Source organism: Enterococcus sp. MSG3299, assembly GCF_050555765.1.
Classification (GTDB): Bacteria; Bacillota; Bacilli; order Lactobacillales; family Enterococcaceae; genus Enterococcus; species Enterococcus faecalis.
Genome location: NZ_CP187869.1, coordinates 1,037,221 through 1,152,563, shown reverse-complemented (window position 1 = coordinate 1,152,563; position 115,343 = coordinate 1,037,221). Strand labels below are relative to the sequence as shown.

Below are 115,343 nucleotides of genomic sequence, written 5' to 3'. Positions count from 1 at the left end.
CACAAATTCTATTTGTGATGACCCCGGCGCTGATTCAACAGTTTATTGGCAACATCAATAACTTCAATGTCATTTATCTATTAACAGGTGGTGGGCCAGCCAATTCTAACTTCTACGGTGCAGGCTCAACTGACCTTTTAGTTACCTGGTTATATAAATTGACTGTCGATACAATGGATTACAATTTAGCCTCTGTGATTGGTATTTTAATCTTCATTCTCTCCGCAGTCTTCAGTTTAATTGCCTATACACGGACGAATTCATTTAAGGAGGCGTAACTTATGGCTAAAGCAAAAAGTTACCAGAAAAAACAACGCACTGCACTTACCAGCGTTTACATCATTCTAACCATTTTAGCAGTTTTTTGGATGTTCCCCATTGTGTGGATTATCTTAACAAGTTTTCGTGGCGAAGGCGGTGCATTTGTTCCCTATATCATTCCCAAAACATTCACTTTAGAAAATTATAAAGTATTATTAACAAATCAGACTGGCAACTTCCCCTTTGTCCGTTGGTTTTTGAACACCTTGTTCGTCTCCATCGCAAGCTGTCTGTTATCAACTTTCATTACAATCGCAATGGCTTATGCGCTGTCACGGTTGCGTTTCCGCTTAAGAAAACCATTTTTAAAAGTGGCGCTCGTTTTAAATATGTTCCCTGGTTTTATGAGCATGATTGCCGTTTACTATATTTTAAAAGCCTTAAATTTAACTGAAAGTTTATTCGCTTTAATTCTGGTTTACTCTGCAGGCTCGGCGCTAGGTTTTTACATCGCCAAAGGGTTCTTCGATACCATTCCGATGGCTTTAGACGAATCGGCTATGATTGACGGTGCCAACAAGTGGCAAATTTTCACAAAAATTACGTTGCCATTGTCGAAACCAATTATTGTCTATACTTCTTTAACCGCCTTCATGGGCCCTTGGATGGATTTTATTTTCGCAAAAGTTATTATGGGTGATAAAGTTGAAAATTACACCGTTGCGATTGGTCTCTTTTCGATGATGACCAAATCAACAGCCAATTCACTATTCATGGCTTTTACAGCAGGATGTGTGCTAATTGCCATTCCAATTACTATTTTATTTATATTAATGCAACGTTTCTATGTAGAAGGCGTGACTTCTGGCTCTGTCAAAGGCTAGAAAAAACATCGTTTGGTTTATAGCCAAACGATGTTTTTTATTTTTTGGCGTTGTTTTCCTTACACGTTTTTCTTCGTAGCGCTTGATAATTGGACAAAATTTTCATGACCGCCAAAAAGTGTTGATTGACCTCTTGATAATCCTCTAAGGAAAGAACACTAAGCGTTTCAGATAGTTGCTGTTTTACTTGATTTTCTTTTTGCTTAAAGAGCTTCTCGCCTTCTTTTGTCGTATAAACATTAACCACGCGGCGATTTTCTTGATTATGGCGACGTTGAACAATCGCTCGTTCTTCTAACCCCGCAATAGAGCGACTCACTTGAACTTTCGACGTTCCTACTTGGTTGGCTAACTCCGTCATACTAATTCCTTCATTCGTTGCCACAATTAATAAAATTAACATGTCTAACTTTGTTAATTTTAGATCCTCCAAGTCTAGGTCTTTAAAAAGCAATTGGCTCATATATGAAAAAATTTCAGTAAAGACACTAATATCTAAATTTGATGAATGCTTCTCTTTATCCATATGTTCTCCCTCGTTTCCCACCTAGTGTATACTAAATTCACTTGATTATCAAATGGTAATGATTGATTTTTGTTAACTATTATGTTACGTTATACACTAACTTAAGGTTGTGTTGTTGATAAATTGGAAGAAGGATGCGAAAAATATGCTAGAACTCAAAGAGATAAAAAAATATTATACTGTCGGCGGAACGACCACTAAAGCTTTAGATGGCGTCTCTGTCGCTTTTCGAAAACAAGAATTTGTAGCCATTCTGGGTCCCAGCGGCTCTGGTAAAACGACGATGTTGAATGTGATTGGCGGATTGGACAATTACGATTCTGGTGACTTAATCATTAACGGCAAATCAACAAAAAATTTTAAAGAAGCCGACTGGGATGCTTATCGGAATAACTCAATTGGTTTTATTTTTCAAAGTTACAACTTAATTAGTCATCAAGGGATTTTGGATAATGTCGAGCTTGGTATGACACTGAGTGGTATTTCAAAAGCAGAAAGACGCCAAAAAGCCGAAGATGCACTCATCCGTGTCGGTTTGAAGGACCATATCCATAAAAAACCTTCCCAATTATCTGGCGGTCAAATGCAACGGGTTGCCATTGCTCGCGCTTTAGCTAATGATCCCGATATTTTACTTTGTGATGAACCAACTGGTGCATTGGATTCAGAAACCAGTCTGCAAATTATGGCACTTATCCAAGAACTTTCGAAAGAAAAATTAGTTATTATGGTGACCCACAATCCTGAATTAGCTCACGAATACGCTGATCGAATTATTGAATTTTCAGATGGCCAAATTCGTCATGACTCACGTCCTCATATTGAACATGAAAAAAAAGAACCTTTCGAATTGAAACGCACCAAAATGAAATTCACGACTGCGCTGCGTTTATCTTTTAATAATATCCGCACTAAAAAAGGGCGAACTTTTTTAACCGCCTTTGCTTCAAGTATCGGAATTATCAGTATCGCGATTGTCCTTTCTCTTTCAACAGGATTCCAGAAACAAATTGATAAAACTCAGTCGGAAACGTTAGCGCAATTTCCGATTACCATTTCTAAAATAGCGACAGATCAAGATCCAGAAAGTTTCAACAATCAGGACAAAAAAGGCACCTTCCCGAAAGAAAAAGAAGTGACTGCTAAAATTAGCGATGCGGACCGTGCGCAACACACGAATTTAATTGATCAAAAGTTTATTGACTATGTCAATCACATTGATCCTGAATTAAGTAATAATATCGGCTATACTCGTCTAGTCAATATGAACTTATTAAGAGAAATCAACGGGAAAGCACAAGCTGTCAAATTTTCAAACGATGCACCCGACGGCCAATCAAACGCGATGGCTTCTATGATGGCTGCCCAAACTGGCGTCGGCGTTTCTGCTTTTCCTAAACAACTAGAAAATGGAAAAAACAATTTCTTAAAAGACAATTACTCGTTGCTTGAAGGAAATTATCCAGAAAAAGAAACCGATGTCGTTTTAATCGTCGATAGTAACAATACCACCAATATTAATGCTTTAAAAAATCTTGGCTTTGACGTGAAAGATAATCAAAAGATTGCCTTTTCAGACATTGTTGGCACAAAAATGAAATTAGCCAATAATAATGCATTTTACACCAAATTATCGACAGGCAACTTCATTCCTAACCAAGATTTGCAAGCTGTTTACGATAACCCAGAAAATACTGAATTAACAATTTCAGGGATTTTGCGAATTAAAGATTCTTCAACAATGAATCTATTAGCACCTGGAATTGCTTATAGCGATGCACTTTCAACTAATATGATTGCCAAAAACAAAACCTCTGACATTGTTAAAGCGCAAGAAGCCAGCAACACTAACGTTATGACTAACGAAACATTAGATGCTTCCGCGAAAGAAAACCTGTTGTCTTATTTAGGAGCGAATGAAATCCCTTCAAGTATTATGATTTATCCAAACGACTTCAAATCAAAAGATAAAATTCTTGATTATTTAGATGCTTATAACAAAGGAAAAGATAAAAAAGACCAAATCATCTATTCTGATTTAGCTGGAACAATGACCCGCTTAACAGGTGGTTTAATGGATGCCATCACCTATGTGCTGATTGCATTTGCTGGGATTTCCCTTGTTACAAGTATGATTATGATTGGGATTATCACCTATACTTCTGTCATTGAGCGGACCAAAGAAATCGGTATCCTGAAAGCGTTAGGAGCTCGTAAAAAAGATATTACCCGGGTGTTCGATGCCGAAACTGCTATTTTAGGCGTTGCCTCTGGCATTCTTGGTGTTGTGATCGCCTTTCTCGCAACATTTCCGATCAATGCAGTGCTCTATAACCTGACTGATTTAGAAAATGTTGCCACCTTAAATCCAATTCACGGGATTATTTTGATTGTAATTAGCACAATCTTAACCATGATTGGTGGCCATATTCCTGCCCGAATGGCAGCCAAAAAAGATGCGGCAGTTGCTTTACGTGCAGAATAAATAACAAAAAAACAATCCTTTAATTTCTCTTAAAGGATTGTTTTTTTATTTGTATTTCTTATAAAACCTCCGTATACTAAATGATTGTGAATACTTAATAAAAGGAAACGAGGTAATTTCATGTTAAAAAAACCATTTTTACTATTTTTTTCACTTTTAGGAGCTATTTTTATTTTAGCTAGTTGTGGCATAGGAAAAGATGCTGTCACAGATACAAAGTACAAAGTTAGTTTGCAGCAAGCTGCTGAAATCTACGAAAAAGAAGCTGGCAACAGCAAACCATTAGTAAATGTCCAATTTGATACAGAACCAGCAAGTGACTACAGCTATATCTTTACCAACGATACAGAAACACTTTACGTGAATCCTGAAACAGGAAAAGTCACCAAAAATACTGAAGCAAATCAACTTGGCGAAAACGAGACAGCCTTTTCAGCTGCTGAAGTCAAAGAATTAGGCGCTGTTAACGACGTTTTAGCCAAAGCAAAAAAAGAAGTTGGAGGACTTTCTCCACGTATTTTGACTTGGAAGTTAACCAAAAATAACAATAAACTTGTTTATACAGTAGATGTTAAAACAACTACGGCAGATGAAAAAGTTACCTTAGATGCCAATAAATAAGCACAAGCGTATAACTTATCACGAAATAACCAAATCTTAAAATACTCTTTGGGACAGAACCTACGCATTCGGAAACCTTAACATTTTCCGAAGCCGATCGTTCTGTCCCAATTTCATTCTTTTAAGTAATAATAATTGTTCGTTACCCCTGCTACCGTTATACTTAGTTTAAAAGAAAAGATGGGAGTATCAATTCATGGTTTATACAGTTGATTTTAAAGAAGTAGCCACTATTGGTTTAGAAAGTTCACCAGTGGCACCTGCCCTTGCTGGACTAAGAGCGAATGAAGCTCGCTATTTTTGGAATAAATACAAACATCGCTTTACGACCGTCCCTGCCTCTGAAGCTCCAGAAACATTGGCCTGGATTGAAAAAATTTTATTGGAACGAGCGTTACATTTCCCTTACAAGCCACTTGAAATTTCTTCTTTCACTTTAGATGGCATAAAAATGGCCTATGTATTTTATGAAAACGGCTTAGCAGTTAACGTGATGTACACATTAGCTGAGGAAGGCAAACGCGCCGTTGGGTTTAAACTTTCAGATGGTATGGCAATCCCTGCAGAATTTGAAGGAAAATTCAAATTTGCTCGTCAAAAATCAAAATTAGCTGGAACCATTCGTGGCTCTTATTTTGTCATTAAAGGAACCTATTAAAAAAATGCTTTTGCCCTTATTATTAAAGGCAAAAGCATTTTTTTATTTTAATTCTTCAATATAGTTAAATACTTGTTGTCCAGCAATACCGCCTTCACCGACCGCTGTCGTGATTTGACGCAATGTTTTTTCACGGACATCACCAATGGCATAAACACCAGGAATTTTTGTTCTCATTTCTTGGTCTGTTTCAATCCAACCAGCCTCATTCGTAATACCAGCTTTCTTAAATGGTTCTGTTAATGGATCTAGCCCCACGTAAATGAACACGCCGTTTGATTCAATTTCAGAAACTTCATCTGTTTTGACATTCCGTGCTTTCACACCTGTCACGACCATTTCATTGCCAACAATTTCTTCGACAACTGTATCCCAAACAAAGGAAATCTTTTCATTTGCAAAGGCACGATCTTGAATGATTTTTTGCGCACGCAATTCATCACGACGGTGAACAATCACTACTTCAGAAGCAAATTGTGTTAAATAGATTGCTTCTTCAACTGCAGAATCGCCGCCACCAACAACTACTAAGCGTTTATTTTTAAAGAAGGCGCCGTCACAAACGGCACAATAAGAAACACCACGGCCAGCAAATTCTTCTTCGCCTTTTACACCCAATTTTCGGTGTTCACAGCCTGTTGCAATAATTACCGCTTTAGCTTCATAAGATTTGTCATCACAAATCACTTCTTTATAGGATCCGTGGTCTTCGATACCCATCACAATGCCATACGCATTTTCCGTACCAAATTTTTCTACATTTTCATACATTTTATAGGCCAATTCTGGACCCATAATAGAATCAAAGCCTGGGTAATTCTCTACCTCAGCAGTGTTGTTCATTTGCCCACCAGGCGCACCGCGTTCAATCATCAATACAGAAAGATTGGACCGTGATGCATAAAGTGCTGCCGTCATCCCAGCAGGACCGGCACCAATGATAATTACATCATACATTTTATTTCCCCCAAAATTTTAAGTAAGTTTACTTTACTCCTTAAACAATTTCTTGTCTACTTTTCTGCCCTTTTTTGACATTCGGAGTAGGTGTGTCTATTACGTAAGTTATTGTATCACGGTTTTGTGTTTTCTAGGAGGGGGAAGGAAGATTAATTTAGCTATTGTATTTAAACCAGAATTCTTCAATTTTTTCTTTGAATGCTATCGTTGGATAATTCCCTCTTAAATCAAAAGTGTGTCTATCACCATCACTAAATTTTATTTGATAATTATAAATAACCTCACTTTCCATTTGTCTGAAAAGTCCTACATCAATGACCTCCGACCAACCACGCACTATTAGAAATCCCTTTTCATGATATGACAAACCATGACTGTCCATTCTATATAAAATGCCACCATATTTTCTGATATACTTAGTCTCATTAATCCCAGTTTCGATTATCAAAAAAGCAAACATACATATTAATTTAAGCAAGGATAAAGCACTGATTAGTATAGCCACTACTGTTAAAAAAACAAAAAAAATTATATTACTTGTCACTGGATTTTTATAGAGTGGAAAGTAAAACCATACCAAGCAACTAAGTGTGACAAAAATAACACCTAGTCCTATACCAATTTTTTTGTACCCATCTGCCTTAGTCAGTCTCACTTCAAATATCTCTTCCTCATTTATAAGCAAACTCAAACTTTTCTCTCCTCTTTCCTTACGAGAAAACTCTAATCAGTTCAAAACTATTTAATACCAATCATCAAATCAGTGTATTTCACACTTACCAGAGCCAGTCGTTCCTGCGACAAGTCCATGCGGTCCATGGGCACGTTCATGTAAGTTCAAGTAAACAATGTCATCTTTGCCACGAACGCCAAGAGGAACTGCTAAAGACTTAGAAGTATCGCTCTTTGCCAAATAGTATATGTTTTAATGCTATATTATGTAGAAAGGCCAGAAGTTATATTGCAACTCCAAAATCTCAACTTTTTTTAGAATTGGCATAACTATTCTGGTCTCATTCATAGAAGTTTATCCGGATTACTTTTATTTATTACTGAAAAAATCGTTATGAATATCTTCTGTTAGTTTTCATATATTTTAAATGTTTGCAACTATTATTATTTGTTCCTATACCATTCTTCTTTATCAAAAAAAAACGTTCTACGAAATTCTTCTGAATATTTTTTTATTAATGCACCTTGAATAAATTCATTCCCATCAAAAAAGGTTGTTGGAAGTAAACCTACGCAAAAACCACCGAGTATAACACCAAATCCTCCAACGACACCGTAAAGAAAATTAGTTATGTTATTTATATCAGATAATATAAAGAAAGATTTTGTTATTCTATATACTTGCATACCCACAATAGTAAATATAATCAATCTAGCTGGAAACCGACGAAGTCCTTGTTGCCATTTTTTTACGGGTAATACAAAACCGTACGTATCATTCAATACTTTTTTTTATCGGTAACAATTATTATTACTACTAACTTATACAGTAAAATATAGTAAAGCACTATCAATAACAGTCTGATATATGTGTTCAACTGTTGAAATTGCGCAAATACGATTATCCCACTATAGCCAAATACGCTAACTTCACTCAATGAAAACAGTATCATTTTATAATTAAATCGATTCAATCCTATACAACGATTTTTTTTAGAAATTTTGAAATATAAATAGCAACTCAAAATGACAATGCCTATAAATATTCCAATAATTGCCATAAAAATTGGATATCCTTGTTTTGATACATCTTTAAAATTGTATGTTGACATTGCAATTAGAAATATAGTAGGAATTATCATCGACCCAAGCAAAATTATTTTTTTTTTGATAGAATAGCTGAGCAACGTATTCTTTTCACCTGATATATTTTCTAAAAGTATGTCGTAGTTTATATTTTTTTTTGCTTGTTCAAAGGTTATTATATTTATCATGTTATTTAAACTTTTCATAAACGCACCTCACTTCCTTTTATAAATTTTGTTATTCATTTGCGGGTTAATATTAGTGCTGCCACTATGAGCAGGCACCCCTATTTTATATTCTTTATCCGTTGGAATCACTTCATATTCTCCATGTTTTTTATATTGTTCATTTAACCATTTTCTTTTATCTTCTGCAGAAGATGACCAACCAAATCCATCTTTATCTCCCCATATTTTGGGAATAGAATTAATAATATCTTTTCCCATACGACCAGTAGTATTCACCGTCCCCAACACAGCTCCAACAGGTCCTCCATATTCTGCTCCTTCTAGCGGCCCCATGTCCCAAGCAAATGAATTAATCCCACTATAAATGGCCTTACTTACATCTCCATATGCTGGACTTTTTGGATTGATGTATTCTTCATAGGCATAAGAAAGTAAGGTTAAACCATCTCCTATATATAATAGTCCTTCTTTCAGTATGGGATATGCTTTTTAAAAAATCAGAAACAGCTTGCATTTTTTTGAACTCTTTGAGGCTTATTTTAGATCTTACAGTAATTCTTGATTCTAGCGAAATTTTTGAAAAGATATCTGTGAAATACTACATTTAGTTGTTTATATTATGTAAAAGAGGTCAGGTTCAAACTTGACCTCTTTTGTTCTAACTATCTTCACCATACCATTCTTGCTTTGTAAAGCCATATTCTTGACGGAATTCTTCGGAATACATCTTAATTAGTTTTCCTTTTACATAATTAACGGGGCGAAATAAAAAATAGGTTGGGATTAAGGTAATAGCTAACAACATAGGTATACCAATAAATATTCCTAAAAAATCATTAAATAATCCATCCGAATAAAGCATTGAATTTATATAGTTTTTATCTACCCAACTTTTATTAAACCTATATAATTGCATTCCTACCAAAATAATTACTATTATCCATCCTGAGAACTTAAGCAAAAGATTTAAACTTTTAAAAACTTTATAATTCTTATTAAACATTCTATTTACCTCTTGTAAAATAAGATTTTTTTCCACAATATGATATAAAATGACAAACGTTAAGATAAGAAAAGTTGAAACAACAAGATTAACAAATGGATTTCCTTTATCCATACCAAATCCAGCTGAAAAATAAGAAATATACATTAATTTACTAATATCATAGGAAAAACTTTGATATTCGCTATTTTCTAAATATTTTTGACTATGTTTAAAGAAACAATAAAGCATTAATCCTATGATAGTAGCCTCAGCAAGTACACCAATTAAGCTGGAGATAAAATTCATTTTTTTTCCAATTAAATCATTAAGAAATATAAATAACATTGACATCGGTATAACTAAACCAACTAGTAGAAAAATGCGTTTTTTTAAAGTTAGGGAAAATTTTTGCTTCTCTTCTCCAAGTCTGGCAAAAGAAATATCTTTCCACTCAATAACCGCTTTTGCTTCATTCAACGATATTGTTGATAGGACGTCACATTTTCTTTTCATTTTAAAGCTCCTTAAAATTATAAGTTTTTCTTATTTGTTAATTGTTTTCGGATTGAAACTAGGACTTCCGCTTTCTGGACGTACACCAATACGATAATCTTTATCAGTAGTATATGCTACATGTTTACCATAATTTTCGTATTGTTCATTTAACCAGTTTCTTTTATCTTCTTCCGTTAAAAAGGTGTGTTTTTCATCAATCCAACTTAATATATCCTTTATATAGGGGATATTATTGACAATAGGAATATCAGACAACCCGCCTCCTTGTGCCCAATAATTCACCGTTCCAGCCAAAGCTCCAACAGGTCCTCCATATTGTGCTCCTTCTAGTGGTCCTGCATTCCATAAAAATAAGTTTATTCCTCCATAAATAGCCTTACTTTCATCTCCGTAGGCCGGACTTTTGGGATTGGTGTATTCTTCATAGGCATAGGAAAGGAAGGTTAAACCATCTCCTATATATAATAGTCCTTCTTTCAGTACGGGATGTGCTTTTAAAAAATCAGAAACAGCTTTCAATTTTTTAAACTCAGCTAAACCTACTTTGGAACCTGCAATGATTCGTGAACCTAATGAGCTTTTTGACAAAACACCCGTCAAGTGGCCCATTGGTGCTAAAACTTCCCAACCCTTTTCACTTAATTTAAATAATACCCCATATAACTGAGCTTGTTTATCTAGCGGCAACTTTTCTGCTAAAATAGCCAGCTCCGAACTTCTTAAAACCTTCAGCACTTTTTCTTTAGGCCAATCATTCACATTTTCTTGAAAAATAAGTATTTCTAATGCTGCCATTTTCAGTTTCTCTGGTACTTTATCTGAATCCAAGGCAGTAATAATATAGTTAAACAATCGTTTATCTTTTTTGACTTTTTCGATAGCTGCCGCTGGATTCTTCTTAAATAAGTCATTAATCATTTTTGCCATATTTTGTTGATTTTTCTTTGCTTCTTCTAAACTTTCAATCCCTTGAATTTTTGTAAACCATTCTTTACTCGTTCCTTCTGGCAATGTATAACTACCATCCGCATGAATTGTTGTTCCATTCAACACCATTATGCCTTGCATAGCCAGTTTAAATTCAGCTAAGCTTTCTTGAAACAGCCCACTTATTTTGCCATTAAATTCTCTTAGCTTATTCAACTTTTTTTCAATCCGTTGAATATCCTTTTGACAGTCTTGCGCTCGCCTCGCGAAATCTCGCTGCATCCCTCTTATCATTTCTGATAGTAAGGGCTCTGGCAATGCATTGGCAATCATGTTGGCTGTACGTTCAGCGTTCTCCAAAGCTGTCTTTGAACTTTTACATAATGTTAATTGTTCATTTAAGTTGTCTTCTTCCAAATAACCTTCACTGGCAATAAAACTGTCCGCTGAAGAGAACGTATTCAAATCTCTTTGAACATTATCTACTGCACTCGAAACACGTTTGATTGTTGGAATCACTAACTCTGAAAATAACCCTTTCCCTGCGGTATACGCTGCTCCTGCTAATGTCTGGCCATCGATTGCTGCGATTAATTGCTGACAACCAGAGTTTAGATTACTGACTGCTGTCCGAGCAATAGAGAGATTCGTTGCTAATGAACTTTTGATGGCATCGCTGTCACTACTTGAATAGATTAATCCCATGGCAATTCATTCCTTTCTTTTTGATATTCAAGACGTTCTTCGTTTAATTGTTCATTTTTTCTGACACATTGTTGATAAAATTCCTGATGAACTTGTTGAAAAGTAGAGGTTTGCTTTTGCTGCTTCTGAAGATAATCTTCTTGTAGCCATCTTGCTTCTTGATTACCATTCTTAGCTAATTCATGATTCAGATTTTCTAACTTACGTATATTTTGCGTTAAATCTCCTTCTAATGTGTCAAATAAGTTTTGAACTTGTCTCTTTACACTAGAAATTGAAGATATTTCGTGCTCTTTTTCAATAATTTTTTGATTGTATTCCGCTCGTAACTGCTCATTATTTTTCATTTTATAATCCTCTTATTTAAATCTTGTCCTGCTATCACGTGCTGCGATGACTGCGGCTAATTTAGGAAACTTACTTGCTTGATTATTTACACATTCCACCATCTTTGATACGTTGGCTACAAGCTGATTACTGACTTGCGCACCTTTTTTCATACCAGAAAGATTACTCTTTCCTAGCGTACACTTTTGTCCTCCACTCACCGATACATTACTAATTCCAGAAACCGCCGCTTGTGCGGCTCCTTGATTTGAGGCAATCTTTCCCATCTAGTCCTCTCCTCCTTTTCTAAAATAATAAAATGGGTCTCCATTTGTTTCCATTTCCGTTTTTTCTAGTTCACTACTTTTTTCAACCTCCGGTTCAGAATCCTTTGGAAACGATTCTGCACTCCCGTTCATTTGTGAAAGTAAATTTTCCAAAAACTCTTCATCCGTTTTATCAGAAAAACCTTCAAACAAAACCTCTATAATTTGCTCTACTTCAATTGAAAAGACTTCTTGTGTTGGTATATCCCCAAAAGGATGTGGTGCAACTTTATAACGAGAAACAATTTCTCCGTTACCATTTTTGGCAATCGCTCGAGCAACAATGAAATAATATAATGTATCATTGGTTGTATCTTTTAACTTCAACACACTCCCCAATGGTAAAAAAGGGGTAGTTAAATCTTCACTCATTTGTTCACCTCCATTGGCACAACAATTTTATCTAATACTTCTTCTTTTAAGCGATGTAACACATTTTTAGGGACAGGAAGATTTTGCTGATCATAAGGAACATTTTCAACAAATGATTGATTTTGCAATGTACCTCCGAAAAGAACTTGTTCTGTATTTTCTTTGATTGTCGAAATAAAACTACTGTAAGTAGATGTAAGCTTTGCTGAAGTATCTAATAAAATTAACTGTAGTTTGCCGATAGGGCTATTTGTTATATAAGCCAGACTATCAATATCCAATGATAATTTATCGACCAAATCTGCCAAGCCATTAATAATCACAATTCGTTGTGTCGTTTCATCAATTAACATTGCTTCTAACGCTTCTTTCAATTCCACGTTCTGTTGTACTACTTGTGTTCGTTGAATATAAAGGGATACTTTTTCATACCATTCTTCTAAGTTCCCCGCTACATCAATCAAGACAACTTCATAATTGACAGTTAATTCACTGATTTGCTGCATAAACCATGGAAAGATTAGTTGGGATTGTTTAGTAGATTCTGGAAAAATACCTAGCGTTTTTCTTTGGAATAAGGGTAAAGTTTCTGGTTCAGCACTTAATTTGTTTAATCCCAAATATAACTGATTCAATTCTTTTTCTGGCACAAATTGTTGGAATTGTTCATGTGATAATTTTTCAGGAACCATTGGAATTCTTTCAGGACGAATTCCCACCCAGTCATGATTCATCGTAGCCACTTTGGTTTCCAAATTTTCTAATAATTCTGCACTATTTTCACCCTCTGCTGGCAAGTAAAATTGAATCGCCGTTGGCGTATCCAACATGACTTGCCCACGTCCGCTGATTGCTTGAGCCATTAAAGCATCTCTACCTAACAAGCTACCTATTTCACTTTCATCATTTAAATAAAGAACGACTTTAGTTGCGATATTACTCATCATATTCATCCGAATACTGCCAGAACGGCTCGCAGTAAAAATTAAGTAAACGCCAAGACTAGCACCATCTCTTAAGAGTTGTAAAAGCAGCTCGTCAATCCCGTCTTTCCGTTGATCTTCTAAACTTAAACCATCATAGCTATCTAGCAAATTAATAATGATTGGTAATTTTTGCTGTGTTTTCGCTTCATACTGGATTAGACTAGCTACGCCAGTTTCTTTAAATAGTTGCTTTCTTTGCGCTAGTAATTGGCTAACTCGATCCAACATTTTTTGCAATTTTTCGTCTTCTTCTAACGTCACAATGTCTGCCACATGGGGCAAATCTTTCAACGGAAGTAGCCCGTTATTCCCAAAGTCTAATAAATTAAAATGTACTTGCTCAGGGGTATTCTTATGGGCAAGATTGATTGCTATCGTTTGTAAAATCGTCGATTTCCCATATCCTGGACTCGCAAAAATTGCTGTATGGCTGGACTTCTCCAAATCATATTCATAGACTTCTTGAGCTTGCTTTGCAGGAATATCAAGTAAGCCTATTGGTACTTTAAGGCTACGATCATTTGATTTTCCAATACTTGGTGTTGCTATTTTTTCTTCAAGATTAGGTAACCACGGTTTATCTGGAATCGTCAGTGTTGATTGTTCAAAAATTTCGCCAATCGTAGTAATAACAGCTTCCAATTGGGTTGGTAAGTCGCTCTTATCTTTGCCTTGAACCACTTCTTCACCTGGATCATAAAGCAATTCAGTTTGGCCTAAATCATTGATCCGATATAGCCGTTCATCCACCACTTCTTCCATCACTTGGTCAGGATCGTAAGGAACCCCCGCATAACCACTTTGGAACATTTCATAAACTTCATTTTCCCCAACTTTTAAATATCCCCGACCAGGATTGGTAATTTGAGCTGCATCTGGCGTTTTTAATAATTCATTAGAATCTTGGACACTGGCCATTTTCAAAGCAATTTTACTGGTACTATTGGCTTCAATTTGATCATTTACCACACCACTTGGTTTTTGTGTCGCCAAAATTAAATGAACACCCAATGAACGGCCAATCCGAGCCACCGAAGTTAGCTCATCTAAAAATTCTGGAACATTCGCTTTTAATTCCGCAAATTCATCAGAAACCAAAATTAAATGAGGCAATGGTTTAGTAGGATAGATAATATCAGGTTTCGGTTCGTGTCGTTGTTTGTATAAACTCATATATCCGTTGATATTATTCACACCATATTTGGCGAATTCTCGTTGACGTTTATCCAATTCTGCTTTGATACTGGCTAAGGCTCTAGCTGTTCCGGCTCCGTCTAAATTGGTAATAGCGCCCATAAAATGCGGTAGCTTATCTAATGTATTGGCTATTCCGCCACCTTTCCAATCAATAATCAACATGCCGATATCTTCAGGAGAAAAATTAATCGCTAAGCCAATTAGATAAGTTGTTAAAAATTCTGATTTTCCTGAGCCTGTGGTCCCTCCAACAAGTGCATGAGGCCCATGCAAACGTTCGTGTAAGTCCCAATAGACATAATCTGATTTACCACGCCAGCCAATTAGTGAACGAATTGATTTATTTGGCTGCGCATTCAACCAACGTTGATCGATAGTTAATTCTTCAATCCTTGTTACTTCGTATTGCTCAAGTAAACTCAGACTTTCTGGCACCGCATTCTTCTCCACTTCCACATGCTGCAAGTTCGCCAAGCGCTGAATCGCATAAGCAAGCGGATAAGCAGTCGGTAAATGATTAGGAACGAAGTTTTGGTTCACATATTTATTATTTTGATTAATTAAAGTCGCCGCTTCACTACTTTGATACTCAATCAGTGTAGTTGTCGTTTCTGGTAACATATTTAAAGCATCTTTTCCCCAAATAACTGTCACACCATATTGACTCATATCTTCAGCTAAAAATTCATTTAAGCCATGCCCTGACAACCAGCTTTCTTCTAAAATCGACAGAATGTACTGTGGTTGAAAGTGAACTTTTTCATTGCCGGCTTCGCGCACTTGTTGACGACGTTTCGTAATCATTTGATAGAAAGAATTTAAAACCATATCCCTTGTTTGAGGATCATGAACAATCCCACGCAAATTCAGGCTGCGGATTTTGACGTGTGGCAACCAACGCCAAGAATGCCAATCTTTCTGATAATCTTCCTCTGGTACTAAAGTAACAAACTCTACGTCACGATAGGAATGTAAAACAGACACTTGAAATAACAACGTTTGAATGGCTGTCCTTAAAACAGCAGGTGTTCCCGCCAATCCTAAGGTTTGTCCCATTAGTGGTACAACAATCGGCGCCTTTTCTAATTGTTTATATGGCCATACTAATTGTTCTTCAGCTTCTTGACTTAGTGAATCATCTTCCGTTGACTGATAATTTGTCGTAAAACTTGAAGAAATTTCACCAACCCCTAAGCGAACTGTCAAAAAATCTTCATTAGTCATCATGCGTTCATATATTCGTGCATGATACTCTTTTGTCATTAAGGCTAATTCGTTCATGGCAGGATTCATATATTCCAAGGCCTCTTTTTGTTCTTGTTGCAGTATACTTAAATGAGCTTTCTCTTGTATTAAATATTGTTCGTAGCTATTTGTCCGTTCGATATTCTTTTGCTTTGTTTCTTTTTTATTGGTGAAATAACTAGAGACTGAAAAACCAGCCGTCAATAAACTCGCTCCGCCCATACTAAGCATCATAATTGGATTGCCCCCACTTAAAAAGCTTGTTGCGCCACTCAAAACGACCATTCCTAAAGGTGGGACAATCGTCCGTAACAGTTCATTTTTCCCTTCTGTTTGCTTGGTTTTTGGGGCAGCAATTTCTATTTGTTTTTTTGGCTCCTTCAAGTGAATCCGTGGGCTTCGTCGAAATGACGGGAAATCGACAGGATATTCTGGAATAACTTCCTCTTCGACAATTTGCCAAGGATTCAGGGAATATGTAGCTCCTAGACTTGTTAACTTTAATTGTTTTTCCCGAACTTCAATGATTAAGCCATTGACAACTAATTGATCACCGACTGCAAAAGCATAGCTTCCTTTTTTAACTAAATAATGATTGTAGTAAATCGTATCTTCTCCGGGATAAATCGTTGCTGTGTATTCCCCAGTTTCTGGTGCTAGTGTAATATTGATGATGGCATCTGTTTCTAATGAAATCGCAGCATTTTTGGCAGAGGCAATTAAAAAATCTTTCTGCGGTTTATTGGTGGTGACAGTAATTAATTCTTCGTGGGGAAAAACAGAAAAATTTTCAACAGAATCAAAGGTTTCACCATTACAGAATAATTCTTCATTTTCGTAAAAAAATAATTGTTGATCGATTGAAACACTTGGGTTTTTAGCCGTAATTTGACGGTGAAGAAGTTGGGGACCAAAATAAAAAATGTCAAAATAAATCATGCTAGATGTATGAATTTGATCATTCACAGAGACCAATTTTTTACTGATTTTCGTTGTCATCCGTTTTTCCTCCCAAGATTTTCATGTATTTATCAATTGCTTCTTCATATTTTGTTAACAATGCTTGTTTTTTCTCGCCGTTCATTTTGTTATTGGCTTTGGTTGCATCATATAATTTTGTATAGGCATGTAATATATATTGGTTATCGCCTAAATTTTGGGCAATATCTAATGATTTTTCAAAGTCTCCTTTGCCAATATAAATCCAATAAAGTAAGGTATTTTCACTAGATTTTTGAGATAAATTATTTAAAATTGCTGTTTTTTGTTCATTTGATAAATTATCTAGTTGGACAGAACTAACAGCAGCAACATACTTAGCTCCTATCGGTAATTCTTCTGGTGTATCTTCTTTTAATGTTTTCGTAACACTTGCATAGTCATTAGAAATATACTGCGCTTCTGCCAAACTCACTCGCTCTTGGGCTGGTAATTTTTTTAAGACATAAATCCCTGTTGTAGTTGCAAAAAGTAGCGTTAAAGCCAATAACACTAAGCTGGCCCATTTAAAGGTTAAATACCTTTTTTTACTCACTAATTTGGTTTCTGCTTCACGCTTGGCTTTTTGACGAATGACTTGTTCACCAATGATTTGCTCAATTTCATTGATTGTTTTCGCCTCTTGTAATTGTTTAGATAGCGTATCTTTCAGGGTGCCATTCCCTTGAATTAATTGTTCATACTCATACTTTGGATGTAAGATTGCTAAAATCAGTGCTCGATATTGTTTAAAAAATTCTCTTTCATCTGCTGAATAAGGCACAATGACCTGCATAAAACCACGATGAGCAATTAATAATTCTTCTCCCAAGATATAGATGTTTTCTGGATGAATAAAAGGTTGGACCGGCGTACCTAAGAAATCAACCAAATAATGAACTCTTTGCGCTAACAATAATCGCTCATATTGATCCATTTTTTTTATCGCTTGTAAAATGGATTGCATATATTGATCCTTATGGTATTGAATCACTAACGCTTCTTCCGTTGCTTGTATTATTTTTCCCGATAAAAATCCACGACTTGATTTTAAAAATTGTTGAAACTGTTCTAGTCTTTCTAACTGATATTGATTTGCTTGTAATGTTACTTGAACATATTCTTTTGTTGCATCTAAAGTGATTGTCTCTGAAATATCCTTTAACTCGCTCATCCATGTGTCTCCTTTATAATTTCTTTTACTACTAGTTGGTCGCCATTCCCTAATGGATAATCTACAATTAATTGATTATCAGCTAAATGAATTGGTTTATTCAAAACAACCAATTCAAATGATGCTGGCAAACGGTTTGGCAACAGCTCAAACGATTCGAGTAACAATTCTTTTAAACGTGCAACTGATACCTGATTAGGGATTTGCAAATCAATAATTTGATTCGACACATGTAAGCCGATACCAATCGATGTTCTTTTGTTCATGTTTCTTTCACTCCTTAATTTCCGCTTTGTGCACGATGATATGAAAAACGGTTTCCTAGAAAAACACCAACGAATAAAATAACTATACTTCCTAAAAAAATACCACTGTACAACCAAAAGTTTATGGATATTTCTCGGTGAACCTCAAGAGATTCAACGCTTTCAGGAGAAGTGACCGTTGCCGTCTCTTTGAACAGAAAAGGCCTTACCTTTTTATCAACTGCTAATGTTTTTGCATTCTGTTCTGTCCTAAATACATCATTTTTTGCTTCGTTGACAACCCTCGTTTTACTTTGATTGACTTCTTTTTCTCTCTCTGCTTTTATCGGCAAAAACAAATCTGGAATAATGAAATTCACTTCTACGTTTTTTTTCTGCTGATTGTCTTGGTAGATCACTTGATTATTTATTTTTAAAGCGCCTACTTCTTCTGCTTTTGTTTTTGTTGATGACAATGACAAATAGAGCATATTAACACTTAAAACAATCACTATTTTTATTAATTTTCTCATGGCTATTCCTCCGGTCGTACAAACAAGTTAAGGACAACACCTAAAACAAGTAAAACGATTAAAATAAGGTAACTAACCCAACTAATTTGTACGCCATTTACTAAAGCAGTAAAGCCATTTTGGATATTTTGAAGCGGCGATAAACGATAGAGCCAATTGCTTAATGAGCCTACCTTTGTTGCAATGCCTAATAAAGGTGTCAACATGAAAAATAACCCCAGCATAGCTCCATAAACATATAAAGTAAGTTTTTTAAATTGGCGTAAACAAGCACAAACCAAAAGTGCACCGCTAGCAAATACTAAGAAACTATAGCTAAACCAAGCGAATCGATTTATTTGAGATACATTGAACACCAGTAGAAGTGAAAAGACACTCCCAAACAAAATAACCGTAATCAAGAGTAATAACAGATTTGGTATATTTTGCCAAACTCTGGTTGGTTCAACCAACGCATCCGCTACAGTAACTGTTCTTTTCTTCATAAAGCCTTGGAAAGTTAGCGCAATAACGAATGTTAAAATACTAACAATCAAGGTAGCGTAATAGGGAATTAAAGAGACTTGTCGTGTTTCGCCAAAGATCCCTTCTCCTTGAATTGGGCTCGCAAGGAAACTAAATACCCGTGGATTATCAGCACCGCCGTCTCTTGTATTAGCCAATACTTTTTCAAATGTTTTGACATACTCTTCATTTTCTTTGGTTGTTTTCTTTGACTCATCAATTGAATCATTTAAGTTTGCTAAGATATTTTGCGCATGATCTTGAACTTTGGTTGTTGAGGCTTTCAATTCTTTGATAGTCTGGGCAACATCTTTGACTTTGGCTGCTGAATCAGCTGTTGTTAGACTAGTTTCTTTCGTTGTTTGCATTAACGTTTGCATCATTTTAACTAAATTTTCTGTTTCTACATCTAAAGTGCTGGTTTGATTTTCTTCTGGATGTGGATTTCTTTCATCAATTACAGAAGTAGCTCCCACTTTTCCAGCTTCTTGCCAAGTAGCATATGTCGCATTGACTTGTTTTGTTGCTTCATCAAACCATGTATTTAATTTCTCCGCTTCTCGTAATAATTTTTCAGGGACCGTCATTAAATTTAATGTTCCGTAAAGTGTTGTAGGTCGTCCGTCTGTATTTTGATCTGTCTCAGTACCAATTAATTGTTTTAATTGATTAATTTGTTCATCTGTTTCTCGATATAATTGATTTCCTGTTTTTTTATATTCGTCTAATAATTTATCTGTAATCATCATGGTTTGCTCGTTTTCAGTGATATTGTCGTACATCCAGTAAATGGATGTCTCACCTGCTAACTCTTCAATTGTTTTATCCTGATTTTCAGGAGCGGTTAACATTGCTGCATACTCTTGAATAGATAGACTTTGATTAGGCGTACCATATAAAGTCACAATTTGTTGTGATACAGTATCTAAAAGTTGAAATTGCTTCATGATTTCAGGAATATCGGTTACTAATGGTTGGTCCATTGCAATATACACAGCGAACGAACGTGCATTTTGAAGCTCATTATTTACCCACCAAGAATAATCAATCTGATTAAATGCTGTTTTTTGTTGTTCTGGTGTCAGTTGCCAAGACATTGGTAAGTCAATCGTTAAGGAAAGTTTTTCTGGAAGTGAGAGCAAATCATTTACTGGCTCAGTTACTTTTTCAGATTCATCTTCGGATTCTTCTGCCAACTCTTCTTGCGTATTTTCTTCGTCCACTTCATCATTCTCAGGAATCTCAGCTTGTATTTTGACTGGTTTGGTAATTGTTAGCTGTGTTGGGGTAATTGCTGAAATATCAATGCTGTAACCTGTACCTGCTAACTGCTGATTCAAAGATGTTTTAATTGTTTGAACTTTTGAATCATCTAAAAGAAATGACAATTCGCCATTTTGTGTATTGGTTTGTCGTAATGAAATAACCGACTCTTGATTTGTCGCTAGTGAAAAAGTTACTTTTTCTTGTGGAATCGCTATAGTATCTTCATGAAGTTGTTTAGGTTCCAAATACATAAAGCGGCTTGAATTGGTGAAATCAAGTTCATGTTGTTCTGCATATCGCTGAATAATTTGTAACTCATCACGGAAAAGATTGCCTTGTTCAACTGAAATCCTATTATTCATTTCTAATTCACTAACGAGTCTTTCTAAACTTACAAAAGAAATTTCACTTAGTGATTCTTCCAATCTTTCCTGATAATTTTTATCTAAGTTAGGTATATTTTCTTTTTCGTTCGTAATTAACTGAATAATCGCTTGCTTAATTTGAGTGTCTGTTGCTATCTCAGGTGTTGCTTCAAGATCATTATAATATGTAGCCGCAATTTGCTTTTTTAACGCAGTTAATTGTTCTACTTGCATATGTAGTTCTGCGATTTCTTTTTGTAGTTCGCCAATGCGATTGCTTTGTGTTTCTTGAAATAATTTAGATTCTGATAAAAAGTCAGCATAAATCCCTGAGCTTCCTTGTTCACTTGGTGTGTAGAAGGAGCTAAACTGATTGATTACCATTCCATTTAGTTGATCGAATTGTTGTTTGTATACTGTCGTGTCACTTTCCCATTGATTAGTCAATTCTTGTTTTTGTCTCTCAAACTGTTCATTAAATTGTGCAATTGATTTTTTTATTTTTTCATTTGCTTCTTTCGAATACTCGCCCACTGATTTTTTCGTATCTTCCGTTGTCTTACTAGTTGATTCTAAGCTCCGATTGTTGCTTTCTAATAAGGTTTGTACTGATTTTACAAACGCTTCTTGCTCGTTTGTAAATAATTTATTGTCCTCATCTAAAATACTAGCCGTACTTAATACTGTCGTATAATTCATGGGAATTTCTTTAAATGGTTGCTGAATTGTTTCTTCTAATTGATTTTGATACAGCAACTGCGTATCAGTGATTTGGTTAACGTTTTGTTGTGCGATAACTAAATTTCCAACAATACTGGAAAAATACATCTGAATTACGCGTTGGTTAAAATCTTTCAAAATAGTATTTACTTTGTCTTGAATTGCTTGATTGGTCAATTCATTTTGTCCGTCTCGCACTTGGTATTCAACAGAAGCCTGCTCTGGACTAACAGCTTGTAGTGACAATAATTTCTCCGAAAAATCTTGCGGAATAATAATTTGGGCATCGAATTGTCCATTTTCAACCCCAGATGTTGCGATATTCCGAGTCGTTGTTTCCCCTCGATTAGCTGTATCTTTGTTAATTAATGTGACAAAATCAGAACCTAATGCATAACGTTTTCCTTCAAAACTTGCGCCTTTATCTTCATTAACTAATGCGTACTGCATCTTTGTTGTCTGATCTTTGCTACTTCGAGTCACGTTCTCATCTTTAAACCCTAAATGAATGAAAAAAAGTAATAACAAGAAAGTTGCTCCAATTGCTAAGGCAAAAGGGATACCTTTTTTTATTTTCCCTTCCATTATCTTCTCTCCTTTAGAAAAAGCGCTAGTGCAATTCATTGCGCTAGCGCTTCAATCTTTGATCAATTAAAAGCCAAATGATCCTGCATCTTGACGGTCACGTTCTGCGACAGTGTCTGCATATTTGTTTAATTGTTGATTAATACTAATCAATAATTCTTCAATCTGTTTGACATTACCTTCCAATTGATTGTACTGTTCCAGATACGCTTGAAATGCTTGCCCTTTCCATTGTTGTGAAATTTGTTGGTTCATTGAATTCACTTTACGAATTGCATCTTGAATTTGAGACGATGCTTGCGAATATACTTTCGCTTGTGATTTCAGTTGTTCTGGTGTTACAGCAATTGATCCTGCCATAAGTAATCCCTCCACATTTTTTATAGTTTTATTACCTGTTACAAATATTATAACTATATATAAAAAATATAGTCAACAACTATTTAAAAATATACGTATTCGCATAAAAATAATTATAACAATAAAATAAACAAATAAAAACTCTTAAAAACAACATTACAAAGCCATCCAAATCAATATTTATCAAAATAAAAACAAAAATAACTGATAAATAAAAATTATTTAAAAAATATTTAAATAAAATTTTGAAAAATAAACAAATTCCATTAAATCGTTATTTTTTAACGTCAGATAAATTAATAAGTAAATATGCATTTTATTAAAAAAACAATTTATTTCTTTAGCAAAAAAAAAATTAAAAGATAGGAAAACTTATCACATTGATAAGTTTTCCTATCTTTTATTCATTCTTTTTCTCTACTTCTCTAAATAAAACTCAAATCGACTTCCTGCATACTGCGTACGAACATATTCAAAAGGTAGTCCGTTTTCAAAATAGGATACTTGGCGCACACGCAGAATTGCATCGCCTCGTTTAATCTCTAAATATTCTGCGATCTGCTCCGATGCTTGAACAGCAGAGATTGTTTGGTTAGAGTGGCCAATTTTGTGGCCAGATTTGGCTTCAAGTGTTTTATAAAAAGAATTCGTGATTTCAGATTTGCCATATTGCGAGACCAATGAATAAGGAATGCTCGCCACCTCAAAACAAATCGGAATGTCATCCGCAAAACGAATTCTTTCCATTCGTAAAATTGAATCTTCTGGACCTAGTTGTAATTTTTCCATCTCACTAGAACTAGGTTTCGCTACAAAATAAGACACCGTCCGACTAGAAGGAACGCGATTTTGAGACAAGGTAATTTCTGTAAAACTAGTGGTACCTGTCATTGTTTCTTGAACTTTCTTACGTGCTACATACGTTCCTGAACCAATTTTTCGTTCTAAAATCCCTTCGTCTGCTAAAGTCTGAATGGCTTGGCGTAAGGTCATTCGACTAACATCAAATTTCAAGGCTAATTCTCGCTCAGAGGGCAAACGATCCCCGATACTCCAGACACCTTTTTCAATATCTTCTTTGATTTTATCGTGAATTTGAATATAAATTGGTATATTTTGAACCATTTACGCTTCCTCCTCTTCATTCATCTCCTCTTCTATTATAACTGGTATAGACCGTGTAAACAACCAAAAAATGATAAATAAAAGAGGAATTGGAATTTTTATCAAAGTTGGTCTAGTTGTATGCTTTCTTTTTATAACAAAAACATTTGGCTTAGTCAGTAAAAAGTGACCAAGTCAAATGTTTTCAAACGAATTTCTATTAGTTATTATCTTTTTACATTTTCTTCTTTCAACAACTTGTTCGCTGTGGCCATCATCAAACGGATTCGGTTCAACTGATTGACCAAAGATACCCCTGGATCATAATCCACCGCCGCAATGTTTGCTTGCGGATATTGGCGTCGTAGCTCTTTCACGACCCCTTTTCCAACAATATGGTTTGGTAAACATCCAAACGGCTGCATACAAACGATGTTATTCACCTCGTGTTTTAAGAGCTCAATCATTTCAGCTGTTAAAAACCAACCTTCACCCGTATGATTGCCAATTGATAAAATTTTACTTGCTTCTGCTGCCATATCATAAATGGAATGAATACCATCAAAACGGACAGATTTTCTCAATGCCTTATCCATTGGTTTTTCTACCAATTCAATGATTTTTATCGCAAATTCTGCTAAACGTTTGCTTTGTTTTGACATGCCCATATTTTCGTATTTCCAAATTTGATTGTACAAAGAATAGTTCATAAAGCCAACAATATCTGGCACAACTGCTTCAGCACCTTCTTCTTCTAACAAACGCACAATATCATTATTCGCTGTCGGCGAATATTTCACTAAAATTTCCCCGACCACACCGACTTTTGGTTTTTTTATCTTTTGTAAAGGAATTTCATCAAACGTCCGAATAATTTTTTTCATGAAGTGATTAAATTGTGTCAGCGAACCATTCCGGACATTGGCTTCCACTCTTTTTAGCCAATCTTGGTGCAGTTGATCCACCATTCCTTTTTCTGTTTCATAAGGTCTTGTTCGATAAACTACTCGTTCGAATAAGTCACCATATAAAAAGGCAACTACTAAGCGCTTGATCATTGGCAACGTAAATTTAAATCCTGGATTGGATTCGACTCCTTTATTGCCCATCGAAACTGAAACTACAGGAACTTGAGAAAAACCAGCATCATTTAAGGCTTTTCGTAATAATGGAATGTAATTCGTTGCGCGACAACCGCCCCCTGTTTGCGTCATTAAGACACTGACATTATCCAAATCATATTGACCACTTTCCAAAGCTTCAACTAGTTGTCCGATGGAAATAATTGCTGGGTAACACGCATCATTATTGACATATTTTAACCCGACATTCACAGCTTCTTTGTCTTGCGCAGGCAAACAGACGACATGATAGCCAGAAGCTTGTAATGCTACATCGACTAATCCAGATTGATGAATTGGGCTAAGCATTGGTAACAGTAAAGTATGTGTTTTTTTCATTTGTTTTGTAAACACAATTTTCTCTGGCTCTTCCATTTGCATATGCGGAACAAACTGTTGCTTCTCCCGCTCATTGACAGCCGCTTTCAAGGAGCGCAACCGAATACGAATTGCGCCCAAATTCGCGCCTTCATCGATTTTGAGGACTGTATAAATTTTGCCAGACCGATCCATGATTTCTTCTACTTGATCGGTTGTCACAGCATCTAAGCCGCAACCAAAGGAATTCAGTTGGACAAGTTCTAAATTTTTCGTCTTAGCCACTACTTTAGCCGCCGCATATAAGCGAGAATGATAGACCCATTGATTCACCACACGTAAATTCTGCACGTCTCCAAGATGCGAGATACTGTCTTCTGTCAAGACATGGAATCCTTCCTGTGTAATGACTTCGGCAATGCCGTGATTAATTTCTGGATCCAAGTGATACGGTCGCCCCGATAAGACAATCCCTCTCTGGCCTTTTTCAGTTAACATGGCTAACGTTTCTTCGCCTTTTTCTTGAATTTCTTTTTTAAAAGCTGCTAATTCTTGATAACCATGATGCAGCGCTGTTTGAATTTCTTCTAAGGAAATCCCTAAATCAGCAAAATTTTCAGCTAAAACTTTGGCAACTGCAGTTTCATTCGCTAAATTAAGATAGGGATTTCGATAATCCACTTGGCCCTCTCTGATGGCATCCACATTATTTCGAATGACATCTGGGTAGCTTTGCACAATTGGACAATTAAAATGATTATCTGCTTCCACTGTTTCTTGCTGTTCAAAAACGACACCAGGATAAAAGATAATTGGCACTTGCGCATCAATTAATGCTTGAATATGTCCATGCGCCATTTTCGCTGGGTAACAAACCGTATCACTGGGAATCGTTTCAAGGCCTTGTTCATAGATTTGTTTATTAGAACGTGGCGATAATTCGACCCGAAAGCCTAAGTCAGTAAAAAATGTATGCCACAAAGGATAATTTTCATACATGTTTAGGACTCTAGGGATACCCACGCGCCCACGAAACGCTTTATTTTCCCGCAAAGGTCGGTACTTAAATAACTTACGGTACTTATAATCAACCAAATTCACTTTGCGTTCTTCTCGTTTAATTTTAATTCGCGCACCACGTTCACAGCGATTTCCCGTAATAAATTGGCGCCCGTCCGAAAACACTGTGACCGTTAATTGACAATTGTTTTCACACAAGCCGCAATGAGTAAATTCCTTTTCAGAGGTAAATGCCGCTAACTCTTCTAAAGAAAGAAGCGTGGTTTCTTCCCCAATTTCATAAGCGTCCAAAGCAATCAGCGCTGCCCCATAGGCCCCCATCAAACCAGCAATAGAAGGACGAACCACTTCACGACCGCTAATTTTTTCAAAAGCTCTCAAGACCGCTTCATTGTAAAATGTTCCTCCCTGGCAGACAATCTTTTCTCCCAACTCTTCAGGTCGGCGAACTTTAATGACTTTATAAATGGCATTTTTGATGACTGAATAAGATAGTCCAGCAGAAATATCGCCGACAGAGGCCCCTTCTTTTTGAACTTGTTTCACTTTTGAGTTCATAAAAACAGTACACCGAGAACCTAAATCAACAGGCGCTTGCGATTCTAAAGCCGCCAAAGCAAAATCCTTCACATTATATTTTAAAGATTGCGCAAAGGTTTCGATAAAAGAACCGCACCCAGAAGAACAAGCTTCATTTAATTGAATGGAGGAAAGCACGCCATTTTTAATGGTCATCGCTTTCATATCTTGTCCTCCGATATCCAAAATAAAATCCACACCTGGCTGAAAATGGTTGGCTGCTTTGTAATGGGCCATCGTTTCAACTTCACCAATATCGACTTTTAACGCATTTTTTATTAGCTGTTCTCCATATCCTGTAACAGCCGCTTTTCCGATAAAAACTTCTTCAGGCAGTTGTTGATAAAGTGATTTCAGTACTGTCATGGTGGTTTCTAAAGGTTGCCCTTGGTTATTACCATAAAAAGAAAACAACAAATGACCATCTTCATCAATCAATGTGACTTTTGTCGTTGTGGAGCCTGCATCAATCCCTAAAAAGGTCACGCCAGTATGTTGAGATAAAGGTTTCTCCTTTGCTTGAGCTTGCGCGTGTCTTTCTCGAAAATCTGCCAAATCTTCTGCGCTGTTAAATAACGGTGGTAACGTGTCGCTCGGCTGTAAATCAGTAGCCTGGCTGTTCACTAAGCGCTGAATTAATTCTTCCAATGTACATTCGGCTGCATCTTCTGAATAAAGTGCTGCACCCATTGCTACAAACAGTTGCGGTTGTTCTGGAAAAATAACATCTTCTGGCTGAATTGCTAAGGTTTCAACAAACCGTTTTCTCAATTCTGACATGAAAAATAAAGGTCCCCCTAAAAACGCTACTTTACCTTTAATTTTGCGACCAGCAGCTAACCCGGCGATTGTTTGATTAACTACCGCTTGAAAAATACTCGCCGCGATATCTTCTTTCGCTGCTCCTTCATTGATTAAAGGTTGAACATCCGTTTTGGCAAAAACCCCACAGCGGGAAGCAATCGGATAAATAGTTTGATAATTCTTCGCCAATTCATTCACTCCATTGGCATCCGTTTTAAGTAAAACAGCCATTTGATCGATGAAGGCGCCTGTCCCACCTGCACAACTACCATTCATTCGTTGCTCTAAAGCACCATCAAAAAAAGTGATTTTTGCATCTTCTCCGCCAAGTTCAATAGCAACATCCGTTTCTGGGATTATTGTTTCAACAGTTCGTGTACACGCGATAACTTCTTGAACAAAGGGAATCCCTAATACCTCAGCCAGCCCCATACCACCAGAGCCAGTTATGCTCATTGTCACAGGTTGGTCTGCACCGATCCTTGATAGTCCTTCTTTTAAAATGCGTTCCGTTGCTGCTTTGACATCTGAAAAATGGCGTTCATATTTTGTAAAAATAGGCTGATTTTGTTTATTTAAAAATACTAATTTTACTGTCGTTGACCCAACATCAATCCCTGCTCTCATAACCATCAATTAAAATACCCCTTCATTTCCCAACAGTTTGTTGATTATTATACAAACTGTTTGTTATAATAGATATACCTATTTTAGAAAGGTTCTAAATGATTTGCAACAAGCAATTTACCCTATTTTGTGAGATAAACAACAAAGTTTCCGCGAATGTTGACTATCTCGAAAGGAATTTATGATGGCAAAGAAAACAGACCTTAGAGTACAACGAACCAGAAAAATGATTATTGAAGCTTTTTTTAAACTTGTAGAAACGAAAGGCTACGAAGCGGTGACGATTCAGGATATTGCTGATGAAGCTATGATTAATCGTGCGACTTTTTATGCTCACTTTAAAGACAAACAGCATTTATATGATGCAATCTTCACCTTTACGCTTAGTGCTTTTACCGCTATTCTTGATTCGCAACAACTGGTTAATGGCAACCGTGTCCGCGTGAAGCACATTGAAGAACTTCTGACGCAACTCTATATTAATATTCAAGAGAACAAATCTTTCTTCTTAACTATCATGGACAATAATTTCAACGAACACTTTCGAAAACGCTTAGCTGAAATTATCGAAGAAAAATATGCGACGATTTTTTCGCAGTTGCGTATCACCGAAAATGATATTGATGTACCGATAGATTTTGTTATTGAATACATGACCTCTATCTTCATCGGTACCCTTCATTGGTGGATTACTAGCGAAACAGATATGACACCCAACCACTTAGCCCAATTAGTTATCAAATTAGTTGGTAATGGGCATTTAACTGTCTTAGGTATCGAATTAGAAAAATAAAAACACCGGAGTAGACAATAATGTTGTCTGCTCCGGTGTTTCTGTTAAAGACGAATTAGTTTTTTGAACGCCATTTGATATTGTGGGCTGTATTTCTTGAAGAAGTGACTTTAACACCACTTTTGATGTTGCCTTTTTTACGAGGAATTAAGTCAACTTTGACATCATACTTACCATCGCGTGCTAAATCGTAAACATTTTCAACCATTTCTGTAATTTTTTCTTTAAAGTTCATTCTTATCAACTCCAGACTATTCTTTCTTAATACTTTAGCATATTCTTATATAAATGAAAACTTTTCTAGCCTGTACATGAGGAAAATCTTACCTCATTTTTGTTATATAATTATACAAAAAAAGAACATCTCTCTACCAGAAATGTTCTGAAAACTGGGGTAGCTGGATTCGAACCAACGCATGACGGAGTCAAAGTCCGTTGCCTTACCGCTTGGCTATACCCCAAAAAGAAAATGGAGGAAAGTGGATTCGAACCACTGAACCCTAAGGAACGGATTTACAGTCCGTCGCGTTTAGCCACTTCGCTATTCCTCCAAAAAGTCATTGTCGCTGTAACGACCTGACTTAGTTATAATACAATCTTTTCCAGAAAAAAGCAACCCTTTTTTTAAAAAAATTGTTATTTATTTTTTATTCACTTAAATTCCATTGACGAATAATTGTTTCAAAGGCTTCGTCCAGATTTTTTGCTGTACCTTCTTGCTTGCCATCAATTTCAATGATGAATTTTTTATCATTTTGCGGAATGACACGACCGATTTCTTTTTTACCAATAAATAATTTGTTCATTAAAACATTTGCTCCATTGTATTGGGCTTTTTCTTCTTCAACACGTACTTCAATATCTTTATTCTTTTTTGACATCTCTATCCCTCCAAGAACTCTATGTTATCAGAATCTTTAAAACAAAACAAGCACCCGCTATTTCTCTGTCAGATTGTTCGTTTATCGTTTCAATGCAGCATTAAGGAGTAACGAAATGCGATTCGCTACTCCTTAAAGGCTGATTTCTATTCTTTTTCTGAACCTTCTGTTGCATGATAGTTCACGCTATTTGAGGTACCTTTTTTAGAAAAGTTTTCAATTAGCTCTTTCACGTCGAGGCCCGTTGTTTCTTTTAGTGTTTCTTGTGTACCAGCCAACAAGTTTGTTGCATAATTGGTAATACGGTTGGCGCCAGAATTTTCGCCACCTGCGCCTGTATCTACCACTGAAATCTTGTCGATGTTGCCCAATGGTTGTGCTGCTTCTTTCATTAATTGTGGTAACATTTCCATCACCATACTTAACACAGCTGCTTCACCATATTCTTTGAAGGCATCAGCAATCTTTTGTTTGGCTTCGGCTTCCGCTGCACCACGAGCTAAAATAGCTTCGGCTTGCGCTTGACCTGTTAAACGCGTTTTGTTGGCTTCCGCTTCGGCTAATGCTTCAACTTTGAAGCGTTCTGCTTCGGCTTCTGCCACTTCGCGTGCTTTTTGAGCAAGAGCTTCTTGTTCGCGTGCGTAACGATCTGCATCGGCTTTTTTCTTCACTTCTGAGTCGTATTGTTTTTCACGACGCGTAATTTCTTTTTCTTCTAACTCAATTTGTTTTTGACGTTCAACGACTTTGACTTCCATTTCTTGTTCCACCACGTGTTGTTGTGCACGCGCGCTTTCCAAGTTATAGGCTTGGTCTGCTTTGGCTTTGGCAATATCTTGTTCTTGTTTGTATAACGCTAATTTCAATTCTTTTTCTTTTGAAGCTTCTGCAATTTCTGTTTGACGTTGCAATTCCGCTTGTTGTGATTCTTTTTCTGCTTCCGCTTTTTTGATGCGAGTTTCTTTCAAAGCTTCTGCTTCAGCAATATCTGCATCACGTTTAACTTGAGCGATTCTTGGTTTCCCTAATGAATCCAAGTATCCATTTTTATCACGAACTTCTTTAATTGTGAACGACACAATAACTAAGCCCATTTTAGCTAAGTCAACACTGGCAACTTCTTGTACACTTTGGCTAAATTTATCACGGTTTTGGTAAATTTCTTCCACTGTCATTGAACCTAAAATCGAACGTAAATGTCCTTCTAATACTTCACGTGCTTCATTTTCTAATTCTTCCGTTGTTTTTCCTAAAAATTGTTCCGCTGCTGTCGCAATTTCTTCAACTGACGAACCAATTTTAATGATTGAGGTCCCATCACACATCACAGGAACCCCTTGTTCTGTGTACACTTCTGGTGTGGAAACATCTAATTTACTTGAAAGCAAACTAATTCGATTTGAACGTTGGAACACTGGTAAGACAAACGCACCACCGCCACGAACGATTTTAATTTTGTTGCCACCTTCGTCTACATGAACATTTTTAGAGCCTAGATAGCTCCCGCTGATAATTAACGCTTCATCAGGTTTGGCTGTCTGATATTTAGAAACAAACACAATTAATAACATTAATAATACTAAAACTGCAATAATAATCGGTAACAAAATCCCCATTTTCTTCTCTCCTACTCTATATTTTTAGACTGCCTTCGTAAGGAATGACATAACAAACCCGTTCTTTCAATTCAATAATCAATACCTCACTACCTCTTGGCGCAGCCACTTCTTGTGGCACATAAAATGCTGCTGGTCGACTTAACGAACCTGTGACACTCTTCAATTGAATCTCGCCCATTCCCCGGACAGGAATTGGGGTAATCACAGTAGCAACACGACCCTCCATGTCTTTTTCCGAAATAGAAATTGTGGCCTCCGAATTTTTCAAAGGGACCAACACATAAAAATTTAGGAAGAAAACAATAATGGTTGAAAGAATACCACTGACAATTAAAATAAGCCAACTATTCACCGCTGTTAATTCTTCCCCAAGGTACCCAAACAGCGAGGTAAAAGCAATCCATGGAATAATCAGCATTGGGTCCACCGGTCCATCAAAATTAAAAACATCCCCAAAAATAATTAGTAAAAAAGCGAGGACCGCGCTCCCCACTAATGCATAAAAATAAACCGTTTCCAATGGTAGACCTTCTAACACTTTTCCCACACTCCTTTCTGTGCTATAACCTAGTAATAGTGTACCAATTTTTAAATAAAAAGAGTAGTAATTTCCAAATAAATCTCAAAAGATACATCTTAAGACCTATTTTTTCTTAATAAAAGAAGCAACAATAAACGAGCAGCCCTAGAATTATCGAACTTCTACGGACTCCTCGTTTTTTAAAATGTGCTATTCATTTGATTTTAACGCTTCAATCATATTGATTTTCTTCAATTTCCGATGCATAATGACCATCACAAACAACGTGAAACACATGGTGATGACTGCGGAATACAGATAACTTGGCCAATGAATAATTGGCGAAAACATAATTAAATCAACTTCAACGGTTGCTAAAATATACTGATGCAAAATTTTCCCAAAGAAGCAGCCAACAATAATACCAATGAACGTTAAAATAATGTTTTCACGGTAAACATAGGTGGTGACTTCACGATCGTAAAACCCTAAAACCTTAATCGTGGAAAGTTCTCGAATCCGTTCAGAAACATTAATGTTGGTTAAATTATATAACACAATTAACGCTAAAGAACCAGAAACAGCAATTAGTACCCAAATGACAATATCAAGGCTTTTCAGCATATCATCAAACGAACCTTTCATCGCAGTTAAAAACGTAATGTTCAACACTTTCGGCTGTTTTGTCAACGCCTCTCCGATTGAGGTTTCTTGTTTTGAGGATAACTTTTTGTCAAAAAGTAGGAATTCTGTATTATACTCCGGCTTCTGTTTCATCATCGTCTGGTAGAGTTTCGGCGTCATATAGACAAAATGACCCGTGTAGTTCTCTGCAATCGCGGCAATTTTCACGTGATAGGTTTGATTATCACTATTTTCTAAATTTAATTGATCTCCGACTTTATAGCCAAATAATTTAGCTAATTTTTCATTAATGATTACACCGTCATCGTTGAGGGAATATTTTTCTCCAGTGACTCGATCATTAAATAACTGAAAATCAGCCATTTTCGAAGGATCTTGTGGCACATAAAGAGTAATATTTTGAGTTGGTGCGCCTTTGCCCTTCGTTTTAAAGATTTCTGAATATAACGGAATTGTTTTATTCAAACCATCCAGTTTGCGCAACGTTTCTTGATACTCTTTTGTCTCTTCAGCTGTTGTTTGCTCTTTAAAAGTCACGACTGCTTGGTAATGCCAGATTTTATTAAATTGAATTGTAGCGACATCCACAATTGAATCGCGTAAACCAAAACCAACAATTAACAGCCCCATACAACCAGCTATTCCGATAACAGTCATCAGCATCCGTCGTTTATAGCGGAACAGATTTCTAGCGGTCACTTTTTGAATAAAGCTCATGCGTTGCCATAAAGGGCGGATTCGTTCTAGTAAAATCCGTTGGCCTGCTTTCGGCGCTTTGGGTCTTAGCAAGGTAGCTGGGGTACTTAATAAATCGATTCTTAATGTCACTAAGGCCGCTCCCACAGTACAAGCTAAGGCTACAACGATGCCCCATAAACTGTAATTTAAGTACCACGGTGTAACTAAATCAGGAATATTGTACATTTGACCGTAGGCATCAAAAATTATTTTAGGGAATAGATAATAGCCAACTGCCAATCCTAATAATGCACCTGTTAGGCTAGCAACCGTTGCATAGGTAATAAAAATCGAAGCAATTTCACGATTACGATAACCTAAAGCTTTCAAACTACCAATTTCCATTCTTTTTTCTTCCACCATACGTGTCATGGTAGTTAAGCTGACTAATGCCGCAATTAGGAAAAAGAACAACGGGAACAGCGTGGCTAAAGAAGAAATCCGATCAGCGTTATCTTGATATTCAGAAAATCCTGGATTGTCTTCCCTAGTAAAATAATAATACGTTGGGGCTTTCAAATTGGTTAGCTCTGTTTCTTTTTCAGCCAACAGTTGTTCCTGTTTAGCCAATTCGTCTTTTTGCTTTTCAAGCATCTCAGCTGGAATTCCTGGCTGTTGCTCCAATTGCGCAAGCGCTTGTTTTCCCGTTTCCAGCGCTTGCCGACCTTGATTAATGTCCGGCTGAGCCGAATCACGCAGAGCCGCAATCTGTTCTTCTGGCCGATTTTTCAGTGCCTCTTTTACTTGATTTAAGGCCTGCTCTCTTTTCTTTTCATAATCAGAGGAATACGTATTTTGATGTTTTAATGAACGAAATGAGATTAGCAATTCTGGATACCGTTGACTGTCAAAGGCTTTTTCCGAAACCACGCCAAAAAAGTTTAACGTTCCAGACCCGACCGTTGTGGTTCCCCTGGATGTATTATCAATATATTCTGGTGAATTGATAAATCCAACAACAGTAAAATGAGTTTGTGTCAGCCCTTTTTCTTTAATCGCTGCATCGTTTAAAGTGATTTTATCACCCATTTTATAGTCATATCTAGTTTTCGCTAATGTATCTAATGCAATTTCATTTGTTTGTTTAGGTAACCGACCGTCAACTACTTGATAGTTAACCGATCCTGCTTGATTTTTTCGATAGCCAAACAATTTTACTGCATTATTTTGCGGCCCAATCGTGGCATCTATTGTATACCGCGGCACAACTGTTTCGACATCTTTTAAAGACTGTAGAGTTGTTAAATCTTTCTTTTCCAGTCCCATTGTAGAAATTATTCGCGCATCTGGAAGCTGCTCTTTCTGGTAATAATTATTCGCGGTTTTAATCATATCTGGTCCAGTAGCTTTCAAACCAACAAAAACCATTACACCAAGGAAAATAATCCCCATAATCGATAAAAATCGTGTAGTAGATTGTCTAATTTCACGTAAGCTTGTTTTAATTAGCGCTGTTTTCTTCATTTTAGGCACCTACCATTCAATTTCAGCAACCAATTTAGGCTGATCATTCACAGTCATTTCGCGAACTTTCGCATCATTAATTCGAATTACCCGATCGGCCATTTCTGCAATGGCTGAATTGTGGGTAATAATTAAGACGGTCGTTCCTGTTTCACGAGCAGTGTTTTGCAAAATGGTTAAAATTTGTTTCCCTGTTTCATAATCCAGTGCTCCTGTCGGTTCATCACATAAAAGCAACTTGGGCTTTTTAGCAATCGCACGGGCGATGGTTACTCGTTGTTGTTCACCACCAGAAAGTTGCGCTGGAAAATTATCTAAACGTTCCCCTAAACCCACCGATTGTAAAACAGTGGTCGAATCCAACGCATCCGCAACGATTTGCGAAGCCAATTCGACATTTTCTTTTGCCGTTAAATTTGGGACTAAATTGTAAAATTGGAAAACAAACCCGACATCATTTCGTCGATAAGTGGTTAATTGTTTCTCTGAAAACTGAGCGATATCTGTGCCATCAATAATAATTTCCCCTTCATCACAGCTGTCCATTCCACCAAGAATATTTAAAACAGTTGATTTTCCAGCACCGCTGGGGCCTAAAATAACCGCTACTTCTCCTTTTTCCACTTCAAAAGAAATGCCGTCATTCGCAGTAATAGTTGTCTCTCCCATTTGGTAACGCTTGTATTCATTTTTGACTTCAATATAGGCCATCCACTATCCCTTCCCTTCTACATTAAAATAGTAACATATCTGAGAAAACAAGTCTTTCAAAGAAAAGCCTTTTTTGATTTTTTAGCAAATTTACGTATAATAGAAAAGATGGTCCACTTAAATTTGGACTATTGCAAGTATAAAATTAGAGGAGCACGTTATGGCAAACAGAAAGAAGAAACCACCATTTAATTCAACCATCATGCTAATTGGCGCATTAATCATTTTAATTTTAGGCGCGGTTGGCGTTAAAGTTCCTGATGCTTTACAAGATTTATTTAATGTTCAACCACAAACAACCACCCCCTCAAGCACACCAGCACCTAAAGGAGATAATCCCGGACCAATTGAAAATGGTAAAGCCACATTTTCAGCAGAGGAATTAAAGGATAGTTCAAACGGCTGGATTACTTATCATTCACTAGATCGTCTAAAACGAGCGACAGGCGCTGATGCGCTATTAAAACCCGCAATGGTCAATACAGGAACTTCCGCTAATAAAGATATTCGACCAGCTGGTTTCATTTCAGGAAAAGCTAATCACTCGCGTGGCCACCTAATCGGCCGTCAAATGGGAGGCAGTGGTGATGATCCACGTAACTTAACCACCTTGTATCAGAATCCTGTCAACACTCCTTATATGACGAAATATGAAAATCAGATTCGGGCAGCTCTTGATCGCGGCGAAACCGTTCGTTATCGCGTGACACCTGTATATAACGGAAACGATTTGTTGGCTGAAAAAATCATCTTAGAAGCCAAAAGCCTTAAAACAAATTCACCCATTGATTTTTCAGTAACTATTTTAAACAAACAATAAGGAGGAACTTTCATTGGATTTTGAACAGCTAAAAGAAACATTACCCGATGCAAAACCACAAACATTTTTGCAAGCAATCCTCTCTCAACCTCAAGAAGAGGATGCTGAATTAACTTTCAGTGAAGAAATTGATGAACAGTTTGTCGAAAATTGTAAATTTTTAGCCTCTCCAGAAACCATTTCTGAAACAGATGTGGAACATTGGCGCAAACAAGAATTTTTAGTTGTCGCCCAAAGTTTAGATGGCGATTATCTAGCAGGTACTCTAGAGCAAACCTTTGTGATTCCCAGCTCCCTTTACAAAGAGGATATTGAGCAATTTGACAAGCAATTAATCGATTTTTTTATTGCCTACGAGAACAAAGAAATCACTTCTGCGATTTTACCAAAAGAATTATAAAAAAAGCTTGCGGATAAATTTCCGCAAGCTTTTTCTTGTGTCTTATGCTCGGTAACGTTCTACGCCATCTAAATAAGTGGCTGCTAATTCCATGGTTGGTTCTAATACGATAAAGTCAGCATCGCGACCATTTGCAATCATGCCGCATTGATCATCAATTTTACAGCTGATCGCAGGAACTAATGAAGCCATCATAATTGCTTGTGCAGGTGTTGCAATACCCCAATCAACTACATTTTTAATTGCTTCTTTTAGTTTTAAAATACTTCCTGCTAAGTTCCCAGTTTCCAAACGAGCCGTTCCTTCTGCTACCACAACAGGAAATTCACCTAAATTGTAGTTGCCATCTGGCATACCGCCAGCCATCATGCAGTCTGTAATTAACGCAACGTGATCATGGCCCGCTTTTTCCATCAATACTTCAGCCGCTTGCGGATGTACATGGTGTCCATCACAAATTAATTCAGAGAAAACGTGTTGTAACGTTAACAATGCACCAACCATCCCTGGTTCACGGTGATTTAAGCCACGCATCCCATTATATGCATGAACAAAAACGCTAGCGCCTGCTTCAACTGCCACATCAGCTTCTTCTAAGGTCGCATTACTATGGCCTAAAGCAACAACGACACCTTCATCTGTAACGGTTTCAACAAATTCTTTCACACCATTACGTTCTGGTGCCAACGCAATTTTCTTAATAATTCCGCCTGAAGCTTCTTGCCATTCGTGGAATGTATCAAGGTCTGGATCTCCAAAATAACTTGGATTTTGTGCGCCTTTATGTTCTTCAGTAAAGAAAGGTCCTTCAAAGTAAATCCCTTGAATTTTTGCACCAGGTACTTCTTGGTAGACTTGACCAATCGTACGTGCAACGTCTGTTAAACGTTCTTTACTTGAAGTTAACGTTGTTGGTAAAAATGAAGTTACACCACAAGATAATAAGCCTTCAGACATCACTTTAATGCCTTCTGCATCGTTATCCATTACGTCATGATTCATGTAACCATGAATATGAGTATCGACTAAACCTGGGGCAATCCATTTGCCTTCCTCACGAATAATTTTTACGTCCCCTTGCGGTTCATCTTTTGTATAATTACCAAAGATACCATCCGTGATTTCTAAATAACCAGGTCCTTTAACATCGCTTTTTAAAAAGAACTTGTCTGCAAAGATAAATGTTTTCATCTTCATCCTTCTTTCTTTATTTTACTTACTTCAAAAGTACTCTTAATCAGTACAAAAGTCAAGAAATGGTGTAGACCTTTTAAGCAATTCTGAGGATTTTTTAAAGATTGCCACTTTCCACATTTTTCATTTGTTGTGCTAAGTTTAAATAACGTTCTGCTTCTTCGTGTTTATTCTTTCTCATTAAAACTAAATATTTTAGATTTAATAATTCACTTAAATAATAATAACTATTTTTTTTGCGGGCCCAAGTAATTCCTTGATCCACATAAATTTCGGCATCTTTTTCTGTATAATTTTTAAATAAGAAATCAGCATAATTAAAAAATATTTTCGTTAATTCTGCATTACTGCGTTCATTTGGCAATTGATTAAAATAATGAATACTCAAACTTAAAAATCGTTCTGCTTCTACTCGATTGCCCATGTAACCATAAGTGGCACCTAGACAACTAATTAATTGAATCTCTAAATCAGAAACATTTAACTTATCAGCTTTATAGGTGAAAGATAACCCTTTACGCAAGCTAGCAATAGCTTTTTCATAATCATTTAGAACAAACAATTCACAACTACCTAAATAATAATAATATTTTTGCCAGTCCGTATCTAAATACAATTGTTCTTCAATACGATTTTCCTTTAAATAATTTAATAATAATTGATATTTTTTATGGCGAAAATATTCAGCCATTTTTTCAAATGAATACGTAACAACGTGCACATCACCAGATTTATAACGCATAATCTGGTCAACAGTCACACCTAAACGATCACAAAGTTGTTGCATTACGAGAACGTTTGGCAACTCTTCATTGTTTTCAATGCGACTTAAAACACTTTGCGAACAGATGTCTTCTGATAACATTTTCTGTGTCAATTTTCTATTTTTTCTAATTTCTTTAATAACTGCACCTAAAGAATTCATCACAATAGCTCCTATTTATATCGGCCATTTTCCTTGCAAAATGGGGATTTTGTCAAAATATGCGAATTCGCATTATGCTTTTATTGTACTTTATTGCATAATATACTGCAAGAACATTATCTAAGGTTTTCTTAGAAAATAAATAGGTTCATTTTTATTAAAAAGGAGTGTTATTGTATGGCCGAAGAGAAAAAGGTTCACTTCATTTGGGAAAAAACAAATTATTCAGGCTTTGTGGAGAAGGAGTATGAAAATTCTTATCTCATCGTAGTAGCAAATCCTAGTCCTGATATGGAAGAAAAATATACCAACCGAATGATTATTAGTAAAAAAGCATGTGAAACCGCAGAATAGTATTGTTGATAAAACAAGAACTACCAAAAAATAGCTTCGTTAGAGGCTATTTTTTGGTAGTTCTTTTATTTTTGTTTGTAGGTACTTAAAAATTCACGCATTTTATCTGCTGTAGTTTTTAAGTCTTCCATTTTCGGTAAATAAACAATACGGAAGTGATCTGGTTGTTGCCAGTTGAACCCACCACCATGGACTAATAAAATATGATGTTTGTGTAAGAAATCTAAAACAAATTTTTCATCATCATAAATGTCAAATTTGGCCGTATCAATTTTCGGGAAAATATAGAAAGCTGCTTTAGGCTTCACGGCTGATAAACCAGGAATATCATTTATCGCATTGTAAATAAATTCTCGTTGTTCGTAAATTCTGCCACCTGGTAAAAGTAAGTCATCGACACTTTGATAGCCGCCTAATGCGGTTTGAATGATTTGTTGTGACAACACATTCGAGCATAACCGCATGGAAGCAAGCATATTTAGCCCTTCGATATACCCTTTTACTCGTGATTTATCTCCACTCAACACCATCCAACCGCATCGGAAGCCTGCCACTCGATGTGATTTTGACAAACCATTCAATGTTACGACAAATAAATCAGGTGCTAATGTAGCAATCGGTACATGAACCAAACCATCCATGACCAAACGATCATAAATTTCATCGGAGTAAATAATTAAATCATTTTGACGTGCCACTTCGACAATTTCTAATAATAACTCTTTCGGATATAAAGCACCAGTCGGATTATTTGGATTTATAATAACGATTGCTTTTGTATTCGAAGTTATTTTTGATTTTATATCATCAATGTCTGGATACCATTCTGCTTGCTCATCACAAATATAATGAACGGGTGTACCGCCCGCCAAAGAAACAGATGCAGTCCATAAAGGATAGTCTGGCATTGGCACAAGTACTTCATCGCCGTTATTTAACAAGCCTTGCATACACATGGTAATTAGTTCACTCACGCCATTACCAGTGTAAATATCATTAATCGTTACATTAGGAAATTTTTTTAATTGGCAATATTGTTCAATCGCTTTTCTTGCAGAAAAAATACCTTTTGAATCGGAATAACCTTCTGAATCGCGAACATTCACAATCATGTCGCGCACAATTTCATTTGGGGCATCAAAACCAAATGGCGCTGGATTCCCTGTATTTAATTTCAAAATACGTATGCCCTCTTCTTGCATGCGTTCTGCTTCTTCTAAAACAGGACCACGGACATCGTAACTTACGTTATTTAATTTATCAGATTTTTTAAAATTTCTCACACGGACTCCCTCGCTTCACAAATTTATACTCTAAAGTTACGCCAACTATAATGAAAAAGCAATAATAAATATCAGAATTTAATAAAAAATTGATGGTTTTTCCGTAATAAACAAGAGCGTGGGACAAAAATCACTTTGGATTTTTGCTCCACGCTCAAAAACTGATAAACGGCGGGAATAGAAGCAACTTCTTCGGAAATAAGCCGAAATTCTCCAAAAATTAAAGAACAATTTTTGGAAATTCCTTCTTATTTCTCGGAGTTAAACACTTCTGTCCCGACCTCTTGTTATACTAGTTGATGCAGATGATGGGACTCGAACCCACACGGACATCTGTCCACATGACCCTCAATCATGCTTGTCTGCCAATTCCAACACATCTGCATTTTAAGAGCACTTATTTATCCTAAAATAATTACTGGTCTTTGTCAAGATAACAAAGACCAGTAATTATTAGATTTGTTCTTTTTTCGCTTGCCAGGACAAACGCCCATGACATTTTCCGCAGACATATCGTGTCGTATCAATTCGTCGTTTTCTGAGGATGACTTCTCCACAAGACTGACATTGGTACTGATGGAAAACTGCTTTTTTCCGTTCTACTAGAGGCGGTGCATAACGGGCACCGCCAGTCTTAGCCAATAACTCTTTAAAGTCCTTATCTTTATGCTGATAGCCTTTGCCAGCTAAATGTAAATGATAGTGACATAACTCATGCTTAATGACTTTTTCCAGTTCCTCTTGTCCATACTTTAAAAAGACAGTTGGATTAAAATCCAGGTGATGCGAAGCTAAATGATAGCGACCGCCCGTAGTTTTTAACCGCCGATTAAATGTAGCTTGATGCAGAAAAGGTTTCTGAAAAAATACGATTGAAATTTTTTCCACTAGCGTTTGAAGCGCTTGATCTGTCATCAAGACTGGTTGAGACTCTTTCATTGTTACTCTTTTCTATCAGCACGAGGCAACATGGTTAAACTAATACGCCCCTTTTTCAAGTCAACATCTTCTACCCAAACTGTGACTACATCACCCACCGCAACAACATCCGTTGGGTGCTTAACAAATTTAGTACTTAACTTAGAAATGTGGACTAAGCCATCTTGCTTCACACCAATATCGACAAACGCGCCAAAGTCAATTACGTTTCGAACAGTCCCTTGCATTTCCATTCCTGGTTTCAAATCTTCCATTGTCAACACGTCTTTACGTAAAAGTGGCGCGGACATCTCATCGCGCATATCACGACCTGGTTGGATTAAACTAGCAATAATATCTGTGAGTGTTTCTGAACCAACTTCTAACTCAGTAGCTAATTGATTCACTGGTAACTGTTTCAATTTTTCGATAGCTTCTGCTGTCCCTAATTCTTTAGAAGCAATCTCTGCTTTTTCTAAAATTGCTTGTGCTACTGGATAACTTTCTGGGTGAATGCCAGTGTTATCTAACACATTTTTGCCATTAGGAATTCGTAAAAAGCCAATTGCTTGTTCAAATGCTTTTGGTCCTAAACGAGGTACTTTTTTGACTTGATTTCGTGCTGTAAAGACACCATTTTCATCACGATAAGTGACTAAGTTTTGCGCCGTTGTTTTATTTAAGCCAGAAATATGTTGTAAAAGTTGAGCACTCGCTGTATTCACATCAACACCAACTTGGTTTACCGCAGTTTCCACAACAAAATCCAATTGCTCGGCAAGACGTTTTTGCGATACGTCATGCTGATATTGACCGACCCCGACTGCTTTGGGATCAATTTTTACTAATTCTGCCAACGGATCTTGTAAACGACGTGCAATGCTGACCGCACTTCGTTCTTCGACTTGTAAATCAGGAAACTCTTTACGAGCCACTTCACTCGCAGAGTAAACGGAAGCCCCTGCTTCATTAACAATCACGTAAAAGACGTCCCGTTTCACCGCTTTTAATTGCTCTGCCACAAACAATTCAGATTCACGACTTGCCGTTCCGTTTCCAATAGCTACCATGTCCACTTGATAGTCTTCAATGATCTTTTTAAAGGCTGGACCAGCGGCTTCACGTTTCGCAGCAGTCGCTGGTTTATGTGGATAAATCACTTGAATTGCTAAAACTTTACCCGTTTCATCGACAACTGCTAATTTACAGCCTGTCCGATAAGCCGGGTCAAATCCTAGAACAACTTTTCCTTTAAGTGGTGACTGTAATAATAAATTACGTAAATTTTCACCGAAAATTGCAATCGCTTGTTCATCAGCTTTTTCTGTTAATTCATTGCGAATCTCCCGTTCAATCGCTGGTCCAATAAATCGTTTATAGCTATCTAAATAAGCAGCCTCAATGTATGGAGCAGCAAAACTTGTTGCTTGTTTGCCGATTAGTTGACGTTGGAAATAATCATTAATTTTTGTTTCATCAGCGACAAGGGAAACCTTTAAAATGTCTTCTTTTTCACCACGATTCGTTGCTAAGACACGGTGCGGCACCATTTTGCTAACTGGTTCTGCAAAATCGTAATACATTTCATAGGTCCGCTTTTCGTCTTTTTCTTCGTCCTTAACTACGCTAACGTATTGCGCATGTTTAACCATATAATCACGTAACCATGTTCGGTATTTTGGTTCATCGCTAATACGTTCTGCTAAAATTTCATGAGCACCTTGCAAGGCTATCTCGGCGGTTGCAACTTCTTTTTCTTCATTAATAAAAGTAGCCGCTTTAGCTAAGATATCCGCGTTTTCAGGTAAAGAGAGCAACCAATCTGCTAATGGTTCCAACCCTTTTTCTTTCGCGATAGTCGCTTTAGTCCGACGTTTTTGTTTATATGGTCGATATAAATCTTCCACTTGTTGCATTTTTACTGCTTTTTGAATATCTGTTTTGAGTTCTTTTGTTAGTTTTCCTTGCTCTTCAATTAAACGGAGAACTTCTTCTTTCCGCTTTTTCAAGTTTTGTAAATAATGATAACGTTCTTCTATTTCACGGATTTGGACTTCATCTAAACTTCCAGTCATTTCTTTCCGGTAACGGGCAATAAAAGGAACTGTATTTCCTTCATTTAATAAAGTTAAAACCGTTGTTATTTGTTTTGAACGATACGTTGTCAATTCTTTTTGAAGTAGCGCTACTACTTCTTCGTTATAAGCTTCTGCCATTAACTAGATACCTCTTTTCTTATGCATACTTATCTATTTTAGCATATTTTTGCTTCTAAATATAGAAGTGAGGTAACTGATTCGTGCGATTAAGGAATCAAAATTCTGGTTGCCACGCAGGGGTGCGTTTTTGATATTCGATATCTTGGACAATGCCTTTTTCATTAAAAATCACACCATGCACAGAGCCGCCAAAAATAGCACCACCATCTATCCCAATTTTTCCATCACTTTGCCAAAGGTCCGTGGTCTGCATATCACCATGTAACATCGGGGTAATGGTATGACCAAAAACAATGGTCTTGCCTGTATTATTTTTCCCTTGATGAAAGGGTTCGCGAATCCACAAAAAATCCTTAGGGGCTGTTTGCCGCCAATCTTCCATCGTTAAATCAACCCCAGCATGCACAAATAAGTAATGCTGCCATTCAAAATAAAGCGGTCGTTTTGTTAAAAAATCAATTAACTCTGGATAGCGACTACGGATCATTAAGGCCATTTCTGTTGGTGAGTATTCTGCAGTAGCTCCTGGATGTAAGAGACTTTCAATTGTTTCCTTGCCACCATTGCGAACATATCCTGCAAACCAGTCCTCTGGATTTTGAAGAAACTGCAAAAAATATTCTTCATGATTGCCTCGTAAATAAACAGCGTCGTGTTGCTCGACAAGTTCTTTTCCTTTGAGAAAACAGGCTTTAGAATGCGGACCACGGTCGTTTAAATCACCAATTAAAACTAGCTGATGCTCGACTGGGTCATAGTCTGTGAGTAAGGCATCAAACAAATCTGCTTGTCCATGAATATCACTGATTACATAAACATATGGTTTCATAAATAAGCCCTCCTAACTTGCTTATATTAAGTATACGCTAAATTTTAAAATATTCTCGTAAAATGTTTGGAAATAAGAAACGAAAATAGGACATAAGTCAAAACGACTTATGTCCCACTCTCTAAATCTTAAGATAATCAATTGAACAAAAGCAGCACCTACAATTACTCGTTGCAATTTAGCCTTCGAGAGTGATGAACACTTGGAGCTAACTGCTTTTGTCTCTGACTCGTTTGGTTTATTTTTTCTTCTTACCGCCAAACGCATCTTTCATTTTATCAAAGAAGCCTTCTTCTTGTTGTTCAGTTACATTCTGTCCGCCAGCTTTTGCAAAAGCTCGTAGGGCATCCTTTTGTTCTTCATTAAGATTTTTTGGTGTTATTAATTTCACCTTCACGTGTTGATCACCATTGCCCCCACCACGTAAACGTGGCGCACCTTTGCCTCTTAAGCGGAAGTTTGTGCCAGTTTGTGTTCCAGCCGGAATTTTTAATTTCACGTCACCATGAACAGTTGGGACAGTTACTTCGTCCCCTAGAGCCGCTTGGACGAAACTTACTGGTAAATCATAGTAGATTTCTGCGCCATCTCGATCGAAAATATCACTATCTTCAACACGAAAGACTACATATAAATCACCATATGGTCCACCATTGGTACCCGCTTCTCCTTGGTTAGCTAAACGCATTTGTTGACCGTCTTCTACTCCAGCAGGCACATTTACTTTGACAGTATGTGCTTTTTTCTCATGACCTGTGCCATGACAAGTTGGACATGGTTCTTTAATTTCTTTCCCTGTGCCATGACACACATCACAAGTTTGACGACTCATCATACGACCTAATGGCGTTTGACGTTCAACATTGATTGTTCCAGAGCCATGACATTTATGACAAGTTTCTGGGTGTGTGCCTGGTTTGGCGCCATTACCGCCACAGGTTGCACAAGTATCTTCTCGATTGTACTTAATCTCTTTTTCGACACCGAAAATAGCTTCTTCAAATTTCAATTGAATTGTATATTGTAAATCGGCGCCTTGTCTTGGTGCATTTGGATCAACAGAACGGCCACCGCCGCCGCCAAAGAATGAATCGAAAATATCTTCGAATCCACCAAAACCACTACTGCTAAATCCGCCGCCACCGAAACCGCCAAAGCCACCAGCGCCGCCACCGTAATTAGGATCAGTTCCTGCATGGCCATATTGGTCATAGGCCGCTTTTTTCTGTGGATCACTTAATACTTCATACGCTTCAGAAACTTCTTTAAATTTTTCTTCCGCATCGGCTTCTTTGTTAATATCTGGATGGTACTTTTTGGAAAGTTTGCGGTATGCTTTTTTAATTTCATCATCTGAAGCACCTTTTGCTAATCCTAGCACTTCATAATAATCTCGTTTCGTCGCCATTGACTTCCCTCCAACTTTCTTCAAACTTTACAATGTGTTTAGAACCAGCCAAATTCATCGATTGCTTTCGGTCTCTCTGGTTGGATTATCTGTCACACCTTGAATCAGTGTTACTAGCTGTGAATAGGTATTTTCAGCTTGTTTAACATCGTTGTAATCATACCACAGTTCTTTCAAAACCTAAATAGTTTCTTGCTAACTTGATTGTGGTTGATTTTCTCACAAAAGACAAGGGACTGGGACATTAGTCATTGTACTAATGATCCAGTCCCTAAAATCAATTGTTATTGATTATTTGTCATCACCATTTACTTCTTCAAAATCAGCATCAACAACATCATCAGCGCCACCTTGAGCAGCTTCAGGATTTTCTTGTGCTTGTTGTTGCGCAGCTTGTTCGTAAAGTTTTACTGTTAAGTTTTGGACGATTTCATTCAATGAATCACGTTTTGCTTTCATTTGTTCGATATCGTTTGCTTCGATCGCTGCTTTTAATTCATCACGCGCATCTTCTGCTTTTTTCACTTCTTCAGCGTCTACTTTGCCTTCTAATTCTTTCAATGTTTTATCAACAGTGAACAATAAAGCATCTGCATCGTTACGTAAGTCAACTTCTTCTTTACGTTGTTTATCTGCTTCAGCGTTTGCTTCAGCATCTTTCACCATACGTTCGATTTCATCATCAGATAAACCTGAAGAAGATTTAATCGTGATTGTTTGTTCTTTTTGAGTGCCTAAGTCTTTCGCACGAACATTTACAATCCCGTTTTTATCAATGTCAAAGCTTACTTCAATTTGTGGCACACCACGAGGAGCCGCAGGAATATCTGTTAATTGGAAACGACCTAATGTTTTATTATCAGCGGCCATTGGACGTTCACCTTGTAAAACGTGAATATCAACAGCTGGTTGATTGTCAGCAGCAGTTGAGAAGACTTGTGATTTACTTGTTGGAATCGTAGTGTTACGATCAATTAATTTTGTAAATACGCCACCCATTGTTTCAATCCCTAATGACAACGGTGTTACGTCTAATAAGACAACGTCTTTAACATCACCAGTGATTACGCCACCTTGGATTGCAGCACCCATTGCTACTACTTCGTCAGGGTTAACTGATTTGTTTGGTTCTTTGTTTGTTTCTTTGCGAACAGCTTCAACTACAGCTGGAATACGTGTTGAACCACCAACTAAAATAACTTCATCGATTTCAGAAGGATTTAATCCAGCATCTTTCAAGGCTTGACGTACTGGTACTTTTGTACGTTCAACTAAATCACTTGTTAATTCATCAAATTTTGCACGAGTTAAGTTCATTTCTAAGTGCAATGGTCCTGCTTCGCCAGCAGTAATAAATGGCAAGCTGATTTGTGTGCTTGTTACGCCTGATAAGTCTTTTTTCGCTTTTTCAGCAGCATCTTTCAAACGTTGTAACGCCATTTTATCGTTAGCTAAGTCAATGCCATTTTCTTTTTTAAATTCTGCAACCATGTAGTCAATGATTTTATTATCAAAGTCATCCCCACCTAGGTTGTTATCACCGGCTGTTGATAATACATCGAAAACGCCATCGCCTAATTCAAGGATTGACACGTCGAATGTACCACCACCAAGGTCAAAGACAAGAATTTTTTCATCTTTGTCTGTTTTATCTAAGCCATAAGCTAAAGCTGCTGCTGTTGGTTCGTTAACGATCCGTTCTACTTCTAAACCAGCAATTTTACCAGCATCTTTTGTTGCTTGACGTTGCGCATCGTTGAAATATGCAGGAACTGTAATAACTGCTTTTTCAACTTTTTCACCTAAATAGTCTTCAGCAAAACCTTTTAAATATTGTAAGATCATTGCAGAAACTTCTTGTGGTGTATATGATTTTCCTTCAACATCAACTTTGTAGCCAGCTTCACCCATGTGACGTTTAATAGATGAAATCGTGTTAGGATTTGTAACAGCTTGACGTTTTGCTACTTCGCCCACTTGAATTTCACCGTTTTTGAATGAAACGACCGAAGGAGTTGTGCGGTTACCTTCTGGGTTTGCAATAATTTTTGCTTCGCCGCCTTCTAGTACTGCGACAGCTGAGTTTGTTGTTCCTAAGTCAATACCAATAATTTTACTCATAGTGAATATCTCCAATCTGTATTAGTTTTCTATAATAATATATTTTTAATTAACGTTTGTTATTGTGCAACAATGACCATTGATGGTCGTAACACACGATCTTGTAATTTGTACCCTTTTTGTAGAACTTCAACAATGGTATCTGCTGGGGTTTCTTCAGAAGCAGGGACTGTTTGAACGGCTTGATGTAAATTTGGATCAAAGGTTTCACCCATTGCTGGGATTTCTTCAATTCCTTCTTCTTTTAAAGCCACAGTAATACTTTCTAGCACCATCGAAATACCTTTTTTCAAGCTTTCGCCTTGTTCATCTGATACTTCAATAGCCATTGCTCGTTCTAAATTATCAATGGATGGTAAAATCTTTTTACCTAAATCTTGTGAGCGGTAACGAACTAATAATTCTCGTTCGTTTTTATTTCGATTGCTCATATTAGCAATTTCGGCTCTTGCCCGCAAGAACTTGTCTTCCATTTCGGAAAGCTCTGCTTTAAGATTTTCAATCTCTGTTGCTTCAACTTCTACTTCAGAAACGCCAGCAGCATCAACAGCTTCCATTTCTTCTTGTAATTCTTCTTGCTTCTCTTCTTTTTTACTCACTTCAGCAACTTCCTTTCTCTTTATGCATCTACTTCTTATCCTAACAAGGTTTGCTTAATTACCTAAAAAACGGTAATAGTCACCTAGTTGTGAAGCTAGCTCATGTCGAAACGTGTCTACCAAACCGAATATTTTTGAATACGGCATACTGGTTGGTCCTAGCAGGGCAATTGTTCCTTTGCCATGTCCTGATACTTCATACGTAGCAGTGATCATGCTCATATCTTCTAAGAGATTGTTGCCAATTTCTGAGCCGATACGAAAAACAATTGGATTTTCTGTTGTTGCAGAACCATTTAATAAATGCGTCAGCTCATCAGAATTTTGCATAAAGGAATAGACAGATTTCAATTGTTCAATATCTTGTTTGATGCCAAAATCTAACAAATTCATGCGACCACCGACAAAGACTTTTTCTTCAAAGGCATGTCCTAACATCTCATCGAATAAGTTCATCATTCCTTCTGGCGTTTGGAAATAGCGATGTAAAATCATCGGAATCTCCGTCCGCAAACGATGATAAACGGTCAACAAAGGTTGTCCAACCAACTTATCATTGATGATTTGTGTCATTTTTTCAAGATCTTGGCTAGAAACAGCGGCAGGAATGGCAAATACTTGGTTTTCAACATTGCCTTTATCTGTCACTATAATAGCAAGGACTTGCCGATCATTCAAAGGAACCATTCGAAAGCCGGTTAATTTCCGTTCTTTCACTTCAGGTCCTAATGAAAAAGCAGTATAACTTGTCAATTCTGATAGAATTTCAGCTGATTGTCGAATAATATCATTAATCTCATGAAATTCTTTTCCAAAAGATTGACGGATTCTTCTAAGTTCGTTCTCTTCTACTTGTGTTGGTTGTAAAAGATGATCCACGTAGTAACGATAACCAGCCATTGAGGGGATTCGCCCTGAAGAAGAATGGGTCTTAGCTAATAAGCCGTATTCTTCTAATGCTTTCATATCATTACGAATTGTGGCAGAACTAGAGGCAATGCCATCCTCCATCAATTTCTTAGAACCGACAGGTAAGCCCGTGTTCGTGTAATTTTGGATGATAAGTCTCAAGATATTTTGTTGTCTTTCTGTAATCATCGTTATTACCACCCTTCATTAGCACTCTTAACATCTAAGTGCTAACTACATATACTAATATAACAAGTCCTTACCTTTTTGTCAAGGGAAATACGCAACTTTTTAGCACTCTTCACACAAGAGTGCTAATCGCTGCACACCACCTTCAAAAACCATCAATACCAACTTTTGTAATAAAAAAATCATCGAAATGCTTTGTCACACTTCGATGATTTTTTTATTTTTTTACTCTTTTTCACTTAACAAAAATGCTTCAAAAACATTATTCCCCACAAATAGTCCTTTTTTCGTTAAACGTAAGATATCTGCTTCTTCAATTAATAATTCTTCTTTGATTAAGCGTTGAATGACCTCTCCATAAATTGCTTCAATTGGTTCATGAAATTTTTGTTGGAATTTTTGTTTAGAAATGCCTACTTTTTTACGTAAGCCTAAAAATAACTCCTCTTCTATTTGATTTAGACGAGTTAATTCTTCGGTCTCCACAATTGGCAATTGATTTTCTCGTAAGGGTTTCAAATAATGTTGGATTGGACCGTGATTTTTGTAACGAGTTTGCCCAAGATAGCCGCTGGCACCTGCGCCAAATCCATAGTAGTGGTCATTATTCCAATAAGCCAGATTATGCTGGCTTTCTTTTCCTGTTAAAGCAAAATTACTAACTTCATATTGGTGACGTCCTTTTTTCTCCATTGCTTCAATCGTTTCGTCAAACATCTGTGCTTCGATTTCTTCTTCAGGCAGCTGTAACCGTCCTTGACGAACCCAGTTCATGAACATTGTTTTATTTTCAAGAATTAATGAATAAAGCGAATAGTGCGGCAAGTCCAATGCTAAGGCTCTTGTCAAAGTATCGCGAAAACTTTCCAATGTTTGTCCAGGTAAAGCATAGATTAAGTCAATACTGACATTGGTAAAATTTTCTTTCTCTAAAAATTTCATTGTTTCATAAACATCTGCAGCGGTGTGCTTGCGACCGATTTTTTTGAGCAAACGATCATCAAATGTCTGAACGCCCATCGAAAGACGATTGACGCCATAGTTTTTCATGACTTGTAATTTTTCTTGGGTTAAATCACCAGGGTTTGCTTCCACCGTAAATTCATTTCGGTCATCAAACGTTAGCTGTTCGCGAACCCCTTTTAGTAGCACATCTAACTGTTTCGCTGATAATGAAGTTGGCGTGCCTCCGCCAATATAGATGGTTTTCATTTCTTGTTCTGGATACAATGCTTGCGTAAGTTGAATTTCTTTTAATAAACTCTGAATATATTCATCAACTGGTTGTCCTTCTAAAAAGACCTTGTTAAAATCGCAATAATAACAAATATGCTCACAAAATGGAATATGAATATAGGCCGACCGATCGAACATCGGCGTTGAAGTTGAAAGTTGGTTTGTTTTGGTCATTAGCTCGTTTTATCTCCTTATTACCAAAAAGCTCGTTCTTTTTGGAAAGTCTCTACTAGCCATACTAACTGTAAATGACAAATAAATCCATAAAAAAATTCGCGCAGCCACTTAAAACAACAACGAGGAGCTGTCATAAAAACCGACACCTCCTCAACCTTGAAAGAAAAGTAAAAAAATTTTTCTATATATAATAGTACAAATCAGTTACAGTAATTGACCGTAACGTTTGACGTATAAAACTTTAATGAACGCAACCAGTGCTAAATAAGCAACAATTGTCGGGATTAAATACAAGAAATAGCTTGGTGATAAACCGACAAATCCTAGTTCTGCACCGAAAGCGGTAAAAGGTAATACAGTTCCGAGAACAATCCCTGCTGTAGTGACTAACGTCATAATTCCAGAAGCACTACTTTGAAGGAAAGGCATTTTTTCTGTTCGTAGGAAATGCAAGACGAGCATTTGGGACCATAAGGACTCAATGAACCACCCTGCATGGAAAATACCGATAAAGAGCAATTGATCTGCTCCATTTAATTCAAAGAATGAGCCACCTAGGATAGCCGGACACACAATGAAATACATAAATAAATAGGTAACAATATCAAAAATAGAACTCGTTGGACCAAACCAACGCATAAAATTACCAATTGATTTTGGTTCCCATTTTTTTGGTTTTTCTACGTATTCTTCATCTACTTTGTCCCAAGGAACTGACATACACGAAGTATCGTAAATTAGATTTAATAATAGCGATTGAATCGGAGCAATCGGTAAAAATGGTAAAAAGATACTTGCTGGGATCACGGAAAAAACATTGCCAAAATTAGAACTTGCTGTTAATTTGACGTACTTCATCGTGTTCGTAAACACACGCCGTCCAGATAAAATTCCTTTTTCCAAAACCATTAAATCTTTTCTCAATAAAATTACATCCGCCGATTCTTTCGCCACATCGACAGCTGTATCAACAGAGATTCCTACATCAGCAGCACGCATTGCTCCAGCATCATTTATTCCATCACCTAAAAAGCCAACAGTTTGACCATTTTCAGTTAACGCATTTACAATACGAACTTTTTGGTCAGGCGTAATTTTGGCGAAAATATTATACGCTTGAACGGTTTTTCTTAATTCTTCTTGGTTTAATTGTTGAAGTTCATTTCCTGTAATAATTTTTTCGCCAGCCAGACCAACTTCTTTACAAACAGAATGCGTCACATACTGATTGTCCCCCGTTAATACTTTCACAGCTACATTATGTTGATGCAAGGCTTGAATAGCTGCCGCTGCTGTTTCTTTTGGCGGATCCAAGAAGGCAAGATAGCCTTGTAAAATCAACTCTGATTCATCTTTAGTTGTATACTCCCATTCAGCCGCTTCGACTTTTTTATCGGCAATTGCTAGAACGCGCAAACCATCTCGATTTAAAGCTTCAACGTCTTTGGTAATTTTTTGACGCAGCGTCTCTGTTAAAGGCACAATTTCGCCATCTAAAAGTACCTGTGTGCAGACCAAGAGCATTTCTTCAACCGCACCTTTGGTAATTAAGCGTGTTTCTCGCGTTTTAAACTCTTTGATAATCACGCTCATTCGACGTCGATTGAAATCGAAAGGAATTTCATCTACTTTATAAAAATCATCTGATTGTATATCACTTTCTTGCGTCGCCGCTTGAATAACGGCGTTATCCATTAAATTACGCAAACCTGTTTGAAAATAACTGTTTAGAAATGCTAAATCCAAGACTTTTTGATCTTCTTGGCACCCAATATTATAGTGGTATTCTAAAATTACTTTATCTTGTGTTAAGGTACCTGTTTTATCCGTACAAAGTACATCCATCCCGCCAAAATTTTGAATGGCATTGACATTTTTCATAATCGTGCCTTCTTTAGCCATTTCTCGAGAACCTTTGACTAAATTGGTTGTTACAATCATAGGTAACATTTCTGGTGTCAAGCCGACAGCTGTGGCAATCGCAAACATTAACGCTTCCACCCAATCGCCTTTTGTTAACCCATTAATTAGAAAAACAGTTGGCGTAATGACCAACATAAAGCGAATCAACACCCACGTTGTTTTATTAATTCCTGTTTCAAAACTCGTCTGCTGCTGCTCTTCTCCGTTATCAGAAGCCATCCGTCCGAATAAAGTTTGATTACCAACTTTAATGACAATGCCCAAACCAGTGCCACTAATTACATTTGTTCCTAAAAACAAAAGATTGTCGTATTCTGTATCAATTTGATCACTATCTTTTTGATGAGTCGCGTGTTTTTCAATGGGAAAACTCTCTCCAGTCAAGGATGATTGGGAAACAAATAAGTCCTTAGATTGGATTAAACGTAAATCGGCTGGAATCATATCGCCAGCGGATAGTTGGACTAAGTCGCCACACACAACTTCCTCAATAGGAATTTCCATTTGCTTCTTGTCACGAATGACTGTCGCTGTAACTTTAATCATATTTTGTAATTTTTCAACTGCATTGCTTGATTTGACTGATTGTACAAAACTCATCGTGCCGCTTAAGATGACCATCGCTAACATAATTAACACGCCAGTCACATCTTTTTCCTCTGGCGCAGCATAGACATATTCTGTAAAAAATGAAATCGTGGCTAGTGCTAATAACACCAAAGTAAACGGCGTGATATACGATTTTATAAAAAGTCGCAGCCGTGAAGCTTTTTTTTCATTCATAATTTTGTTGCGGCCATAACGTTCTTGTAATTCTTCAATATCTTGGTGTTTAATGCCATCCCAAGTTGAGCCGAAACGTTGTAAAACTTTTTCTACTTCTGAATGGGCAAACTTTTTGTAACTATAGTCATGGCCCAAGTGACGCATTTTCTTTTCCATTTTCTTTCACCTCATTTATCTGTTGTTGACTTGAATTGACGATCGGTTCATCTTCCATTTTCCTCACCCTTTCCACAAAAAAAGACACGCTGAAAACTCAACGTGTCAAAGAATAATCGTTCTTATCGTTGAGCTTTAGCACTATACAACGTAAAAAGCGATTGCTTTTAGCTACCTTAAGAAAAGCCTTCATTCGACAGTTCCTGTTCTACCCATTGGCGTCTCTCGACATTTTTGGGCAGTAGCCTATGTTTGTATAGGAGCCTCACCTAACAAATCTTATTTAATTACAACAGCAAGTATAATTCTTCCTTGAAAAAATAACGATATAGAAAAAGTTTTTAGTAGATAACTTTTTGTCCATTCAGTAACAAAAAGAAAAATAATCCGCTTATTTACTATGGTTTTCTGGTATGATTCGTATTTATTCATAGAATCATAACTGGTTAAATTAATCTAAAGACCGTCAGATAGCCTTGTCGAGAAGCTTTTCTTCTGCTATTTTTTGTATAGTTAAAGAAACGGCGGTGAGGAAAATGAAATTACAACAACTAGAATATTTTATGGCAGTTTCAAAGTATGCGAGTTTTACTTTAGCTTCTCAAAAGCTCCATACGAGTCAACCTTATTTAAGTACCCAGCTCAAGGAGTTGGAACGTGAATTAGGTGCTTCATTAATTTTAAGAGACAAGAAACATTGTCGGCTTTCTCCAGCAGGCGAAGTCGTCGCCAAGCGAACAGAAATGATTTTTGCACTCATTAAGGAAGCGCAAGAAGAGATTAATGAATTAGTGACCCAAGGATCGACAACGACCATTCGGATTGGAACAAACTTAATTGATATAGATAAAGCATTTGGAGAAGTCTTGTTGTTATTTAATCAATCCTATCCGTATGTAAGTATTGATTTTAAGTATTATTACGATCTTGAAACAGCCTTGGAAACAGATTTAATTGACATTGGGATTGGGATATTTTTGGATACCTCGATTCCATTAGAGAAAGAATTAATTTATACAGAAAGCTATCTCCTTTGTGTCAATAAAAATCATCCTTTAGCCCATGCCGATAGCGTAACGATTGACGAAATTCGTTCTTTACCTTTTGCTGCATATTCCGATCAAGTATATGAAAAAAAAGTGTTTAAACGTTGGGAACGTAAAATCAATTGGGAAAATCGGCAAATCGTCATCGAACTTCCTTCTCTTCATTTAGTCTTAGACATGGTCCAACGAGAAAAAGCCTGTAGCATTCTTCCCTATTCACTCACTGATGAACTAAACAGACGTAACTTAGTTGGTATTCCTCTGGAAGATAGTCCAGAACGAGCCATCTATTTAGTTCAGAATAATCATCACGGACATTGTGAAGCACACCGTTATTTATTTGAACAATTACGTTATTTATTCTAGGAATAGAAAAAGGAGGAATTCCCATGGAACTATTTCGTTTACATTATTTTTTAGAGTTATGCAAAGTGAAACAATTTACTAAAGCAGCCGAAAATTTAGCAATTTCTCAAGCTGCATTAAGTAAGCAAATAAAAATTCTTGAAGCAACGTTAGGCGCTGAACTTTTTAATCGCCAAGGTCAAACTACCACCTTAACACCAGCTGGATTAATTTTAGAAAAATATTGTTGGCGCATCACCAATGAGTTGGTCTCAATTGAAGAAGAGCTAAAAGAAATTAATCATTCTTCCAACCATATTTATGTGGCCACTTATCTCTGTGATTTAGAATATAAATTGAATGACTTACTAATGACAACATTAACGGATCGTTCATCCAACTTACAAGTCCACACCATTATTACAGAAGATATTCTTCAATCCTTGGAAACAATGGATGCAGATTTTGGTATTTCCTTTGCTGACTTACCATTACCTGAACATATTGGTAAAATTGATTTATTTACAGCAAATTATCAATTCATTTTAAGAAACGATCATCCAGCTTTGGCAAAAGCTACGACGGAAGAAATTTTAAAAGAACTAACAATGTACCCCTTCGTCCGTTTAAATACCGAATTTTCCGAGCAAAACAAATTAACCAATTGGCTAGATACTACGTTTTCTAATTTTTCTCCAGAGAAAGTCATTCAAGTGGATACTCTTTCACTTATTACTCACTTGGTGTCTCATTCCGATAGTTTCGCTATTGTCCCCGAATACACAAATATTCAACTTTTAGACAATTCGATTCATACACTAACTTACCAAGAACTACCTAAACGAAACATGGCAGTTTATTATTTAAAAGAACGTTACATGAGTCGACAACTTCAACAACTTTTGGCTGAATGCCAAAAACAATTTCAATAGTAAAAACCAAGACTAGAGCTTGTCGGCAAGCGAGTTCCAGTCTTGGTTTTTATTTGTGTTTTCAGGTAGCGGCTTCTCTTCCTTTGACAAATCCTAAAGAAGTGATAGCCATCACTAACGAAGTGCCTCCTTGACTTAAAAACGGAAGCGGAATACCTTTTAACGGCAACAGTCCAATCACCGCACCGATATTCTCCACCGTTTGAAAGACCAGCGAAAAAATGAGGGCAACACAGATGTACATACAAAAACGCGAATTGCTCCGCAAGCCAGCTACTAAAACTTGATAAAACAAGTAAAAATAGAGAAAAACAACGGTGGCACTGCCCACAAAGCCCCAGGCTTCCCCGATAAAAGTAAAAACCATATCAGACTCACGAACAGGGACATACACTTCAATCCCATGCACACCCTTGCCAAATAAACCACCCGAACCGATTGCCAATAAGCCTTGCACTTGTTGATAGGAGATTTTATCGACATAATCATAGGGATGAATCCATGCTAAAATTCGATCCAATTGATATTGTTTAAAATGTAAAAAGAAGAGTACTTTGTGCCCCCACTCTGTAAAGACTAACAGAATCAAGACCACGCCTAACGTTGCTAAAGCGCTGAAAATAATGATTAAAATTTTGCGATCAATTCCTGAAATAACTAAAAGAGATAGAATAATCGTTACGAAAACAAGGGATGTCCCAAAATCTTTTTGTACCGCCATCAAGAAAAAAACAGGGACACTAACCGCAACGATTTTTTTTAGAAGTTGCTTGTCTGAACGCCATTTATCAGACCAGTCTTGTTGCTCATGTTGGACAATAATTTTTGCCAACATTAAAATAAACGCAATTTTCGCAATTTCTGATGGCTGAAATTTAATAAACCCTAAATCTAACCAGCGCTTTGTGCCCGTCAATAAATACATTCCTTTGTCATAAGAAAAATACAAAGCACTCATTAAGATTAATGAAAACCCATAGAAAAAAGGAGCTACTTTCCAAATAAACTTCTGTGACAGCCGACTAGCTAAAAACATGCCTGCATAGCCAACAAAAATAAAGAAGAGTTGTTTTAATGCTGGCACAGTTCCGTCTTTTCCTTCATTAACGGCAATCCAATATTGCACACCAGAAGATAAAAGTGTGAGTAAAAAAATGGGCAATAATAAATCATAATTAAGATGTAAGTTGAATTTTTTTGTATTGACCATTTAACTGCCGCCTTTCGTTTGCAATAATTTTAATGACGATTCCTAATGCCACTGAAAAGATTAAATAACTTGTTCCACCGTAACTAACAAACGGTAAAGGAATTCCCGTCATTGGAATCAAACCCAAAACGCCACCAATGTTAATCGCCGTTTGAGCTAAAATCAAGGTCCCGACCCCTAACAAAAACAAGCCGTAACAATGATTTTTTATTACACAACTACTCCGCAAAATCGAGGCCGCTAAAAATAACAAAAGAAATAGCAATAGTAAGCCGCCAATCAAACCAAGTTCTTCCACAATCACCGCAAAAATAAAATCGGTTTGACCTTCTGGCAAGCCACCTTTTTTTACCATACCATTGGCTAGTCCAGTGCCCCAAAACCCACCGTTATACATCGCTAAATAGGCCATTGAAGGCTGAAATCCGCGATCATGAAAGGATAAAAACGGATTTTTCAAAACAACTAAGCGGTCATACACATGCGCAAAAAAATGTGGTAAGTAGCGGTGATCCCCTAGAAAAATAATTATTTTAGAAAGAAGCGCCGCGCTAGCAACGACAATCCCCGCAGCAATTACACTAAATTTTGCATGAATACTTGCTGAGAAAATCAAGACACTGCCAATAACTAAAATAAGAATGGCCCCGCCAACTTTGGGTTGGATCAAAACTAAAAATGCAACGACCAAAACAAACAGCCATTGTTTCCTTAACTGCTTCGTTGTCAAGCCATTTTCTTTTTCACCTAAATAACAACTCAAGTAATAAATAATCGCAAAATTACAAAGCTCTGATGGCTGAAATTGGATTCCAAAGAGAGAAATCCAACGTTGTGCGCCATTCGCTGCTACACCAAAAAAAGGTAGTCGAACCATTAACAGTAATAGTACCGAAACTAAAAGCAGTCCAATCGCAATTTTCTTATTAAATAACACTTCTAGTCGAACTTTGTAGATCACGAACATTAGCACCCAGCTGAGACACATAATAATACCTTGTTTAATAAACACAGCAGTGGGCTTCACGCCTTGCATCAGCAACTCATAGCTACTGGCGCTATAAATCATTAACGCGCCAATAATACTTAATATAATAAAGGTCAAAAGAATTTTTGTTAGACCTAAAGTACGTAGATTCATTCTCTCACCTCTATCTTTTTCTAATTAAATCAATCTTACCAGTCTGAGTTAGAAAACAAATAGAGAGTTTTTTATAGAACTATTACTAAGCTTACATAACAAAAAGTAGCTAGACTTGGTTCATTTCACCTAGTTTCGCTACTTTTAAAAAAAGACATTTATATAATTTTTGTGTGTTGCTCACATTTCTGATAAATTTTTCCAAACTTATCTCTTTCTAAATACTGATAATCTACTAAATACCGTCTCAAAAGTGCATAATCTTCATAGATTTCTCTAAGTCGCTGATTGACTTCTTTTTCCGTATATTCTTTCCCAAATTCAAATTGGTTGGCCACACGTTGAAACACTTGGACTTTTTTCGCATTTTTCTTGGGAATAACCAGCAACTTTCCTTCTTTAAAAAGATTTTCAACCATGTTTATTCTCCTTTTTTTGTTTTGACTATTGTTTAGAAAATTGATGATTCAGTTTTTCTTTCTGTTTATCGGTCCATTTGCCAGCGACTTCATTGACAATTGTTTCAGCAAAATCACCTACTTTTTCTCCCGTAATATTTTTGATAGGTGTTCCGTTAGCAGCTCCTTCTTCAAACAAATCAAGTAAATCAGTCAACGCATTGAACATATTGGCTCCGCTATGATCTGAAAAATGCCATGCATATTTATCAATTTCTTGAAATACTTGTCGATACTCTGCTGGTAATGCTGCAATCCGTCGTTTATATTCTTTGTACTCTTTTTTATCCCCCACAACTTTTTTGATCAACGCTTTAAAATCTGACATGCTCTATCCCTCCATTTTTTTCATCTTGTTTACTTGTTTTGAAAGCAACGTCCACCGCTGCCAAAAATCAGCGAGTTCTGCTTCTCCTGATGAGGTTAAGCGATAGAACTTCCGCATTGGTCCTTTTTCTGAAGGCTTTTTTTCAGCTATAACCCATTGATTTTTTTCTAAACGCAGTAAAATCGTATAAACGGTTCCTTCAACAATTTCAGTAAACCCTTGGTCATTTAAAATTTTTGTAATTTCATAACCATATGTTTCTTTCCTTTGGATGATGGCTAAAACTAAACCTTCTAAAATGCCTTTTAGCAACTCTGTCTGCTTCACTGCTTTTCCTCCCTAAACTACTCTTTAGTACTATGTACCACTACATAATAATACTGAGTACCGGTTCTGTCAACTACTTTGTAATAAAAAGTAGTAAAGACGCGACAACCACCAGTACTTAACTAGTAGTTGTCGCGTCTTATTATTCTTTATTCATTTATTCCGAGTTCTGCTTCAAAGGCTTCTAATTCTGCAGGGTGTGTTTCTGGATAAGCAAAGCATGTTGAAAAATGCCACTCCCCACCACTTGTGCCAAAATAACCTGGCAGTAATTCCAAAGCCAATAATGCTTCTGATGTTTCTTTTTCCGGTAACGTAATCTGAAAAGTAGTCGCTGGAACAAAACCGAACTTCGTATAGTAAGTTGGATGGCCCAGGATAATCAATCCGCCGATGCCTAATTCTTTGGCCTTCTGCACAGAATGCTTAATTAACGCTGAGCCTACGCCCGTGTTCTGTGCTTCTGGATGGACACTTAGCGGCCCAACGGTCAAAACAGCCTTTTCTGTATGATCAGGTAATCGTAGTTTGGCTTTTGAAGACATAATATGACCCGTTAATTTTCCTTGATCAGTTTCTGAGACTAAGGACAACTCCGGAATAAAGTCGGCACTTTCTCTTAATAAATGCACGATAAAATGCTCTGTGGGACGCCAGTTTTCGGTCAAGTTTAATTCCTTGAACGCTTGATATGTTAAACGCTCTACAGCTTGATACTCTGCAGGTTTTTCTTGATGAATCTTCATTATTTGTCCTCAGATTGTTGGAAATAGTCAGCCGTATCTCGTTCATCTTGTTTTAATTGGTCGATCAAGGCTTCAGCCCCATTGAATTTCACTTGGTCACGTAAATAATGATTCCAACGAACCACCACTTGTTCGCCATAGATGTCTTGATGGAAGTCCAAAATATAGACTTCCACGGTTAAATCGCGTCCTTCTCCAAAGGTGTCATTATGACCAATTGAGCCCATGCCGACATACCATTTGCCACCAACTTCGATTTGCACAGCATAGACGCCAATTCTTGGTAAGCGCACGGTGCTTTTCACTTTGACATTAGCGGTCGGGAAACCCAATAAACGGCCACGAGCATCGCCATGGACAACTGTTCCTTCTGTTTCATAAATATATCCTAACAACTCCGTGACCTCCTCCATTTCGCCGGCTTCCATTTTTTCGCGAATTCTTGTTGAGCTAATTTTGGCACCAGTCATTTCTTCTTTTGGTACTGTCACCACTTCAAAACGGCCTTGCGCATAAGTTGGTAACTGTTTGACTCCAGCGATTTCTTTAGGACCATACGTATAATCAAACCCAGAGACTGCCACTGCACTATTTAAATTAACGATATACTGATCGACAAAATCTTGCGGTTTTAATTGAGCAAACGCTGAAGTAAATTCGACAATATATAAAATATCAACGCCCAAGTTGGCCATTAGGCGTTCTTTTTGTTCCAAGCTAGTTAAATATTTCATATTTTCTGGTAAAACTTTTTGAAAAACGATTGATGGGTGTTGGTTGAAGGTCATCACAGCTAACTTCAAGCCTTTTTCCTCAGCAATCTTTTTACCTGTTTCAATTACTTTTTGGTGGCCTTTGTGAACACCGTCAAAGAAGCCTAGGACCATCACGACTTCTTCATTAGGAATTTGATTGGGTTCATAGGGATGATGTAGTTGAATAACTTGCATGTGCAAAAACTTCCTTCTTTTTTATTTAATTGTTCCGTAGAACTTTACTTGGTTTCAATAATTTATCATGCGTTGGGTGTGGCATGTATAAACTAACCACTTGATTTTGGTAAAATAAGGCAACTAAGGATTCTGGCATTGCCTTTATTCCTAGTTCTTTTTTGTGCAAACGCATGCCATTTTTTACTTTTTGATACAATTCATCTGATAAATCAATTCGTGGGAATTGTTCTACTGCTGTCTCAATGGGCAACAGGCATTGATCGATTGTTTCAGCAGCCATTTGTTTGGCTACTTCTTCTAACGTTAAGCATTGCGCAGCTTGCAAACCGCCACTTGCCGTTCTCGTTAAATCCGACATATGGGCAGGATAGCCTAATTTTTTGCCAGTATCCACGGATAGTGTCCGCACATAGGTTCCTTTGCCACAGACCACTTTAAACCGCCAACTTTGTGTTTGAGCGGATTCGTTAAAAATTGGTTCACTAGTACGTTCAAATGAATAAATCGTAGCTTTTCGTTGGGGCCGTTCAACTTCTTCCCCATTCCGCGCATATTCATATAAACGTTTACCATTGACTTTCACCGCAGAAAACATCGGTGGGATTTGTGTGATTTCACCTGTCATTTCGGCCATTGCTTGATCAATTTGTTCAGTTGACAGAGGTGTTGTAACTGGTTTTTTTTCAACAATTTCGCCACTAACATCTTCGGTTGTCGTAGCAAATCCAAGTGTAATTTCACCTTCATAGGTTTTGCCAGAATCTACCATGTATTCAATCACTTTCGTTCCTTTGCCAACGCAGATGGGTAAGACCCCTTCGACATCCGGATCTAGCGTACCACCATGACCAATTTTTTTGGTATGTAAAATTTTTCTCAATTTAAATACGCAGTCATGACTTGTCATGCCACGTTCTTTCCATAACGGTAAAATGCCGTCCATTATAGTTCCTCCAGTTCCGATAATACTAACTTTGTCATTATAGCATAAAAGTACCTAGCTTCGCAGTCTCCGTTGCTTATTCCCTTTGGCAAAATCTCTGCTAAATGCAAAAAAAGCCACAAACTCTGATAAAAGCAGAGTTTGTGGCTTTTTTTAGCTAGCAAATGATCCCCATGTATTCTGTGCGTTGCCATCGTTTGGTCCGATTGGCAAATAAATTCTCGCGCCTGTTGTGTCTGTCCCACCAATAAAAACATACCCATCTGCAATATAAAACGCATCGTAATAAAAGCGAGTATTTTTGGGCCAGATACCATAAATGGGTGCTGACAGACTAGGTTGTCCTGCTCTTAAAACAATGCCTTCGTCCACACCAATTAGAAATGATTTCTTCTTTTGCGGGCGCCAAAGTTCAGCAATGTCGCCATCGTTCATATAGCCTAACAAATGTCCGCTATTTTCAATACGGTAAAGGTTTTGTCGGTCGGGTAATTTCGCTGTAATTGTTCCTACTTGTGTCCAAAGTGCCTCTGCTGATAGATGTTCATTGATTAAAGCATCTGGTGTTGGATAGATTGAAGTGAAACGAATTGCTTGTCCTACTTGATATTTTGGCGCATTAGGTTTACCTGGCTGAATAATGACAGTCTCACCTGTTTCAGAAACGCCCGTTTGTAAATCTTGTGCCAACTGCGCTTTACTAATCCCCCAACGCGCTAAATAACCATAAGGATCTGTATGATCTCCCCACCAATTTTTTGTAATCCAATCATGAGTGACTATTCCATAACCTGTTCCATCATCCAGCGAAAAATCAGCACCAATGTTTTGAGCCAAATCACGGGCCAAATTAACATAGGCAGCATAATCTTTTTTAAACGTCGCCGCATTATTCGTTCGAGCCAATTCGATTTGCGCATAGGCTTTTTGATTAGCTAAAGAACCTGCGCCATATTGAATTTGGCCAGCAGGAGCTAATTGTTTCACTCGTCCACCAGATCCGACAAAATATGAGACATAAGCATTTGACCAATTTCGTTTCATATAGGCCACTTCATTGTCTAAACTGTGTGGTCCTAGGTTCCGCTCGTTTCCTGATTCATGTAAAACAATTAATTCATTGCTTGCAGAGCCTGGAAAATAAGTAAAGTTGATTGGATCCGCTTCGATGGTGTAAGCGCAAGCCGTCATCGGAATCGTTAAACTTAAGCCAATCACTAAAGCAAGTTGAATCATTAATTTTTTAAACATAGCATACTCCTTTCTAAAAAAAGCCATGAAAGGAAAGTCAAAATAACTTCCCTTTCACGGCTTAAACCTGCAGATAAATGGCGGGACAGAAGTAATTTCTTCGGCAATCAGCCGAAAGTTCTACGTTTGTCCCGACCACTTCTACTTAATCATCTTTATTTTTTAACTGAATAAATAACTCTTTTAACTTTTTCGGCATAGGAATAAAGGTCGCAATGTTTTCAAAAAAAGAAAGTCCTTCGTTCGCAATGTAAAAAATCAGAACCATTTCTCGAATTGGCAAATTGTTCCCCACAACTTTTTCAACACGAACCGCTACGGCAACCACAAATAACATCGTCACTTTTTTCGCAATTCCGAGCATACCAATCCGACTGGACAATTCTTTTGTGGCGATTGCCTTAATCCAACCTGTGATGAAATCGACAATAATTAAAAAGAGGAAGACATCCAACAATTGATCTAATCCACCTAATAAACGTACGACAATCCCACCGAAAATGCTTAAAAGCATTGTTATTGTGTTGAGATAACGTTCCATAAAAAGTCTCCTAAACTAGCTTGTTATTTTGTCGGAAACGGATCGTCCGTGTACCAACTTCCTTGTAGGTAAATATTTCCAGCACGGTTAGCACCAAAAAGAATTCCTTGATTTCCCATCTCATATAAACCAGCACAATTCGGTTGAGGGAATGTATATTGCATAGCAGTTAACGCCAAATTCCATATTCCCTTTGTAATCTTCGTCGATAATGTATATCCTGTTGGAACAGTAAACACTTTAACCAAATTATTATTCAATTTCGTTGGATCACTCAAATTACATCTTACAAATGCATCGACACGATTTCCTACCCTAATTAATACAAATTTCATATTATCCTTATTAAAGGCCGCCTGATATTTTGCCTCGACTTCACCGACTCCACTAGCTTCATAAATGGCCATTTTAGAGGATTCTAAAGGCACACCATTGACGGTTGGCATAGTTACAAAATTCTTCACCCCAGCAATCTCTTGATCACCTGTTTGTGTCACAGCTTGACCTTTAATCGCTTCCGCAACGTTTTTCGGGTGCATATATTTACTCGTTAAAGTTCCCGCGACTGCTTCGCTGTCTGATGCGAAGCCATAATTTTCTACATTGCCTAGCCCCACTTGTTCAGCGGTTACTTGGTGCGGATTATCTTGATTTTCCACATGGGTCTTGAGTTGCTCTGCTTGAACAAAACCACTCTTCGCTAAAACCGCTTGGGCATCAACAGACAGACCAATATGAAGCCCCACGTAATCAACTTCTACGCTGGCTGGCGTTACCCCATTTGATGAATCTGTATAGCTCATTAAATAAATGAAACCTTCATCTGTGATAAAATTCTGATCATTGATTTGAATTGAAAAATCGCCGAACTCTTTTGCTGATTCTTGGATTTGAGTTACCCAATTATCCGTAGTTGGTAAATACGTAGCGATTTTAATCGTTTGATTATTGGGCGCAGCGGCTTTCACACGTTGATTAATCGTAAAAAATTGAACGTTCTGGCGAATAAACGCCACCGCCTCGTCAGTTGTGAATGTTTCAAACATTTGTGGAATTAATTTTTTAGCGGCTTCAACGAGATTGAAGGCCGCTAACTGTTGTGGAATTACACCACTTTGGGTGGAACCTGTTTTCACACCCTCATCATCACGGCTGGCCATTTTATTGTAGTCCGCTTGGGAAACTTCCTCCCAAACGTCTGTTGGCTTCTTAAGAATTTTAGCCGTAAAATCAGTGGAATAACTGTTTGCATTGGTGGCTGTATTGCCGGCCGTTTTACCGTTAAAGTCTAACTTCAATTTGACAGTGGTTGGCTTAGCCAATAAAGAAATACCATCTGCTTTTGTCATACGGTCATTCAAATCAATTTGAAGACGATTCGCTAAGGTAGCTTGTTTGATGCCTTGTGTATCTGTGCGTGCTTGGACAATTTCTGGATTACTATCACCTGCTTCTGCTACTAATTGATCGAAATCATTTCGCAAAGTATCAAATTCTTGTTTATTATTATTTGCCGTTGAAACTGCATTTCCTGCAATCGTGATTGCTGTTTTGGCATTGTTCATCGCTTGGTTGGCTGTTTCATTTGCTTGATTGCCTGCATCGGTGGCAATTTGTACGGCTTCTTTGCCAGCTTCATCTGCAATGTTTTTCGCTTCAGAAATTCCATTCGTTAACTGGACTTGGTAAGCATCAACTTTCTCAGCTGATGCATTCGACTGATCCAAGATTGCATTGATTTTAAGGCGACCTTGATTCAGGGTATCTAATTCTTCAATATGTTCTACTGACATTTCGTCACACTCCTCTAATTTTCATTATTTTATTAAAACTGACCGCCCAATTGGGATTGAATATACACACGACAGATGACCGAAGCATCCAACCATAGTAGCTGATGAGAGAAAAATTGAAGCGTGTGATTGCCGCGTTCGATTTTTCCATCTGTTGTTTTTCGTAAATAACTCAAAATGTTTAGCCGTTGTTGTTGCAATGATAGTTGGGGTAATTTTTTGCCATCCACTACCAAATCAATGTTCGTTACAGAATGCGAAGGTCCTTTAGCAGTTGCCTTGAACGTTAATTCTGCGGTGTTTATATAAAGAATGTCCTCGTCAAAGTATAAATTCAGCTCCACTGGCTGTGTCTTGCTAAGTTCTCCTTGTATTGAACGATTTAAAAGTGTCGTCGCCCCTTGTGCGTAAGTTTCGCTAATCTCTTGTTTCCGACTGAAAGCTGTCATGGTACTATGAATTGTTTCTTGCAGATTTCCCAACTCTAGCTGAATGTCTTGGGGGGTACCAAAGACATCTTTTTTACTTTCTTTTTTGATACGAAGGTTGACACTCCCAAACTCATTCGTATTAATCATGATAACCGTGCCCAACCGCAAACGATCGATTGCTAAAGGTTGATCTGTTAATTTAATTAAATCAGCTGCAGTCACTACCCAAGAAACTTGTGGCTTGGTCCATTCTTCTAACATTCGCAAAGCATTTTCCTTTAATGCCTTGGGATCAGAAAAACGCTGTTCCACCCAAATTGACTCCAATAAACCATAGCGGTCAATTGCGGCCTTGTTCTCTAAATACGGAACCCCTTGATTGACCGAGCAAATATTGACTTTGTTAACACCTTCGCCTGAACCTAATGGATAAATCCGATTGATTAGCATCTTGGGATTACGTTCTATTTCAAATCCTTGCATATTGTAACCTTCTTGAATTCGCGCAACTGGTTCTGTTGGTGGTTTGACTAATGAAAGTTCAAAAGGATAGACCTCTGTATTCCATTGCCAAAGATATTCCTCTTCGAAATCGGCTGGGATGCTAAATAAAGGCTCGACTAGCCCATTTTCATTCTCCCATTTATAGGTTAATTTCCTTGAAAAATCACATTTTTTCAGGACCCAATGCTTTGTTTTTTGTTTATTCAATAGAAATTGAATGGCCTCTTTCGTTGTTTTGTTTTTAATTTCGTGACAACCAAAAAGGACAGTATCACCTAAGGTACATAATGCTTCTGTGGCAGAGTAGTGAATTTGATTATTGTTCGCATCTTTCTTAATTGTGGTTGGCATCACGCGATATAAACCAATATATTCATTCTCATTGTCGGTCAGTTCCACCCATTGCATTTCTGCAATAAATTCATTTTTAGGATCATCTAGCGGCATGGTAAAATCTAAACTGCCAATTTTGTTCTCTATTTTTTCATAGCTGACTTGATAGGCATTGTCCAAAATTGCCGTATATGTTCTTTTCAAATCCAGCGCCATTAACATTTAATCACCCTCCTACACAAATCGGTTAGGATAGCGAATCGTCAAGCGGAAGTCGCTATCTTTGGCTTGAATATACAGCGGTTCATTAGGATATAGATAAAAATCGTTCATTGGTCGAATCATCGGTGCACCATTTTTTGTCAGATAAAAATTTTCAGTATCAATGATAATTTCCGAACGATCAAAGTCTCCTAAGTTAATTGTATCGTTCCGTGTTTTAATCCAAACACCACGTCCGGTTCCTGTTAAAATAATGGTCGGTTTGACTTTTAAGCCTTCGACCGTAGGATAAATTTCAATTGGCCGAACTTCTTTGCCTAAATCCCCCATCGTGTAGGCCCGATTTTGAAAGGTAATCATGGTTGATCCCCAATAAGCCCCGCCTTCAATTAAAATTGGAAAATCAACTGCACCTGAGCCTGTATTCCCCATTAAGTAATTCGCTTGAAATGTAATGGTTGGCGAACCCCACATCACACTAGTCGCATCACTCCGTGTGTATTTATACGGATCAGAAAGCAATAAAGTAAAGGTGCCTGTTACTTGGTTAACACCTTCGGGTACATCACTCACTGAAGACTTACTGCCAAACCACAGCATTTCCGGTTCATCGTTAAACCAAATAGAAACGTCTTTTTCCGTAAACAAAGCAACATTTAAATGATTAAATGCATCTCGAAACGCTTCATTATTCACAGCTGAAAGTCGATATTTGACTGTTAATTCTCGTTCTGGAATCCGCGCATAAACGTGGCGTTTGCCATCACGAATCCCTAATTGATAGCTTTCAATTTCGCTTGGAACTAATTCTCGTCCTGAAACTGATAATGTTTGATAGCCAGGGATGACTTTTTCTAAAAATTGGCCGTTAAAATTCAACGCTTCTGAAGGAAGAGGCGTTGAATGAGTTGCTTGATTGGTATCAACAAATTTATACATGTTATCCTCTCCTTCCTAAGCGGTTATTTTGTTTCACTTGTTGTCGTTGTAACTCTGTTGCTAAATAAGGCGCCGTAGTAGCTGCGACAACTTTTCCATCTAACGTTGACTCTACTGTCACAAATAATGGTCGATTGTATGCATCATTTTCTAAACGATGGTCAATCGTTGCTGTGAAGTTTCCTCGACCAGCTAAGTCCAAGGCAAAATCATTTAACAGCGGTAAGTCTAAAATAGAAGCCATTGCTCTACTAACGGCTGTTTCGCCTGCATAAATCCCCGTGGCAATCGTGCCGCCGAAATTCAATTTATGCAAATCAGATAAGGGACCTTCTTTTGCTGGTGAAAATGGTAAAAAGTTACGAATTTTACTGACGACCCCATCGATTGCTTCTTTGGCTTTTCCAATTGCGCCTGTAATTCCATCAGCAATCATACCGACAATATTCGCACCTGCATCGGTGAATTTTGAAAACCAACCTTGGATTGCTTGCCAAGCACCTTCAATTACAGAACCAATGGCATTTTTTACCTGATCGGCTGCATTGGTAACCCCATTTTTGATATTTTCAACTAACTGTCCGCCCGAAGCTAACAGTTGACCAAAATAAGAACCAATCTTCGTGATCATTTGTGAGATTAATGTTCCTGCTGCGGACAGCAAGGCACCCAATAGACTGAGTACACCATTAATTAAGGCTTGAATCAGTTGAATCCCAGCACTTAACAACTGTGGCAACGCATTGATTAACGCACCCATTAAAGCGGTAATTAGCGTAATTGCTGCAGTAACCAGTTGCGGTAAAATTGAAATAATCCCTTGGATCAAAGCTATTAGCAATTTGACACCTGCGCTGATGATTTGTGGCAAGGCACCAATTAAGGCATTTACCAATGTCAAAATTAAGGTAATAGCTGCCGCAACTAAGGTTGGTAAAATCGAAATAATCCCTTGAATTAACGCCATTAACAATTTGACACCTGCGCTGATAATCTGTGGCAAGGCACCTACCAACGCAGTCACTAACGCTAGAATAATCGTCAGCGCTGATTGAATTAACTGAGGTAAAATCGTCATAATCCCAGTGATTAATGCCATCAAAATTTGTAAACCAGCAGTCAAAATCAACGGTAACATAGTAACAAATGCATTAACTAAGGCCGTGATAATTGAAACACCTACTGTAACTAGCATTGGTAACGCTGTGACAAACGCTGTCACTAATGTAGTGATGATATTAATCGCTGCAGTTGTAATTGTTGGCAAGGCGGTGACAATCGCATTAACTAAAGTCATTAATAAGCTCAAACCAACTTCTATCAACATTGGTAAGACTGTTGTAATCCCCTGAATCAACGTAGTAATAATTTGTGTTGCCGCTTCAATTAAGACTGGCAAATTGGCAACGATCGCACCAACAATTAACGTAATTAAACTAGATAACGCGGTTACGATGCTTGGAATAGCTTCTGTTATTTTCCCGAGAATACTGGTTAAGACGGTTGTAAAAAGTTGTATAACTTTCGGTAGATTAGCTGCCAGCATTGTTGTAACCGATGTAATCGTGTTACCTAAATTATCAAAGACTTGGGTAATACCACCCGCACTCAAATCACCGGTTTTCATCCAGGCCGTCACGAATGAAACAATCAAGGAAATAATTAGACCAAACGGCCCGGAAATTCCTAATGCAGCCAGTGCAACCTTTGTCAGAACTTTTACCAAAAGACCAACCGCTAAACCAGCTTTGTCAAAGGTGCCACCAAATTGCCCTAATAAGTTACTACCTAATTGCAAACCGCTGGCAAAAACGCCTGCTAGCACACGACCAATTGTTAAAAAAATAGTCGCCATTTTCTCTAAGCCTACTGCAAAAAATTGTTTAAAAACTGCCATTACTTGCTGAAAGGCCGGCTGGATCTGTTGTAGCAATCCTACCAATTTGCCAAACGCCGCTGAAACAGCTCCTTGAATGGCACTAGCTAAGCTATTGATACTATTTCTAAATGTTTCATTGGTTTTATAGAAATAAACAAACGCTGCTACCGCTGCTAAAACGGCTGCTACAATTAAAATTAATGGTCCTCCACTTAAGGCACTAAAACTAGCACTTAGTTTTGATAAGCCACCACCTAACTTCCCAATGTTTCCTTTTACAAGAACCAAACCATCACTAAACTGTTGAAATTTTTGCTGAGCCATCGTTACCATAATCAACATGGGCCCAATGGCGGCTAAAATGCCCATAATGGCAACAATAAAAACTTGGACGGGTTTTGGTAATTTGATAAATAAATTCACCAAAGCTGTAATGCCTTTGACGACTGTGATAACCACTTGAACCAAAATTTCCATTCCTGGAGCCATCACGCTTTGAATCACTTGTGCCGCCGCTTCAAATGATTGATTCATCTGAGTCAATGCCCCTTGCAACTCGCCTTGCAATGAATCAGAAATCCCTCCTGCACTGGCCATAATCAGTCCTTGCATTCCTTGAAATTCGCCACTGACCCCAGCACCGACGCCCATAGCTGTTTTTAAAACGTTCAGCATAGGTAAGGAAACGGCACTAGTCATGGCCGTCCCAAAGCTCAGCATATTATTTTGTGCATTAGTAAAGCCATCAGAGGTTTCTTTCCCCGCTTTTTTAGCTGCTTCACCGGCTTGTTCAGCAGAATCTGTTAACGCTGTGTTCATTTGATCTGCTGCCTTTGCTGTTTCGTCTCCTGTTTTTTTCACTGTTTCTCCAGATTGTTGCATGACGGTTTTAAATGTGTTCATGACCGTGGCTGACTGATTGACACCCGCACTAATTTTCCCTAAATATCCACTTAATAAGGCATACTCACCGCTCATACTTTTTAATGCTTGTTGGACGCCTGCAAGGCTTTTCTTTGCCTCCGATAACGGCGTTTTTTCTTTGTCATTCTCCATCTGCTCTCCTCCCTTCTCGATAGCGGCGTAGACGCTCTGCCACAGTGGCAAGTTGCGTTTTTTTCCGCTCATTTAATTTTGTTCGTTGTGGCTGGTTAGCTGCCAGAACTTCAGCAACTCGTTTTTCATAATCATAAAAACTTTTAAAGCTTTCAAAAACGGGTTTTCCTTTTTTGTTTGTCGCTTGCGCTTTAACATTTAAGTAGGCAAGCTCGTGCCTTTTCCGCTCTTCATCTACTTCTGCTAAATTAAAAGCAATCATTCGTAATTCAAATTCAGACATGGTCATCCGATTCACTTCTTCAAATGAACGACAGCCTAAGTAGCGAAAAGCAGAAAGAGCGATGTCGTGATACACGTCATCGCTCGTTTTAATTAGTTGTTCGCTTGCGCTTCTGCTTTCTTCGCTTCTTTGCTGAACTGATCGATCATTGGTTTTGTAAGAGGTTGCTTTCCCATTTCTTTAAGCAAATCATCTGAAAGTTTTTTGACATCTTGGGTCATTAACCATGCTTCAATTTCCGACTTACCTATTTTTAATTGCCCACTTTGTAAAGCTTCCATGATGTCAACTAAGATTACTGGATTGTATTGGCGTAAATAAATCATTGCTGAACTGATGCCCATGCCGAATTTGGCAGCGCCATTTTCAATTTGGTAACGTTTATCTAATTCGCGAATCGCGCCAATCGTAAATTTCACTTCAATTGTTTTTCCGTTAATCTCTAAATTCATTTTTTATCCTCCTAAAATTCAACACTTTTTGATTATTCGCCAGGTTGTGGTGCTTTCTCTGGAACGGTATCTTGGAACGCATATTGTGCTTCCGCAATAATATCTGCTTCTACTGTTGCAAAGCCATCTTGTGGCTTGCCATTAATAGAGGCTTCTGTTTCGATTTCTACTAATTCTTCTACATTGGCTGGTAAACTCCATGAATTTACATAACCTTGGGCATAAATTGCTGGATATTTACCTTCCGCATTTTTTTCACCTTTTAAATCAACATCCCAAAATTCCATTAAGATGCCATCTTCAACTGCGTCTTTCATGTATAAATTTTCATCATCTCGAGAGGCTAAACCGCTTAACGATAACGTAACTTCTAAACCAGAAACAGCATTCGCAACGCCATCTTTTGTTTGCGTACCGCTCGATTCACGTGAGAATTCCCATTCATGTTCAATTTGAAATAAGGGTTTCATTGCTTTCTTTGTCGCTGCTTCATCCAAGCGACGAACTAATAAAATACGGTCTTTTCCTTGCATAACTTCTCCCATTGATAATTCCTCCTAGTAAAATTGCATGTGTAATGGTAGTACAGCATGCCAAATTGTTTTTTTCATTTGTTTGGTATCTTTTACCATTTGTGCTTTGACTTCTTGATGTTTGATACCCCAATTAAAATGAGCCGTTCGTTTTAAGTTACTGGTTGCCTGCCGTAAAATCGTTCCTTTAATTGTAGAAATTTGTTGTCGTTCAGATAACGCACCATAAACATGCATTATTAATTCAATTTCTCCCAAAATAGCTGATTTAGTTGGCTTAGGTAATTCTTTACTATCACCTAAGTAAACAAATGGCTGATCTGGTAAATCTGTCGGCAGTTCCTCTAGCAACAAAAATCCTGACGTCTGGCAGATTGCAACAAGGGCTTCATATAATTCTTGTTCCGCTTCATTCATTTTTAGCGCCACCTTTCCATTCAAAAAATTCAGGATTGGTTAACAAATTGGCTCTCTTCTAGTCAAAATGAAGGATCTTGAAAGTAGCCGGCATTTTCTGCTCCTTCATAGCTGACACAAGAAAGCAGTCAAAATCATAGAATTCCGTGTCTTCATTTTTTTGGTTGCCTCACGTTTATCTATCTCTTTCGACACTATTAATTTACCATGTTGACACCTGAAAAAATTCCACGCTTTTTCCATGTTTACATCCCTAGTTCATCCGCCACCGCTTCAAAGAAATGATTTCTTAATTTATAGGCTTGGCTTTTACTAATAAATAATTGCTGGGCAAGTCCAATTAATGTTAAAGAGGGCCGTTTTTTCATATATAGTTCTTCAATAATCACGCGCGTTTGTTCATCCGCTTCAGCTAAACAATTTTTGATAATGTCTCGATTTCTCTCTAAGTTCCACAGACGACGATCCATAGCTATCGTAATCGCCATTCGTTCGGTCACTACAGAGTGAAGTCCTTGTCCTCTAATACCAGCATTTAAATCTGCTTCTTGATAAGGGTGCCGTAATTCTTCTTCCCGTTGCCGGATATACTCATCTGTTTTATAAAAGTCTGCTAAAATATCTTTGATATAATTAAATGTTGACGTACGCATTGGTTAATCTCCTTTACTTTTATTCATTTAAAAGTGTTAATCGATAAATAAAATAACACTCTTTCGACATGTCTAAGCCGTGACGAATCGCTTCATCTGAATAACCGAGCCAAATTAAATAGAGATACTCGCTTTTTGTAAACGATGCAGCCTTGATGGATTGGATGGGTCTTGATTGATCCATCGACCAATTACCGATTGCTTGTCCTAATTCTTGAATTTCCTGCATAATAAGTTTATTTTTTTGACTTGCCCAATCGGGATATTGATTCATTAGTTGTAAGAGTCGTTTTCTTTTTTGTGCTTTTTCGCTTTGTTGCTTTGAAATATCTTTAAATACAACGCTTTTCATTTCAAATAAATCTTTTTTACATTTTGTTAAATTACTCATGTTTACGGCCTTCTCTTTCACCAATTAGATAACCTAACATCAGTGTCATTGTCCAAAAGATAAACCCAATAATAATTGTTAACATATTTATTTCACACTCCTCATTCGTTTGTCTGTTGTGTCTTTATATTGGAAAACATAGCCACTGGCGTGCTTCATTAGACGAGAAATAATGCGTGTTCCATAGGCCTCCACCAGTTGTTTTCCAGAAAAATTAGTAGTAAAAATAGTTGCTTTATTCTGTCTAGCTTCTAAAATTCGATTTAAGATGTCATTATTAAAATCCGTACTAACTTTATTTTTAATTCCTAATTCAGCACCTAAATCATCTAAGACCAAAATGTCTGCTTTTTTCATTCTAGTAATATACGCTTGAGCCTTTGCTTGGCTTTTGGCCGATTCATTCATGGACATTTTTAGTTTTTCTAATAACTCAGAGTAGCTGACAAATAAACAATACTTTTGATATGCAGAGCGTTCTAAGACTTCAACTAAAATACTGATAGCCAAATGACTTTTACCGACACCAGGTTTCCCTGAAAAAATAACGTGAATTGGCTTTCCTTCAACAATTGCTGAAACTGCTGCTAAGGCCCGTTCTTTTGCTTGTCTTGTTTCTAATTCAGTGGTTTGGTAATTGGTTAAGCGACATTGCCGTAGCGCATCATCAGCAATTAAGGACCCTTGATGAAAAAATTTTTGTGTACGCGCCATAAAACTCTCTTGAGAACGTTGTTGAGTGGCTTCTTGTTCATGTTTTTTTAGCATTTTATACCCACACGACCAACAAGTTGGGGCACAACGTTCTGTGCCATCTTTATTTTTTTGTTGCCAAACATATTGTTCACTGCCACATTCAGGACAACGGTCTTCAACTTTTTCTAACAATTGACTCAATAGTATTTGAAAAGTTTGATCTGTCGCATGCATACTGATTTCCTCCTTTCTTTAAAAACCTAACTCTTGATATTCTTCTGTCATTTGCGGCGTATGCTCCAACACTTGTTTTTTATCATTTACCAGAACTTCATGTACGGATAAATAATTTTGTTGCTCCCAACTTTTCAAAATAGCATTTACATAGCCATAATTCCGTTTATTTCGATCGACGGCAATTCCTAAAGCATGCAAGATTAATTGGCATGCTTCCTCTTGGCTAGCCCCTTTTTGTATAAAATCTTGCAACCAATACTTAAAATCTTGGCTTGTTTTTGAGGCCAGTGTGCCAAAGCCGTTTTCCTCATAAAAATGATAAATCATCTTTAAACAATCGTTTTCTGAACTACTACCTTGACTCTGACCTAACTTAGACTGGACTATGCTTTCCTGTGGTAACCGTTGGTAGTCAGCTGGTTGACCACCGACAGACGATTCTGCTTTAAACGTATAAGCTTTGCTATTTTTTTCAACAATCTGATTTTTCTCTTCTTGATACAAGGTTGGTTTGTAACGATCACTGCGAATATAATTATGAATTTTCCAATGTTTGATAACGATCACACCACTTTCAAATACTAGAATAAATTTTTTAACCATTAGCAATTTTAGATCGTCTTCCCCACAACCAACCATTCGCTGCAATTTTTTGGGATTATTGATAAATCCATCATCATCGGCACGCATCGCTAAATGAAAATACAGGGCCTGACTTGATAAGGGCATATCTAAAAACGCATCACTATCAATAATCGTTTTTGCAAACATGCGTCGTTCTGCCAATCCGCTTCTCTCCTTTTGACTAAATTATTGTTACTCTGTTAGTAATTCCATGAGGCCAATCATACCAATCACGATGGCCCCAATTTTTATTGAGACACTGCTTATTAATAAAATAATTGCTAAAAGTAACATATCCGACAACGTTTTTTTATAATTCCGACTCATTTCTTCACCCTTTCTACAAAAATACGGTTTTCCGAACAAAATGTTCAAAAAAAAAGACAGTTCAGTTAACCGAACATTTGAATGGCTCTATCTTAGCACCAAATATTTTCACTGTCAACTCATAAGTTCGGTTTTATGAACCGCTAATTTTAATTGCGATTGTTACTTGCCTTCTCTAAACAGGTATAGTATACTTTGAGGCAATAGGAGGTTCGGAAATATGAACATTTTTGCTATCCGTTTAAAAGAAGCTTTAACAGCCAAGAACATCAAACCTAGTGAATTAGCGAAAAAAACTGGCATCGGTAAATCTTCGATCAGCGATTGGCTAGCTGGTCGTTACGAAGCAAAACAAGACAAAGTTTATCGCATTGCAGATGCATTAGACATTAATGAGGCCTGGTTGATGGGACAAGAGGTTCCCATGGAAAAAAATGCCTCAACTATCGACCGCATTTATAAAAAATTAGAGCCTCAACGACAAGCCATCGTTTATCAATTTGCCGAACAACAATTACACGAACAACAAACGCAAGCAGAAATTCTCTCATTCCCTCGCCGTGACGAAATGACACTGGCTGCCCACGCTGGGGATCCAGAAAAGATATTTTCAAAAGAAGAGATCGAGAAAATTCACGATTACTTGGATGAAATTGATGCCAAATATCAACAATCGATTTCTTCTGACAAAAAAGAGGATTAACTTCCCATCTACTCTTTTTATTAAGTAATGGCAGGTGAATGGTAAAGTGAATGATTATGAAAAACTCGTCAGTTCCATTCAAAAGGATGTGACGGTTTTAGAAATTGATTTATACAATCAAACAGGTTGTTATGGGTTGTATCGAAATGGCAAAATTTATATTGAAAAAACATTGAGTACCCGTCAAAAGAAGAATATTTTAGCCGAGGAATACGGGCATTATCAAACATCCGTTGGCACTATTTTAAATCAAAATTGTACAGAAAATCGGAAGCAAGAGTTGAAAGCCCGCAATGTGGCCTTAGAGCAATTAGTTACATTAGACGATTTAATTCGTTGCTCTGAAGCTGGCTTAAGCAACCATTATTCTTGTGCTGAATTTTTGGAAATCGATGTTGAAACATTAAAAAATGTGATTACGTACTATCGACAAAAGTATGGCGCCACTTATCTTTATAAAGGACGGATTTTTGAATTTAGGGATTATTCTGTGATGGTATTAAATACTGGGTTAACTTAAAAAGCATGGAACAAAATCAATAAGGATTTTGTTCCATGCTTAAAAGTATTCTGGAAAATTCAAGAGCGGTTTTTGTACCAATGGTTAATATGTCCAACGCCAAGCATAAGATTGGGGACAAGTATAAGGACGAATATAAATGACGGCCAAAATCCGATGAACTGAATAATACGTTCCCGCATACTATGTAGTACAAAGAAGAAAAGAAAAAAGTACAGGGAACTCTTGCCTGAACCCATTTCTTTTAAATAACGATCTCCATTTTTATAGAAACCAACAATTCTTTTCATTTTTGCACCTCCATGACTATTTTATCAAGAAATCAGGAAAAGAAAAAGCACACCATTCGTCTGGTGTGCTTTTTCTTTTTAATTATTCACCTTGATTCAACTTACGAATCAACTCATCAATGTGATTTCCGTATTGGACAGATTCGTCTCTTTCAAAAATCAACTCTGGTGTTTTATACAAGGTTAACCGTTGTCCTAATTCTTTACGAATCAGTCCTTTGGCTTTGTCTAATCCTTGTTGAGCTTTTTGTTGTTCGGAAGCTAAATCAGATAACAAGCTGTAATAAATCGTTGCTTGTTGTAAATCACCGGTCACACGAACATCTGTAATAGTGATGCCTTGGACGCGTGGATCTCTGATGCGTTTGTTCAAGATATCATTCACTTCACGCATGATTTCTTGGCCTACACGACGGTCACGATAATTTGCCATAGTGTCTTCCTCCAATTACTAAAATTATTGTTTGATTTCTTCCATAATGAAGCCTTCAATCGCATCATCTACACGTAAATCATTGAAGTTTTCAATCATAGCACCACATTCAAAACCAAGTTTGACTTCTTTCACGTCATCTTTAAAGCGTTTCAAGCTTGCTAATTTACCTTCATAAATAACAATACCATCACGAATGACACGAACGCCACTATCGCGGCGAATAAAGCCTTCTGTAACATAACAGCCAGCGATTGTGCCAACTTTAGATACTTTGTACAATTCACGAACCGTCATTTGACCCGTAATTTTTTCTTCAAATTCTGGATCTAATAACCCTTTCATCGCTGTTTCGATTTCTTCTAGGGCTTTATAGATAATACGGTGTAAACGAATATCAACTTCTTCTTGTTCTGCTTGTTGTTTCGCTTGTGGTGTTGGGCGAACGTTAAATCCGATAATAATCGCATTACTTGCTGCGGCTAAAGTTACGTCGCTTTCATTGATGGCCCCAACTGCCGCGTGAACAATTTTCACACGAACGCCTTCTACATCAATTTTTTGTAAACTTGCTGAAACGGCTTCGGCAGATCCTTGTACGTCTGCTTTGACAATGATATTAACTTCTTTTAATTCGCCTTCTTTTAGGCTTTCAAATAAGTTATCCAATGTCACACGGCTACTTGCTGAACGTTGTTCAAGCAACGCACGTTTAGCCCGTTCTTCCCCTGCTTGACGTGCTGTTTTTTCATCTTCAAAGACCACAAAACGATCACCCGCTTGAGGAACATCATTTAATCCGGTAATTTCCACAGGAGTTGCTGGTCCTGCTTCTTTATCACGGCGGCCCATGTCATTGGTCATCACACGAACACGTCCATAAGTATTACCAACAACGATTGGATCACCAACATGTAAAGTTCCTTGTTGAACGAGTAATGTCGCAACCGGACCTTTACCTTTATCTAAGCGTGCTTCAATCACTGTTCCAATTGCTTTTTGCGTTGGATCAGCTTTTAAGTCTTCTACTTCAGCAATCAATAAAATATTTTCCAATAGCTCATCAATGTTTTGATTGAATTTCGCTGAAATATTGACGAAAATCGTATCTCCACCCCATTCTTCAGGAATTAATTCATGTTCACTTAATTCTTGTTTCACATGATCAGGGTTCGCACCAGGCTTATCAATTTTGTTAACTGCTACAATAATCGGCACTTTTGCCGCTTTGGCATGGTTAATCGCCTCGATTGTTTGTGGCATTACTCCATCGTCCGCTGCAACAACTAAGATGGTAATATCAGTGATGCTGGCACCACGCGCGCGCATACTTGTAAAGGCCGCATGTCCTGGTGTATCTAAGAACGTAATTGGTTTGCCATCAATATCTAACTGATAGGCACCAATATGCTGCGTGATACCGCCCGCTTCACCTGAAGTCACACGAGAATGGCGCAATGTATCTAATAATGTTGTTTTCCCGTGGTCTACGTGTCCCATGATTGTGACAACAGGGGGACGTGTAGTTAAGTTTTCTTCAACAACTGCTTCTGGTTCGAAGAATTTATCAATGTCCGCAATATCAACTTGGACTTTTTCTTGCGGTTCCATGCCATAGTCCACAGCTAATAATTCAATTGTATCTTTATCTAGGGCTTGGTTTTGGTTAACCATGACACCCATCATAAATAATTTTTTGATGATTTCCGCTGGTTCGCGGTGGATTTTTTTCGCAATATCCGCCACGTTCATACCTTCTGTATATTCTAAAACATCTGGTAATTCACGGAATTTACGTGCTGGTACTGCTGGCTTCGCTGATTCTTGTTGATGTTTGCCTTTTTTCCCTTTTTTGTTGAAACGATTGCGGTTTTGGTTATTAAAGTTATTCCGGTTATTACGATTTTGACCGCCACCAAAATTGTTGTTACGGTTTTGGCCGCCACGGTTTTGGTTGTTCCCGCCATTGTTATTTTGGCTGGTCCGATTTTGATTCGTTGTAGAACCGTTATTGTTTTGGGTATTGCGGTTTTGATTGTTTGTATTTGTTTGATTGCTACGGTTTTGTGTGTTGCTTTGGCCGTGACGATTTTGGTTGTTGTTGTTTCTTTGTTGTCCATTCGTTGATTGATTGTTTGGACGATTTTGGTTATTTCTTTGTTCACCAGGTTTATTGTTCATTGGTTTCTTATTGGCTGGTTTATTTTGTGTTGTTTGTTGCTTTTGGTTGTTTGTTGCTTTTGATTGAGTATTTACGGTACTTCCTCCTCCGAATGCTTGACGAAGCTTTGTTTCTTGCTCGGAACTAATTGCGCCCATATGGTTTTTAACATCCATACCTAATTGATGCGCTTTATCGACAACGTCTTTGCTTGCTTTATTCATTTCTTTTGCTAGTTCATAAATTCTTTTTTTTCCCATGCAATCACCTTCCTAACCTTTTAGTAATTCCTTGATTTTGGTGGCAAATCCTGCATCAGTTACTCCGATAACCATTCGTGGTCGCCCAATCGCTTGGCTGAGCTCGAATTGACTGAACAGTTCGCTAACAGGAACATTATAATAAGAACTTTTGTCCTTGATTTTCTTTCTAGTATTCTCACTGGCATCTTGCGCAACAAACACAAATTTCGCTTTGTTTGCACGAATATCTTTAAGGGTTAATTCCTCGCCTGTGACTAATTTACCGGCGCGCATTGCTAAACCTAAAAGGTTCAAAATTTTGGTTTTATTTTCCATCGCCAAACAACTCTTTGCGGGCTTTTTGATGTGTTACATAATCCAATAGTTCTTGATAAAATTCATCACTTAATTTTGTTTCTAAGACACGATCAAGAATTTTTTTATCCCAAGCTTTTTGGACTTCCGCAGGATCCAAATCAACGTAAGCGCCACGTCCAGGTAATTTACCAGTTGGATCTAAGGCCACTTCGCCTTCTTTGGAGCGAGTGATTCTGACTAATTCTTTTTTCGGTTTCATTTCGCCTGAAACAACCGATTTACGCATTGGAATTTTTCTCTTTTTCATTTTTTCACCCTCCAAAAACGTTATTCTTGTTCAGGTAATTCTTCTGTAATTTCTGCTTCAACAACTGCTTCTTCAGCAGCCAAGTTTTCGTAATCATCTGCCGTCATATCTGAATGGATAATTGCTTCATCCATTTCTTCTGCCACTTCGGCAACTTCTTGATTGGCTTGTTGTTCATAAAATTCAGCCATATCAGATTCTGATTTGATATCAATTTTATGGCCCGTTAATTTAGCAGCTAAGCGCGCATTTTGACCACGTTTACCAATCGCTAATGACAATTGATAATCAGGTACAACAACTGTACATGCTTTGCTATTTTCTGGATCAAAAATAACATCTAATACTTGAGCTGGATTCAAGGCATTACTAATATAAATAGCTGGATCTTCGTTCCATTCCACAATATCCATATTTTCGCCTTTTAATTCATTCACAATCGCTTGGACACGTTGGCCTTTTGGACCAACACAGGTACCCACTGGGTCAATATTAGGATCTGTTGAACGAACGGCTACTTTTGAACGATCGCCAGCTTCACGAGCGACGCTTACGATTTCAACAATTCCATCATAAACTTCTGGAATTTCTTGTTCAAAAAGACGTTTTAGTAAATCTGGATGGCTACGGCTTACAAAAACTTGTGGGCCTTTTGATGTGTTTTCAACACGTGATACGTAAACTTTAATCCGATCATGCGGTTGGTAAAATTCATTTGGCATTTGATCTTGTTTTGATAAGACTGCTTCGATTTTGCCTAAGTTTACATAGATATAACGGCGATCTTGACGTTCAACAATTCCTTGCATGATGTCATTTTCGTATTCGCTAAATTCATTATAAATAATTGTTCTTTCTGCTTCACGGACACGTTGTAAAATTACTTGCTTTGCTGTTTGGGCAGCAATGCGGCCAAAGTCTTTTGGCGTAACTTCAAAACGAATTTTGTCGCCGATTTCATATGCACCATTTAATGCAACGGCATCTTTTAATGAAACTTCCAATTGTGAATCAAATACTTCTTCTGTTACTTCTTTGACAGCATACACGTGAATATTGCCTTTTTTTGGTTCAAATTCAACTTCGACGTTGCTTGCTTGTCCATAATGTCTTTTATATGCAGAAACTAAAGCTGCTTGTAACGCTTCAATCACCGTATCTTTAGGAATCCCTTTTTCAGCTTCTAATACGTCTAATGCATTTAACATTTCTTTGCTCATTGTTTTTCTTTTCCTCCTATGGATTCGTTAAAGCTGAACGAGTGGTTCTTCTTCCAAGGGAAAAACTTCTCGTTAAAACTTGTCACAGGCCCAGCTAAAAGTAAAACTTTTAGTGGACCCTTTTTTACATTCGAGTCTGTTGATTAAAATTGAATGGCTAAACGAGCTTTTGCGATATTTTTACGTTCAAAAGTCATTTCCTTCACTCTGGTTTTAATTTTTACACTTAATGTTAATTGTTCTGAATCAAGATGGACTAAGGTACCCTCAATCTGTTTTTCTCCATCAACTGCTTGATAAAGAGAAATATGAATGTACTTGCCTACCGCTTGTTCATAATCGCTTTCTTTCTTTAACGGACGTTCTGCTCCCGGAGAAGAAACTTCCAGAAAGTACGCTTGCGGAATTGGATCTGGATCCATTGCATCTAGTTTTTCACTTAATTTTTCGCTGACAAAGGCACATTCCTCAATATCAATGCCACCTTCTTTATCGATAAATACTCGTAAAAACCAATTTTTTCCTTCCTTAACAAACTCTACTTCCACAAGTTCAAAATTTTGTTCTTCTAAGATTGGTGTGACTAACTTTGTTACAGTTTCCACAGCACTACTCAAAATTTTCGCCTCCTTCGAGATTGATGTAACGAACCGTGTCCTGATGACTTTTCCATCAAAAAGAGTGAGCAGAAATCCGCTCACTCCCAACTAGTATCATTACGCTAAAGATAGTATAGCACAGAACCATTCCAAACTCAAATGAACAAGCTAAATCTCTCGAAATTTGCACATTTTGTCTCGATTACTGAAACTATCTAAGCGATTATTTTTTCGTTTTAAAATAGATAAATAATCCTTGAATCAAAAGAAGGCTACCTAAGAAAAGAAACGCGTTTTCTTTTGTTTCTCCTGTTTTTGGCAATTCCTTATTACGAATCGCCTGTTTTTCAATGGTTATTGAAGTAGTTTCTGTGGTTGAATTCGTGGTAGTATCTGTTGTCCCACTCGTTGGTGGCGTGGTACTTTCTATAGGTTTTTCTGGCGTATAGTGATTAGTAAATACTTGACCTCCATCATACTGAATAGTCGCCACGAGATTTCCTAAAAGCGCCTCGACGGTTACTTGAACTTGAAGGTTGTGCGTATCGTAGGAAACACCTGCCTGTCGCGTGTTTACTTCCCGAATGGTGTATTGATAGTTTCCGGGAGTTTCAAAGGTTAATGGTGAAAATTGAATTTTCCCTAAAGTATCGTTACTAACCGTTTCTAGTACTGTGCCTTTCTCATCTAACAATTCAAATTGAAATTCAGCATCCTTCAGTGGTTTTCCTAAAAGAACTTTTCCAGCTAAAAATGAAGCAGCGACTGGTTGATATGAAATCTTATGATTCACAACAGTTTTCAGTGCAACTAAGTTTTTACCAAAGTCTTCAGGTGTTATTGGAATCTTGTTTTGCGAAAGTTGGTAACCGGTAGGTGCTTTGGTTTCTACTAAAGTATAGTTATCTTTTAACAAGCCTTTAACAATCGCTGTTCCGTTTTGATCTGTTGTGATTTTAGCCACTGTTTGATTGGTTGAGTTTCGAATGAGTTCAAACTCTGCACCTGCTAAACGCTGGCCCGCTTCATCTTCTTTATGAATTTCAACAACATATTGTTCACCATTGGCTTCTCCACCACCCGTTTGTGAGACACGACTCACTTCGACTTCTTCCACCACCGTTTGATTTTCTGTTAATTTTGCATAATTTGTGAAGGTTTCACCTTTTTCGGGAAGATGATCGATTTTGGTTTTATAGGTGATACGATATTCGTTAGTCCCAATATTACCAAAATGCACCGAAAAATTGCGGTCACCAGGACCATACTGGACAGCCAACTGATCAGTTATATCTTCCTCTGGCGTGAACTGCCAAATAGCATTTCCATCCAGTGTCCATTGTCCTCGTTCAATTTTCATAGTGTCTTTGATATAACTTAAACTTGCTGTTTTTAGCACATCTTCCACTTCTAAATCAGTATACGTTTGCCCTGTTGGATTAATCCGTAGTACATTGTAAATTTCGGTTGGATCGTCTTCGATAAACCATGAATACTTGCTAAATTTTTCGTTAACATCATCGCCTTCACCTTGGTAATCAAGATCGCCAGCAAATATTTTTTCCCCTTCAACCGTGACGTAAATAGGAATCTTGGATTCATTTTCGACATTTTCGAAATCAATCAAACTTGTAAAATATAAAGACCCACTAATATTGGCATGGTTTTCTACGTAATCTGTATACGTTAACGTGACCGTTTTATTTGCTACATCGGTCTGTGCGATTGCAACCACAGCACCTGTATCATCTACTACATTAAAGGTCATATTTTTCTCGAGACGTAGCTCTTCGGGCAAAGTAATCACACTCGTATCCCCACTATTAACGGTATTATCCGGTAAGTTGAACTCAATTCGGAGGTAGATGTCGGTATATTGATTAATGGTCCCAAGTGGGTTTCCCTCTTTGTCCGTTAGTTGAATCGCTGTCACAATGTTGCCCACTTGTTTACGCGGTACTACGTTTGGCGTAGCAGAAATTTGATTGGTTTCACTGGTACTAGTTGGTTCCGTTTGCGCATATCCTGTTTCAAGTTTCAGAAAAGGCGTTATCAGCGTCGACAAAAGAATGAAAAACATTCCCCAATAGACAAAACTTCTTTTTTTCATTTTTATTCAATCCTTCCTATCTAAAATAATTGGTTAGGTTTATACTATCAAGGATTAACTAGGTACAAGTGTTTTTATTTTTCCCAACAATAAAAAACAAAAAACACCGAACCAAAATAATTTTGGCTCGGTGTTTTGCTCCTAATGTCTTTTCTTATAAAACCATAATTGAACTTTTTCAGAAATGGTTGATAAATGTTGGAAAGTTGAGTCTGCTGCAAAGAAAAGAATGGCTAAAAGTAACAAGGCTGTTGGCGATACCGAAGTTAACGAGAACAAGTTTTTCATGGAAATACTTGTAATAACCATTCCGATTAAACAGCCAATCATTACGCGCTTGCGGTAACGATTCATTGGTGAACTAATTTTATAAAGAACCATAAAGCCGACTGAAACTAGCAACAATGTTGCAGTCGTTGAAATGTCCGTTTTTTGAAGTGCAAGAATATCACCACAAATTAGTAAGGCACCGACTACTAACATATCCGTTAACCCACCAGGAATTGCTTTTGATAACACATTGAAAAGAAATTTCCCTTCAATGCGACGATGATTTGGTTCCAAAGCTAGAAATGTCGAAGGAATCCCAATTGTAAATAAACTAATCAATGTGACTTGTGTCGGTTGTAAAGGATATGTCACGGCAAAAATCATAGCAAAGACAGACATCAGCAAGGAGAAAATATTTTTTACAAGGAATAAACTTGAAGAGCGTTCAATGTTATTAACTACTTGGCGGCCTTCAAAGACAACCTCCGGCATCGTTGAAAAATCAGAATCCAACAACACAACTTGCGAGGCTTGTGCTGTAGCTTGATTTCCTGAAGCCATGGCAATACTACAATCTGCTTCTTTCATGGCTAAAATATCATTGACTCCATCCCCTGTCATCGCCACTGTATGATCTAATTTTTTCAACAATAGTACAAATTGTTTCTTTTGTTCTGGCGTGACACGACCAAAAACGGTGTATTTTTCTAAAGCTTCTGTCTGGGCTTCCATTGTAGTTAATGTTCGCGCGTCCACATAATTTTCAGCACCAATAATGCCTGCCGCTTGTGCTACATTGGATACTGTTAAAGGATTATCGCCAGAAATGACCTTAATGGCCACATTTTGTTCAGCGAAATATTCAAAAGTTGCTTTGGCTTCTTTACGAATCGGATTCCAAAGAAGAATGTAGCCTAGAGGTTGAACCTCTGCTGTCAACGTTTCCTGAAATTCTCCTAAATACTTTCCGAACACCAATAAGCGATAGCCTTGACTTGTATAATGTTCCACTTCAGATTGATACATTTCATAATTGTCTCTCAAAATCATCTCTGGCGCCCCAAGAATATACGTCGCTTCCGGGAAAGTCACGCTACTAAATTTTTCGACAGACGAAAACGAGGTATAGCTAACGGCTTCCCTCTGATTATTAGTAACAAAAAATTCTTTCATCGCTTTCATCGTATCATTGTCAGCTGACATTGTTCGACAAAAATCGCCAATTAATTTTTCGACATTGGTTAAGTCTGTACCATCATTTTCGATACTCACCACAGGAACCAACTCTTGGACTTCCATCGTGTTTTCAGTAATTGTTCCTGTTTTATCTACACATAACACATCAACACGTGCTAAGGATTCGATACTTTTCATGTTGTGCAATAAAACGCCGCGCTTCGCTAAGCGCATTGTGCTGGCAGCTAATGCAACGGTTGTTAAAAGGTACAACCCTTCCGGAATCATCCCAATCAAGGCAGCTTCCATGGAGACAATGCTGTCATGAAGCCCTTGATGGTTGATGAAATAACTTTGGAAAAATAGAACACAGCCGATCGGGATAATAATAATCCCTACCCATTTCACCAAACGGTTAATGGAACCAACCATCTCTGATTGTTCCCCTTTTTTAATTGATTTCGCTTCAAGCGTCAATTGATGAACATAGGCCTCAGCGCCAATTTTATCAATTCTTGCATAACAAGAACCTGACACAATAAAGCTACCTGACAAAAGTTGGCTATCTGCTACTTTGGTAATCTCATCAGATTCCCCAGTTAACAAGGATTCATTCACACGGACTTCACCAGATAAGACAATTGCATCCCCAGAAATCTGTTCACCCGATTTAAAGAGCACCACATCGTCCAAAACCAGTTCATCTGGCGAAATTTCTTGTTCTTGGCCATCCCTCACAACGGTTACTTTTGTAGCGTTTAGAATATTTAAGCTATCTAATACTTTCTTCGACTTAATTTCTTGGTAAATTCCAATGACCGTATTAATGATTACTACTGGCAAAAAGGTCATATTTTTATAAGATTGTACCAGCATTAATAACACGCCTAGTACCACAAAAATTAAGTTGAAATACGTAAATACGTTATTAATAACAATCTGTTTCGTTGTGATAAACTCTGTATCGACGGCGGCATTGACTAAGCCTTTTTGCTGTCTTTCTTCAACTTGTGCGGCCGTCAAGCCTTGTTTATCTTCTGGATAATAGCGTTCCGCGTTAGCAGTCACTGCTATTGGTTCATTTTCTTGCATTTCTTTTTTTCTTCTCAAACACATCACCCCTTGTTCTAGTCGACTCTTTCATCGTCTCCTTCTCTCCCACAGTATAGCACTGAATAAAAATTTAGATAACAACTAGCGCCCAACTATAGAAAAAAATTATACATTTCCTAAACATTGTCATTTTCAGGAACAAGCTAACGCAAAACCTTTTCATTTACTTGTTTTTCCTTTACTATAGTAAAGAAGAAATATCAAGAAATGAGGAACAATTGATGGCACAGAATCACGTAATTAAAGTTAGTAAAAAAACATTAGCAGAGATGACCACTGTTTATCAACCCAATCGTTTAAATAAAACGGTCCCTTATACTGTCTTTGTGGCCAAGGTTGGCACCACTACCATCACTGCTTATCAATCAGGTAAAGTCATGTTTCAGGGACCTCAAGCTGAAAAAGAGGCCGCTCGCTGGGAAGGAACGAGTACCACACCACAGAAAAAAGTTTCTGCCCAGACTACTACACTGCCTGCTGATTTTGGCAACTGGTCTGTGATAGGTTCCGATGAAGTCGGTAATGGTAGCTATTTTGGTCCAGTAACTGTCTGTGCTGCCTATGTTGACAAAAGCATGATTAGCAAACTAAAATCATTAGGTGTTCGTGATTCCAAAGAATTAACCGACCCACAAATTATTCAATTGTCACATGTCATTAAAGAACTGATTCCTTACAAGTTATTAATCGTTGAACCAAAAAAATACAATGAGATCCAACCAAACTACAATGCTGTACACATGAAAGTCGCTTTGCATAACCAAGCGATTTATCTGTTGCTACAAGAATTGGCTCCCACAAAGCCAGAAGGGATTTTGATTGACCAGTTCACCCCTGAAAATAACTATCGGAAATATGTTCGTAATGAAAAAAATCAAGTCACTGAAAAATTGTTCTTCGTCACTAAAGGAGAGCAGTATCATGTTGCTGTTGCTGCCGCCTCTATTATTAGCCGCGCTGCTTTTTTAGAAGAGTTAGACAAAGAATCTGCAGAATTGGGTTTCTCTGTGCCCTCTGGTGCTGGCAGCAAATCAGACCAAGTAGCCGCCCGTATTTTGAAAAAAGGCGGCCTAGACTTATTAGCGAACTACGCGAAGCTGCATTTTGCAAACACCCAAAAAGCCCAAAAGTTACTATAAAATAAACACCAAGCAAAAGTCCCAATGCCGATTAGCGGCGCTGGGACTTTTGCTTGGTGTAAAAATTATTTTTCAATTTCGATAAATAGGACTTTTAAATAATTACCTTCTGGAAAATTAGGATTCACTTGAAAGTCTGCTGGTAATTGATACGTGTCCGTAATCTTGTAACGAACATTTTTCTCTTGCAAGGCAGTAATCACCATTTTTTGATATTTGGCTAAGGATAAATTTGCCGCATTGGTTGAGGCAATAAGCGTTCCCTTATCCGTTAAAATATCAATAGAATCTTTCACTAGCTCCCCATAATTTTTAGCAACGGAAAAAACTTTCTTTTTGTTGCGAGCAAAACTTGGCGGATCCAAAATGATCATGTCATAACTCAAGCCTTTACGTGAAGCATATTTAAAGTAGTCAAAAACATCCATGACAATAATCTTTTGCGCGGCAAGATTTAAATGATTGACTTCAAATTGCTCAGTCGTTTTCGGTAAGCTTCGTTTAGCTAAATCCACACTAGTGGTGGCCACGGCACCTCCCATAGCGGCAGCTACTGAAAAAGCACCTGTATAACTAAACATATTTAAGACTGTTTTCCCTACTGCAAACCCATCTACTAATCGACCACGAACTTCTTTTTGATCTAAAAAGATGCCTGTCATTAATCCTTCGTTTAAATAGGTAGCAAATTGAACGCCATTTTCAGTGACAAGTAATGGCTCGGGTGCTTGTTCACCATATAAAAACTGTGATTCTGGTAAATCTTTTGTGGAAAAGCGAATCTTTTCGTAGGCACCAATAATGTCAGGGTAAACTGTGCGAAACGCCGTCAAAAGTTCGTTTTTTTTCTGATAAAGGGTTTCATTATACCATGAAAAAACGGCGTAATCTGCATAGCGATCGATGATTAGACCCCCAATGCCATCTCCTTCTCCATTAAATAATCGATAAGCGGTTGTCAGCGAATCCTTTTCAAAAGACGTCCGCTTCTCACGACTTATTTCAAAGAGTTGTTGAAAAAAAGATTGATTAATTGGTCCATGCCATGACAGCAACCAACCAATGCCTTTATTTTGTTCGCCTAAATATCCTTCAGCTAAGCGCTGGCCTTTACTATCAATCAAAGTAAGCCAATCTGTTGGCAACGGCGCCGGCACTTGTTGCAAATCTTCTTTCTGAATTAAAGGATATCCTTTTTTAAATTTATGTTCTGCTTTTTTAGTTACTTGAAGTTTCATTCTGTACACCTACTTTTCAAAGTCCTATCTAGTATAGCAAAAAAAGGCCCATCTGTCTTTAAAGGATTCAAGCTTCACGTCATTTAACGAACTAAAAAGTTTAAGGAAATAGTAAGTTTTCTTTAACATCACCATTCCTCACTTCGGTAAGAATTGACATAAAATTTGTGAAAGAGTAAAATTAAAGCGATATTGTAAAATACGAAATTTACCTAATTTTACTTTTATAGAATCATCGTTTAGAAAGGACGTTTATTTTGAAAAAATTATTTAAAACAAATATTTTGAACACGCGACTGGGGTTATTCTCGCTAATCGCCATCTTACTGTGGCTAAAAAACCTCTTTGCGTACGCCGTTGATTTCCATTTACGTTTGGAAAATATTAACGAGTATTTCATACTCTTAATTAATCCAATTGCCACAACGGTCTTTTTATTAGCCATCGCTTTGTATGTTCGCCGTAAAAAAGCTTCTTATATTACAATGATGATTATTTACTTCTTGATGAGTTTACTGCTCTTCTCAAATGTCGTGTATTATCGAGAATTTACTGACTTCATCACAGTTAATACGATGCTTGGTGCTGGCAAAGTAGCTAGCGGTCTTGGCGAAAGTGCCTTACGTCTCTTTAGACCTTATGATGTCATTTATTTCTTAGACTTCATTATTATTGGCGTATTATTATTAACGAAAAAAATTAAAACAGATGCGCGTCCAGTCCGCGCACGTGTAGCAGTCTCTGTCACACTCCTTTCTGTTGTCTTTTTCTTATTCAATCTATTTATGGCTGAAACAGAACGTCCCCAATTATTAGGACGTCAATTCTCTCGTGACTATATCGTGAAATTCTTAGGCTTAAATGCCTTTACCGTATACGATGGCATTACAACTTACCAAACAAACCAAGTCCGTGCCGAAGCTAGTGCTAACGATATGAAACAAGTTGAAGATTACGTGAAACAACAATATGCGGCACCAGATGATAGTAAGTTTGGTATTGCAAAAGGCAAAAATGTAATTTATATCCATTTAGAAAGTTTCCAACAATTTTTAGTTAATTACAAATTAAAAGATGAAAATGGCGTAGAACACGAAGTCACACCATTTATCAATAGTCTTTACAATAGTAAAAGTACCTTTAGCTTTGATAACTTCTTCCACCAAGTTGGTCAAGGAAAAACAAGTGATGCCGAAACGTTACTTGAAAATTCACTATTTGGTTTAGACCAAGGTTCACTCTTTACACAAGTTGGTGGGAAAAATACGTTTGAAGCAGCACCCGATATTTTAAAACAAACGCAAGGATACACTAGCGCTGCTTTCCACGGAAATGCCGGTAACTTCTGGAATCGAAATGAAACCTATAAACGTTTAGGCTATGACTATTTCTTTGATGCTAGTTATTATGATGTTAATTCAGATAACTCATTCCAATATGGGTTACACGATAAACCATTCTTTAATCAATCCGTTCAATATTTAGAACATTTACAACAACCGTTCTATTCTAAATTTATTGCTGTATCCAATCATTATCCTTATTCTCAATTTACAAACGATGAAGCAGGATTCCCAATTGCAAAAACCTCTGACGAAACAATTAATGGTTATTTCGCAACAGCGAATTATTTAGACAAAGCGGTAGAAGAATTCTTTAACTACTTGAAATCTTCAGGTCTCTATGAAAACTCAGTCATTGTTCTTTATGGCGATCACTATGGGGTTTCTAATTCAAGAAACCAAAACTTAGCAGAATTAGTAGGTAAAACCAAAGCAGATTGGAACGATTTTGACAACGCCAATATGCAACGTGTTCCTTATATGATTCACGTTCCTGGTCAAGAAAATGGCGGTGTGAACCATACGTATGGCGGCCAAGTTGATGCCTTACCAACCCTTCTACACTTGCTTGGTGTCGATACGAAAAACTACATTCAGTTAGGCCAAGATTTATTCTCTAAACAACACAATCAAATCGTTGCTTTCCGCAACGGCAATGTTGTAACACCTAAATATACTATTTTAGGTTCTAGCATTTACGATACTAAAACAGGCACTTTAATTACAGAGCCAACCGAAGAAGTTAAGAAAGAAGTCGCTGATTTAAAAGCCAAAGCGACGAAACAATTAGAAACGTCTGACCAAATTACTAACGGTGACTTGCTTCGTTTCTATACCAATAGCGGCTTAAAACCAGTTAACCCAGAAGACTATGATTACAAGAACCAATTGCAACAACTGGAAGCAATTGAAAAAGAAAAAGGTGAAAAATCAACGAGTGTTTACAGTAAAAACAATAATAAATCAACCGTTGATGAATATCACACTGACAGTTATCAAGGCTATCAAAAAACGGGTAAATAAATCTTCAAAAAGCTTGAGCAAATTGCTCAAGCTTTTTTGCTACTTTTTCATAATTAATTCATATTATTTCACTATACTAAAGATAGTTTAGAGAGGTGAAAGTTGATGAGAAGTGTCCGTTACGCTACAGCTAGTAGTTTTTATCATAAAAAAATCACGTTAATCACTGCACTCTTCTTCTTCCTGTTCTCTTTCTTATTGACTGGGCTGTTTAACTTGATTGATTTTGAAAAAGAGTTTTTACGAACGATGCCAGACTTTGTCGATATTGAAAAACAAACTAGTTACCATTACCAACTGATTCAATACTATTGGCACCTCTATCTAGGTAGTGTCATTTTCTTTGGTGTTACTTTTCTTCTGTTGATGTATGTGACACTACGCATAAAAAAGGAAGAAATACATACATGGTATCACATGCACTTTTCAAATATGTATGTCACCAAACAGCTCTTACTAGAGTTGTGTTTACCGGCTCTATTAGGAATTTTCAGTTTTTTACTTTTCACTTTAATGTTTCAAGAAACGTATAATACTGTTCTTTGGGCTGCTCGTGATGCTATTTTACAGTGGTCTCATTTGGAAACTCCAGCATTTTTAGCTAAAAGTACCGACCAGGATGTCACGATTACAAATATCCAGCATTTAGGGATTCAAACGATCCAAGCATTTTCTTTTGATTTTAAAAGTATGCAGTCGCTTTATACAATCCGTAATTGCTTTGTTAACTGCTTAATCTTGCTTGGCATTCCTCTTGTTTGCGGGACTCCTTTCACGTTGATTTATTTACGCACACATAAGAAATAAGGGAGGGATTTTCTATGAATGTCACACCATCATTCAAAAAAATAACCGAAAAAAAATCCTCATTCGACGCGTTAGCTTTGCGAGAAGTTTATGGAATCATTTATTCTGCTCCAGAACAAGAACTCGCATTGGCCGATTTTTTTCAAACAAATCAACTAACCATTACTAGGCTTTCTTCTAGTGAAACCTTTCTGCCCTACTTGCCATTAGAAGAAAATTTATTTATCGCTAGTACAATCAAAGAACGGGATCGAAAAGTAGTTCTAGCCGAAGCTTTCCAGATGTTCCAATTAGAACCTGCCTTACTTGGTCGTTCCTTTACTTCTTTTACGACTTTTGAAAAAATTAAAATGCGGATAATACAACTTTTGCTTTCAAAAACAAGTACGTTAGTGATTGATGACATCTTTTCTTCATTAACGATTGGACAACGTCAAGAAATTTTACCTCAATTAAAAATAGCAGTTCAAAAAAGAAACAAGCGCTTGCTATTTCTGACAAAAGATCCACAAATTATTGATAGTCCCTATGTGCACCCCCTGTCTCTACATGCGTTATTAAATTAAAGAAAACGTCTGGCACTGATTGTGACCAGACGTTTTCTTTAGTTTTCAGTGATTTCAACATCAGGAAATGAAATAATAAACGTGGTGCCTTTACCAAGTTCACTCTCAACATTGATTTTTCCTTTATGCAAGCGGACCAATTGTTGAACGATTGGTAAGCCTAATCCTGATTCTCCATATTTCGTATTTTTACGGGATGGATCTACTTTGTAATAACGATCCCAGATATTCAGAATTTGCTCTTCCGTCATGCCGATTCCTGTATCAGAAATACGGACAATAGTTTCTAAATAGCCTTTTTCTAAAGCAATATGAATTTCGCCATTTTCAGTAAATTGGATCGCATTTTGAACAATATTGACAACCACTTGAACGAAACGATCATAATCGGCATACACATCAATTGGTTCGGTGGTGTCTAAATACAATTGATTACCGGCGGCTTCAGCTTTGGCCGTTAGTTGAGTCACAATATTTTCTAAAGCTTCTGTTCCGTTGAACTTCTTCACAACAATTTGAATCTGGTTGGTCCGAATTTTTTCATAATCAAGATTTTCATTGACTAAGCGAATCAAGCGAGCGGTCTCATTTTGCATCAGTTTAATCGCATTCTCTTTTTGATTTTCAGGAATAGCATTATACTGCAATCCCTCTAACAAGCCATTAATAGTTGTTAAAGGCGTCCGCATTTCATGAGAGGCATCCGCCATAAATTGACGACGACGCTCTTCTTGCCGATTGATTTCTTCTTGTGATTCTTTTAAAGACGCAGCCATTTTATTAAAATCTTCTGCTAGGTCATCAAATTCATCTTTGTCATGAACCGGTAATTGAATATCAAAATTTCCACTAGTAATTTCTTTGGTGGCTTTACGCATCCGATTAATTCGTTTCACTTGGAAAGTCGCAAATAGATAACTTAGTAACAAGGCAATCACACCAGAAAAAATAAAGCCTTTAATCAAGTTTTGTGTCACGGACTGAACACTTCGGTCAACGTTTTTGGCAGGTTGTGTAATAACGAGTGAACCAATAATCACTTTTTTATCAGAAGACTGATTTGATGCATACACCGGTAACATTACATAGGACGAAGTATTTCGGGCCCCGTAAATATCAATGTTTTCTGTTGCATAAACACGATTGCCTTTCATGATTTGATCCCAATTTTTATCGATTAAGGAAAAGTCTAATTTTTTTGTGCTATCAACTGGTGGGTACTGCACTTCGCGGTCCTTGTTAATAAACACAAATTGCACATCTTGCTTCTGGAGTACACGTTCAGTCAACTGAAATGAATAGGATAAAACATCTCGATCCGAAACGCCTGCGACATTAATAAAAAAGTCACGTGTTTCTAAAGCCGATTCTGCATAACCATATAGCTGTTCATAGTTATTTTCTTGCATTGTGCGCTTGGTCAATTGTGTGAAAGACGTTCCGACAATGAGAATAATCAGAGCGATCACACCTATAAAAGCAAGTAATTGTTGATACAAATACTTCATTAAGCAACACCTGAATCGTCGAATTTATACCCTACGCCCCAAACCGTTTGGATGACTTGAGGACCTACTTTTTCAATTTTTTGTCGTAATTTTTTGATATGGGCATCAACTGTCCGTTCATCGCCAAAGTATTGATAGTCCCAAACCAATTCTAGTAGTTGTTCGCGTGAAAAGACTTGGCGTGGTTTTTTTGCTAAAGTGTATAGCAAATCAAATTCTTTAGGTGTTAAGCCTTCAATTAATTGATTATCTAAATATGTTTCTCGTGTTTTCGTATTCATTTTAAAATGATCCGTAATCACATCAAATGTTTCATCTGTATTCTCAGACGTATCATGCGCAGCCTCTGCCACCTCGGCACGACGATGTAGAGCTTTCATCCGTGCAATCAAAGTTAATGGACTAAATGGTTTTGTCACATAATCATCCGCACCCATTTCAAGGCCAATTACTTGGTCACTTTCAGAATCACGAGCGGTCAACATAATAATGGGAACATTGGCTGAAACTTTGCGAATTTCACGACAAACAGCCATCCCATCCATACTAGGTAAGTTTAAGTCTAACGTAATCATGTCCCATTTTTCTGGCGAAGCAAGAAAAGTCGCCAATCCTTCTTTGCCATCATCTTTAAAGGTAGCTTCCCACCCTTCATTTAAGAAAAACATTTGCATCATTTCTGAGACGGATTCATTGTCTTCAATCATTAATATATTCATTTCATTCACTCCTTATTCACTTTTCATAAAACTGCTCTATTGTAGTATACTCTAAAATTGAATTTGTACCAACCGATTCTATATTTCTTCAAAAATCCTTTACAGAACCATCAAAAATCACTTTTTTTCCTGCTCTTTTAAAGAAAACGAAAGGAACCCATTGTCTTTTCAGAAAAGTTTGTTAAAATAACAAGCGTAGAGAGGATGTTAGGGTATGGATAAAATGAAAGCTATTACTTTTTTTGATTTAGATGGAACTTTGTTAGATGGAACATCGCAAATAACTCCTGAGATTACCGCAGCAGTGGCGGCCTTGAAAGACAATCAAATTTTACCTTTAATTGCGACAGGACGGACCTTGTGTGAGATTCAGCCAATTATGAAAGCCAGTGGCATTGACTCAGCGATTGTAATGAACGGGCAATTTATTCATTATGAAGGAAAAACGATTTATTCAGATGAATTTACAACAGAGGAATGTGTTTCACTGCATGAACATGTCAAACAGCGTGGTCATGAATTGGCTTTTTACAATGAGCGCCGTATTTTTTGTACAGGGCATACTGGCACAGTGAAACAAGCCTATGATTATATTCATTCAGCTGTTCCAGAAATTGATCCCACAGGTTATGAGAATGATGTCGTCAACATGATGTTGGTCTTAAGTCAACATGGCGATGATGATGAATATTACTATGAGCGGTTTCCTGAATTGACCTTTTATCGCAATGGTCCTTTTTCAATTGATATTGTTCGTAAAGGGGTCTCTAAAGGCTCTGGTGTCAAAAATCTTTTTAACACCTTGGGATTAAACGGCATTCCCACTTATGCCTTTGGTGATGGCATCAATGATTTGGCGCTGTTTGAGGCCTGTGATTATGGAATTGCCATGGGTAATGCGCGAGAAGAACTAAAAGAAAAAGCCACCTTTATTTCAACTAAAAATACTGAAAATGGCATTGTTAATGGCTTGAAAAAATTTGATTTACTATAAGAGAAAACTACCTTCTTCTATTGATGTACTTTAGAAGAAGGTAGTTCTTTTGTATGTTCATTTTTCTTTTTCTGCTGTGCACAGAGAGCTACTCCCACTACTTGAATCAGCAAAATCGCTCCCAACAAACAACTTAATACGATGTTTCCTGATAGGATTGTTCTTCTGATTAAAATAATTAATACAACACTGCTAATTCCGTAGAGTAACCATTGGTTGTCCATTTTTATTGACCCCTTTGTTTTTCTATGTTTAGGATAGGATGTTTCCTACTAAAATGCAAGGAAAGATCCTAGATTCTTACAACTAACCCATAATTTTTACTAATTCCTTATTTGTTTTCATTTATTCTTAAGATTCATTTCATTTTTGTAAAAAATCACACTTTTTTTCTATCTCTGTTTTAAATTGCGTACAGTTCTTAAAAAAAATGATACACTAAAAGTGAACTCGAAATGAAAGGAGCCATTCCTTTGGTTAATAGCGAAAAAAGAAAACAATTAATTATTGATACATGCATTTTAGCTGGAAAAATTATGCTGGAAAGCGGATCTGAAGTATATAGAACCGAAGATACAATTACTCGGATTGCTACAAATGCTGGCGAGCCAGAGAGCGTTTGTTACACGACGGCTACAGGGATTTTCGTGGGCTTTCGTTCCAGTAATTATACGCAATTAGAAAACATCCCCCAGCGCTCGATTAATTTGGAAAAAGTTAGCCTTGTCAATCAATTATCAAGAGAATTTGCGCAAAAGGAGATTACTTTGCCAGAGCTTTATCAGCGCTTAACTCTATTAGAAACAGATACCCCCACTTTTTCAATTTCGTTACGCTTGTTAGCAGCCGGGATTGTTAGTTGTACGTTAATGTACATTTTTGGTGGCACTTGGCAAGATTTTATTGCAACTTTTTTTGTTGGCGTGATTGGGTATGCCAGTTATCTTTTTACCCAAAAGTTATTCCAAGTTCCTTACCTCGATTCATTCGCAGCCGCTTTTGTCATTGGTTTGTTGGCCTATTTGGCTGTGCATTTTCGCTTAGCAGTCAACATCGATAATATTATTATTGGTGCGGTGATGCCGTTAGTTCCAGGTGTGGCGATTACGAACTCTTTTCGCGACATTTTAGCCGGCCACCTCATCAGCGGGACGGCGCGAGGGACAGAAGCTATTTTTATTGCTGGGTCTGTTGGCCTGGGAATTGCCTTGATTTTTAAATTATTTATGTAAGGAGTGTTCAAATGGAACTAATTTTTCATCTTCTCTTTAGTTTTTTAGCAACTGTGACGTTTGGTATTATTACGAACATTCCTCGTAAAGCACTGGTGGCTTGTGGCATTACTGGCATGACAGGCTGGATGATTTATTATCTCTTAACGCAAACTTTTGATGCTAGTCAAACCTTTGCAAACTTTTTAGGAACGGTCGGGTTAGGAATCGCTAGTATCTTTTTTTCCCGTTACAAAAAAATGCCGATGATTATTTTTTATATTCCAAGTTTGGTTCCTTTAGTGGCAGGAGGCCCTGCCTATCAAGCGGTTCGGAGCATTTTATTAGGAAATATTGATGACGGTTTGCAGTTGATTTTAAAAGTTGTCTTTACTGCTGCAGCCATCGCAGCGGGCTTTATGGTGACATCGTTACTGGAACGAATTGTCAAACGTTTTTTCCCCAAGCGACTCTTCCGATTGGTCAAAAAATAAAAAAACAAGCTCATTTTCTGAGCTTGTTTTTTTATTCTACTTCTTCAAAGAACAGCAACAAATCTTGTAGCGTTAATTGTGCTTTTTCAGCAGCGTTTAAATCTTGAACAATTTTACCTTTTTGTAAAACAATTAAACGATTGCCATATCGTAAAGCATCTTCCATTCGATGGGTAATCATCAAACAAGTTAAGTTCCCTTCCTCTATCCGTTGTTCCGTTAAGTACATCAACTGCTTGGACGTTTTGGGATCTAAGGCAGCAGTATGTTCATCTAAAAGTAATAATTCTGGTTTTGTGATAGTGGCCATTAATAAACTTAAGGCTTGGCGTTGACCGCCAGAAAGGTTACCTGTCGGTGTATCCAGATGTTTTTCCAAGCCATTGCCAACTTCTTGACAGATTTTTGTAAACAAGGCGCGTTGCTCATTTATCTTCCGTAATGTTAAGGGACGTTTTTGTCCGCGTTTCATGGCAAGCAATAAATTTTCTGCCACAGTCATTCTTGGTGCTGTCCCCATTTTAGGATCTTGAAAAACACGCGCTAGAGAATTGGCCCGTTTGACTTCAGAAAGATTGGTGCGATTGACTCCTTCAATTAAAAATTGTCCTTCTGTTAGTGTCAAAGTTCCTGCTAAACTATTGAATAGCGTACTCTTGCCTGCGCCATTTCCACCTAAAACAGTAATGAAGTCCCCAGGATAAATGGCTAAGTTCACATGATCCAAAATCACTTTTTTTTCATTCATCCCATTATCAATGATTTTTGTCGCATTTTTTAATTCAACAACTGGTTTCATTTCGTTCCCTCCTTATCAGAAAAGCCGTGTAGTCGTAATGCTTTTTTCAATTGTGGAATCATTAAACAGATTGCTAAAATCACTGCTGAGAAGATTTTCAAATACGTTGTATCAAAGCCTAATTTAATCACTAATAAAATCAATAGTTGATAAATAATACTGCCTACAACAATCGCCATCAACCGTTCACCAAACGTTAATTCTCCAAACAGTACTTCACCAATAATGAGTGAAGCCAAGCCAATCACAATGACACCGGTTCCTTTACTTACATCCGCATATCCATCATTTTGGGCAATCAAAGCGCCAGATAAGCCAATCAAGCCATTTGATAAAACCAATCCTAAAATTTTCATGCGATCCGTTTGAATGCCAATTGAGCGAGCCATTTCTTCATTGTCACCTGTCGCAATATAGGCTTGTCCTAAACTAGTATTAAAGAAAAATAACAGTAAAATCATTACCACAGCCAAAACACTAATCCCTAAAAAAATAGTATCATAATAATCTGGTAAGGCCATTTTTTGAAAAACATCTTGAATCTTCGGTTGGTTTAATAAAGACTTATTTGGCGATTTCATCACAAATAAAATCACGGAATTTAAACCAGACATCACTAAAATTCCTGCTAAAATAATTGGAATTTTTCCTTTTGTAAATAGTAAACCAGTCACTAAACCGGCAATCATTCCTGCTCCGACCCCTAAAAGAGTCGCTACAAATGGTGAAACCCCTGTTGTAATGGCAGTTACACAAACCGCCCCTCCTAACGGAAATGAACCTTCTGTGGTCATATCTGGAAAATTTAAAATACGATAAGTCATAAAAATACCTAGTCCTAACAAGGCCCATAACATTCCTTGTCCAATTGCTGAAACAATCATCGCTTCTCCTACTTTCTTTGATAATTAGTTAATCAATTTCGATTTTTTTGCTAACTCTGCGGGAATCGTAATCCCTAACTTTTGCGCTTGTTTTTCATTGATAATTGTGTCGCCTGTATTAAAGGTATAAATGGGTGTAGTTGCTGGTTGACTTTTCCCAGACAGAACCTCTGCTGCCATTTTGCCGGCTTGTACCCCCAACGCATGTTGATTAATCCCAACAGTTGCTAAACCGCCTTGTTCTACCATTGTATCCACCGAAGGAATAATCGGCGTCTTGGTTCGATTTGCTTCTCCGACTACCGTTTGCATAGCATTAGCAATCGTATTATCAGTTGGTATATAAATCACATCTGTTTCCTTAGTCATCACTTGAACCGTTTGTGCTATTTCATTACTTGATGGCACAGCATATGTTTTCATTGTCAATCCTTTGGCTTCAGCTGCTTTCTGCGCTTCAGCTACTTGGTATCGAGAGTTTTCTTCTGAGGAAGCATAGAGAATACCTATTTTTTTGGCAGCTGGTATCAATTCTTTTAGTAAATCCATCTGGGCTGACAAAGGTGATTGATCACTAACACCCGTGATGTTACCGCCTGGCTTTTGATTGTCTTTCACCAATCCAGCACTAACAGGGTCCGTAATGGCGCCTAAAATGATTGGGATTTCTTGGGTAGTGTTGGCTAACGCTTGCGCAGCTGGCGTGGCGATGCCAATTAAAACGTCTGCCTTTTTTTGTACTAATTGTTGACTCATGATTGCTAACTTACTCTGGTCGGCTTGACCATTTTGAAAAATAATTTCTAAGTTTTTGCCTTTGTCATAGCCATTTTCCTTTAACCCTTCCTCAACACCTTTATAAATTTCATCCAAGGCGGGGTGACTGACAAACTGCAAAACCCCTACAGTAACTGTTTCTTTCTTAGAATTCGTCACTTTTTGATTCACAAAAAAAGCACCAATTAAATAAATAGCTAATAAAGACACGACAAACGTTAAACGTTTATTTTTCATTTTGCATTCTCCTAACTGCCCTTTTGTTTGGCAACTTTTTCTTTTTAATAATAAAACCATTATCTATAGGGCGTTTCTTCCGTTGAAAGTGAAACTGAGATTCGTAATCCTCTGCTTAGTCAAAATCCTAGGAACACTTTTTTACAAATGTCAGGATTTAACTGCGACGAGGATCGCAGGAGCACTTTTTCTACGAATGGGACAACGTTCTCTTCGCTCACCTTGTGCTACTCATCACTCTTGAAGGCCAAACTGCGGCGAGTATACGCAGCCTGCATCTACTCTGTCACTTCGTGCCAATCGTAGTGATTCGTAGCAAAAAAACAACGACTTATCCTAAGTGTTTAGGAGTGGTCGTTGTTTTTATGCAAAACAAAAACCACATAGATGGGTCCTCTATGTGGTCGTTTTTTCTTCTTGAATATAACCAGCATAGATACACTTTTTAGAATAAGTCTTCTAAAGTTGTATCTATGAAAGAATCATACATACAACTATCTACGCCAGTTTTGCCATGATTGGTGCATTTCTTTTACGTTAGATAATTGTGTCATGTATTTTCCCTCCTAGTTATGTTGTTAAAGGTAGTCTACACTATATTGATTTTGTTCGTCAAGAAAAAGTTTTTATTTTCTTGCATTTCTTTTACTTCTAAAAAACGAGCCACTCTTATGAGAGGCTCGTTTTTCTTTATTTCAGCATATTTACCACTTAATTGTTTCGGTTTCTTTCAATTCTAACGGGAACTTTAACTGCTTGTTTTTGCGATTGAATCAGCCATAAACTTACTAAAATCGTCATTGAAATTACTAATGCCATCGAAAATCCCCTCTTTCTAATTCCTTAAAACTTTCTACAATCTAAGTTTAACATAGCTAGCTATTATTCACCAGTTTCTGGTACTGTATCAGTGCTTTCTGTCGTCGTTTCAGTAGATTGAGCAACGCCAGTCGTGCTGGTCGTCGTCTGTGTTTCAGCGGTCTTTGCTGCTTCTTTTTCAGCTTCTTGGGCTGCCTTTTGTTGGTCTTTCAAAACGCCAGCCATCGGTAATCGATTTAATTCTGGTATTAATTGCGTTTTTAAATCCATAGATTTTTCGACAACCGTCCGTGTCTTTTCTTTGCCGTTTTCAAAGAAAACAAGCGTAATCTCATCGCCGCTAACATTGTATTGCTCTTGTGCTTTGCCAGCATTATAAATTAACGGATAGATATACAGCGAACGATGAAATTCATTCATTTTATCTGAATTAAACAGCTTCACCATTTGATCGTATTGCTTGCCAGATGGTTTAGCAAACATGACTGACATGGCTCCTGTTTCTTGGATTTTCTTATCTGCTGTTTTGTAATCTAAGACACTGACTTTCTCTGATTTGATGGGTCCTGCGACTAACGATTCAACTTGAGCAGCTCGAATATTTTTTTGCATCGTTGGAATAAAAATGATTGAGCCAATTATTAATACTAATGCTACAATAGCGGTAATCATTAACAGTTTTCTTTGTCTTAATTCATAAAGTGCCTCTTTTAGTTCTTCCATAAAATTATTCAACTTCTAATCGCTCCTCGCTTTTAGTTCTTATCTATTATACTAATCATTTTCTTTCTTGCCTACCCTTGCGCTTTAATTACTAAAAAAACCAGCAAACTTCCCCAGCTTTCTAAGGAAAACCCAACTCCTTTTTAACAAGCTTCTTTCTTAAATTCAAAAACTCCGCTATAATAAAACTATTAGTCGGAAAGAAACGAGGGATTTATTATGTCATTTGATGGCGTATTTACTCATAGCATGGTTCATGAGTTGACAGAAACACTCGTAAGTGGCCGGATTTCAAAAATCCATCAGCCTTATGAAAACGAAGTCGTTTTAGTCATTCGTGCGAAAGGTAAAAACCATAAATTATTATTATCAGCACATCCTAGTTATGCGCGCATACAACTATCTACAATTACCTATAGCAATCCGGAAACACCTCCTAATTTTGTGATGATGTTACGAAAATTTCTGGACGGTGCCATTTTAGAAACAATTCAACAAATAGAAAATGATCGCGTGATTCACTTCACCTTTTCAAAAAGAGATGAACTAGGCGACTTACAAAATATTGTTTTGATTGTTGAATTAATGGGACGTCACAGTACAATCGTTTTAGTTAACCAATCTTCTGGAAAAATCTTAGATGCGATAAAACACATTGGAATGAGCCAAAATAGTTATCGTTCGTTGCTTCCTGGAACAACTTATATTGAACCGCCAAAACCAATGGGACTTAATCCGCTCACGGCCGCAAAAGAAGAAGTCTTTGCGCTTCTTTCTACAGCTCCTGAATTAAACGGACGTTATTTACAACAACATTTCCAAGGTCTAGGCAAAGATACAGCAGACGAATTAAGCGCCCGTTTACTTGCACAACCAAATGAAAAAATGGCCATCTGGACGGAATTTTGGTCCTCAGTCACTGAAGCTGTTGTACCGACATTAACAGTCACTGAAAAAAAAGAATATTTTACGCCCATTCCTTATCAATCATTAGTTGGTGAACAAACAACGTATCCGACACTCAGTGAATTACTAGATGCCTTTTATTCTGGTAAAGCAGAGAAAGACCGTGTCAAACAACAAGGCGGCGAACTAATTCGCAAAATTGAAAATGAACTAAAAAGAAATCAAAAGAAACTTAAAAAATTACAGCAAACCTTAGCCGATACAGAAAACGCTGAAAATTACCGTCGCGACGGAGAACTATTAACAACCTTCATGGCACAAGTCCCAAAAGGAGCCACCGAGGTGGAATTACCAAATTATTATGAAGAAAATGCACCGTTGCGTATCTCGCTAAATCCTGCACTTTCACCTAATCAAAATGCACAAAAATATTTTCAAAAATACCAAAAATTGAAAAATGCTGTCCGAGTTGTTAAGACACAAATTCAGCAAACACAACAAGAAATTTCTTATTTAGAGTCAGTTGTGGCACAACTTGAAATTGCGACACCAATGGACATTGAAGTGATTCGTGAAGAACTGATTGAACAAGGCTATTTAAAACGTAAAAAAAATAAAAAACAAAAACAGCCGAAAAAAAGCCAACCCGATCTTTTTTATGCCACAGATGGCACACCTATTCTCGTTGGAAAAAACAATTTGCAAAATGATCAATTAACTTTACGAACCGCTAAAAAAACTGATTATTGGCTCCATGCCAAAGATATTCCTGGATCTCATGTAATTATTCGTGACGCACATCCTAGCGAAGAAACCCTTACTGAAGCCGCACTTCTAGCAGCTTATTTTTCAAAATATCGACTTTCTTCACAAGTGCCTGTCGACTATGTCCAAGTAAAACATGTGCATAAACCCAATGGAGCAAAACCAGGTTATGTGATTTATGAAAACCAACGAACGTTATATGTGACGCCAACAGAAGAATCGATCAAAAAAATCCAGCAAAATAAGGATTCTACTTCCTAATTATATTAAACTAAAAAACAACGTACTGCCGATTGATCGTACGTTGTTTTTTTGCATTGGCAAAGACATTTATCAAGTGATAAATAACACAAGTAAGCTCAATTAGTTTACAAACTAGCTATTTCTCTCTATACTGACTGTTGGAGGTGAAATTCATGGTCTTTTTACACATTATTTTTGGGATGTTTGCCTTTATTGGCGCTTTATGTTTAGGTGTCGCCTTCCGCGATAGCTTTACAGAACTTTCAACACCAAAGAAAGCAGCGATTATTTTATCTTACGTAGGTGCGATTGGTTCAACAGTCCTAGGGTTCACATCAGCAACAAAAAATCCATTTGTTTTAGCTGCAACAGTTGTCTTAGTTGTCGCCTTTTCTATTGCTCTTTTCAAAAAAAGCAGTAAAGAAACAAGCAAATAACAAAACCTTTGAAGAGCGGCATAGCGACAAGCTACCCTCTTCCTTTTACATACTATTTAAAGGAGTGAGGCAAATGTCTCTGACTATTTCTGAAGAAGTAAAACAACGTTTAGCCCCTTTCTTAACTGAAACGAACACCTTCTTATTGGTAGCAAATGACGGCTCTAATCCTTATTCTTCCGCAGAAGGTTGTTGTATGATTGGCGATCGTTTCATTATCGTTCCTGTTGATCAAGCAGAAGCGCCTTATACCGAAACAATTGCTAATGATTCTTTTCACGTCTATACTTCGACGTATGACCAGATGTTTTTAACAGGGCATTTACAGCTAGTGATTCATCCGAATGCGGGAACCATTACTTTAAAAAATGAAAGTGGCATATTAGATAGTAATGTGGACATTTATCAACACTAAAAAAGCAAACAAAACGTTTACGCGTTTTGTTTGCTTTTTTAGTGTTGAAAGGCTTGAAAGGTAGTAATGATTACGTACATCATCCCCGATGCAATAATCGGACCAGCTGCAATTCCTTTTAAAAAAACGACGCCAAGAATCGTTCCAAAAACTAAGGCCACCGTAATCTCTGGTGATTGATTAATTAAACCTACTCCTTTTGAGGATAAAACAGCTACCAGAATTCCACAAAGTATCCCCAGCCATCCCATCGGTGTTTTGAATGATTGGATTAAATCCTTTAAGCCAATTTGTCCTGTAGCAATCGGGACTAAAATGGTAATTGAAATAATTGTGACCCCTAAATTAATGCCTTTATCTGACAACCACGACATGATTTTCGCACTATTTGGTAAAGCTTTTAAAGCAAGCACAACAACTGACGCAATTAATAAACTTTGATTTTTTGCAACAAACGCAATCAAGGCAATCAGTAGTAAAAAAAGCCAACTTTCCACTGGTTGTCCTCCTTTCTGATTTGGTTCTTTCGTTAACCAAACTTTCTTGTCTTTCCTATTTTAGCAAAGAACCTCTTTAATTACCATTCAGCTTCAGTAATTATTGTCTTTTTCACACGAATCTTGCTTAGAAAAAACGAGTTAAAAATTAATTTTTTCTCATAACAAGCCTTTTTCTCTTTGAAAAATTATTTTATGAAGTATACTAATATTAACTATAAAGTAGTTTACTTGCATTTATACTGGATATTCGATATCCTATTTAAGGCTCTTCAATTGAGCGAGCATCACAAAAGACATTTTAGTAGCAATTCTTGGGGAAGTAGTGCTACTAAGATGTCTTTCCTTTTTTTATTTTCACTAACGATATACGTTTCTTATATTAAAATTCACAACTCTTTATAAATAAAAGCGCCTGCCCCACAGTTGTCTGGACTGTGGGGCAGGCGCTTTTCAAGTCATTTAAACAAGCTTTAGTTTTCTTTCAAGCGATAAATACTTGGACTTGGGTTAAGAAAACCTGCTTCTAAAATTTCGATGTTAGTTAATGCTTGCTCTTTAGTTACTAGTTGCGGTGCACCATTTTTCAACGTTTCATAGACGGCATCATAATAACGACCGTAATCACCTACAGGCGTTTTAATTTGTTTTTTAATCCAGTCGCCATTGCCATTACGGTAGGTCACTTCTCCATAATACATTGGTGAATCTTCTCCAAAGCCTGGTGCATCCGGCATGATTCCGGCTTTTAAATCATTTTCTTGTTGATCTTCGCCATATTTGATGAACGAGCCATTGCTGCCATGAACAATAAAACGTGGATACGGACTAGCGACAGAATGATTCGTTTTAACTTTTACTTTTAATTTTGAACCATAATGTAAATCAACGTCAAAATAATTATCGACTGCCTCGCTCACTTCATTATTACGAATATCATAAGTGACTTGATCTGGACGCCCGAAAAGAGCAATCATGCGATCCATTAAATGAATGCCTAGTCCGTAAAACGAACCATTTTCTTTAGGTCCTTGTTCCGTGATACTTCCTGGTCGATAATAATCAATATGCGTTTCCACTTCATTGATTTCTCCTAAAAAGCCTTGCTCTACTACTTGCTTCATCGCTAGGTAATCGCCGTCGAAACGTCGATTTTGATAAGGCATCACTACTACCCCTTTTTCTTGCCCTAAAGCAAATAATTCCTCTGCATGTTCTAACGTATCACAGAATGGTTTTTCCACAATCACTGATTTACCAGCTAAAATGGCTTGTTTGGCTAAATCATAATGTGTATGCGCAGGCGTACAGATTGTGACCAATTCAATTTCTGGATCCGTCAATAATTCATTAAGGTCAGTGGTAAAATTTACGCCTTTTTCTTTAAAGGGCGCTGCTGCTTTTTCATTAACATGTAAATCGAAAATCGTTTTCACTTCTAGTGTTTCTCGAATCATTACGTAAGGTAAATGGTAGCGGTTGGCACTTTTACCAAATCCAATAAACCCCATTTTTACTGTCATATTTTCCACACTCTTTTCTTATAATTAGATAAGTCCATTTGTTTCAATGACTTTTTGATACCAATAATAACTGTCTTTCGGGATTCTTTCTAAGGAACCTTTTTGTGTTTCATCTTGATCCACATAGACAAAACCATAACGCTTTTGATAGCCGTTGAGCCACGACAGTAAATCGGTGTAACTCCATGTACAATAACCAATAACTGAAACGCCATCCGTAATCGCCTCTTGAATCGCTTGGATATGGCTTCGCAAATAATCAATACGATACGTATCATGAATTTGTTTATCTTCTGTTAAGGTATCATATTCGCCTAACCCATTTTCAGTAATTAAAATAGGGACTTGATAGCGACTAGCTAATCGTCGTAAGGCAATTCTCAAACCTTGCGGGTCAATGGCCCAATCCCAGTTCGTTCGTTCAACATATGGATTATTTACTTTTTTAAATAAACCCGGTACCCCAGATTCCGTTTCAGACCCCTTTTCACCCGTTGTATTCATCTTCCCTATTCCAACGCCATCTAATGGATTAGCAGCAACCGTATCCGTCCGATAATAATTAATACCTAGAAAATCAGGTTTGGCTGAACGTAGTAACGCTAAATCGCCCTCTTTTATCGTTGGGGCCACACCTTGCTCCTTTAAGTAATTTAATGCGGCAATTGGGTATTCTCCCCAAAGATAGACATCTAACCAAAAATGCGACAGCAAATCTTCTGCATTTTCAGCCGCTAAAACATTGGCAGGATGCGCATCAACGGCATAAACAGGCGTATAAGCAAAGCTAGGGCCAATTTTGCCAGGCATTTCTAATTCATGAAACGCATTAATCACTGCTGCATTGGCTAAATTAGCAATATGATTGGCCTCATACATCCGTTTATTGTCTGTTACGCCGGGAGGATGCACGGCTAATTGATAACCTAACGAAGTAAACACATTTTGTTCGTTTAAACTAATCCAATAGCGAACTTTGCCACGGAAAGCGTCAAATAAAATTTTCGCATAGGCCACAAAATCAGCAATAATTTTTCTTGATTCCCAGCCACCATATTCTTTTTGCAAAACAGCTGGCAAATCCCAATGATATAAAGTTACCATTGGTTCAATTCCTGCCGCTAATAACTCATCAATTAAATCTGAATAAAATTTCAGTCCCGCTTGATTTACTTGACCACGCCCTTCAGGTAAAATTCGTGTCCATGCAATCGAGAAACGATATGCTTTTAAACCTTGTTGTTTCATTAAAGCCACATCTTCTTTGAAACGATGATAATGATCGACGGCTAAATCACCAGTTGTCTCTTTGAACGTTTTTCCTGGTAGCCGAACAAATTCATCCCAAACAGATGCGCCTTTGCCATCTTCATTCCAAGCACCTTCTACTTGATAAGCGGCCGAAGCAGAGCCCCATAAAAAATCTTGCGGAAATGCTTTTAGTTGGTGATGTTCCATTGTCATTCCTCCCTCTTTTCTGTGCTGCCCTTTTATTGTAAAAGGTTTTCACAAAAAGTACCAATCAGATCAATAAGTTCTTCTGTTTACTTTTAAAACTATATAGTTTTAAAAAGAATAAGTCAACTACTTTTATTTAAGTACTTGATTATTAAGTGGTTACGTTAAAAATAAATATATAGTTTCAACATGTTAAATTCATGGTATAATGAGAGAAATACTGGTGATAAAGGAGGACTCTGATGCGGACAAATACACGTTATAAAGAAATTTATGCAGCTATAAAACAGGATATTGAAGCAGGTGTTTATCCAATTAATCAAAAGTTACCCCAAGGTCGTCTTCTTGCAGAAAAATATCAAGTCAGCGAACTAACCATTACAAAAGCCTTACATTTGCTTGTGCAAGAAGGTTATGTTGTCAGACGACGTGGCTCGGGCAGCTTTGTTCAAGACTTTCAAAATCGAACCATTACTAAATTTTCTCCGTTAACCGGCACTTACTCAACCTACGATGGAAAAGTTGAATCCGTGGTTTTAGGCTTTGCAACAGAAGTACCTGAGCCTTGGGTGACTGAAAAATTAAGTATTACAGAAGAAGAGTTAGTCTACAAGATTATTCGCTTACGGATTATCGAAGATGTGCCCTCAATTATTGAATATACTTGGATGCCCGTTGCCCTAATTCCGAACTTGACAATGAAAGAATTGAAAGTCTCCATTTATCAATATATTTCGGAACAATTGCATCAAAAAATTCAAAGTGCGCGGGTCAGTATTTCTGGGATTCGTCCTTCTGCGTTGGAAAAAAAATATTTAAACTTAACCGATAATGATTTTCTGATGCGTGCAGAACAAATTGCTTACCTAGGCAATGGGCATATTTTTGAATACTCAATTGCGAATCATATTCCTAGTGAATTCACTTTTGAAACTGTCTTAATTGCAGAAAAATAGAAAACTTTTATGTTGCCATTTCTCATTTCTAACAAAATGATCTCTTTACTTTGAGCCAATACTTTTTGTTAGAAATGTTTTTCTACTAGTTAAAAATATTTTTCAAATTATATTTCCAAACATGAATTTTGATAAAAGTATTGCTATTTACTAGAACTACGATTAAAATATTGCTTGTAGCACTCTTTTTTATATAGATACAAGCAATTTGTTTTTTACATAGTCAATTAACCAAAGTGAGGACTTTATATGAGGAAACCCTACATTTTAATGAGCTTACTCGTTCTAAGTACCTTATTAAGTGCTTGTTCAACTGTAAGTGGCAGCCCAGCAAGTCAAAGTGCGCCCGCACCTGATGAAGTCTTGGCGACAAGTATTGGGACGTATGAAAATCGAACATTGTTGGTTCCAGATGGGCGTTTATCCTTAACTACCTTGCATAAAGGAAAAGATTATCAAGGCAAACCCATGTTTTATGTCCTGTTTGAATTAACCAATACAACCGAAAAAACACAAAATATTCAGCTAATGATTCAAAGTTTTATGGAAGTTAGTCAAACTGTCCACGGAAAAGCCCAAAATTTACAATATGCAGTCTTAACAGATTCACCTTTCCAAGACAAACTAGATCGTTTAGCAGATGAAATCAATCCTGGTGAAACAATCCAAGGTGCTTACCCGTATGAATTTATTAATGAGAAAAAGCCGGTCCATTTTAAATTTAGAGATCGCCTTCTCAGTCTGGATGAACCCATTGCATCAGAAGAAATTACCATTACAGAAAAAAGTTTGGTCCGCTAGCTTAGCTAGCATTGGACCAAACTTTTTATTTATTATTCAGATGGAAAAGATTCTCCTTCTATAAAACGTGTGTAAATGTGTTCGCTCTCAGCAGCTTCTCCCCGCATTAAATGAATAATTTTCTCTGCAGCCACCATGCCCCATCGATGTTTAGAATAGGCAATTGTTGCTAATCGCGGTTGCACAAACGCACCTAGTTCAGAATTATCAAAACCAATCATCCGAATGTCTTTCCCCATTTGGTAATTTGTTTCTGCAACATATTTATAGACACCGATCGCCATTTCATCATTAAAAGCAAAAACATCGACTGGTTCTGTCTGTGGTTGACTCAAAATTTTTTTAGCAGCCGCATAGCCAGAAGGTTCGGTAAAATCGCCTTGGATAATTTCATAAGGTATCCCAAAACGAGTTAATTCTCGTGTACTAACAGCCAATCGTTCTTGGCTATCATAACCTTTTTCTGGTCCAGAAAGCAGAAGAACCTTTTTTGAACCCACATTGACAAATTGCTCAATTGCCTGCGTGGCACCGCCACGATTATCCAAGAGAACTTGCCGAATATTCCTATGCTCAGTGGTTCGATCAAGGACAACGATCGAATGGCCTCGTTCAGCAAATTTTTCAATTTCTTTTGTTGGAAATGTCCAATCTAAAATAATTGCCCCATCCACCATTTTTTCAGGAATGAAAAGATGTGACTTTTTACCGCTGCAGACAATCATCTCATAATCAAACAGTGCTAAGCCTTTCTTAATCCCCTCCAACAATTCACCATAAAAACTACCGCCATAATCGGCCAAATAGACACCAATAATATTAGTTTGACGACGTTTTAATGTGCGAGCGGCCATGTTAGGAACATAGTTTAGCTCTTCAGCAATTGCTTGGATGCGCGTTCGTGTTTCTTCAGTTACCTTTGAACTACCATTCAATGCGTAAGAAACGGTCGAGATTGATACGCCTGCTTTTTTTGCAATATCTTTAATTCCTACCATGGACTACTCTCCTTTCTAATGGTAAATTTCAATAACACTTGCTTCATTTAATAATGAAAGCACCTCGTCTTTTTGAACTTCCATTCCCCCTTCTCGATAAGGGTTTTCTTCAAATTTAAACGGAACTTCTTGACCATCGATAACTATTTTCGCTGACTGATTTGGATAAAATTTATATGTGACAGGTTTATCAAACAATTGGTAAGTTAGTGCTAAACCAGACAATTTTTCTGGTAACACGGGATCGAAAACCACACTTTGGGCCTTTTGCCGAATCCCTAAAACAGCTGTAATTAATTGATTTAAATAAATTCCCGGCCCGCTTGAATAAATTCGCCAACCACCTTTTACCCCAATACTTCCATCTTTTAGTTTACCAAAATTTTCTTGTGATTCATACCTTGTTTTAAAATCGCCATCGGAACTACTAAAATAGGCATTGGCTTGACGTAACTCTGCATTGTGAACCACTTCTTTTAATTGAACTGGATTGATTTGCATTAATGCTTGCCAGGTTTTGTCTCGCTGACCAATTTTCGCCATCGCTTCTGTATAGCGAATGTGCGCATGAACATACTGTAAGCCAATTTCGCGACCAAAATTAGCCGCCTGTTCTGCTCGTTTAAAATTAGTGCTCACACCGCCTCGATAGTTCGCTGGTTTGTTCATTAAACGCACGCCATCAGGAAACGTTAATTCTTTTTCAATAATTTCTAAATGATGACTTACTTGTTCCGGTGTTAATAATTCAGCTAACATACTACGAGTCATTGGCAATAATCGATATTGAATCCCTGTTTTTTGGTCATTTGGGTGAATCATTTGTTCAAAAGTTTCTGGCGTTTCCATATAAATAAACCCTGGAATCGTTTCATCCGCCAACATATATTTTTGAAAATCGTTCTTTATTCCTGCGACTAAAATTGCTAAGTGCTGACTATAAGTAGCATCGATTTCCGTAATTAAAGTCGCAAATTTTTTCAACACTTGATACGTTAAGGCAACGGTCCAACTACTAGCCATTTGCTCTTTAAGACGATTATCATAAGGTTGTAACGTGTCATCCCAATCGCCGTCACCATAACAGGATAGAAAAGTTTCTGGTAAAAAATGTTGTTCAATATAATTTATTTCTTTTTTCAAATGTTCAAATAAAGATGCTGTTTCTTTTGTTTTGTGATTATCTTTGCGACTTGTATAAGGGATTTCCGTAGCTAAGATTGAATAATCTGCGGTTTGTTCCAAATAATCAGTCACTACTTTCAATGGCCAGACGATAATATCGCCATGGCTTTCACTGGCTTTTTGTTCTTCGTATCGGTCAAACATAAACCATTGCGGCCAGTTGCCGTCGTCCTCAAATTGATTTTCAAATAGATGCTGAATAATGGAGGCCACGATCTTAGGCTGTTGCGTCGCAAAGAAAAATTCTGTCGGTCCTTGCGACACATCTCGTGTGCCCCAAGCTGCTCCACCATACTGTTCTAAGCCATGTGGCGACAAATAATGAACGAGCATATTATGAGTATACCAACGAGTTAATTGATTCATTTGCTGCACACTTGAGTCTGTGTGTGTTAACTCAAAATGATGTAACAAGCCATTAATGAATGCTAAATATTGACTTTCTGCTTTTTCAAAATCTAATGGTGTATTGACTAATGCTTGGTCCTCTATACTGCCCGTAATAAGTAGTGAAAATTTTTGGGTCTTTTCGATTGCCAAGACTAATAAGTCCGCTTCAGCTCCACCAAATAATGTGCTATCGGTTACTTGAAATGATTTATCAACTGTCAATGCATAGGTTAGTTCTGGGTAATAATTTTCTGTAGCAGAATGATTTCCCGTCACTCGAAGCGTTTTGCCAGTTTGTTCTAATTGATAGGTTGGTACTTCTTCCGGTCCTAATAACAAATGGTTAGAAACAGCCCACATATATGCATCCTTTTGACTGGTCACTTCCAATTGAATCACTCTTGAATCAGGCGAAGTGAAGGTGCGTACTCGAATTGTATCCTTTGGCAACTTATAATACCACGTAGCAGAGTTCAACCCCATTTCAAAAGCAGAAGGCATTGTTAGTAAGCGCCATAAGCCATTCTCTAAAATGTAGATTCGTTGACCAGAGCGTTTCATAACGTTTAAAGCGTTTCGGCTATTACTCATTAATTTGTTCATGGTCGTATTTCCTAAAACTACTTGTGAATTGAAAACGCCATACATATACACTGTCGTACTAAGCAAGGGTTCGTCAACCGTTAAGCCTTTACCACTTAATAAAATGTGGCCATGCGCTCTTTCCATGGCAATTTCTTTTTCTTGAAGAACAACGTGATGGTAATTTTCCGTGAAAAAGGAATACGTCTGACCTGCTACTTTTTCAATTTGTGTCTGAAAGGGATAAAGTGCGGCCAACTCTTCTTCTGTTAATGGATTTCCTGTGATAGGTTCTCCTAAAAGTTTCGGAGGAGAGTCCTGTGTTTCTTCTAATGAATCGAATGTCACAGTTTCATAAATAGCTTGTAAGTCTTCTTTCGATAAAAAAGGTTCAGCTAATGCTTGCGGATGTGTTTCTGTTACCGCACCATAAAAAACAAATTCCTTACTTTCATTCGTTAATTGGACGGCTTCCGTTTGTAAAGCGGTGTAAGCAAATTCATATTGATAGACTTCATTTGCTAAATATCTTTTCCCCAATGCTTCTGGTGTGTTTGTTTGTTTAAATGAACGTCCGAAAAATTGATAGCCGTCCGTTGAGTAGCCTGCTAATTTTTGAAAACTCCCTTGAATAAGGGCTGGAAACTTCTCATTTTGCGGTTGATTTTGTCTTGATAAAACAACAAGCTCTTCGCCCTCTTGCCAAATGTGATGATCAAGATACTGCGACACATACGCTTCATTTGACTGAACGGCTCCTTTTGTCGCTAAGCCAATATCTTGACCATAAACAATATCTACTAAGCCAGTTCCAGTGACATTAACCCGCCAGAACCATTGATTGCTTGGCCCCAAACGAAAGTCAACTTGGTAACGAACCGCTTCAAATTCACCCCGCCATGTCAATTGATTATCTGAAAGATAAAAATCACTTTGACTGTTGGAACCAATCATTGGTCGATAATTAATTGTGTCCCCTGTAATTATCCGCAAATAGAGTTGGTTCATACTGCCGTCTAAAGGATTACCTTCTAATTGATTAATCATCATGCCACAGCTATTCAATTCTTTTAAATCACCTGTCTCTAGAAATGTAGCAACTGTGTCTGCTTGCTTAAGCTTCTTTATCTGCATAACTTATCCTTCCCATCTTATTCATTTAACGTGACTGTTGCGGTTTGTACATCGCGACTATTTCCACCAATCATTACGATAAATTCACCTGCATCACTGGTTACCTGATTGTCTGAATGAACATAGCGCACCATATCCTCTGAAAGAAGAAACTGAACTTCTTTTTCTTCCTTTGGTTCCAGCCAAACTTTTTGGAAATCTTTTAACTCTTTAATTGGGCGAACCACTTGTCCCACCAAATCACGTACATAAAATTGCACGGTTTCCTCTCC

The 115,343-nt window shown here is 37.3% G+C and carries 109 protein-coding genes, 3 tRNA genes, 2 pseudogenes and 1 riboswitch (2 of these 115 only partly in view); of the genes and pseudogenes, 26 read left to right on the top strand and 88 right to left on the bottom strand.

Going from position 1 to position 115,343, the window contains the following annotated elements:
- Nucleotides 1-278 carry the final stretch of a carbohydrate ABC transporter permease gene (locus tag IGL23_RS05745; protein WP_002357775.1) on the top strand. 1,066 nt of this gene lie to the left of the window's left edge, so the window shows 278 of its 1,344 coding nt (coding positions 1,067-1,344); its start codon lies off the left edge, out of view; its stop codon occupies nucleotides 276-278.
- 3 nt (nucleotides 279-281) lie between these two features.
- On the top strand, nucleotides 282-1,145 hold the full coding sequence (locus IGL23_RS05740) for a sugar ABC transporter permease (RefSeq protein WP_002360454.1): 864 nt from the start codon (nucleotides 282-284) through the stop codon (nucleotides 1,143-1,145).
- A gap of 37 nt (nucleotides 1,146-1,182) precedes the next feature.
- Here IGL23_RS05740 and IGL23_RS05735 read toward each other — a convergent pair whose 3' ends face one another.
- Complete coding sequence (locus IGL23_RS05735) at nucleotides 1,183-1,692, bottom strand: MarR family winged helix-turn-helix transcriptional regulator (protein WP_002365578.1); 510 nt, start codon at nucleotides 1,690-1,692, stop codon at nucleotides 1,183-1,185.
- A gap of 124 nt (nucleotides 1,693-1,816) precedes the next feature.
- Between IGL23_RS05735 and IGL23_RS05730 the strand changes: the two genes are divergently transcribed.
- The 3 genes from IGL23_RS05730 to IGL23_RS05720 all read left to right on the top strand — a co-directional run bounded on the left by IGL23_RS05730 (nucleotide 1,817) and on the right by IGL23_RS05720 (nucleotide 5,435).
- Nucleotides 1,817-4,156, top strand: coding sequence for an ATP-binding cassette domain-containing protein (locus IGL23_RS05730; protein WP_010712386.1), 2,340 nt, complete (start codon nucleotides 1,817-1,819; stop codon nucleotides 4,154-4,156).
- 120 nt (nucleotides 4,157-4,276) lie between these two features.
- Nucleotides 4,277-4,777: a plasmid sex pheromone cAM373 precursor gene (gene camE, locus IGL23_RS05725; RefSeq protein ID WP_002358931.1), complete on the top strand. Its 501-nt coding sequence runs from the start codon at nucleotides 4,277-4,279 to the stop codon at nucleotides 4,775-4,777.
- A 196-nt stretch (nucleotides 4,778-4,973) separates the two neighbouring features.
- Nucleotides 4,974-5,435: a hypothetical protein gene (locus IGL23_RS05720; protein WP_002371232.1), complete on the top strand. Its 462-nt coding sequence runs from the start codon at nucleotides 4,974-4,976 to the stop codon at nucleotides 5,433-5,435.
- A gap of 42 nt (nucleotides 5,436-5,477) precedes the next feature.
- Here IGL23_RS05720 and trxB read toward each other — a convergent pair whose 3' ends face one another.
- From trxB to IGL23_RS05625, 19 genes and pseudogenes are all read right to left on the bottom strand, one after another.
- Nucleotides 5,478-6,392: a thioredoxin-disulfide reductase gene (gene trxB / locus IGL23_RS05715; protein WP_430619682.1), complete on the bottom strand. Its 915-nt coding sequence runs from the start codon at nucleotides 6,390-6,392 to the stop codon at nucleotides 5,478-5,480.
- Between the two features lie 157 nt (nucleotides 6,393-6,549).
- Complete coding sequence (locus IGL23_RS05710) at nucleotides 6,550-7,086, bottom strand: hypothetical protein (protein WP_227301199.1); 537 nt, start codon at nucleotides 7,084-7,086, stop codon at nucleotides 6,550-6,552.
- Nucleotides 7,087-7,161: 75 nt separating this feature from the next.
- Nucleotides 7,162-7,302, bottom strand: a pseudogene (locus IGL23_RS05705) (FtsK/SpoIIIE domain-containing protein); the annotation flags it as partial.
- Between the two features lie 209 nt (nucleotides 7,303-7,511).
- Nucleotides 7,512-7,850, bottom strand: coding sequence for a hypothetical protein (locus tag IGL23_RS05700; RefSeq protein ID WP_225581410.1), 339 nt, complete (start codon nucleotides 7,848-7,850; stop codon nucleotides 7,512-7,514).
- Complete coding sequence (locus tag IGL23_RS05695; RefSeq protein WP_225581409.1) at nucleotides 7,847-8,359, bottom strand: hypothetical protein; 513 nt, start codon at nucleotides 8,357-8,359, stop codon at nucleotides 7,847-7,849. Before IGL23_RS05695 ends, IGL23_RS05700 begins: the two co-directional genes overlap by 4 nt.
- Before the next feature lie 9 nt (nucleotides 8,360-8,368).
- Nucleotides 8,369-8,674 (bottom strand): hypothetical protein, encoded by a 306-nt coding sequence (locus tag IGL23_RS05690; RefSeq protein ID WP_225581408.1) that lies wholly within the window; start codon nucleotides 8,672-8,674, stop codon nucleotides 8,369-8,371.
- Between the two features lie 325 nt (nucleotides 8,675-8,999).
- A complete protein-coding gene (locus IGL23_RS05685) occupies nucleotides 9,000-9,803 on the bottom strand; it encodes a hypothetical protein (protein WP_123848921.1) in 804 nt (267 codons plus the stop codon).
- Between the two features lie 66 nt (nucleotides 9,804-9,869).
- Entirely contained in the window at nucleotides 9,870-11,474 is a 1,605-nt protein-coding gene (locus tag IGL23_RS05680; protein WP_430619680.1) for a hypothetical protein, read from the bottom strand.
- Complete coding sequence (locus IGL23_RS05675; RefSeq protein WP_033594688.1) at nucleotides 11,465-11,821, bottom strand: hypothetical protein; 357 nt, start codon at nucleotides 11,819-11,821, stop codon at nucleotides 11,465-11,467. The genes IGL23_RS05680 and IGL23_RS05675 overlap by 10 nt, the downstream gene beginning before the upstream one ends.
- A gap of 12 nt (nucleotides 11,822-11,833) precedes the next feature.
- The gene (locus tag IGL23_RS05670) at nucleotides 11,834-12,088 is read right to left on the bottom strand and encodes a hypothetical protein (RefSeq protein ID WP_033594686.1); all 255 of its coding nucleotides are present in this window, start codon (nucleotides 12,086-12,088) and stop codon (nucleotides 11,834-11,836) included.
- Nucleotides 12,089-12,499, bottom strand: a complete 411-nt coding sequence (locus IGL23_RS05665; RefSeq protein ID WP_016617253.1) for a DUF4176 domain-containing protein — start codon at nucleotides 12,497-12,499, stop codon at nucleotides 12,089-12,091.
- On the bottom strand, nucleotides 12,496-16,926 hold the full coding sequence (gene essC, locus IGL23_RS05660; RefSeq protein ID WP_033594684.1) for a type VII secretion protein EssC: 4,431 nt from the start codon (nucleotides 16,924-16,926) through the stop codon (nucleotides 12,496-12,498). Before essC ends, IGL23_RS05665 begins: the two co-directional genes overlap by 4 nt.
- The gene (gene essB, locus IGL23_RS05655; RefSeq protein WP_033594682.1) at nucleotides 16,907-18,079 is read right to left on the bottom strand and encodes a type VII secretion protein EssB; all 1,173 of its coding nucleotides are present in this window, start codon (nucleotides 18,077-18,079) and stop codon (nucleotides 16,907-16,909) included. The genes essC and essB overlap by 20 nt, the downstream gene beginning before the upstream one ends.
- On the bottom strand, nucleotides 18,076-18,345 hold the full coding sequence (locus IGL23_RS05650) for an EsaB/YukD family protein (protein WP_010824590.1): 270 nt from the start codon (nucleotides 18,343-18,345) through the stop codon (nucleotides 18,076-18,078). The genes essB and IGL23_RS05650 overlap by 4 nt, the downstream gene beginning before the upstream one ends.
- A 14-nt stretch (nucleotides 18,346-18,359) precedes the next feature.
- Complete coding sequence (locus tag IGL23_RS05645) at nucleotides 18,360-18,857, bottom strand: hypothetical protein (RefSeq protein WP_033594680.1); 498 nt, start codon at nucleotides 18,855-18,857, stop codon at nucleotides 18,360-18,362.
- Between the two features lie 2 nt (nucleotides 18,858-18,859).
- Nucleotides 18,860-22,336, bottom strand: a complete 3,477-nt coding sequence (esaA, locus tag IGL23_RS05640) for a type VII secretion protein EsaA (protein WP_033594678.1) — start codon at nucleotides 22,334-22,336, stop codon at nucleotides 18,860-18,862.
- Nucleotides 22,337-22,363: 27 nt separating this feature from the next.
- Nucleotides 22,364-22,657: a WXG100 family type VII secretion target gene (locus IGL23_RS05635; RefSeq protein WP_033594676.1), complete on the bottom strand. Its 294-nt coding sequence runs from the start codon at nucleotides 22,655-22,657 to the stop codon at nucleotides 22,364-22,366.
- 417 nt (nucleotides 22,658-23,074) lie between these two features.
- Nucleotides 23,075-23,782, bottom strand: coding sequence for a GntR family transcriptional regulator (locus IGL23_RS05630; RefSeq protein ID WP_002357800.1), 708 nt, complete (start codon nucleotides 23,780-23,782; stop codon nucleotides 23,075-23,077).
- A gap of 206 nt (nucleotides 23,783-23,988) precedes the next feature.
- Nucleotides 23,989-28,236, bottom strand: a complete 4,248-nt coding sequence (locus tag IGL23_RS05625) for a 2-hydroxyacyl-CoA dehydratase (protein WP_010819954.1) — start codon at nucleotides 28,234-28,236, stop codon at nucleotides 23,989-23,991.
- A gap of 175 nt (nucleotides 28,237-28,411) precedes the next feature.
- Here IGL23_RS05625 and IGL23_RS05620 point away from each other — a divergent pair, with 175 nt between their 5' ends.
- Nucleotides 28,412-29,023 carry a TetR/AcrR family transcriptional regulator gene (locus IGL23_RS05620; protein ID WP_002357803.1) on the top strand — a complete coding sequence of 204 codons (612 nt, stop codon included), beginning with the start codon at nucleotides 28,412-28,414 and terminating at the stop codon, nucleotides 29,021-29,023.
- A gap of 55 nt (nucleotides 29,024-29,078) precedes the next feature.
- Here IGL23_RS05620 and IGL23_RS05615 read toward each other — a convergent pair whose 3' ends face one another.
- The 8 genes from IGL23_RS05615 to IGL23_RS05580 form a co-directional block, all read right to left on the bottom strand.
- On the bottom strand, nucleotides 29,079-29,258 hold the full coding sequence (locus IGL23_RS05615; protein ID WP_002357804.1) for a hypothetical protein: 180 nt from the start codon (nucleotides 29,256-29,258) through the stop codon (nucleotides 29,079-29,081).
- Nucleotides 29,259-29,412: 154 nt separating this feature from the next.
- A tRNA-Gln gene (locus IGL23_RS05610) sits at nucleotides 29,413-29,484 on the bottom strand.
- Between the two features lie 9 nt (nucleotides 29,485-29,493).
- A tRNA-Tyr gene (locus IGL23_RS05605) sits at nucleotides 29,494-29,574 on the bottom strand.
- 96 nt (nucleotides 29,575-29,670) lie between these two features.
- Entirely contained in the window at nucleotides 29,671-29,904 is a 234-nt protein-coding gene (locus tag IGL23_RS05600; protein WP_002357806.1) for a DUF2969 domain-containing protein, read from the bottom strand.
- A 146-nt stretch (nucleotides 29,905-30,050) separates the two neighbouring features.
- Complete coding sequence (locus tag IGL23_RS05595) at nucleotides 30,051-31,520, bottom strand: flotillin family protein (RefSeq protein ID WP_002357808.1); 1,470 nt, start codon at nucleotides 31,518-31,520, stop codon at nucleotides 30,051-30,053.
- A gap of 16 nt (nucleotides 31,521-31,536) precedes the next feature.
- Nucleotides 31,537-32,070, bottom strand: a complete 534-nt coding sequence (locus IGL23_RS05590; RefSeq protein WP_002357809.1) for a hypothetical protein — start codon at nucleotides 32,068-32,070, stop codon at nucleotides 31,537-31,539.
- Between the two features lie 183 nt (nucleotides 32,071-32,253).
- Nucleotides 32,254-34,890, bottom strand: a complete 2,637-nt coding sequence (locus tag IGL23_RS05585) for an FtsX-like permease family protein (RefSeq protein ID WP_033594227.1) — start codon at nucleotides 34,888-34,890, stop codon at nucleotides 32,254-32,256.
- 9 nt (nucleotides 34,891-34,899) lie between these two features.
- A complete protein-coding gene (locus IGL23_RS05580; RefSeq protein WP_002360463.1) occupies nucleotides 34,900-35,601 on the bottom strand; it encodes an ABC transporter ATP-binding protein in 702 nt (233 codons plus the stop codon).
- A gap of 160 nt (nucleotides 35,602-35,761) precedes the next feature.
- Between IGL23_RS05580 and IGL23_RS05575 the strand changes: the two genes are divergently transcribed.
- Together IGL23_RS05575 and IGL23_RS05570 are read left to right on the top strand one after the other, a co-directional pair.
- Nucleotides 35,762-36,421 (top strand): DNA/RNA non-specific endonuclease, encoded by a 660-nt coding sequence (locus tag IGL23_RS05575; RefSeq protein WP_002363828.1) that lies wholly within the window; start codon nucleotides 35,762-35,764, stop codon nucleotides 36,419-36,421.
- A gap of 13 nt (nucleotides 36,422-36,434) precedes the next feature.
- Entirely contained in the window at nucleotides 36,435-36,821 is a 387-nt protein-coding gene (locus IGL23_RS05570) for a hypothetical protein (protein WP_002360464.1), read from the top strand.
- Nucleotides 36,822-36,863: 42 nt separating this feature from the next.
- On the opposite strand, the gene nagA is transcribed toward IGL23_RS05570, so the two are convergent.
- Nucleotides 36,864-38,012 carry an N-acetylglucosamine-6-phosphate deacetylase gene (gene nagA, locus IGL23_RS05565; RefSeq protein WP_033594228.1) on the bottom strand — a complete coding sequence of 383 codons (1,149 nt, stop codon included), beginning with the start codon at nucleotides 38,010-38,012 and terminating at the stop codon, nucleotides 36,864-36,866.
- Between the two features lie 100 nt (nucleotides 38,013-38,112).
- Nucleotides 38,113-38,940, bottom strand: a complete 828-nt coding sequence (locus IGL23_RS05560) for a helix-turn-helix domain-containing protein (protein WP_002381942.1) — start codon at nucleotides 38,938-38,940, stop codon at nucleotides 38,113-38,115.
- A gap of 177 nt (nucleotides 38,941-39,117) precedes the next feature.
- On the opposite strand from IGL23_RS05560, the gene IGL23_RS05555 reads away from it, so the two are divergent.
- The gene (locus IGL23_RS05555; RefSeq protein WP_002357816.1) at nucleotides 39,118-39,294 is read left to right on the top strand and encodes a hypothetical protein; all 177 of its coding nucleotides are present in this window, start codon (nucleotides 39,118-39,120) and stop codon (nucleotides 39,292-39,294) included.
- 65 nt (nucleotides 39,295-39,359) lie between these two features.
- Here the strand turns inward: IGL23_RS05555 and IGL23_RS05550 are convergent, their stop codons facing one another.
- From IGL23_RS05550 to mgtA, 12 genes are all read right to left on the bottom strand, one after another.
- Nucleotides 39,360-40,577, bottom strand: a complete 1,218-nt coding sequence (locus IGL23_RS05550) for a pyridoxal phosphate-dependent aminotransferase (RefSeq protein ID WP_002357817.1) — start codon at nucleotides 40,575-40,577, stop codon at nucleotides 39,360-39,362.
- Between the two features lie 300 nt (nucleotides 40,578-40,877).
- Nucleotides 40,878-40,961, bottom strand: a tRNA-Leu gene (locus IGL23_RS05545).
- Between the two features lie 69 nt (nucleotides 40,962-41,030).
- The gene (locus IGL23_RS05540) at nucleotides 41,031-41,492 is read right to left on the bottom strand and encodes a SprT family protein (protein ID WP_002365561.1); all 462 of its coding nucleotides are present in this window, start codon (nucleotides 41,490-41,492) and stop codon (nucleotides 41,031-41,033) included.
- A 26-nt stretch (nucleotides 41,493-41,518) separates the two neighbouring features.
- A complete protein-coding gene (locus IGL23_RS05535) occupies nucleotides 41,519-43,711 on the bottom strand; it encodes a Tex family protein (protein ID WP_002360465.1) in 2,193 nt (730 codons plus the stop codon).
- A 97-nt stretch (nucleotides 43,712-43,808) separates the two neighbouring features.
- Entirely contained in the window at nucleotides 43,809-44,543 is a 735-nt protein-coding gene (locus IGL23_RS05530; RefSeq protein ID WP_002369513.1) for a metallophosphoesterase family protein, read from the bottom strand.
- 238 nt (nucleotides 44,544-44,781) lie between these two features.
- Complete coding sequence (dnaJ, locus tag IGL23_RS05525; protein WP_002357822.1) at nucleotides 44,782-45,951, bottom strand: molecular chaperone DnaJ; 1,170 nt, start codon at nucleotides 45,949-45,951, stop codon at nucleotides 44,782-44,784.
- A 54-nt stretch (nucleotides 45,952-46,005) separates the two neighbouring features.
- Entirely contained in the window at nucleotides 46,006-46,128 is a 123-nt protein-coding gene (locus tag IGL23_RS05520) for a hypothetical protein (protein ID WP_002357824.1), read from the bottom strand.
- A 114-nt stretch (nucleotides 46,129-46,242) separates the two neighbouring features.
- Nucleotides 46,243-48,072, bottom strand: a complete 1,830-nt coding sequence (gene dnaK / locus IGL23_RS05515) for a molecular chaperone DnaK (protein ID WP_002357825.1) — start codon at nucleotides 48,070-48,072, stop codon at nucleotides 46,243-46,245.
- A gap of 59 nt (nucleotides 48,073-48,131) precedes the next feature.
- Nucleotides 48,132-48,671, bottom strand: a complete 540-nt coding sequence (gene grpE, locus IGL23_RS05510) for a nucleotide exchange factor GrpE (RefSeq protein ID WP_002357827.1) — start codon at nucleotides 48,669-48,671, stop codon at nucleotides 48,132-48,134.
- Between the two features lie 54 nt (nucleotides 48,672-48,725).
- Nucleotides 48,726-49,769, bottom strand: coding sequence for a heat-inducible transcriptional repressor HrcA (gene hrcA, locus IGL23_RS05505; RefSeq protein WP_002357828.1), 1,044 nt, complete (start codon nucleotides 49,767-49,769; stop codon nucleotides 48,726-48,728).
- 225 nt (nucleotides 49,770-49,994) lie between these two features.
- On the bottom strand, nucleotides 49,995-51,143 hold the full coding sequence (hemW, locus tag IGL23_RS05500) for a radical SAM family heme chaperone HemW (protein ID WP_002357829.1): 1,149 nt from the start codon (nucleotides 51,141-51,143) through the stop codon (nucleotides 49,995-49,997).
- Nucleotides 51,144-51,386: 243 nt separating this feature from the next.
- Nucleotides 51,387-54,047 (bottom strand): magnesium-translocating P-type ATPase, encoded by a 2,661-nt coding sequence (gene mgtA / locus IGL23_RS05495; RefSeq protein WP_033594942.1) that lies wholly within the window; start codon nucleotides 54,045-54,047, stop codon nucleotides 51,387-51,389.
- A gap of 113 nt (nucleotides 54,048-54,160) precedes the next feature.
- Nucleotides 54,161-54,331, bottom strand: a riboswitch (M-box (ykoK) riboswitch).
- Nucleotides 54,332-54,583: 252 nt separating this feature from the next.
- Here mgtA and IGL23_RS05490 point away from each other — a divergent pair.
- The gene (locus tag IGL23_RS05490; RefSeq protein WP_002382245.1) at nucleotides 54,584-55,459 is read left to right on the top strand and encodes a LysR family transcriptional regulator; all 876 of its coding nucleotides are present in this window, start codon (nucleotides 54,584-54,586) and stop codon (nucleotides 55,457-55,459) included.
- A 23-nt stretch (nucleotides 55,460-55,482) separates the two neighbouring features.
- A complete protein-coding gene (locus tag IGL23_RS05485; RefSeq protein WP_033594944.1) occupies nucleotides 55,483-56,370 on the top strand; it encodes a LysR family transcriptional regulator in 888 nt (295 codons plus the stop codon).
- A gap of 61 nt (nucleotides 56,371-56,431) precedes the next feature.
- Here IGL23_RS05485 and IGL23_RS05480 read toward each other — a convergent pair whose 3' ends face one another.
- From IGL23_RS05480 to IGL23_RS05370, 23 genes are all read right to left on the bottom strand, one after another.
- Nucleotides 56,432-57,580 (bottom strand): FtsW/RodA/SpoVE family cell cycle protein, encoded by a 1,149-nt coding sequence (locus IGL23_RS05480; RefSeq protein ID WP_002357833.1) that lies wholly within the window; start codon nucleotides 57,578-57,580, stop codon nucleotides 56,432-56,434.
- The gene (locus tag IGL23_RS05475; RefSeq protein WP_033594946.1) at nucleotides 57,546-58,721 is read right to left on the bottom strand and encodes an FtsW/RodA/SpoVE family cell cycle protein; all 1,176 of its coding nucleotides are present in this window, start codon (nucleotides 58,719-58,721) and stop codon (nucleotides 57,546-57,548) included. Before IGL23_RS05475 ends, IGL23_RS05480 begins: the two co-directional genes overlap by 35 nt.
- Before the next feature lie 158 nt (nucleotides 58,722-58,879).
- The gene (locus tag IGL23_RS05470) at nucleotides 58,880-59,140 is read right to left on the bottom strand and encodes a DUF2087 domain-containing protein (protein WP_033594948.1); all 261 of its coding nucleotides are present in this window, start codon (nucleotides 59,138-59,140) and stop codon (nucleotides 58,880-58,882) included.
- 25 nt (nucleotides 59,141-59,165) lie between these two features.
- Nucleotides 59,166-59,507 (bottom strand): DUF1048 domain-containing protein, encoded by a 342-nt coding sequence (locus IGL23_RS05465; RefSeq protein WP_033594950.1) that lies wholly within the window; start codon nucleotides 59,505-59,507, stop codon nucleotides 59,166-59,168.
- Nucleotides 59,508-59,510: 3 nt separating this feature from the next.
- Nucleotides 59,511-59,834, bottom strand: a complete 324-nt coding sequence (locus IGL23_RS05460; protein WP_002357837.1) for a PadR family transcriptional regulator — start codon at nucleotides 59,832-59,834, stop codon at nucleotides 59,511-59,513.
- Nucleotides 59,835-59,983: 149 nt separating this feature from the next.
- A complete protein-coding gene (locus IGL23_RS05455; RefSeq protein WP_033594952.1) occupies nucleotides 59,984-60,580 on the bottom strand; it encodes a GNAT family N-acetyltransferase in 597 nt (198 codons plus the stop codon).
- Nucleotides 60,580-61,530 carry a riboflavin biosynthesis protein RibF gene (gene ribF / locus IGL23_RS05450; protein WP_002363808.1) on the bottom strand — a complete coding sequence of 317 codons (951 nt, stop codon included), beginning with the start codon at nucleotides 61,528-61,530 and terminating at the stop codon, nucleotides 60,580-60,582. The genes IGL23_RS05455 and ribF overlap by 1 nt, the downstream gene beginning before the upstream one ends.
- A gap of 25 nt (nucleotides 61,531-61,555) precedes the next feature.
- On the bottom strand, nucleotides 61,556-62,476 hold the full coding sequence (gene truB, locus IGL23_RS05445; RefSeq protein ID WP_002360476.1) for a tRNA pseudouridine(55) synthase TruB: 921 nt from the start codon (nucleotides 62,474-62,476) through the stop codon (nucleotides 61,556-61,558).
- A 153-nt stretch (nucleotides 62,477-62,629) separates the two neighbouring features.
- Nucleotides 62,630-63,754 (bottom strand): SH3 domain-containing protein, encoded by a 1,125-nt coding sequence (locus tag IGL23_RS05440; RefSeq protein WP_033594953.1) that lies wholly within the window; start codon nucleotides 63,752-63,754, stop codon nucleotides 62,630-62,632.
- A gap of 118 nt (nucleotides 63,755-63,872) precedes the next feature.
- Complete coding sequence (locus IGL23_RS05435) at nucleotides 63,873-64,268, bottom strand: phage holin family protein (RefSeq protein ID WP_002357842.1); 396 nt, start codon at nucleotides 64,266-64,268, stop codon at nucleotides 63,873-63,875.
- Between the two features lie 23 nt (nucleotides 64,269-64,291).
- Nucleotides 64,292-66,061, bottom strand: coding sequence for a hypothetical protein (locus IGL23_RS05430; RefSeq protein WP_033594955.1), 1,770 nt, complete (start codon nucleotides 66,059-66,061; stop codon nucleotides 64,292-64,294).
- Nucleotides 66,062-66,093: 32 nt separating this feature from the next.
- On the bottom strand, nucleotides 66,094-67,551 hold the full coding sequence (locus IGL23_RS05425; RefSeq protein ID WP_033594956.1) for a phage tail protein: 1,458 nt from the start codon (nucleotides 67,549-67,551) through the stop codon (nucleotides 66,094-66,096).
- Nucleotides 67,552-67,563: 12 nt separating this feature from the next.
- Nucleotides 67,564-68,490 (bottom strand): distal tail protein Dit, encoded by a 927-nt coding sequence (locus IGL23_RS05420; RefSeq protein ID WP_002365553.1) that lies wholly within the window; start codon nucleotides 68,488-68,490, stop codon nucleotides 67,564-67,566.
- Between the two features lies 1 nt (nucleotide 68,491).
- On the bottom strand, nucleotides 68,492-71,425 hold the full coding sequence (locus IGL23_RS05415) for a phage tail protein (protein ID WP_033594958.1): 2,934 nt from the start codon (nucleotides 71,423-71,425) through the stop codon (nucleotides 68,492-68,494).
- On the bottom strand, nucleotides 71,415-71,783 hold the full coding sequence (locus IGL23_RS05410) for a hypothetical protein (protein ID WP_430619679.1): 369 nt from the start codon (nucleotides 71,781-71,783) through the stop codon (nucleotides 71,415-71,417). The genes IGL23_RS05415 and IGL23_RS05410 overlap by 11 nt, the downstream gene beginning before the upstream one ends.
- 17 nt (nucleotides 71,784-71,800) lie before the next feature.
- On the bottom strand, nucleotides 71,801-72,160 hold the full coding sequence (locus IGL23_RS05405; RefSeq protein ID WP_002377707.1) for a tail assembly chaperone: 360 nt from the start codon (nucleotides 72,158-72,160) through the stop codon (nucleotides 71,801-71,803).
- Between the two features lie 32 nt (nucleotides 72,161-72,192).
- On the bottom strand, nucleotides 72,193-72,705 hold the full coding sequence (locus IGL23_RS05400; protein ID WP_002369526.1) for a phage major tail protein, TP901-1 family: 513 nt from the start codon (nucleotides 72,703-72,705) through the stop codon (nucleotides 72,193-72,195).
- 12 nt (nucleotides 72,706-72,717) lie between these two features.
- A complete protein-coding gene (locus tag IGL23_RS05395) occupies nucleotides 72,718-73,134 on the bottom strand; it encodes a hypothetical protein (protein WP_002382237.1) in 417 nt (138 codons plus the stop codon).
- Between the two features lie 221 nt (nucleotides 73,135-73,355).
- Complete coding sequence (locus IGL23_RS05390) at nucleotides 73,356-73,763, bottom strand: RinA family phage transcriptional activator (protein ID WP_002360491.1); 408 nt, start codon at nucleotides 73,761-73,763, stop codon at nucleotides 73,356-73,358.
- Between the two features lie 19 nt (nucleotides 73,764-73,782).
- Nucleotides 73,783-74,175 carry a hypothetical protein gene (locus tag IGL23_RS05385; protein ID WP_002363798.1) on the bottom strand — a complete coding sequence of 131 codons (393 nt, stop codon included), beginning with the start codon at nucleotides 74,173-74,175 and terminating at the stop codon, nucleotides 73,783-73,785.
- Nucleotides 74,176-74,241: 66 nt separating this feature from the next.
- The gene (locus tag IGL23_RS05380) at nucleotides 74,242-75,084 is read right to left on the bottom strand and encodes an ATP-binding protein (RefSeq protein WP_010709371.1); all 843 of its coding nucleotides are present in this window, start codon (nucleotides 75,082-75,084) and stop codon (nucleotides 74,242-74,244) included.
- Between the two features lie 18 nt (nucleotides 75,085-75,102).
- Nucleotides 75,103-75,858 carry a DnaD domain protein gene (locus IGL23_RS05375; protein ID WP_025191725.1) on the bottom strand — a complete coding sequence of 252 codons (756 nt, stop codon included), beginning with the start codon at nucleotides 75,856-75,858 and terminating at the stop codon, nucleotides 75,103-75,105.
- A gap of 45 nt (nucleotides 75,859-75,903) precedes the next feature.
- Nucleotides 75,904-76,086, bottom strand: coding sequence for a hypothetical protein (locus tag IGL23_RS05370; RefSeq protein WP_073459191.1), 183 nt, complete (start codon nucleotides 76,084-76,086; stop codon nucleotides 75,904-75,906).
- A gap of 172 nt (nucleotides 76,087-76,258) precedes the next feature.
- Between IGL23_RS05370 and IGL23_RS05365 the strand changes: the two genes are divergently transcribed.
- Nucleotides 76,259-76,741 carry a helix-turn-helix domain-containing protein gene (locus IGL23_RS05365; RefSeq protein ID WP_002357856.1) on the top strand — a complete coding sequence of 161 codons (483 nt, stop codon included), beginning with the start codon at nucleotides 76,259-76,261 and terminating at the stop codon, nucleotides 76,739-76,741.
- A gap of 34 nt (nucleotides 76,742-76,775) precedes the next feature.
- Nucleotides 76,776-77,261 carry a toxin gene (locus IGL23_RS05360; RefSeq protein WP_002382232.1) on the top strand — a complete coding sequence of 162 codons (486 nt, stop codon included), beginning with the start codon at nucleotides 76,776-76,778 and terminating at the stop codon, nucleotides 77,259-77,261.
- A gap of 59 nt (nucleotides 77,262-77,320) precedes the next feature.
- On the opposite strand, the gene IGL23_RS05355 is transcribed toward IGL23_RS05360, so the two are convergent.
- From IGL23_RS05355 to IGL23_RS05315, 9 genes are all read right to left on the bottom strand, one after another.
- Nucleotides 77,321-77,551 carry a hypothetical protein gene (locus tag IGL23_RS05355; RefSeq protein WP_002395078.1) on the bottom strand — a complete coding sequence of 77 codons (231 nt, stop codon included), beginning with the start codon at nucleotides 77,549-77,551 and terminating at the stop codon, nucleotides 77,321-77,323.
- A gap of 82 nt (nucleotides 77,552-77,633) precedes the next feature.
- Entirely contained in the window at nucleotides 77,634-77,984 is a 351-nt protein-coding gene (gene rbfA, locus IGL23_RS05350) for a 30S ribosome-binding factor RbfA (protein WP_002360497.1), read from the bottom strand.
- Nucleotides 77,985-78,008: 24 nt separating this feature from the next.
- Nucleotides 78,009-80,405: a translation initiation factor IF-2 gene (gene infB / locus IGL23_RS05345; RefSeq protein WP_002357859.1), complete on the bottom strand. Its 2,397-nt coding sequence runs from the start codon at nucleotides 80,403-80,405 to the stop codon at nucleotides 78,009-78,011.
- Nucleotides 80,406-80,417: 12 nt separating this feature from the next.
- A complete protein-coding gene (locus tag IGL23_RS05340; RefSeq protein ID WP_002357860.1) occupies nucleotides 80,418-80,723 on the bottom strand; it encodes a YlxQ-related RNA-binding protein in 306 nt (101 codons plus the stop codon).
- A complete protein-coding gene (rnpM, locus tag IGL23_RS05335) occupies nucleotides 80,713-81,012 on the bottom strand; it encodes an RNase P modulator RnpM (protein WP_002363794.1) in 300 nt (99 codons plus the stop codon). The genes IGL23_RS05340 and rnpM overlap by 11 nt, the downstream gene beginning before the upstream one ends.
- Nucleotides 81,013-81,032: 20 nt before the next feature.
- Nucleotides 81,033-82,232, bottom strand: a complete 1,200-nt coding sequence (gene nusA, locus IGL23_RS05330) for a transcription termination factor NusA (protein ID WP_002357862.1) — start codon at nucleotides 82,230-82,232, stop codon at nucleotides 81,033-81,035.
- Between the two features lie 143 nt (nucleotides 82,233-82,375).
- Nucleotides 82,376-82,849, bottom strand: coding sequence for a ribosome maturation factor RimP (rimP, locus tag IGL23_RS05325; RefSeq protein WP_002357863.1), 474 nt, complete (start codon nucleotides 82,847-82,849; stop codon nucleotides 82,376-82,378).
- Between the two features lie 205 nt (nucleotides 82,850-83,054).
- A complete protein-coding gene (locus IGL23_RS05320) occupies nucleotides 83,055-84,941 on the bottom strand; it encodes an Ig-like domain-containing protein (protein ID WP_033594960.1) in 1,887 nt (628 codons plus the stop codon).
- A 141-nt stretch (nucleotides 84,942-85,082) separates the two neighbouring features.
- Nucleotides 85,083-87,503: a cation-translocating P-type ATPase gene (locus tag IGL23_RS05315; protein WP_033594962.1), complete on the bottom strand. Its 2,421-nt coding sequence runs from the start codon at nucleotides 87,501-87,503 to the stop codon at nucleotides 85,083-85,085.
- Between the two features lie 218 nt (nucleotides 87,504-87,721).
- Here IGL23_RS05315 and rnhC point away from each other — a divergent pair, with 218 nt between their 5' ends.
- Entirely contained in the window at nucleotides 87,722-88,639 is a 918-nt protein-coding gene (rnhC, locus tag IGL23_RS05310; protein WP_033594964.1) for a ribonuclease HIII, read from the top strand.
- A gap of 65 nt (nucleotides 88,640-88,704) precedes the next feature.
- Here rnhC and IGL23_RS05305 read toward each other — a convergent pair whose 3' ends face one another.
- A complete protein-coding gene (locus IGL23_RS05305; RefSeq protein WP_033594965.1) occupies nucleotides 88,705-89,877 on the bottom strand; it encodes a class I SAM-dependent rRNA methyltransferase in 1,173 nt (390 codons plus the stop codon).
- A 257-nt stretch (nucleotides 89,878-90,134) separates the two neighbouring features.
- Here IGL23_RS05305 and IGL23_RS05300 point away from each other — a divergent pair, with 257 nt between their 5' ends.
- The 3 genes from IGL23_RS05300 to IGL23_RS05290 all read left to right on the top strand — a co-directional run bounded on the left by IGL23_RS05300 (nucleotide 90,135) and on the right by IGL23_RS05290 (nucleotide 93,616).
- Nucleotides 90,135-92,243, top strand: coding sequence for an LTA synthase family protein (locus IGL23_RS05300; protein WP_002357869.1), 2,109 nt, complete (start codon nucleotides 90,135-90,137; stop codon nucleotides 92,241-92,243).
- A 105-nt stretch (nucleotides 92,244-92,348) separates the two neighbouring features.
- On the top strand, nucleotides 92,349-93,050 hold the full coding sequence (locus tag IGL23_RS05295; protein WP_002360505.1) for a hypothetical protein: 702 nt from the start codon (nucleotides 92,349-92,351) through the stop codon (nucleotides 93,048-93,050).
- 14 nt (nucleotides 93,051-93,064) lie between these two features.
- Entirely contained in the window at nucleotides 93,065-93,616 is a 552-nt protein-coding gene (locus tag IGL23_RS05290) for a hypothetical protein (protein WP_033594967.1), read from the top strand.
- Between the two features lie 38 nt (nucleotides 93,617-93,654).
- On the opposite strand, the gene IGL23_RS05285 is transcribed toward IGL23_RS05290, so the two are convergent.
- Nucleotides 93,655-95,124, bottom strand: a complete 1,470-nt coding sequence (locus IGL23_RS05285) for a sensor histidine kinase (protein WP_002357872.1) — start codon at nucleotides 95,122-95,124, stop codon at nucleotides 93,655-93,657.
- On the bottom strand, nucleotides 95,124-95,843 hold the full coding sequence (locus tag IGL23_RS05280; protein ID WP_002381953.1) for a response regulator transcription factor: 720 nt from the start codon (nucleotides 95,841-95,843) through the stop codon (nucleotides 95,124-95,126). Before IGL23_RS05280 ends, IGL23_RS05285 begins: the two co-directional genes overlap by 1 nt.
- Before the next feature lie 214 nt (nucleotides 95,844-96,057).
- On the opposite strand from IGL23_RS05280, the gene IGL23_RS05275 reads away from it, so the two are divergent.
- Nucleotides 96,058-96,837: a Cof-type HAD-IIB family hydrolase gene (locus IGL23_RS05275; protein WP_033594969.1), complete on the top strand. Its 780-nt coding sequence runs from the start codon at nucleotides 96,058-96,060 to the stop codon at nucleotides 96,835-96,837.
- Between the two features lie 17 nt (nucleotides 96,838-96,854).
- On the opposite strand, the gene IGL23_RS05270 is transcribed toward IGL23_RS05275, so the two are convergent.
- Nucleotides 96,855-97,061 carry a hypothetical protein gene (locus IGL23_RS05270; protein WP_002357875.1) on the bottom strand — a complete coding sequence of 69 codons (207 nt, stop codon included), beginning with the start codon at nucleotides 97,059-97,061 and terminating at the stop codon, nucleotides 96,855-96,857.
- Between the two features lie 231 nt (nucleotides 97,062-97,292).
- On the opposite strand from IGL23_RS05270, the gene IGL23_RS05265 reads away from it, so the two are divergent.
- On the top strand, nucleotides 97,293-98,069 hold the full coding sequence (locus IGL23_RS05265) for a threonine/serine exporter family protein (protein ID WP_016617893.1): 777 nt from the start codon (nucleotides 97,293-97,295) through the stop codon (nucleotides 98,067-98,069).
- An 11-nt stretch (nucleotides 98,070-98,080) separates the two neighbouring features.
- On the top strand, nucleotides 98,081-98,542 hold the full coding sequence (locus tag IGL23_RS05260) for a threonine/serine exporter family protein (protein ID WP_430619678.1): 462 nt from the start codon (nucleotides 98,081-98,083) through the stop codon (nucleotides 98,540-98,542).
- Nucleotides 98,543-98,573: 31 nt separating this feature from the next.
- Here IGL23_RS05260 and IGL23_RS05255 read toward each other — a convergent pair whose 3' ends face one another.
- Genes IGL23_RS05255 through trpX form a run of 3 tightly spaced genes read right to left on the bottom strand, consistent with a single transcriptional unit; the run spans nucleotide 98,574 to nucleotide 101,239 of the window.
- Nucleotides 98,574-99,341, bottom strand: a complete 768-nt coding sequence (locus tag IGL23_RS05255; protein WP_033594973.1) for an ABC transporter ATP-binding protein — start codon at nucleotides 99,339-99,341, stop codon at nucleotides 98,574-98,576.
- A complete protein-coding gene (locus IGL23_RS05250; RefSeq protein WP_033594975.1) occupies nucleotides 99,338-100,225 on the bottom strand; it encodes an ABC transporter permease in 888 nt (295 codons plus the stop codon). The genes IGL23_RS05255 and IGL23_RS05250 overlap by 4 nt, the downstream gene beginning before the upstream one ends.
- A 24-nt stretch (nucleotides 100,226-100,249) precedes the next feature.
- Nucleotides 100,250-101,239 carry a tryptophan ABC transporter substrate-binding protein gene (gene trpX, locus IGL23_RS05245; RefSeq protein ID WP_080279884.1) on the bottom strand — a complete coding sequence of 330 codons (990 nt, stop codon included), beginning with the start codon at nucleotides 101,237-101,239 and terminating at the stop codon, nucleotides 100,250-100,252.
- A gap of 88 nt (nucleotides 101,240-101,327) precedes the next feature.
- Here trpX and IGL23_RS05240 point away from each other — a divergent pair.
- Nucleotides 101,328-101,688, top strand: a pseudogene (locus IGL23_RS05240) (hypothetical protein).
- A 433-nt stretch (nucleotides 101,689-102,121) separates the two neighbouring features.
- Here the strand turns inward: IGL23_RS05240 and IGL23_RS05235 are convergent.
- A complete protein-coding gene (locus IGL23_RS05235; protein WP_002386659.1) occupies nucleotides 102,122-102,781 on the bottom strand; it encodes a hypothetical protein in 660 nt (219 codons plus the stop codon).
- A 219-nt stretch (nucleotides 102,782-103,000) separates the two neighbouring features.
- On the opposite strand from IGL23_RS05235, the gene efbA reads away from it, so the two are divergent.
- From efbA to IGL23_RS05220, 3 genes are all read left to right on the top strand, one after another.
- Nucleotides 103,001-104,713, top strand: coding sequence for a fibronectin-binding protein EfbA (gene efbA / locus IGL23_RS05230; RefSeq protein ID WP_033594979.1), 1,713 nt, complete (start codon nucleotides 103,001-103,003; stop codon nucleotides 104,711-104,713).
- Between the two features lie 155 nt (nucleotides 104,714-104,868).
- Nucleotides 104,869-105,132, top strand: coding sequence for a hypothetical protein (locus tag IGL23_RS05225; protein WP_033594981.1), 264 nt, complete (start codon nucleotides 104,869-104,871; stop codon nucleotides 105,130-105,132).
- Nucleotides 105,133-105,205: 73 nt separating this feature from the next.
- Nucleotides 105,206-105,547 (top strand): iron-sulfur cluster biosynthesis family protein, encoded by a 342-nt coding sequence (locus IGL23_RS05220; RefSeq protein WP_002391631.1) that lies wholly within the window; start codon nucleotides 105,206-105,208, stop codon nucleotides 105,545-105,547.
- Nucleotides 105,548-105,585: 38 nt separating this feature from the next.
- Here the strand turns inward: IGL23_RS05220 and IGL23_RS05215 are convergent, their stop codons facing one another.
- From IGL23_RS05215 to IGL23_RS05205, 3 genes are all read right to left on the bottom strand, one after another.
- Nucleotides 105,586-106,044 (bottom strand): DUF441 domain-containing protein, encoded by a 459-nt coding sequence (locus IGL23_RS05215; RefSeq protein ID WP_002357887.1) that lies wholly within the window; start codon nucleotides 106,042-106,044, stop codon nucleotides 105,586-105,588.
- Nucleotides 106,045-106,517: 473 nt separating this feature from the next.
- Nucleotides 106,518-107,567, bottom strand: a complete 1,050-nt coding sequence (locus IGL23_RS05210; protein WP_002385973.1) for an oxidoreductase — start codon at nucleotides 107,565-107,567, stop codon at nucleotides 106,518-106,520.
- Between the two features lie 24 nt (nucleotides 107,568-107,591).
- Nucleotides 107,592-109,025 carry a glycoside hydrolase family 1 protein gene (locus IGL23_RS05205; protein WP_002357890.1) on the bottom strand — a complete coding sequence of 478 codons (1,434 nt, stop codon included), beginning with the start codon at nucleotides 109,023-109,025 and terminating at the stop codon, nucleotides 107,592-107,594.
- Nucleotides 109,026-109,267: 242 nt separating this feature from the next.
- Between IGL23_RS05205 and IGL23_RS05200 the strand changes: the two genes are divergently transcribed.
- Together IGL23_RS05200 and IGL23_RS05195 are read left to right on the top strand one after the other, a co-directional pair.
- The gene (locus IGL23_RS05200) at nucleotides 109,268-109,981 is read left to right on the top strand and encodes a GntR family transcriptional regulator (RefSeq protein WP_002366529.1); all 714 of its coding nucleotides are present in this window, start codon (nucleotides 109,268-109,270) and stop codon (nucleotides 109,979-109,981) included.
- 270 nt (nucleotides 109,982-110,251) lie between these two features.
- Complete coding sequence (locus tag IGL23_RS05195) at nucleotides 110,252-110,782, top strand: DUF5067 domain-containing protein (RefSeq protein ID WP_430619692.1); 531 nt, start codon at nucleotides 110,252-110,254, stop codon at nucleotides 110,780-110,782.
- 32 nt (nucleotides 110,783-110,814) lie between these two features.
- Here the strand turns inward: IGL23_RS05195 and IGL23_RS05190 are convergent, their stop codons facing one another.
- The 3 genes in view from IGL23_RS05190 to IGL23_RS05180 are tightly spaced (at most 17 nt apart) and all read right to left on the bottom strand, a layout consistent with a single transcriptional unit that may run on beyond the window.
- On the bottom strand, nucleotides 110,815-111,780 hold the full coding sequence (locus IGL23_RS05190) for a LacI family DNA-binding transcriptional regulator (protein WP_002382203.1): 966 nt from the start codon (nucleotides 111,778-111,780) through the stop codon (nucleotides 110,815-110,817).
- 15 nt (nucleotides 111,781-111,795) lie between these two features.
- Nucleotides 111,796-115,071, bottom strand: a complete 3,276-nt coding sequence (locus IGL23_RS05185; protein WP_033594983.1) for a GH36-type glycosyl hydrolase domain-containing protein — start codon at nucleotides 115,069-115,071, stop codon at nucleotides 111,796-111,798.
- 17 nt (nucleotides 115,072-115,088) lie between these two features.
- A protein-coding gene (locus IGL23_RS05180) for a glycoside hydrolase family 3 N-terminal domain-containing protein (RefSeq protein WP_033594985.1) crosses the window boundary here: on the bottom strand, nucleotides 115,089-115,343 show its end. The gene runs 1,896 nt beyond the window's last position; only the last 255 of its 2,151 coding nucleotides appear in the window; its start codon lies off the right edge, out of view; the stop codon is at nucleotides 115,089-115,091.

Bases quoted from the DNA above. Each gene is read 5' to 3' on its own strand.
- IGL23_RS05740 (WP_002360454.1), top strand. From the start codon at position 282: ATGGCTAAAGCAAAAAGTTACCAGAAAAAACAACGCACTGCACTTACC.
- IGL23_RS05730 (WP_010712386.1), top strand. From the start codon at position 1,817: ATGCTAGAACTCAAAGAGATAAAAAAATATTATACTGTCGGCGGAACG.
- camE (WP_002358931.1), top strand. From the start codon at position 4,277: ATGTTAAAAAAACCATTTTTACTATTTTTTTCACTTTTAGGAGCTATT.
- IGL23_RS05720 (WP_002371232.1), top strand. From the start codon at position 4,974: ATGGTTTATACAGTTGATTTTAAAGAAGTAGCCACTATTGGTTTAGAA.
- trxB (WP_430619682.1), bottom strand. From the start codon at position 6,392: ATGTATGATGTAATTATCATTGGTGCCGGTCCTGCTGGGATGACGGCA.
- IGL23_RS05695 (WP_225581409.1), bottom strand. From the start codon at position 8,359: ATGAAAAGTTTAAATAACATGATAAATATAATAACCTTTGAACAAGCA.
- IGL23_RS05690 (WP_225581408.1), bottom strand. From the start codon at position 8,674: ATGGGGCCGCTAGAAGGAGCAGAATATGGAGGACCTGTTGGAGCTGTG.
- IGL23_RS05680 (WP_430619680.1), bottom strand. From the start codon at position 11,474: ATGGGATTAATCTATTCAAGTAGTGACAGCGATGCCATCAAAAGTTCA.
- IGL23_RS05675 (WP_033594688.1), bottom strand. From the start codon at position 11,821: ATGAAAAATAATGAGCAGTTACGAGCGGAATACAATCAAAAAATTATT.
- IGL23_RS05670 (WP_033594686.1), bottom strand. From the start codon at position 12,088: ATGGGAAAGATTGCCTCAAATCAAGGAGCCGCACAAGCGGCGGTTTCT.
- IGL23_RS05665 (WP_016617253.1), bottom strand. From the start codon at position 12,499: ATGAGTGAAGATTTAACTACCCCTTTTTTACCATTGGGGAGTGTGTTG.
- essC (WP_033594684.1), bottom strand. From the start codon at position 16,926: ATGACAACGAAAATCAGTAAAAAATTGGTCTCTGTGAATGATCAAATT.
- essB (WP_033594682.1), bottom strand. From the start codon at position 18,079: ATGAGCGAGTTAAAGGATATTTCAGAGACAATCACTTTAGATGCAACA.
- IGL23_RS05650 (WP_010824590.1), bottom strand. From the start codon at position 18,345: ATGAACAAAAGAACATCGATTGGTATCGGCTTACATGTGTCGAATCAA.
- IGL23_RS05645 (WP_033594680.1), bottom strand. From the start codon at position 18,857: ATGAGAAAATTAATAAAAATAGTGATTGTTTTAAGTGTTAATATGCTC.
- esaA (WP_033594678.1), bottom strand. From the start codon at position 22,336: ATGAATTGCACTAGCGCTTTTTCTAAAGGAGAGAAGATAATGGAAGGG.
- IGL23_RS05635 (WP_033594676.1), bottom strand. From the start codon at position 22,657: ATGGCAGGATCAATTGCTGTAACACCAGAACAACTGAAATCACAAGCG.
- IGL23_RS05630 (WP_002357800.1), bottom strand. From the start codon at position 23,782: ATGGTTCAAAATATACCAATTTATATTCAAATTCACGATAAAATCAAA.
- IGL23_RS05625 (WP_010819954.1), bottom strand. From the start codon at position 28,236: ATGGTTATGAGAGCAGGGATTGATGTTGGGTCAACGACAGTAAAATTA.
- IGL23_RS05620 (WP_002357803.1), top strand. From the start codon at position 28,412: ATGATGGCAAAGAAAACAGACCTTAGAGTACAACGAACCAGAAAAATG.
- IGL23_RS05615 (WP_002357804.1), bottom strand. From the start codon at position 29,258: ATGAACTTTAAAGAAAAAATTACAGAAATGGTTGAAAATGTTTACGAT.
- IGL23_RS05600 (WP_002357806.1), bottom strand. From the start codon at position 29,904: ATGTCAAAAAAGAATAAAGATATTGAAGTACGTGTTGAAGAAGAAAAA.
- IGL23_RS05595 (WP_002357808.1), bottom strand. From the start codon at position 31,520: ATGGGGATTTTGTTACCGATTATTATTGCAGTTTTAGTATTATTAATG.
- IGL23_RS05585 (WP_033594227.1), bottom strand. From the start codon at position 34,890: ATGAAGAAAACAGCGCTAATTAAAACAAGCTTACGTGAAATTAGACAA.
- IGL23_RS05580 (WP_002360463.1), bottom strand. From the start codon at position 35,601: ATGGCCTATATTGAAGTCAAAAATGAATACAAGCGTTACCAAATGGGA.
- IGL23_RS05575 (WP_002363828.1), top strand. From the start codon at position 35,762: ATGGCAAACAGAAAGAAGAAACCACCATTTAATTCAACCATCATGCTA.
- nagA (WP_033594228.1), bottom strand. From the start codon at position 38,012: ATGAAAACATTTATCTTTGCAGACAAGTTCTTTTTAAAAAGCGATGTT.
- IGL23_RS05560 (WP_002381942.1), bottom strand. From the start codon at position 38,940: ATGAATTCTTTAGGTGCAGTTATTAAAGAAATTAGAAAAAATAGAAAA.
- IGL23_RS05555 (WP_002357816.1), top strand. From the start codon at position 39,118: ATGGCCGAAGAGAAAAAGGTTCACTTCATTTGGGAAAAAACAAATTAT.
- IGL23_RS05540 (WP_002365561.1), bottom strand. From the start codon at position 41,492: ATGACAGATCAAGCGCTTCAAACGCTAGTGGAAAAAATTTCAATCGTA.
- IGL23_RS05535 (WP_002360465.1), bottom strand. From the start codon at position 43,711: ATGGCAGAAGCTTATAACGAAGAAGTAGTAGCGCTACTTCAAAAAGAA.
- IGL23_RS05530 (WP_002369513.1), bottom strand. From the start codon at position 44,543: ATGAAACCATATGTTTATGTAATCAGTGATATTCATGGACAAGCAGAT.
- dnaJ (WP_002357822.1), bottom strand. From the start codon at position 45,951: ATGGCGACGAAACGAGATTATTATGAAGTGCTAGGATTAGCAAAAGGT.
- dnaK (WP_002357825.1), bottom strand. From the start codon at position 48,072: ATGAGTAAAATTATTGGTATTGACTTAGGAACAACAAACTCAGCTGTC.
- hrcA (WP_002357828.1), bottom strand. From the start codon at position 49,769: ATGATTACAGAAAGACAACAAAATATCTTGAGACTTATCATCCAAAAT.
- hemW (WP_002357829.1), bottom strand. From the start codon at position 51,143: ATGTTCGATCGGTCGGCCTATATTCATATTCCATTTTGTGAGCATATT.
- mgtA (WP_033594942.1), bottom strand. From the start codon at position 54,047: ATGGAAAAGAAAATGCGTCACTTGGGCCATGACTATAGTTACAAAAAG.
- IGL23_RS05490 (WP_002382245.1), top strand. From the start codon at position 54,584: ATGAAATTACAACAACTAGAATATTTTATGGCAGTTTCAAAGTATGCG.
- IGL23_RS05485 (WP_033594944.1), top strand. From the start codon at position 55,483: ATGGAACTATTTCGTTTACATTATTTTTTAGAGTTATGCAAAGTGAAA.
- IGL23_RS05480 (WP_002357833.1), bottom strand. From the start codon at position 57,580: ATGGTCAATACAAAAAAATTCAACTTACATCTTAATTATGATTTATTA.
- IGL23_RS05475 (WP_033594946.1), bottom strand. From the start codon at position 58,721: ATGAATCTACGTACTTTAGGTCTAACAAAAATTCTTTTGACCTTTATT.
- IGL23_RS05470 (WP_033594948.1), bottom strand. From the start codon at position 59,140: ATGGTTGAAAATCTTTTTAAAGAAGGAAAGTTGCTGGTTATTCCCAAG.
- IGL23_RS05465 (WP_033594950.1), bottom strand. From the start codon at position 59,507: ATGTCAGATTTTAAAGCGTTGATCAAAAAAGTTGTGGGGGATAAAAAA.
- IGL23_RS05455 (WP_033594952.1), bottom strand. From the start codon at position 60,580: ATGAAGATTCATCAAGAAAAACCTGCAGAGTATCAAGCTGTAGAGCGT.
- ribF (WP_002363808.1), bottom strand. From the start codon at position 61,530: ATGCAAGTTATTCAACTACATCATCCCTATGAACCCAATCAAATTCCT.
- truB (WP_002360476.1), bottom strand. From the start codon at position 62,476: ATGGACGGCATTTTACCGTTATGGAAAGAACGTGGCATGACAAGTCAT.
- IGL23_RS05440 (WP_033594953.1), bottom strand. From the start codon at position 63,754: ATGGCTTTTTTTAGAAAGGAGTATGCTATGTTTAAAAAATTAATGATT.
- IGL23_RS05435 (WP_002357842.1), bottom strand. From the start codon at position 64,268: ATGGAACGTTATCTCAACACAATAACAATGCTTTTAAGCATTTTCGGT.
- IGL23_RS05430 (WP_033594955.1), bottom strand. From the start codon at position 66,061: ATGTCAGTAGAACATATTGAAGAATTAGATACCCTGAATCAAGGTCGC.
- IGL23_RS05425 (WP_033594956.1), bottom strand. From the start codon at position 67,551: ATGTTAATGGCGCTGGATTTGAAAAGAACATATACGGCAATTTTGGAC.
- IGL23_RS05420 (WP_002365553.1), bottom strand. From the start codon at position 68,490: ATGTATAAATTTGTTGATACCAATCAAGCAACTCATTCAACGCCTCTT.
- IGL23_RS05415 (WP_033594958.1), bottom strand. From the start codon at position 71,425: ATGGAGAATGACAAAGAAAAAACGCCGTTATCGGAGGCAAAGAAAAGC.
- IGL23_RS05405 (WP_002377707.1), bottom strand. From the start codon at position 72,160: ATGAATTTAGAGATTAACGGAAAAACAATTGAAGTGAAATTTACGATT.
- IGL23_RS05400 (WP_002369526.1), bottom strand. From the start codon at position 72,705: ATGGGAGAAGTTATGCAAGGAAAAGACCGTATTTTATTAGTTCGTCGC.
- IGL23_RS05390 (WP_002360491.1), bottom strand. From the start codon at position 73,763: ATGCGTACGTCAACATTTAATTATATCAAAGATATTTTAGCAGACTTT.
- IGL23_RS05380 (WP_010709371.1), bottom strand. From the start codon at position 75,084: ATGCATGCGACAGATCAAACTTTTCAAATACTATTGAGTCAATTGTTA.
- IGL23_RS05375 (WP_025191725.1), bottom strand. From the start codon at position 75,858: ATGTTTGCAAAAACGATTATTGATAGTGATGCGTTTTTAGATATGCCC.
- IGL23_RS05365 (WP_002357856.1), top strand. From the start codon at position 76,259: ATGAACATTTTTGCTATCCGTTTAAAAGAAGCTTTAACAGCCAAGAAC.
- IGL23_RS05355 (WP_002395078.1), bottom strand. From the start codon at position 77,551: ATGAAAAGAATTGTTGGTTTCTATAAAAATGGAGATCGTTATTTAAAA.
- rbfA (WP_002360497.1), bottom strand. From the start codon at position 77,984: ATGGCAAATTATCGTGACCGTCGTGTAGGCCAAGAAATCATGCGTGAA.
- infB (WP_002357859.1), bottom strand. From the start codon at position 80,405: ATGGGAAAAAAAAGAATTTATGAACTAGCAAAAGAAATGAATAAAGCA.
- IGL23_RS05340 (WP_002357860.1), bottom strand. From the start codon at position 80,723: ATGGAAAATAAAACCAAAATTTTGAACCTTTTAGGTTTAGCAATGCGC.
- rnpM (WP_002363794.1), bottom strand. From the start codon at position 81,012: ATGAAAAAGAGAAAAATTCCAATGCGTAAATCGGTTGTTTCAGGCGAA.
- nusA (WP_002357862.1), bottom strand. From the start codon at position 82,232: ATGAGCAAAGAAATGTTAAATGCATTAGACGTATTAGAAGCTGAAAAA.
- IGL23_RS05320 (WP_033594960.1), bottom strand. From the start codon at position 84,941: ATGAAAAAAAGAAGTTTTGTCTATTGGGGAATGTTTTTCATTCTTTTG.
- IGL23_RS05315 (WP_033594962.1), bottom strand. From the start codon at position 87,503: ATGTGTTTGAGAAGAAAAAAAGAAATGCAAGAAAATGAACCAATAGCA.
- rnhC (WP_033594964.1), top strand. From the start codon at position 87,722: ATGGCACAGAATCACGTAATTAAAGTTAGTAAAAAAACATTAGCAGAG.
- IGL23_RS05305 (WP_033594965.1), bottom strand. From the start codon at position 89,877: ATGAAACTTCAAGTAACTAAAAAAGCAGAACATAAATTTAAAAAAGGA.
- IGL23_RS05295 (WP_002360505.1), top strand. From the start codon at position 92,349: ATGAGAAGTGTCCGTTACGCTACAGCTAGTAGTTTTTATCATAAAAAA.
- IGL23_RS05290 (WP_033594967.1), top strand. From the start codon at position 93,065: ATGAATGTCACACCATCATTCAAAAAAATAACCGAAAAAAAATCCTCA.
- IGL23_RS05285 (WP_002357872.1), bottom strand. From the start codon at position 95,124: ATGAAGTATTTGTATCAACAATTACTTGCTTTTATAGGTGTGATCGCT.
- IGL23_RS05280 (WP_002381953.1), bottom strand. From the start codon at position 95,843: ATGAATATATTAATGATTGAAGACAATGAATCCGTCTCAGAAATGATG.
- IGL23_RS05275 (WP_033594969.1), top strand. From the start codon at position 96,058: ATGGATAAAATGAAAGCTATTACTTTTTTTGATTTAGATGGAACTTTG.
- IGL23_RS05270 (WP_002357875.1), bottom strand. From the start codon at position 97,061: ATGGACAACCAATGGTTACTCTACGGAATTAGCAGTGTTGTATTAATT.
- IGL23_RS05265 (WP_016617893.1), top strand. From the start codon at position 97,293: ATGAAAGGAGCCATTCCTTTGGTTAATAGCGAAAAAAGAAAACAATTA.
- IGL23_RS05260 (WP_430619678.1), top strand. From the start codon at position 98,081: ATGGAACTAATTTTTCATCTTCTCTTTAGTTTTTTAGCAACTGTGACG.
- IGL23_RS05255 (WP_033594973.1), bottom strand. From the start codon at position 99,341: ATGAAACCAGTTGTTGAATTAAAAAATGCGACAAAAATCATTGATAAT.
- IGL23_RS05250 (WP_033594975.1), bottom strand. From the start codon at position 100,225: ATGATTGTTTCAGCAATTGGACAAGGAATGTTATGGGCCTTGTTAGGA.
- trpX (WP_080279884.1), bottom strand. From the start codon at position 101,239: ATGAAAAATAAACGTTTAACGTTTGTCGTGTCTTTATTAGCTATTTAT.
- IGL23_RS05235 (WP_002386659.1), bottom strand. From the start codon at position 102,781: ATGGAAGAACTAAAAGAGGCACTTTATGAATTAAGACAAAGAAAACTG.
- efbA (WP_033594979.1), top strand. From the start codon at position 103,001: ATGTCATTTGATGGCGTATTTACTCATAGCATGGTTCATGAGTTGACA.
- IGL23_RS05225 (WP_033594981.1), top strand. From the start codon at position 104,869: ATGGTCTTTTTACACATTATTTTTGGGATGTTTGCCTTTATTGGCGCT.
- IGL23_RS05220 (WP_002391631.1), top strand. From the start codon at position 105,206: ATGTCTCTGACTATTTCTGAAGAAGTAAAACAACGTTTAGCCCCTTTC.
- IGL23_RS05210 (WP_002385973.1), bottom strand. From the start codon at position 107,567: ATGACAGTAAAAATGGGGTTTATTGGATTTGGTAAAAGTGCCAACCGC.
- IGL23_RS05205 (WP_002357890.1), bottom strand. From the start codon at position 109,025: ATGGAACATCACCAACTAAAAGCATTTCCGCAAGATTTTTTATGGGGC.
- IGL23_RS05200 (WP_002366529.1), top strand. From the start codon at position 109,268: ATGCGGACAAATACACGTTATAAAGAAATTTATGCAGCTATAAAACAG.
- IGL23_RS05195 (WP_430619692.1), top strand. From the start codon at position 110,252: ATGAGCTTACTCGTTCTAAGTACCTTATTAAGTGCTTGTTCAACTGTA.
- IGL23_RS05190 (WP_002382203.1), bottom strand. From the start codon at position 111,780: ATGGTAGGAATTAAAGATATTGCAAAAAAAGCAGGCGTATCAATCTCG.
- IGL23_RS05185 (WP_033594983.1), bottom strand. From the start codon at position 115,071: ATGCAGATAAAGAAGCTTAAGCAAGCAGACACAGTTGCTACATTTCTA.